This window comes from Alkalibaculum sporogenes (assembly GCF_009362815.1).
In the GTDB taxonomy this organism is placed as follows: Bacteria; Bacillota; Clostridia; order Eubacteriales; family Alkalibacteraceae; genus Alkalibaculum_A; species Alkalibaculum_A sporogenes.
In genome coordinates, this window is the sequence record NZ_WHNX01000001.1 from 1 (window position 1) to 115,343 (window position 115,343).

Here is a 115,343-nt window from a genome sequence, read left to right on the forward strand (position 1 = left end):
AAAAAGAGCTTCTATTGAAGGTAAAAATGCTGAACTCAAAAGATTTCATGGACTGCATCGAGCAAGAGGGTATGGTCTATTAGGTGTATCAACACAATCGAAACTAGCGGCAATTGCGGTAAACATAAAGAGGATAGCAGCAAAAGTATCCTCTGATTTAACCGATTTTTTGAATAGTATCAGCATAAAATTTGTTTACCTCAAAATTTCAGTCTAAATTTGTTGAGAAAAGCTTGTTTTTCACTGGTCTCGTCCCGTCCCTACCGTTTCTACTACCGTTTCTATACACGCAAAGACCGCGGCGTCCTGCCGCGGATTGTATAAGTGCACTCTAAAAGCTTTGCTAATTCACATTTGCAGATAAATGTGAAGTGAAGATTATTTATATTTGGTAAATACAGAAAGGGGTTATTATGTACTATTTATATGAGTTTTCTAAAACGGCAAAATATATAGGTGTAGTTAGTTTAGTAGTAACTTTTTTTAGTGATTTAATGATATTCAAACTGCTTTGCCTATTTGGACTATTTGCATTTATAGAAATAGCCTTAAATTTCTCAGTTTTTAAATGCTCAGTTTTGCAAATTATTGGTATATTTAAAGTAAAGAGAAAGTTTGGAAATGAAGTGCCCTCTGTATTTAACTACAAAAGTGAAATTGAATATACATTACCTTTTGAAGGACAGTGGGTAGTAGTAAATGGTTGCTATACGAAAGAATTCTCGCATTCTTGGGATATTCCAACCCAGCGATATGCCTATGATTTTATTATCTTAGATGAAGAAGGAAAATCTTATCGAAATGAATTTAATCAATGTGAAAGTTATTACTGTTATGATAAAAATATTTTAGCTCCAGCCGATGGTATAGTAGTTGAAATATTAAATGTTGCAAAAGACAGTTTGATATTTAAAAAGGGGAAGTTTTTTTCAAAATCACCTCATATTGCTGGAAACTACATTGTTATTAAACACTCTGAAAAGGAATACAGTACCTTTGCTCACTTGAAAAAGGATAGCATAACTGTAAAGGTTGGAGATAGTATTTCAAGGGGGGATATTATTGCAAAGTGTGGAAATACAGGAAACTCAACAGAGCCACATTTACATTTTCAACTGCAAACAGGACAAAGTTTTTATAATAGTGCAGGTTTACCAATAAAGTTCAATAATATTAAACTTACTATCGCTCCCAATTATAAAAGATTTGATCATAGACTATCTATGCCAAAGGAGCAAATATTAGAAGGGTACATTTCTCGTGGATACAATGTTTCTGCTGGTTAGAGGTACGAAAAATGAGCTGTATCTTATTAGGCTTAAGTCGCATTATTTAATGTGCTGTATAGTTCAAATAATCAGTTTAAAGGTGCGACGTCCTGTCGCACTCTGAGTCACGGGGCGTATGGCATCTGAGAACAATGCATTTGCATAAAGGGAGAAACACTAGGGAGCAGTTCATTCTGTTTTCTTTAGAGCAATTTGTTCAATAAGTTAAGGATGGTTATATAACCAAAAACAGTAGGGCGGGTACCTAACATAATTAGGAACAGACACCCAAAGTATTTGTCGGTAATTAGTTTGAATAAACTATAAAATTTATATCTTTAAATAGTTATGGATTTAATGGTAGTAAAAAAATAGTTGAATTTATAACAAAAAGTCCCTACTGTTTGTCATGAGATTAACCAATATCAAAAGACAGAAGAGTTTAAGGAAAAATATAAAAATAGAGCTTCAATTGAAGGTAAAAATGCTGAGCTCAAAAGGTTTCATGGACTGCATCGAGCAAGAGGATATAGTCTATTAGGGGTATCGACGCAATCAAAGCTAGTGGCAATCGGTAAATATAAAGAGGATAGCAGCAATAGTATCCTTTATTAACGGATATTTTTAAATTTTGCTATATTGGCCTTATAAAACTGGTTCATCTCAAAATTTTGACCTAAATATGACTGAGAATAGCTAGTTTTTCACTGGTTTCGTCCCGTCCGCCATGTTTCTACAATTTATAAGTGGTTTTCGTAGTATCATTATTTGAAACTGTTTAAAGGCTAGACAATAATCTCAGTGTCAGTGCTATGGAAAAGTATTTTTATTTTTTTTCTATAGTAAGTTGACACGATCTCCGTAGAAATTGAAAATGACCGCTTCAAGTAATTCTGATAGAATAAAGTTAAGATCTATTGACACATTGTTTTACGTTATCAGAGAACAAATAAAAAAAATTAAGAATCAAAGAGAAAGGAAGAATTCTATGTATACTTTTAAACCACGCACGGAACGCATTGAAAGAATGCGCGACAAGGTTCGTGACAGAGTTATTGTTGCGGATGCAGAAAAGGCTCGTTTAAAGCTGGAAGCAACGCGTAAATATCGTAATTTCCCGCCAATGCTTGAAAAGCCTTACGAATCGCTCTATATCATTTCCAAAATGCCTATTGACATCAGAGAAGACGAATATTTTGCAGGAGACCTTGGAAACAAAAGCTGGGGCGCTGCCAACGGCACAATGTGGGTTATGGCAGATATTGAAAACACCTGGCCCATTGAGGCTGACGGCTTACATCACGCTCCCGATGATGACCCTCTTTACTCTCATCAGAAGCTGGCTATCTCCCCGGCAGATCTGAAAGAGCTGCGTGATATTCTAGCACAGCAGATGGCTGCAAACGGTAACATTATGCCTGAAGAATGGTTGCCGGACGGAGCACTGGACTTTTTCAAGCTGCAGGCTTCGGACTATGGAAAAGTCGGCGGCTTCCCAACAATGCTGCCTCCGGGTCATCTGACCCCCGGCTTCCAAAATATCCTCAAGAGAGGCTATGCTGATATCCGCAAGCATGCTCAGGATTGGATTGATGAGCATGAAGGCAATGTTCAGGGCGACAATATGGGCAAGTATATGTTCTATAAGGCTGCTACTGTTGCCTGTGACGGTGCAACCACCATGACCCGCCGTTATGCTGATTGCGCAAGAGAAAAGGCAAAGACAGTGCCGACTGCCGAGAGAAAAGCTGAACTTGAAAAGATGGCTGAGGGCCTTGATTGGATCGCAGAGAAGCCGGCACGCACCTACTGGGAAGCTTGCCAGCAGGTAATGATGTATAATGTTTTCCTCAAGGTTGATAACGATCCCGGCGTAACAAGTATGGGCAGATTTGACCAGTACATATGGCCGTACCTAAAAAAAGACCTTGAAGAAGGCAGAATCACAATGGACGGGGCACAGGAACTTGTCGATGCATTCTTCCTCAAAATCAACACTCTTTATGGAGGCGGCTTCGGCAAGATGCAGCAGACCGTAGGTATAGGACACCTTGGTCAGCATACCACCATCGGCGGCCTCATCCCCGAGACCGGCGAGGACGCAACAAACCCCGTTTCTTATATGGTTCTGGAAGCTATTTCACGCCTTGAACTGCATGAGCCGACAGTATCACTGCGTATAAATAAGAATACACCAAAGGAACTTTGGGATTGCGCAATGGCAACTTCCATGCGTGTAGGCGGTCTGCCGCTGCTTCAGAATGATGAAGTAATCGTACCCGCAATTGTACGTGAGCTCGGATTCTCTTTGGAGGATGCAAGAAACTTTGCGTTTATCGGCTGCCAAGAAATCACCGGTTCAGGATGTGATTATCCGGCTCCTAACGGATCATCTATGTCTCACAGCGGTATATACTGGGCTATTGCATTGGATATGGCGCTTAACAACGGCATTAACCCCATGAACGGAGCTCAGGTGCCTGAGAAACTACGTTCCGGATACCTGACTGACATGAAATCCATGGATGAAGTCCGTGCTGCGTTTGAAAAGATTGCAACATGGATGCTTACATGGTCTGCAACACTTAACAATTACACAGAGCATGAATATCCGAGACTATTCCCGTTCCCGAACCTCTCCATTTCGACCACGGGCTGCATGGAAAGCGGTAAGGACGTATCTGAAGGAGGCGCAAAGTACAATTCTTACGGCGGCACAGCAACCGGACTTGCAACTACTGCCGACAGCCTGACTTCGCTTAAATACATGGTATTTGATAAGAAGCTTATTTCCGGAAAAGAATATCTGGACGCAATCCTTGCGAACTGGGAGGGCTATGAGCTGCTGCGTCAGAGAATCCTCAACGAAGTTCCTCATTACGGCAACGCAGATCCTTATGCTGACGCTGAAATGAAGTATGCTATTGATCTGTATTATAACATTACCAGAGCGTTCTCAACACACCGCTGCAAGGTATATAAGTGCGGCACATTCGGTGCCTCAGACCATGTAGTACAGGGTGAGATTACCTGGGCAACACCGGACGGACGCAAGACAGGCACGCCTATTGCAGACGCATCCAGTCCTGCACAGGGCAGAGATGTCAACGGACCAACCGCTGTATTTATTTCATCCACCAGCTTTGATCATTCACGTTACATGGACGGTATGGCTCTCAATCTAAAAATCCACCCGACAGCGCTGAAAAGCGATGATGGCATTACCAAGCTCGAAGATACAACCAAGGTATACTTTGAACAGGGCGGTATGGAAGTACAGTACAATGTAGTAGACGCTGCTACACTGAGAAAAGCACAGGCAAAACCCGATGAGTATCATAACCTCGTTGTTCGTATCGCTGGATTCAGTGCATATTTCGTAGATATGACTCCGGCAATGCAGGAAGACATAATCTCCCGTGCTGAACACAGTCTATAATCTTTATATTGAACCTGTCTTTGATTTAAACAATCAAAGATAGGTTTTTTGTGCAAAATCAGAACGAGGTCGCAAGGTAACGCGGGGAGAATTTGAAGAAGTATTTGAGAGAGCAGACAAAAGATACGCAGAAAATAAAGATTTATATCGCCAAAGACAAATGATAGTAGAACATGTCTTTGGAACGATAAAACGAGGACAAGGGTTTTCATATTTTCTATTACGAGGTAATGAAAAAGTGAAAGCTGAGTCCTTTATGCACTTTTTGGGGTATAACATAAAAAGAGTGATAAATATTATTGGAGCTAAGGAGTTAGTGGGATACTTCAAGTCTCTTATTTTGTGTTGTTTTTCCTGGTATAGAAATAATAGTCAAACTAATGGTAAAACAAGGGTTATTTTTGTTAATTAGGTTAGATTTTATGCAGATGTATGGGTGATTTCACACATCCTGCCGTCCCTACTGTTTCTATATATGTTCTAACGCAACTATAGTTGTCTTCCCTACAATTTATACTGACTAAAACTGAGGTGATGGGACTTTCTATATAGACTAAAGAGATTTATTCATATGATGAAAAACTGTCAGTTTCCACATAATATATAAAAATTATAGGACATACTTTTAATTGATAAGTATGTGGTATAAAATGGTATAGAGCTGATTTATATGCCAAGACAAGCTCGCAAAGAGAGTAAGATACGGTATTATCACGCAAAATTGTACGACCTGAGGGGATTGGACTTCCTGTTTAAGAAACACTGGTATAGTCTCGTCCCTACAAGGTAAAATCATTGTAATATGGAGGAATTATGAATTTTGAGGATATAAAAAATATATTTGAGGGAAGAAAAAGCAAGTCATTAGATATTAAACAATATTATGGAGTTTTAGTTCCTATCATTGAAGTAGACAATAAACCTCATTTATTATATCAGGTGAGGTCTTTTACAATGCGTAGGCAGCCTGGCGAAATATCTTTTCCTGGTGGAAAAATAGAAGAAGGTGAAACATCATGTCAAGCAGCTTTAAGAGAGACAAAAGAAGAGATGGGCATCCAAACAGATTCAATTGATATGATAGGAGAACTAGATTATTTATTAAATAATACCAATGACATGATCTATCCATTTTTAGGATATTTGAGAAATGTAAAGTTTGAAGATATAAAATTTAGCAGTGATGAAGTATCAGAGATTTTTACTGTACCTATCGATTTTTTTATCAACAATAAGCCAGAAGTATACGATATGTCCTATAAAGTAAATGTAGATGAGTCATTTCCTTTTCACAAAATTCAAAACAGTGCCAATTATCAAAGAAGGACAATGACATACCCAGTGTATTTTTATGAGTACAGTAATTACATAATCTGGGGTCTTACTGCGCAGATTACAAGAAATTTTATTAAGGAATTAAGGAAAAAGTAAAGTTATAAAATATTTATATGACTGACATTTAAAATTAAACTTATTAACAAGCTGAGGTGAAATTTGTGGCCAATGTAATATCCATATCAAGGATTTTGATTTCTTTATCCTTATTATTTATTGATTGGCATAGCTGGCAGTTTATATATGTATATCTCATGTGTGGTATTAGCGATCTTCTTGATGGGTATATTGCAAGAAAAACAAAAACCCAAAGCTTACTAGGAGCAAAGCTAGATACTGTAGGAGATATGATTATGTTTGCAGTTGTGCTATATATATTTGCACCGGTAATTACCTTTACACATACACTCATTATTTGGTTGTTGGCAATCCTATCAATTCGCGTGTTATCGTTAATTATTGTGTTTATCAAATATAATATATTTGCAATGTTACATACAATAAGCAATAAGATAACAGGACTACTCTTGTTTTTTATCCCTATGGTTATTGGATCTCCATTAGAAAACCCTCTTATATATTTTGTTTGTGCTATCGCAAGCGTTTCTGCGATTGAAGAATTGATAATACATGTTACATCGAAAGAAATAGAAGTAAACAGTAAAAGTATATTCAAAAGGTAGAACATGAACACAAACACCGCTAAGCATTTACTGAATGGATCAAGAAAATACCATACCATAAGCATCATGTAATATTGCAATTTTTATTTCAATAGAAGAATCAATAAATTATTGTGATTTATTAGTATATATATAATAATTACATATAGAAGTTCAAATTGAAAATGTCCGAATAATCCTTTTATCGAGGTGTTATTTATGAGTATAGTAGAACGGAATTTTACAAGTTTTGATGGAAAAAACTTAAAGTACTGTCAATGGATTAAAAAAAAATCTATAGGTACAATAATTATTTTTCATGGGATGGCAGAGCATAGCAGGAGATATGATAATTTTGCTATGTTCCTTAATAATAAAGGATATGATGTATTTGCTTTGGATTTTAGAGGACATGGAAAAAGTATAGAATTACTGCCAGGTTATTTTGCAGATAAAGAGGGGTGGCAGATCGTAGTAAACGACATAAAATTATTTATAGATCATGTATTTGACAAATCAATCTCAAAAAACATTGTGCTTTTAGGCCATAGTATGGGTTCTCTGCTCTTGCGTAGCTATCTTATAAAGTTTTATGATCAACGGATAGAAAAGGTAGTACTTTCGGGAACGCCTGCTGCACCGTCAGTTGCAATGCTAAAGCTTGCTCAAATAATAACAGAAATCATTATTTTTTTGGGCGGTGGGGAAAAGCCATCTGCTCTGCTAGATGGTTTAGTATTTGGCAAATACTCATCTTCGATAAAGAACCCATTGACACCTTTTGATTGGCTCACCTATGATAAAGAGATAGTTAAAGAGTATATAGTTGATCCTTATTGTGGATTTGTTTGTACAGGTAGCTTCTTTAGAGATTTATTCAAAGGTATTAGTTATTGTAATGAAACAGAGAATATACTCAGGATCGATTCTACAAAGAAGATTCTAATATTAACTGGTGATGAAGATCCAGTTGGAGATTTTGGAAAAGCCTCTATATTGTTACAAGAAAGATTAAACAATGTTCTTAGAAAAGGTAATGTGATTCTCAAAGTATACAAGGGATATCGTCATGAAACACTAAATGAAATAGGAAAAACTCAAGTGTATGAGGATATCACTGAGTTTATTCGATGAAGAGAAACACTATAGGATACACTTTTGGTCATTATTGACTCTCTCTAATCCTGTATGTCAAAGAGAGTATTTACCATGACAACCAAATGAACTATAATATGATAACCAATCAAAAGTATATATCCGAAGTAGTTTGTTGATTATATAGTCATATGATGATATTATATGACTATATAATGGACCGGAAGAGGTGATACTATGGAACCAGCAATTAGACCATCAGCGGATTTAAGAAATCATTATAATGAAATTTCCAAGCAATGCAAGGAGTCTAGGAATGCAGTTATTATTACTGTAAATGGACGAGGTGATACAGCAGTTCTTGGTTTACAGGATTATTATCAGATGAAATCTGAACTGGAACTACTTAGAACACTTGCAGAAGCTGAAGATGACGTGAAAAATGGACGCGTAGCACCAATGCAGGATTCGATTGATAATCTTCGGGCATCTTTACTTGAAAGGAAGAATGGATGAAATATAAAATGTTACGAACGGATAAAGCAGAGGAACAGCTCCGTGAAATCGTTTTTTATATTGCAGATGATTCTGGTAATATTGATATTGCATTAGGATATCTGGACAAGATAGAAACTGCTATTAATCGCCTCCAGGAGTTTCCGGAGTCTGGAAGTATTCCTAGATATTCGACTTTAAAAAAGCAAGGATATAGAGTGGTAATTGTAGAAAGGCATCTTGTGTTTTATAAGATAATTGAGAAAGATAAGTTAGTTATCATATATGCTATTGTGGATGGAAGACAAGAATATCGTAATTTAATATAATGAGTACAAAAAGGCATTCGGGTTAAATCTGGATGTTTTTTTGCTTTACAGCAAGAAGTTTCTATCTTCTTATATAGAATGGCTCTGCATTTCACAATAGATACTTGGTTTTTTTACTAATTTGTGATTATACACGATAGTGGTAAGTTTAGTTTCTAATTTGACCAAAATATTTCTTTTTGTTCCTCAGTAAGGGCTTGAGAAAAATCTTTTTTCAATAATAAGAAATGTTCTATATCATTGAAAATTTGAAATAAAATTGCCCGGGTCTCAAATTCCTCACGAGTCTTGGGCAGATTATCTTTACGGATAATGTATTTTGTTTGTTCATAATCTTTGAGCAAATCTAAGGCATTGTTATATTCGTGAAAGGATTCAGCAATAAGTCTAAATTGCCGTGCAAGAGTGTGGGCCTGTTCCGGTACCCACGTGATTTTCGGGAGGTTTTCTCTTATTCTGTGTAGGATAATATATTGGCTACGCCTCAATGTAACATACTGTACGTAGTAACTTAGGTCACTTGTTAGGGTGTTATTTACTGTATCGTAGGCTTTAGAAAGTGCTATGTCAAGCGCCTTTTCAAGATTGTACATATCCACTTCAATGATTTCTGCAGATAGACTACTATCAAGTATTACTGCCATCTTATTAATTATTTCTCGCATGATTTGTTCTATTTGTGCTTGTACATGGGTAATCTCAGCAATTTTTCTAGAAAGAAATAAGTTTAAGATTACCCCAATCCCTGCTCCAATGATTAGAAGTGAAAACCCATTAAGTACTAATGACAGATGCATAGTTTCTCCAATCCAAAAATGGGTAATCAGCACAGAACATATGGCAATTACAGATTCTAGACTAAAAAAATAGCAAAAACTAATGAATATGAATAAATACATACCAAATGACCAGATATTGTACCCAATTAACCCAAAACAAGCATAGGCAATTATAACGGCTACCACAAAGGCAACAAAACGTTGTAGTGCTAGGCTAATGGTTTCTTTTTTTGTGTTCTGTATGCTCAGCAGAGTAATAATACCTGCAGAGACACTATTTTGCAAATTAAAAATCATAGCTAATGTAATGGCAAGACAACAGCCAATGGTAATTCTTATCACTCTATATAGACTAAATTTATTATTTATTTTCATCGTATGACCTCATTTGATTGATAGTGTAATTATAAAAGAATTTTGTACAAATTTCCAGTTAAACTACCTATCATATAAAAATAATTCGTCGTAATGTCGAATAGTATGATGTCGTCCCTTTAATTGTATCTTGACATATTTATAGGAGGTATTCTATTGTTATCCGAACCAAAGCTCAAAACATAATTGAGGAATTTTAAACTGAACATCAGGAAACATCCGGGACAGGACTTTTTGTATCGATTGACTATATAGTAAATTAAAATATAGGACATGCTTTTATTTGACAACTATATGGTATAAAATGGTATAGAGGTGATTAATATGCCAAGACAAGCCTGAAAAGAGAGTAAGACAGGGCATTATCATATTATGACACGTGGAGTAAATAAGGAGTACATCTTTAATGATAAGTTTCAAAGAGATATGATATTGAAGATTATTGAAGAAAAAATGCAAGAAGAACCATTTAAAGTAGTAGCCTATTGTGTAATGGGAAACCACTTACATTTAATTATTCATACAGATAAGCAAACTCTTATTGAGGTAATGAAGAAGAAATATTACAGATGAGAAATATTTATTCGGTGCCTTTAGGTATGCACATAATAATCTAATAATCCTGTGAAAGCGGGAATGGTTCAAAAGATACAAGATTATCCGTGGTGTAGTATGGCAGAATACTTAGAAGGCAATAATTTTCTTGTTGATGAAGAAGAGAAAGAGCTTATTTTAGATAGGTTTAATAGTGATGATGAGTTTAGAAAATTTCATGATATAGAAGATCAAAGAGAGTATCTTGAACTGAGAGAAGAATTAGAAGAAAAGAAGGAAAACAGAGCGATAGAAATTATTGAAGCACACTTTATTGAAAAAGGTATTCATGATAAACGTCAACTTAAGGATAAAGAAGAATTGATTAGTAGGTTACTAAAACAATCAAAGTTGTCATATCGAAAAATTGCGCAAATTACAGAAACAAGTTTAAATACTGTTTATTTAGTTAGTAAAAATCTTAAGGGGTAAGATTGACAAAAAATGAGTACTTCAGGTAGTGGGGGTGGATTAGATTTAATGTTTCATTTACTTGGAAAAGCAAGGAGGGAACAATTTGATTATAAAAGAAGATAAGCAATTCAATATTTTTCCCTCACATGTGGGACTGAGAAAATATATTTCCTATTACAATATCGTATTTCCGGCGAGTGATACGTTTATGGCACAATATACTCTTATGCCTAACGCTTGCGGAACATTGTCGCTTGCTTTTGACGGAAACGCAGTCATTGCTGAGCTGTGGGGAGCATCTTTAACCCCTGTTTTGTTAGGAATGGAACCAAATAGTTATCATGTCCTGCTACTTATCCAGCTTTCGCCCTATGGTTTGTATCAAATCACCCGTCAAAGCCAAGCGGAGTTTGCAGATAAACGACTTTCGCTTGCTGATATTGACAATGAGCTATTTCATTCTCTACATCAGGCTTTTGTATCATCAAAAACGATAATAAGTTTGATAAATAAATGTGAGCAAATTTTACATAAACGCATGGAAAAGCAAGTTGTTTCGGACTCATTGTTGTTGGCAACTGAAATGATTTCTGATAATTATGGACGAATACAAGTGAAAGAAGTTGCCAGACAATCCCATTATAGTGAGCGGCAGCTAAACCGTTTGTTTCTTGCACAAATAGGAATGAATGTTAAGGACTTTGTGCGCTTAATCCGCTTTAATTATGTGTTAAAGCACATTCAAAAATCGCCTTGCTTTTTTGCGGCATTGTCGCAACAAGCCGGATATTTCGACCAAGCCCATTTTGATAAAGATTTCAAGGCTATTAGTGGTGTTACCCCTCAAAAGTATCTGAAAACAATGTCGGATTTTTACTATGACGGAACGGAGATATATAATACAATTTCCTCAAAGGAGGAATGAGAAATGAAATATGAAGGTTGTCTTTTAGCGGTTAAGGATATATCCGCTTCTAAGTATTTTTATGAAAAGGTGCTTCATCAAAACGTTGTAATGGATATTGGCGTACATGTAACATTTGAGGGCTTTTCTCTGCAACAGGGATATGCCGAACTCGTAGGTATAACAGTTGATAGTGTGAAAGAACAGTCTCACAATTTTCAGCTCTACTTTGAAGTAGAAGATTTAGACAAAGTGTATGCCGAAATGAAATGCATATCCGGCTTACAATGGTTACATGAAATAAAAGAGTACCCGTGGGGGCAGCGTGATATTCGAGTATACGACCCGGACAATCATATTGTTGAGATTGCAGAGGATATGAATACTGTTATCAAACGCTTTTTGAATCAGGGCATGTCGGCGGAAAAAGTTGCCAAGCGCACAATGTTCCCCATTGGAGTCGTAAAACAGTATGCGTCGTGCTTTGATATATGACAAATAACGGCTTTGGTAAACCAAATCCGCTATTTTAATTTGAATATATAGTATGCTTATTATAACAAAATGGGTATTGATCTTATTGTGACATCAAAACCCAGCAAAATGAGGAGGAAGCCTATGAATTGGGAGCCGTGGACAGGTTGCTACAAAGCAAGTGATGGATGCACAAATTGCTATTTTTATGGGCCACATGCGAAACGCTATGGTCAAAGCACCATACAAAAAACAGATAAATTCGATTGGCCTATAAGGACGAATGCAAAAGGCGAGTACAACATTAAAGGTAACAAAATTCTTGCGACCTGTTTTGCAACCGACTTTTTCCTTCCAGAAGCGGATGAATGGCGCAAAGAGGTTTGGTCTATCATCAAGGAAAGAACCGACATCGATTTTTTGATTTTGACCAAGCGAATTGATCGTTTCCTTGTATCCCTCCCATCAGATTGGGGAACAGGATATGACAATGTAAATATTGGGTGTACTGTCGAAAATCAAAAATTAGCTAATTATAGGCTTCCATTATTTTTATCTTATCCGATCAAGCGGCGTTTTATCGCCTGCGCTCCACTTTTAGAAGCGATAGATTTAACACCGTATCTTCATGGCGTAGACCATGTTACAATCGGCGGCGAAACAGGGCGAGAAGCTCGTGAATGTGATTATGATTGGGTGCTTAATATCCGTGAACAGTGCGTAAAAGCAAATGTAACATTTTGGTTTAAAAATACAGGCTCGCTTTTCAAACGTGACAGCGTAGTGGAAAAAATAAACCCATTTAAGCAAACTGGTATGGCAAAAGAGCTTGGTATCAATATTTCAGATGGAAAAAGGTTGTTCTGATAGAATAATTAATTTAGTTTTCAGTCACAACGGTAAATAAAAAAACGTTATTGTGGCACTGAATATTTATGCGCCTAAACAAAATACAGTAGCCTAACGGCGGTTTTGAATTATAAATCAAAGCCACCGTTTTTCTTTATACAAAAAAGTCCTGCTTGTGGATACCGACCCACGAGCACGATTGTCTATCAGTTTTGGATACCAACAGCTGTCTTGCTAAAGTCATGGGAAAAGTAATTACCGAATTTACAGACTATTGGTGTTAATGTCAATATCAAAATGCATTAAAGTTCCAACATGGAAATGCATAAATATTTGATAGTACTTGTAGAAAAATTACAATTTACTATCTTTTTTACTTTCTCTCTTCCATCAGTTCACGAACATCTTTTGTTCGATAGGGGAAACACCCGGGACGGTATTGTTACGATAGGAGGTCTCTTTCGTCATTGTCCGTTTTACTTGGATTTGTTCACTATTCCGTTATTAGACTTTCCACATCGTAAAGCCGTGGTGCCTTTATGCCGTGCTTTCTGGCATCTGATATAACTTCCTGTACGGCATAACCAACTTTAGTGTGGTTATGCGACAGAAGTGCATAGGTCATGCTTTTAGGTGAAAAAATAACGTTACTCATAAGAAATCCAACGACTTTCGGTGGCAGGCCACTCATCACTTTTGTCATAACATCAAGTTTTGAGCCTTTTGCTTTCAAGACAGGGATAATTTCTCTTATATTACGACCTATTCCAATGAGCGCTTCGGGTGAAGAAATTACTTTTTCAAAACTGCCACTTTTTAATACTTCGACTTCCATTGCAACGTTTAAAGCGAAGTGATTCCAGAGCCAACTTTGAAGATCCTTTTGAACCATTATCTTAAAGCCTGCCCCAACAAAAAGTTTACGAACCTCTAAATCTCTTTTGGTAGGCACGGATTCAAATGTTCCAAACTGAACTGTCTTGTAAAGCCCACCGTAAAGTGTGTTTCCTTCAAATCCACCGCCAGCACCAGGGAAGCCACAAACAATTTGACTGTGTGGAATCGGCTGAACAGCTGCTTTAGGGTCTTGCCAAAAGTTATTGAAAAATAGAACTGTTGCATTTCCAACTCGTGGTGCAAGGTACTTTACCACACTTGATACTTGCTCGGGGTTGACACTCATAAAAATGAGGTCATAGTCGTGATTTTCCTTTATTTCCTCATGTGTAACAATAGGCCATTTTTCCTTGACTAGTCGGTCTTTTTTGCTTCGCCTTGCATCCCATATTTCTAAGTTTACATGTGAGCCATATTGCACCTTCCTACCTTCACGAACATAAAACTCAACGGTATGGCCTGCATTTTCAAACGCCCAAGCGTACTGTGTTCCTATAGTACCACGACCCAAAAATAGTATTTTCATAAATCATCCTCCTGAATGAACACGTGTTGACTTTTCAACAAGTGTTTGATATTCTTATCATACTGATTTGAGGAGAGAGTTTCAATGGTTACATTTGGTCCAACTGTTGAGAACTCAACACATTGCGCTAATTTGTTGAATATTTGGGGGAAAACTTTGTGGATAGAAGAATAAAAAAAACTAGGCAGTTGATTATGAATACCTTCATCGACCTTTTGGCTGAAAAAGGGTTTGAGAAAATAACCATCAATGACATTGCCAAACGCGCAAACATAAACCGAGGGACTGTTTATCTACATTACGTGGATAAATTAGACTTGCTAGATAAGTGCATTGAAACATATGTTGAGCTGTTACTATCTCACTGTGCCAATAGTGCTGACACCAATTTAGACGCAAGCGCATTTCAAAGCGTATTTGAATATTTGGAGAAAAATTTTACAATATACAAGTTGCTTCTTAGCAATGAGGGATTTGGATTTTTCCGTAGCCGCTTATATGCCATCATTGCGCAAACAGTAACTGAGGTTATCGGTATAAAGCCAGAAAACAATGCATTCTCAAATGCTGTAACCACTCATTTTTTGACTTCTGGGTTTATTGGAGTATTGGAATGGTGGATCAATAATTCTATGCCCTGCAATGTGCAGGAAATTACTGAGCAACTTTTGTTTTTGCTAGAACCATACACCAAGCACCTTGTTTCACGCTAATCTTATGTATTGGTGTCAGGCACCGAAGTTATCCAGTTATTGTTGCTATAACGCCTATGGTTCCATTAAAAGCGTTATCAGAAAATGCTCAACCATTATTCTAAAAGACGGAAAAGCAATGACACAATCAGACTTAATCCGCAGATTAAACCAAGTCATCAGAGGATGGTCAAACTATCACAAACACGTTGTGGCTAGTCAAGCATTCTCATATGTAAACAATACGCTATATTTACTACTGCAAAGATGGGCTAATCACCGTCACCCCAACAAGAATAAGTGGTGGCGACTAAACCGCTATTGGCATGAATACAATGGGAAACCATGGATGTTTATGACGGATGAATACATTCTAATAAATCTTAGGAGAATTCATATCGTTAGACACCTAAATTTGCAAATTTCGAAAAATCCTTTTTTGGATAAAGAATACTTCATCCAAAGAAAAAAGAAACTTCATTCACTCGCTGCCACCTGAAAAGGTTAAGGGATGCTTGAGCCGTATGAGCGGGAAACTCTCACGTACGGTTCTTAGACGAGGGAAAGGGAGCAATCTCTTTTCTTTAGTCGAGTATACTACAAAAGCATTTAAGAAAAAGCTAGATAAAGCAGGAATGACACAAAGTATGTCTAGAGTATCAAGATGCATCGATAACGGCCCAGTGGAAGCATTCTGGGGGATGCTAAAATCTGAGATGTATTATCTAAAAAAATTCAATTCATACAATGAACTCGAACAAGCAATTATTGATTACATAGATTACTATAACAATGGTCGTTATCAAAAGCGACTTAACTGTATGACACCGATAGAATTCAGGAATTATCTAAAAGATATAGTAGCATGAATTGTCTCCAATTATATTAAGAGTAGTTGGAGATATAAGAGACGTTTTTTGTTTTTTCACTTGTCTACTTGACAGCGAGCAGTTCACAGCCTACCGTCCCTAGCGTTTTCTCAGCCGGGTGAAAGAGGCGGCAAAACTCGGAGTTGTAATCAATGAATGCTTTTTTGACGCTACAATATTAAAAAAACTCGTAAAAATAATACGAGTTTTAAAGCGGGTTTTACTCTATAATAAATTGTCTTTGATATGAAAATCCAGACTTAATTCTTTTTGTTTTTTAAAATATTATCTATTACAATTTTATCAACATCAATAAACCTACCATAAATTTTTTTATATCTTTTATTATTGCTCAAATCCAAACGATAAGCACCAGAGTCTTTAATCCATTTATATTGATTAAAATCATCCCATCGAATTAGTTTCGGTATATCAGTAAAGATATACAATCCTCTATCTGTAATAATCAATTTAGGGTATTTAAAATAAACGATGATACCTAATAGATAATTAGAATGCATAACTAATAACATTAGTATACTATAATTCCCATCGACAAGATATTGATTAAATCCTTCAAGTATTATTCGAACAAAAACAGCACTAAATATGAGTAATACCAATATAGTATAGCCTACTATAAATAGTTTATTTGTCTTATTCTCTATATAAGAACTACTCCTCTTATATTTGTGCTGAACAAAAATTAAATTATCTTTCATTAAAATATTTAACGTAGTTACATATTTTATATTTAGTACTAGCGATATAATACATATTAGTATAGTTACTATAAATAAAAGATGGTCAATTGTATTAAATATTCTTAGTTGATTTAAGATAATAAAGAAGATAAATGACAATAATAAGATATTCATTACGCTCCATAAAATTAAAGGCAATCTACTTATACTATAGACTGAATTGTATTTTCTTGATAAAAATTTAGGGTCTCCAATGGACTTTAAAGATTCACTTAATGCCTCTTCTTCTTCCATTCCCATTTCAATCTTTTCTTCTATTAGTGATAGTATGTGATCATTTAATTCATCAGTTATATTTTGGTGGACATTTGTATTTAACACGCTTATTAATATACTATTTATATAATCATCGATTTGGTCTCTCATAATGTACCTCCGAGAAGGCTATTCATTGAATTGCTGAAAATTATCCACTCTTTTTCTAACTTCCTTATTTCCATTAAACCTTTTTTTGTTATTTCATAGTATTTTCGCCTTCTTTTATCTTCTTTCCAATAAGATTTAATCAACTCTCTTTTTTCCATGCTAATTAGAATTGGATACAAGCTTCCTTCTTTCCATTGAAAAAGATTATTAGACTTTTGATCAATTGTTTTGATCATCTGATAGCCGTACATAGGTTCTTTTTCTAGCATCTTTAATATTAATATTAGCGAACTTCCCTTAGTTAATTCTTGATTTAAACTCATATTATCACCTCTTGCATAGATTATCTATGCATAGAATATCATAGTATGTTTGCTTATTCAATAAATATTTTTATCTCTATAATTTTTTATTATATTACTCTTATTTAATATAAATCTATACAATACACTCAGGAGTTTAATCAAAAACTTATTCCACTAATAAAAAAAGCATATGAAGAAAAAGGTTGAATTCTGGGATATAGGCAAGCTGAACAGAGAAAATGATTTTCAGATCAATGAAAAACGTATTTACAGACTTATTCAGATAATAAATCTTAATCTGTATGCCGGAGAAAGAAAAAATACTATGTGAAGTACACAAAACAGGTTACCTCTGAGAATTTATTGAATCGTAAATTTATGGTATAACTTTGGAGAAAAGTGGCTTACGGATGTAACAGAAACGAAGTATGGAAAAGCAGTAATCTTAAGGGATACATTGGCAATGTAACTTTTTGTATCGATTATAAGATTTCTGCAAATGCCTTACTTGGTATACTTCTTCATGGCGCACCATATATGGGTACCCTAGAGATATAGATTGATTTTTAAAGGGAAAGAACATATAATAATTGTATTCGATGACCGAGGTCATGATGATTTATAGAAAAAATAAAAATACTTAGGAGATGAATAATTATGAAAAAAGTTACTATATGGTTGTTAGTAATCACGTTTATATTTGTATTGTCGGGATGCAATAATCAAGAGCAAGAGAAATTAAGTTCAGAAAATTTAATAACAAGCCCAATTCCTATTACTGAAAATGACGAGATTGCGCCTATATCATACGATAATGTCCATCAGAGTAGTGAACTTTTGACGGAGGGTAATAATACCTATGTGGGATTTGGTTACGATGTGTTAAATAACACATATATAGATCCCCTCAGCTTTTCATTGAGCAACCCTATTCTCAAAGAAGAAGAAGTTCAAAAGCAGCTCAAGACCCGCATCCCCAATGCTAAAAGCTCAGCTAACATCATAGGCTCAAGTGTAAGTGAATACAGCAAGCAATTGTCTGTAAAACTTAATTTAAGTGCAGACTATCCGATGTTTTCCGGAAGTGTATCCGGTGAATACGATTTAAACCAAACTAAGAAAGAAAACACTTATTTTATAAAATCTATGAGTGGATATATAAAATCCAGCGATTTCATAAACAATAGTGTCAATCTTAAAACAATCCTTGACGATACTTTCAAAAAAGACTTAAATAGCAATATGGAACCGAAAAAACTGTTTGAAAAATATGGTACTCATCTTCTTACAGAAGCATTAATGGGCGCACGTTGTACATATAACTATACATATACCTCTTCATCATCGCAAAAAAAGTCAGAAATCCTCGCAAAGGTAGATACAACTTATAGTTATATATCAGGCTCGGCTAGCGATGATCAAAAGAAAGAAGCTACTGAATTTCTATCAAACACGTATTTCCAGTCAATGTTGACCGGTGGTGCAGATATTGATGCTTCCACGATGCCAAATCTTTTGAAAAATTTCCCTACTTGGGTGGCTTCACTAAAAGATACTACCCCTACAATTTATGGGATCAGCAATATAAACTCACTTACACCTATTTGGGAGCTTACCGACAATGCTGACCGTGCAACAGCACTGGAAAAGGCTTTTAAAAAAATGGGCGGCGACGTTAAAAGTTTTCTTGATGAGTTGTCGAAAATCCCAGAGAAACCTTCAGGCAAAACTTATATAGAATCTGTTATCATAATATCCGACAAAAATAAGAATGTTGCCACAGATGGTAGTTCATATCCGGGATATACTATGATTGATAAGGATCTCAACAAGGATGCAGGAGGAGATTATATCTATCTCTGGTACAATACAACTACAGATCCGGATAAAGCACTGCGGGATATTCGATTTACATACGATAGTTTTAAAGATATACCCCAGTTCTATACTAAAAATGATCATGACCTGAACAAGGGAGCTAGCGGAGCATATATTTATATGTGGACAACAAAACAAAAAAGCATTGGAAAACCTATTACAGGGATTAATATTTACTATGGAGAGAATGCAGATATGCCTAGCGGATATGAAGTAGGATTGGTAAATAATAAAGAATCAAAAACTCGGGCTGAACTCAATTACAAGGCAGGAGGAGAGTTTATTTTTCTTGGATATACTAATGAATAAAAAGCAAATACATAATCGGCAAATGTGTAGTTAATATATAAAACCAGCAGAACTTATATGAATTCTGCTGGTTTTTAAGTTAGTTTAAAGAAAAATGGAAAAAAACTATTTGTTATCTCCAATACTAGCCAGTAGCATAGAAAAGTGGGTTAATGCTTGTCCCTTTAAATCAAAATCGGGATAACGTATGCACCATTCATAGCAAATTCCTCTGATAGCCATGACAAGATGTCGAGTCAGTTGTTCAAGGGACAAATCTGTTTTAAATTCTCCATTTTGTATCCCTTCGTTCAACTCAGCAGCAAATATTTTATAAAGTTCCCTGCCATAGTCTTTAATATTTTCCATGTTTACTGACCTTGTGAGCTGTATTTTATAAACAGCACACATACGAGCATGTCCAATATTGTCTACAAGAACATTGGAGATTTTTTCAATTAAGAGAAGCATTCGTTCTAATGACGGCATATCTTTTGGTAAGGAATCCATATAGGACTGATATTTCAGGTCAGTTGTTTTAACATAATCGGCAATTAAGGAAGTAATCAACTCATCTTTTGACTCGAAATGCACATAAAATGTGGCCTTTGACACTCCTGCTGATTTTGTAATATCATTAACACTTACATTATTAAAGTCATATAATTCAAATAATTTTTCGGCACTTCTATATAGATTATTCTTCGTTTTTGCACCCATTATTTTTCTATTGGTCATTCCTTCTTTTTTCACAATCCTGCACTCCTTCATATACCGTGGAACAAAAACAAAGTGAAACTTTATTAAATAGGGGGTTTATTCATCCGTAGTCGAACAAATCGGGCTTTTACAGGCACATGATCTCCTATCTTGAAATCTTGAAGTAGGAGTCTTAGTGCCTGTTAATGCGGGACAAACCTTAATTCACTAATTAATGTCATTAATTATATTGTTATTATAGCTGAAGATAGATATGATTTCAAGTGAACCGCCATTGTTATCCTATCAGGTTAAGTTTCCCTATTACAAACTGTCCATAGTAAAAGCTTTCTATGAGGGCATAGTCTTTTCATTGTGTTAAATTATATTATAGTATCATTCGTTTTTAAAAGAGCAATTTATATAACTAATGATGGAGATAATGCTTTTGGATATAAAATACACCTAAGTATCATCTCGAAGGTAAAATAGATAAATTATTTTAAATCTTCATAAATTTTAATAGTATCTTTTATATGCTTATTGTCAGGATTACTAATATCTTTTAATTTTGCTCCCATGACTACTGCTATATATTCCACATCATCTTTTATAGCCAGAGTTGCCCAACATTCTCCCGCTTCATATGTCGTACCAGATTTTCCGCCAATAATATTAAATCCATTTTGAGGTACCTCATGAAGTTTTGTAAGCACTGTAGATTTTAAAATAATACCATTAGGGTGATCTAGCGTAGAAGTGGTGTTAAAGGTTTCCTTAGTAAATATTGCACGAAAATGTCCATTGTCTAAAGCATAATCTAGAAGTTTTGCCATATCATAGGCAGTAGTATATTGGTTTTTATCATGAAGACCTTCTGGATTAACAAAACGCGTATCATCTAATCCGAGTTCAGAAGCCTTACTATTCATAAGTTCAACAAAAGTTTCTACACTTCCTGCTATATTTATAGCTAATGAATTTGCAGCCTCACCCCCTGAGTTTAAAATGGTCCCATAAAGTAAGTCTCTATACGTGGTTTGCTCTTTACCAAAGAACCCTGCCATTGAAGAATTATTATTAACCATTTCTTTATAAGTATCTATATCTATCGGAGCAATAGCAGACAAATCTTCTATGTGTTCTAACGCAACTATAGTCGTCATAATTTTAGTCAAGGATGCTGGATAGGTCTTGGACTTATGATTTTTCTGTATGATTTCACTTTTAGAATTTCGGTTTACGATATATATATATTTACTATCATATTCGTCTCTCAGTAAATTAGTATTTACATCTAATTTTTCTTTCATTAAAAGAAGTCCAAATACTAATAAGATAACAATTAAAATTATCTTTACGGTTTTATAAACTCTCCTCATATGCTGCCTCCATAAATAGCAATTGTTTTTTTTCTAAATTAAAAATGATATTAGTTTGCAATATTAGAATATCATACAATAGAAAGGGTTGTTTTACATCTTTCTTAAAAGAATCTTAAAGTTTCCCTACAATTAATTCAAATAATTTTTCGGCACTTCTATATAGATTATTCTTCGTTTTTGCATCCATAATTTTTCTATGGGTCATTCCTTATTTTTTCACAATCCTGCACTCATTCGTATCTACTAGTTTCTTTATGATTTCGTACTTGTTTTTTTCTGTCATGTTTAAATTCACCTTTCTTATTGTGATCACCTCATTCCTTAAAGTATATGAGGTTTAATTATACCTGGTTTTTAATATTTTGGACATAATCAAAAATGGTTTAATAAAACATTATTAGAAATCAATCAGAATCAAAACTAAACATAATTAGTTTTGATTAATATGGTATCGTATACATGATAATCTGAACATGGTAAGTTTTATATACATTTAAAATTTACAATAAGGTGGGTGGTTAGAATGTACTCTCAAGAGTATAAGGACAAAGTTAAACTTTTTAAAAGTACTATCAATCATGAAAAAACAAAGAAGGTCCAATAAATTTGTATAAAGACACAACATCTCATATATTTGAGGTGTTGTGTCTTTTTATAACTTAAGAATTAGTATTTTTTATTGCAGGGTTTTTCACAAACGAAACTACATACTAAGCAAGTAGGCAATATTATGTCATTCAAATATTGCTCAAAATCTTATATTTTTATATCAAGGTAACTAATTGCTTTTTATTCTATTAGACATATCGAAAAGGTGAATAAAAGACTAGTTGTTTCTTTGAAATTTTTAATAATAAGGTTTTGTTTTCCGTATTGATTAAGCAATTACCTGCTTCTTTAATTCACTAGCAAGATAGGAACCAAGGCCGATAGTGCTCTCAATGTGTAATAGTGGTTCACTAGATAGATCAAATAGCATGGTGGCATTAGGCGCCATATCATCGTCTCCTTCCCAAACAATCACACATAAAGGTATTTCGGGAAAGGCCTGGAAAATAACTGATGCATCACCGAAGGATGCTGGTTGCCCTCCTAAAGCGGCTGCACAAGCTAATAATTGGTGAGAGTTATGTCCAAAGGCCTTAATAAGATCTACAATTGAGCTTTTATAAAAGGCTGGATAAAACAAATTTCCACCACTGGAAAGCTCTTTAAGACTGATCCATTTGTTAGTGGTTTCTTGTGGTGGTTGTGCGTAAGTTAGATAATTAAGTATTATTATAGAAACTATTATTTCTGGAACTTGTCCATCGTCTTTTCTGTAAATCGTTTCATTATTGCAGTCTAAGATATACTCTGAGTTAAAAAATTTTACCACGAATTGACAGGTGCTACTACAGTACTTAACAGCAAGTTGTGTTGTGATTTCTTCTGGTTCCTTTCTTTTTAAATCTTGCCACCAGCGATCATAAGCAATTCGGTAATTAGTTTCCATCTTAAATACCTCCACTATTATTTAGTACACTATTTTATATCATTCTCATACTAACTGATTTCACAAGTTGGATATTACGTCATTTCATAAAAATCTGTCAATGTCCTACGCTCTATTAATCTAGAGGTGTGGCAATGCCTAGTATAGTTAGATCTGTATTGTAGAATATTCTTTGGTAAATCTCTTCTATGGTAATTATAGGTGTGTATACACATAACTTATTCTTAATCTATTTTAATTATCCCATGTTGTCAAGAATAAATTACTGAAAAATTTATTCTAATATCTTATTTTAAGATTATAATTCAATCAGAAATTGGTTATTATTTCAAAGCTCCCATTGTTCTTATGTCTCAAGAAAGCCTAGTATTATGCCAGAAATAAATGATGGCCTATTATTTAGAGCGGCTTTTATCAATGTTTCTTATGCGCTTTTTTAGTTCATTCTCCGAAAGATCCTCGTTGCTGCCAGTGCGAGACCGACACCGTGCTATTTTGGTTTTTATATCCGCATAGATAAAAATATTGATGGGGTGAAGCTCACGCAAGATATAATCCGAGCATCTTCCCACAATGACACGATCTCCCTGTGCCGCCATGTCTTGAATTACGGAATACTGTGCTTGATGGATTTTTGCACTGGGAAGCTGATCATAAGGAATTGAAAAGCTTTTTGCAATGGTAATCAGGCTGTTTTTTCCCCGATTGGAACTAAACAATACCGAGCCGCCTATGCCTGAAAGCAGTCCAAAGCTGTATATACCATATCGACCAATCCATATATGGATGTAATCAGCGCACTTCCAAAAGAAGCGTATAAATACTTCAAATAAATCTTTTTTAAATTATCATTCAATAAGTCCATATTTTCCTCCTGTTAAAATAAAAAAGCCAGATAAGATAGCAAGCGTTCCAGCCTGCCACCTTATCCGACTTATCATTTTTTGTGAATGATTTGCCCTCCGATGGAACAATGAAATTATGGCATAATATGTAGAGGAAAGTCAACCTGTTTATTTTATTGAAGATTAATAAAACAGACTTCAATTACCTGCCCCCAGTGTTACTGCAAGATATTTACTTACTCGATATTAAGTAACATAATACTTGTATCGAGCTTTTTTACGCAAAACTTCCGATTGTCCTCCTAACTAACTGTCCCGATAGTTTCTCCTTGACAAGTTTCATTTACAAATCTCATGGAAACTTAAGACTTTCCTATTAAATAGCAAAATGGTTAATTTGGATTTATGAGAAAAAATTTTATGATTTCTCTATGTGGTATAATTATGTAGTCAAATGAATTGAGGTGAATCAATGAAAAGTAGAAAAATTTTGGTACTTAGTGTTATTATGGTAGTAATTTTGGTAATCATAAGCGGCTGTGTCCCAGGAGATGGAAATAATTCACAAATCAATACGGCAGGATTTTTTTCTGGTGTGTGGCATGGATGGATCGCACCATTTTCTCTAATATATTCTATTTTCAACAAGAATATTGGCATTTATGAGGTTTACAATAATGGGTTTTGGTATGACTTTGGCTTTTACATGGCCATTATTAGCGGTTTTGGAAGCCTAGCACTATCCAGGAAAAAGAAAAAGGGTTGCAAAGAAGACCGCTAACAAAAGAAATTTATGTATTTTGTTATGATAACGAAAATAATAATAATTTAATGGAAGAGTATCGCAGTGGTCATAACGATCCGCACTCGAAATACGGTAGTCCGCAAGGTCTCATGGGTTCCAATCCCTCCGCTTCCGCCATATCTGCAATTTAGACCATACTTATTGCGGGGAAAAGCTTGCGGACGCTCGACTAAAAGAAAACAAACGTAAAACTAACATTTTTATTGATATAGTATAAACGATGATTTATATACAGAGGTGGTATTAATGAAAATATTGCTTGTTGAAGATGAAGAAATCATTTATTAGTGACTGAACATATTAAACATTGTGATAGTTGCCGTAATCTTTATGAGTCACTGGAAACAGAGACGCCCGTAATGAATGAAGAAAGTATTATATCTAAAATAAAAAAGCAGTTATTTATCATCGCAATGGGGATTGTAGTAATTGGTATTATGCTAGGGATTGCGTTATCAGATACTATGGGAATGTTCTATAACATTTTAATTATGCCTACAATTGGAGCAATAGGATATTTTGCTTTAAATAAGAAAGCATATCACATACCTATCGCATTATTTGTGTTTTCATATGTAGGGCTTTTTATAAAGTATATTTTCCAAGGAATATTTGAGGAAGGCTTTATAATTTCAATGTTTGTCATGCCTGTATACTGGTCGGGTATCTACGCAGGGCTTTGTACAGTTGGAGTAATTATAGCTTTATTATTAAAAATCGCTTTTGGAAAAGAGGTAAAAAATGAAAGTTAAGAAAATACTTGCAGGACTAATAGCATTGATACTTATAGGTTTGATCTTAATTAATGCAAACGCATTTGTAGGAAATCCTATTTCAAAAATTCTTGTTAATCAAGCCGCTCAAAAGTATGTGGAAGATAATTACTCTAATTTGGATCTCGAACTAGAAAAAGCAAGTTACAATTTTAAGGATGGAAACTATTATGTATATGCTAAATCAAAAACAAGCATAGACACACATTTTTCAATTAATTTTACAGGAATGGGTAAATTTATTTACGATAATTATAAAACCGATGTGATTGAAAAGTTTAACACATGGGAAAGAGTAAATACTTTATATCATGATTTAGTAGATACTGTGGTAAAAAATTATTCTAACAACAATATTGCTTATGGTGAGATATTCGACAAAAGCGATGGTTTCCAGGAACTCGAAATCGATAAAGATTACGATATTAAAAAAATGGCAAGAGAAAACGGACATATAGTGATTTATCTTACAAGTGATAAATTAAATGAAGAAATTTTAACTCAAAAACTACTTGAAGTAAAAAAGTTATTCGATCAAAAAGAGATTCCTTTCTATTCCATTGATCTCATTTTAGAAGCTCCATTTTCTGAGGACGAAAATAGAGAAAAAACTGTAAATATAAGAAATTTTTTATACAAAGATATCCATGAGGATGGATTGCAAGAAAGAGTAAATGAAAATGTCAATAAGACAATAGAGCATTATAATGAAATGGATAAAGATAAAGAAAAGGAAATTGAATAAAGTTTCACTTTATTAACAGTCTTACACTTGATTATTTTTATCAATTTTATATTATATAGTAATAATAGAATCTACAAACTAATAAATCAGATTTTACTATTAACAATTAATGATTGAGAATAGTTGTTATCACTGAAGGAATTTGTCGGAGGAAAATTGAACCTAATGTTACAAGGTTAAAATGAAATTAGTAAAACTTATCTCTGGCAGAGGAAAAGATATTACATATGAAATTATTAATGGTAGTTATAAAATCAAATGGGGAGAGATTAGATTTATTGTAGAACATGCTGAAATTAAAGAACTACTATATTCCTTTTTTGCTGATCCATATAAGTGGTACTCATTAGGAGCTTCTTTAGACAAACCGATGAGGAACTAAACCTATTGAATTACGAAAAAAATAACATTAACTATGGTTAACACCAAATAGTAAATATTAAGACGACAGGACTTATTATTTAAAATTCTATACAAAAAGTCCCGTCAGGATGCTAAAAACACTTGGGACGCTTTTGTTTTATAGATCTCCTTATATGTATTTTAAAATTTCATTAGGATAATGTACTATGTTTTGAGGGGAGTGTACTAATAATTCGGCATGAGATCGAAATCCCCAAGTAACCGTTATGGAAGTCATACCTGCATTTTTAGCTGTTAAGATATCTACTTCTGAATCTCCTATATATAGACAATCTTTGGGATCAAACCTTGCAAGTTTTGCTAGTGTAAGAGCACCAAGTGGATTCGGTTTTTTATAAAAACCCGAATTAGAACCAATTACTTTAATAAAATCCCAATATTTTAAGTACTTCGCAACAATCATATCAGTGACATCTTGGTTTTTGTTAGTATTTATAGCCAAGATCAATCCTAAATGTGTGAGTTTGTTTAATAATTCTTCTATACCAGAATATAAAACCATTCCTTCTGAATAATGCTCTCGATATATATTACACATAAAATCATAATACTCATTTACTGAACCATCGTCTTTGTGTGTTTCTGGTAAGGCTTTATATACAAGCCTTTTTATCCCTTCACCTACAAATTTTTTATACTCCAAAGTAGGAAAAGTACCAAATCCACTGGTATCTAGGACATGATTCATAGAAAAAGCAATCCCTTCTAAGGAATCTACCAAAGTACCATCTAAATCAAAAATAATCATTTTAATAGTAATATTATCACTACCTTTCTTTTGATGTATAAGTATTATAACATACAGTTGTACTAGGGAGTGAGGTATGTAAGGTGATACTTTTTATTCGACCTTCTACACCCCCGTTTGAGTTTCTCCCCTTGTTCTTTGTGTAGTGGTATAGTATACTTGTATAAACTTAAAATGTGAGGAACGATATTATGGCTCGACATAAAGCGGGAGTAGAAACAAAAGAAAAAATTTATAATACTGCAGAGATTTTATTTTATGAAAATGGATATGTAGATACAAAGGTAACAGACATCATTGATCGATCAAGAACAAATAAAGGTAGCTTTTATCATCACTTTGAAAATAAGGCAGATCTGGGTTTTAGTATATTTCTTGACTCGGTAGAAGAACATTATAGATCTTCGCAAATTTTAGAATTAGAAGATTCTCTGGTTAAATTTTCTTTAGAGATTACTATTTTTTGGTATACTTATTTTCAAGATGCAAAGTTGCGTCGGTTTTCTTCTGAATTGAATAGTAATGATATTATTTACGAACACGACCGAGTGTATGAAGTATGCCTTGAGAATACTAACAAGAAAATTGATGACAAAGAGTTTTCTCTAATTCGGGTGGCGAATGTAGCATTGTATAAGCAATTGACTATTTATTTTTATGATCAAACTCAACGCTATAATTTTATTGAGGCGAGAAATTTTTACTTGAAAAATCTTTTTGAACTTTTCGCTATTCCTCATAAACGACGGGAGTATGTATTGAAAGAATCTTTGAGATTATTCGAGACAATGGATATTGTTATTCATGGTTTTAAAGTGGTTGCAACGATTCGTGGTTGATTAAAGATGAAATTGAAACAGCAATTCAATACCCAACTTTGAAACATGGGTAATGAATTGCTGATTTTTGATTCTTATAAAATTTATATAACATAATTCAGCTGGTTTAAGATTTGGCGTAATTAATTCTGGATTGCTTGTAAAGCTCTTCCCGATACGCTTTTGTCAGGATCTCTTCATTGAACTGAGCATATACACTCAATGCGGATGGTTTGTCAGCTAGACAAAATTTATTTGCAAAATCACGTGCATACGTTCGTTGCTCTTCTTCAGATGTTGTTTTTGGATCAAATAAATCTGGCAATACTCCAATTATGATTTGATCTCCATATTCTTCATATAGCTTTTGAGTGTCATTCATAGTTTGTGGCGTCCATGCATCCCACCCCGCATCTATAATATTTCCAATTTGTTTCTCATTCATGCCACAGCTATGAAGTTCCGCGAATCTACCTTTTTCATGGATAAAATCAGTAACCTTTTTCATATATGGAACAAGGAGTTCTTTTGCTGCAGTGGGAGAAAAAAATGTGTCCTTTTGTGCACCCCAGTCATCATGAATATAAAAGACATCAATTTCTGGAAAGTGCGTTATATACTTATCAATTAATTGTATATATAAATCAGACAAATGGTCAAAAAACTCTTTTACGGCATCTTCCTGTTCTTCATCTATCATAGCTACTGCTGCATTTTCAAAATCCATGAAAGAGATCAATCTTTCGAAGAAACCAGTGAAAATCCATGTTATGACCAACTTATCTTTTTCAAAATATCCATTGTTTTTTTCTCTTTCACCTTCCCAATCCCAGGCATTGATGTCTGGCCAAACAACCTTTTCCTTCCAATCATTCATATCAGTGAAAAGTGGGTTTCCAGGTATCACCATAGAACCCCCTGCAGATTCTTCATATAACCATTGGATGCCAAACATGTCCTTACCTGCATAAAGATTGCTAACACCTGGTACGAAACTATGATCGGACACGAAGGCGCGAGATACATTATCTGGAATAAAATTTGGATTGAACATTTGAAATTCATGTCCAACACCAAGAACCACTTGCCAAATCGGTCGTTTGCGATAGGTTGCTAGAGCACCTTCTTTCCCACTTACAGGGGTACTGAAGATAGGAATAGCTTCTCCACCCATCAAGTTTGGCATCTCACCAACCACATTTAATTCCTTTTCATCAAACTTCGACACTTTCATTTTCTAAACTTCCTCCTTTTGCCATGATCGCACTTATGCTTTATAAGTTCCTTTAACTTAGGCTATTTCAATGTTCTCGATTTGAGCGAATTAGTCTATTTATTAGGTGATTGAAAAAAATAGTTCGAAAACCAGACCCTCTACCAATTCGATTCGAGTATCTTCTGAGTTCTCCCAGCTGGAATCTTCTTTTGCGCGCTCAAAGAGCTCGGATAAATCAAAATTATTTTCCTTATTCATCATATTCCTGCCTTTCTACTTATTTTTTACCGTATTCATTGGCAAACTCATACACGGCAATCAGGTTATCGATATTTGCGTCTTTCACACCCATCAACGGTCGATCCTGCATAAAGATAAACCCTCCTCCAGGAGCAAAGGTGTCAAAACATTTTTTGACATAATCAATACATTGTTGTTTTGTTCCGTATTTAAGTAGATCTGCACTTATTCCCGTTGCTAATGTAGCCCAATCTCCAATTTCCTTGTAACATTCGAAAGGATCGTCTTCTTCCAACATAATTACCATGGCGCCTCTGGGTAATTCTCTAAATCGATTCAAGGTATGAATAAATTTTCCTTCCCCTTTCACAAACATATGTACACCTGCTTCAAAAAACTCCATAAATCCTTTTTTGAGGTAATACATAAACATTTCGTCGAATTGTTTCGCGTTTAAAAAACATGCGCTGTGATAGACTGTAATTCCACAAAACAAGTCGTCTTTGCCAATATAATCAGAAGGTTTTTCCTTCATCTTTTGCATGTCGATTTCAAAAATTCTGTCGCATGCTCTTTTGACGACTTCTGGGCGCCTTCTCAAATCTAATAAAGTGTTTTTCATTCCTCTTACTTGATCAAAAAAAGTATCAAGAGGAACGCTGTAATGAGGTCCGTTGCTTGAAAGTGGGTATATGCCACGTTGGGTCAATTCAGCTGAAATTCTTTTATTTGTTTCGTATACAGGACGATATGCAACAAGTGCTTCTAAAAATGATTGATAGGCCTTTTCATAATCATGTTGGAATGCAGGAATTCTCTTGCGTAACAAAACCTCCCTCCAATAGTAGCGCGGATCCTTGATAAAATCTTCGTATTCCCATTCTTCCATAGGGATTTCATTTGTTTGTGCATGTACAATCGAGTTTCCATCAGAACCCATTAGAAAACTATCAGATCCCAAGCTTAAAAACGCATCAATCGGTTTTGTGACTCCTGTCGGTCCCCACATATAATCGATAGATATATCATCTAAAAATTTGACATATGTTTCCGTTGCTACTTTTGGATTATCTCTTACCTGATCATAACGTGTATTAGAGTATGTATAAGGCCACATAGCTACTTCAATACCTACAGGTACCTTGTCTGGTTCCTTAAAAGACAATGCATCTTTTAAGTTTTGCTTGTTGACGGATAATTTATCATCCATTCGTTCCAAAACATCACCTCCGAATTAATATACTAAAGTATAGACCCGAGTCTAATTAGAATATAGCACTTATTTTACTAAATGTCAACGACAGATCCCATTCGATTTTATTAAAATATTTTATAATATGTCTATTTTATAATATGCCTATTGACATATTACTAATAAAGGAATATATTAGACTTAAGTTTAGACCAGAGTCTAATATGATTCAAGGGGGATCGTCATGTTAACGAAAAGAGAAAATTTACTAGAAACACTTCGTGGTGGCAAACCAGACCGTTTTGTAAAGCAGTATGAATTTTTAAACTTGATCATGGAAGCGGCATTTGCTATGGAAGGAATACCATTGCAACCAGGGGAAAAACCTTCTCAAGATCTTTGGGGAGTCACATGGAATTTTCCAAAAGGACAAATTGGTGGATTTCCCATGCATGATTTCGAGCACAAGGTCATTAAAGACATCGCTCAATGGGAGAAACATTTAAAGAAACCTACTGTGCCTACGTCTGAAGAAAAATGGGCGCCTGCAATTGCCCATGCCAAATCCATTGATCGTGAAAATGAGTTTGTTGCTGCGGTTTATGCTCCAGGTATCTTTGAAATGACACATCACTTGATGGGGATGGAAGATGCATTAATGGCATATTATGAGGAGCCGGAAGCAATGCACCAACTATTAGATGTGATTACTACATTTGAATTAGAAAATGCAGAAATCATCGTAGACAAACTGATGCCAGACGCATTATTTCACCACGACGATTGGGGTAGTCAAATTTCGTCTTTCATGTCACCAGAAATGTTTAATGAGTTTCTTGTTCCACGATATAAAAAGATTTATGAGTTCTATAAGTCAAGTGGCGTGGAAATTATTGTTCACCATAGTGATTCCTATGGGGCTAATCTTGTACCCTATATGATTGATATGGGAATCGATATTTGGCAAGGTACTATGAAGACAAACAATATTCCGGAGTTAATTCATAACTATGGTTCGAAAATTTCTTTTATGGGTGGATTACATAGCGGTGAGCTGGATTTTCCAAATTGGACACCAACTATTATTGCCAATGAAGTGGAGAAGGCTTGTAAATCTAATGGAAAAGAACACTATATTCCATGTATTACTCATGGAGGACCAATGAGCCATTTTCCTGGAGTATATGAAGAAATAGACAAGCAAATTGATCGAATGAGCAGAGAAATGTTTTAAGCATGCCTGTGATAGTGAAATAGAATATACTAGAACCAAATAATCTATATAAATTGTATCAGAAGAATTAACAGCTACTGATTATGAATAAGTAGGCTAAAACAATATTAACAATATAATTTATTAAAGAAAGGATGAATTATTATGAATAAGAGCAAATTTCAAATCAAGTCAGGTATTATGGCTGCCGCTATGCTTCTAATGACATCAAACATCATCAATGCACTTTTTGGAACGATCTCTACGTGGGAACTATTTTCTGGTATTGCTCCCAATGTCCTCATTATGGTATTAACATTACCTTTTATGGTAAACGTGGTTTTCTCGATGCTTGCTGGGCCCATAGCAAAGATTATTTCTAAAAAAATCACAATATTAACTGGCATCGCAATTATATTATTAGCCGGCATTGTTGCTTTATTCTTCGGCAAAGAAAACTTTAGCTATTTATTGGCTGCCAGTGCATTGTTTGGTGTCGGACAAGGTCTCTTGTCAACACTTACCATGGCGCTTCCTGCAGATTATTTTGAAGGACAGGAACGTGCGTCGTTGATGGGCCTTCAGTCTTCTTTCGTAAACTTCGGTGGTATGTTTCTCGCGTTTATCGGAGCGTTACTCTCAGGAATTGATTGGATCTATGCATATTTGGTCGCATTTGCTACGGTTCCGATCTTCATTGTGGTTTTGACAAATCTTCCGAGTAAAGAACCGGTTAAAGAAGTTGCAAATGCTGCTACAGATACTGAGATGCCTCAGGGAAAAGGAAAATTTAGTCCATTTGTCATCACCGTTTTGATCATAGATATCATCTATGGAGTATTCATGTTCACTTTTTCGGCGAATTTTTCTTTGTTTATGACTACATATGGACTTGGTACTATAACTACAGCTGGCCTCGTTCAGACTTCCATGTCTGGTCTGGGAGGTATAGCTGGTATCTTGTACGGTAGAATGTTCAAAGGTATGAAATCTCAATTGGCTACGTTTTCTTTTGTAATCACGGCGATTGGCATGATCCAGATGGTAATCTTCGGTGGTATTGCGAATGTATTTATTGCAGCAATCCTAGGCGGTTTTGGATTGACATGCGCAATCCCGACATTTTTCTACAATGTCTCAAACAATGTTTCTCCGAGTATGACTACAATTGCGCTCGGTATCTTGAACGGTGTTGGAGCTTTCGCGATCTTCTTGTCTCCGAATATCGTTAATGGTGTAACATCGATTTTCATGTCTGAACCGACGATAGAAGGAAAATTGATTGTCTCATCTATAGCTTTACTGGCGTTGGCGGTCGTATCGTTCTTTGTATTTAGTAAGAGCGACAAAAAAGCTGCTGTATAACAATAGAAAAACGATATTGAATAATTGATCTTTCTTGAAAAGTGTTAATTCAGATTAACAAATATTGAATGAAATTGAGCTATTGGGTATTTGATTCTCCAGTAGCTCTTTTTAGGTTTGCCCACTTGCTTTCTATTAAATTCACATTTCTGTATCTAGACATAATATCCACATCTATATGTAGTAAGTTATACTAATAATATGACATACTTAAACTGTTTTGTATTATTATAGGGGCATTTTGTTTACTTTCACACATCCTGCTGTCCTAAGTATTTGAAATTGCCGATAATCAATTATTATCACTTAATAAACAAGTAATGTAACCGATTTATTATGTATAAAGAAATCATTTATACACAAACAACTTTTAGAAATTTAGATACGAGTTTTATATTTTTATATTAAAGACACAATGTACGAAACTAAAGAAATTAGAATAAAGGTTTTATGATATTTTAAAGTTGTTAAGTTTGACGTAACTATAATAGATGCATGAGGAAAAGGGGAGACAAAATGCTCAATATTATAGAAAAATATAAAATACTAGAAACAATATATTGTTCATCTAGTAGAAGTGTATATAAAGCTTTTAATCTTGAATCAAAAGAAAATGTTATTATTAAAACAATAGATAGTGAGTTATATGATTTTATTAGCCATTCCAAACTTAAAAATGAATACAGGTTAATACATAAACTACAGGGCGAATATGTAATTAAGGCTTATGAACTGTTATATTTTGATTCTCAGTATTACTTAGTAAGTGAAGATTTTGGAGCAGTTTCTTTGTTGCAGTATTGTCAAACCACTAAACTAAATATGAAAGAGTTTTTAGAAATCGCTATAAAAACAGCAAAATGTCTTGAATATCTTCATAAAAACGGAGTTGTTCATAGAGATATTAACCCGACAAATATTGTGTATAATCCTGAAAAAAAAATATTGAAGCTTATTGATTTCGATATTTCTTCTGAGTTTTCCTTTGAGGAAATGCAACCATTGAATCCAAACAAACTGGAAGGTACATTGGCATATATTTCTCCTGAACAGACGGGAAGGATGAACCGTTTAATTGATTATAGGACAGATTTTTATTCTTTTGGTGTAACCTTATATCAACTGATTTGTGGCAGGCTACCTTTTATATCGCACGACCCTGCTGAACTTGTTCATTTTCAGATGGCAGGAATACCTATTACTGCTAATGAAGTTGATCCCCTAATTCCGAAAGCAGTGTCTGGAATCATCTCAAAACTTATGGAAAAAATGCCTGATGAAAGATATAGAAGTGCTACAGGAATAATTTTTGATTTGCAAGAATGCCTAAAACAGCTCAAGAAAAATGAAATAATAGAAAAATTTGAGCTAGGGCTTGGCGATACCCATGATAAATTTGAAATCATAAAAAAAATATATGGGAGAGATAAGGAAATAAGAAAACTGCTAACTTCATTTCAAAATGTAAAAAAAGGAAAAGTCGAAAGTTTTGTTATAGGTGGCTATTCGGGGATCGGTAAGACCTCACTTGTAAGGGAAATCCAGAAGTTCGTAATTAAAGAGCAGGGTATGTTTCTATGGGGCAAATACGACCAATATAATAAAAACGCGCCATATTCAGCTTATTTTCAAGCTATTGAACAATTCTGTAGATATATTCTATCTGAACCTGAAACAGTAATGAATTATTGGAAAAAAAGAATACTGGATATAATGGGATCCAGTAGCAAGCTAATTACGGAAGATGTTCCGCTACTCGAACTGATTATTGGAGAACAACCAATAATCAAGTCAACTTCCATTATCGAAGAACAGACCATGTTCAAACTCGCCTTAAAAAACTGGATTGTTGCTGTCGCATCACAGAAAAATCCCTTAGTATTGTTTATGGATGATTTGCAGTGGGCGGATATGGCTTCTCTAGAGTTGTTTATAAACATACATCTGGATCCAGATATAAATAGCTTTTTATTTATCGGTACCTATCGGAACAACGAGGTGGATATATCCCACCCTCTTATGAGAAGCATTGAGAAAATCAATCGGAATAACGGCAGTGTTGAGGTTATTCAACTGGAAAGTCTTGATTTAGGATCAATTAAACAGATGATCGCTAGTATTGTGAGTCACCCAGAAAAAGAAATTACGGGGCTTGCCCAAGCTGTTTATGAGAAGACTTCTGGAAATCCATTTTATACCATCGAGTTTCTTAAACAATGTAATGAAGATAAATTGTTTTATTATGATCAGGATGAAATGAGATGGAAGTGGAATGGAGATGAAATAAAAAAGAGTAGAGCCTCGGAAAACGTGGCTGATTATCTCATTGGAAAAATTGAACTACTACCTTTATCTGTGAAAAAGTTGATTACAACAGCAGCCTGTATAGGGAATCATTTTGATATCAAGGTATTATCGGCGTTATCTGGAAAAGATATGCCAAGCATCATAGAAGAGCTAAAACCAACTATCAATGAAGATATGATATACGTTTCTAGCAAAGAAAATGGTGAACTGCAATTTAAATTCTGTCATGACAAGTTTCAACAAGCAGGGTATCAGATTCTAACAGAATGTGTTCGAAAAGAAAACCACATAAGAATAGCCAGATACTATGAAACTGTCGAAGGATATGAAGGATCAGACTACCTTTATGTTATTGCAGAGCATTATTCAAAGGGAATAGATTGCCTAAAAAAATCTCAAGAAATGGAAAGAGCAATTGAAATATTTTTTAAGGCAGCCCGTAAAGCAATTTTCTCATCTGCGTTTGCAACTGCTAAGGAGTATTTGGAGCTAATACTCGAGATTATTCCTCAAACCATTAATAAAGAAAGATCATTTTTACTGCGGGTAAACATTGAATATCATTTAGTGCTTTTTAGTTTGGCATTATTCGACGAATTGGACAAAATTCATATTGTTATTGAAGAACTTGTAAAGGAACCTTTGGAATTGGTAGATTCGTGCTGTTTACAACTGGTAAGTCTCTCCAATCGGGGACGATTCGAGGAAGCTTTTTTCATGGGAACATCTCTTCTTGAAAGACTGGGAATAGAATATCCAAAAGTTGAATTACTAAAGACTGTTCAATTAGAAATTGAAAAGTATTATGAACATGTAAGAAAAGGCAGTATTGAAAGACTGGAAGAAAAGGAAAATTTAAGTGATAAAAAAGACATAGCCGTTGCTAAAATCTTAAATAGGATAGCAGCAGCAGGTTTGTTTTTCAATCCTTTGGCTTCGTTTTGGGCTACTTTGGTAAATACTAACCGGATGATGGAAAGAGGTATTACACCAATGTCTTTGGGAGGGTCGGCTGCTCTGATCTTGGCATTAATCAATCTTCGAAATAATTATGATCAAGGATATAAGCTTGCTAAGACAACAATTAGCATCGCAAAAACCAGAGGTTTTACTAATGAATTATATAGAATTTATCACACATATGGCCTGTTTACGTGTCATTGGTATGAACCTTTGGAAAATGGTGTTTTCTATGCTCATGAAGCTTATAAAGGTAACCTGAAAAATGGTGAGTTTGAATTTTCTTGTTTCAGCTTTTTTACTTCTCAGGTGGCTATTTTAGAATCCTGCAATTCTATTTCAGAGATGCAGGATGAAGTAGCGGTAGCTTTATCATTTGCAAAAAAGATGAATAATTTATTTTCCTTGGAATCATTTGTGGTTTTTAATCAACTGGTAAAAGCGTTACAAGGAGAAACCTTAACATATGGAAGCTTTGATGATGAAGTTTTTAATGAAGAAAAACATGTAAAAGAAATTCAACACAATGCTATGGCAGTATGTTATTACTGTATATACGGAACACTAGTAGCAGTTTTGTTCGGTAATTTTAGTAAGGCTTACACACTTGCTGAAAAGGTAATTCCATATATTGCACATATGAGTGGATTTTATACTGTTGCACTACATAATTTTTTATATTCCCTTGCTATTTGTAAAACCATTGATAAAATCGAATGTTCACAGGAGATAGATCGATTACTAAACGTATTAAGAGAAAATCAGGAATGGTTATATCAGAGGGCAAAGGATGCTCCTTTTAATTTTCAACACTTTTATGATCTTATAGATGCTGAAATGAAGATAGTTGAAGGGAAGTATGATGAAGCCTTCAGATTATATGAAAAAGCTATACTAGGTGCAAAAGAAAATAAAAGGCCGTATCACTATGCCTTGGCTTGTGAACTTGCAGGGGTTCAGTATCTGAGATTAGGAATTGAAAGGATTGGACGTTTTTATTTAAAAGAGTCTTATTCGGGTTTTTTATCATGGGAGGCGACAGGCAAAACGAAACAAATGGAAGAAAGATACATTGATATTATATTTAATGCAATAGACAGTTTGAAGCTAGGACAGTATTCTTCAAACAGAAGAAGTTTGACCAATGCTGCTGATTTTGATCTAAACGCCGTAATTAAGGCTACTCAAGCTATTTCAGGAGTTATAGAAAGAAATAGACTGCTGGAAATACTTATGAAAATTATTCTTGAAAATTCGGGAAGTAATAAAGGGTACATTTTTTTAAAGGACGATATTAGATGGATTTTATCTGCGTTTGTGATTGTAAAAGGTGTAGCAGAAAGTATTTTTGTAGAGAAAGAGGTTGATTTTGGAAGTGCTGATACAAACAAATTACTTCCTTTATCAGTGATTAGTTACGTGATTAGGACAAAAGAACCGTTGATTATTGGTAATGTTAATAAAAGTCAGTTTTCATCAGACAATTTTTATTTGGAAAATGATGATGCTTTATCTTTTATGTGTTTTCCCATCTTATCTCAAAATTTATTAAAAGGAATTATCTATCTTGAAAATCACGTATTAACAGAAGCTTTTACGAAAGAACGAATTCAGGTACTGAATATATTTGCTTCACAGGCAGCTATTTCATTGGAAAACTCTATGCTTTATTCTGAACTTGAAAAAAAAGTAACAGAAAGAACTAAGCAATTAAATGATACTTATCAAAAATATGCCGACCTAGTGAACAATTTATCTGTAGGCGTGTCTAGACGATCAGATTGCATAAATGGGGTTTATTTGGAAGCTAATCCTGCTCTTGTGAAAATGTTTGAAGCAAAGTCTAAAGATGAATTTATTAAACAACCCATAAGCAAGTATTATCTAAATTATGAAGGAATAAAGCAGCTCAATGATAAAATACTTCAAGAGGGATTAATTGAAGATGAAGAGTTAGAAATGATCACCTTGAAAGGAAAAGTATTTTGGGCTTCACATACTGCCATTAGAAAAAAAGATAATGATGGTCAAATTTATATTGATGGCATAATTACAGATATTACTCAAAGAAAACATGGGGAAGAAGAACTGCGTGAATTAGCATTGGTTGATGAATTAACTGGATTATATAATCGACGTGGTTTTATTACTCTAGCTACACAGCAAATAAAAACTGCAGATCGTTTAGATCAGAAATTAATTTTGATGTATGCAGATATGGATAAGATGAAATGGATAAATGATACATTTGGACATCTTGAAGGAGATCGTGCGTTGATTGACTTTGCTGGAATATTAATAAATACATTTCGAAGTGCTGATATCATTTGCCGAATTGGTGGTGACGAGTTTATAGGATTAGCTTTAGATACTGAGGGAACTGTTGAAACAACTTTAGTTGCGCGGTTGTCGGAAAACTTAAAAGAATACAATTTACAGAGTTCTAGACTGTATGAGTTATCTACTAGTATTGGCGTAGCTAAGTATGATAATAATAACCCTTGTACTCTTGATGAACTATTAAAAAGAGGTGATAATCTTATGTATGAAGAAAAGAGAAAAAAGAGGATTCAACGAGAAAAATAGGACTAATTCCCAAACTTTTATAATCCCGCATTAGAAGGCACTAAGATACCCGTCGTAGGTTGTGGGCTTCTAGCTTCTTTCAGTTGCTACAAACCTCATCAACCCTGACCGGGGCGATACCATTCAATTTATCTCCTTGCAGTCTAGATAAATTGGGTATTGCTCCACTTCAATATTTCAAGATGAAAAAAGATAAGTGGGGGTTAAGTGCCTGTAAAAGTCGCGACACTCGCCAAATGAAAGTAAGGTATTTAACTGCTCCGTTATTAAGGTACTAGCGGAAACATATTGTCGCTTGGCTCGTTGTTATGCGAAAACTAATATTCAGTATGGGATGAAGAAAACCTGTACTGAATAAAGTTTCACTTTATTTCTTCAAGGGGAAATGTTACCTGCCAGTTTCCTTCTGTAAACAATCCACTGGTAACAAAGGTTCCATAAAATGAATATTGTTTAATTTCTGATTGGGGAATGTCAAATACAAATTCATTATAATCAATTCTATTATCCTTATCAAAATTCTCTGCAAAACCGACACTATAATCATATTCAATTTGATTCCCATTCTTATCTCTTAAGAAAAAATATCCATGATTATCCTTAGTCAAATTATTTACAACAGATGTTTGTATATGAAGCATATCATTTACATATCCAATGCCTGTTAAATCAATACCTTTTATTGGGAAATCCATTGGAGGAGTGGGGACAAGAACTTCAGCACTGTTATCGTACTTTGTAAAATGTTTTTCATATTTGACACCACTTCCGCCAACCGTTGAAACTTGCTTTGTCGATGGACTGCTATTAATATTTGCTGAACTTATCCCAATTGGTATTTCATTATATTCATGCTTACTACTAATAAATTCTCTAGCTGAAAAGGTTATTTTATCACCAATAATATTTCTGTTACCCCACTCTGTTATAGATATCAGGAAGGTTGCTGTTCTTGTTGATTCTTCATAGTAAATAAGCTGACATGTTGCAGAACTGTCAAATGGACGATTAATTGAGTAGCTGTCATTAAGGTCTGTGGTTTCATCAATACGTTCTCCTATAAGATCTTGCATTGTAATATAAACTTCAACTATATTGTCATGGACATACGAAGATACTACCTCCATTTTAATACCATTATCTTCATGAGATTTTTGCACAGGCATAAAAAACTGTGTAGCAGTTGGAGAAACAAAATACATAAGTTCATAAATAGCAGGTACATTGGCAGCAAGTACAGGTGTTATAGTTATAGCACTTACAATAAGCATTGTGAAAATAATAATAGGATTTGGGAAAATTTTTGTCCTTTTCATTGTGCCACTTTCACTTTTATTTACTGAGTAAATTATTTTATCTACAAGTTTTTGGTCGGGAAAAATTTGTTCGTTCATACTACGATATTTTTCTTCAAACATAATAATCCTCCTTTAAAATTTCTTTTAGCTTATACCTTGCACGTGTAAGTTGGGTTCTGACAGTGGATGGTTTTTGTTTTAGTGCTTTACTAATTTCTTCTATGCTCAAATCCTCATAGTAAAACAACTGTATTACTGTTCTATACTTCATAGGTAGTTTTTGAAGCTCATAGTGAAGATTAGTTTCTTCCTCGGTTTCGAAAACAATGGTTTCATTTAATGGCACTATTTTCTTTCTCCAAGGTAATGCCCACATTTTCTTGCAACTGTTGATAGTAACGCGAATAAGCCAAGCTTTTCTATGTTCCTCTGTCTTAAACTGCGGTTTTTTCCTTAGATATATTAAAAAGACTTCTTGGTAGATATCATCAGCATCACTTTTATTTCTTGTATGTGAAAAAGCCAATCTATAAACCATATCAGAAAAAGTTTTTACAACAGTAACTTCAGAATAATAATTCAACTGTTTCATAAGCAGAGCCTCCTTTCACTATGAATACCTTTTAGCACCCCAAAAAGCTACAAAATTATAAAATATATAAAAATGCCGCCATTTGGCGGCTTGAAAATCAAATAATTCTTATTGCACAGTATTCTACTATTACGACGCATTATAAGAATATTGTGTCTAAAGTAAATATAGGCATGAACCTAAGAAAACAAATTCCTTATTTCCTAATCTTTGATAGCCAAATATTAGTTTAGGCAACTCAATATATTTACTTGCTTCAAGTGCATATTAAATCAACTTACATATTCTTTTATTACGTATATAGGCTACAAACATTGTATTATTTTGTATTAATATACTCTCAGGATAAGAAAATATTCCTTTGAAATTCTGAGTCAAAAAGCATATGAAAGTAGGCATTTGTGACGGCAGGATGTGTTGCAAAGAGGTACAAGTAGAACGTAAATTAGACTTTGACACTCTATCTTGATTATAATCAAACTTCCTAATAAAATCAAATGCAAAATGCAAGATATTGTCGCAGTTTTCAGAAAATTTCAGATCTATTAGAAATAATATACTATGAATGCTCATAAGATAAGTTTATATGAAGAAAAAAATTAGATATATTAATTCATGATGCTGCTTATTTTAATCATAGTGAGAAGAATTACCAGTTAAGCAGTGATGGTATAGAATTAACATTTGCAACTGAATAAAGTTTCACTTTATTATGAGATAAATTATATAACAATCAATATGTTATTGTAATTTGTAAGAGTTTATATAATAATGAGTTTAAAGATATTAAAAGTTGAGAAATGTAGTTTTTATATGAAGGAGACTGAATAATATGATGAAAATTGAAACCGACAGGCTGATACTTCGCCCACTTGGAACACAAGATTTTGAGGCGTTTTACAGCTATAGTTCTGTGTCAGAAAATATGACATATATGATTTTTGGTCCGTATACTCCAGAAAGTGCAAGAGGTTTTCTTGAAATATGCGAGAAATGGTGGAAAGACCAACCACCTAAAATCTATGAATTTGCCGTTATGCTCAAGGAAAGTGACAAAATGATAGGTAACTGCGGCTTATATCTAGATGGAGAGAGTCGCAACACAGGTATGCTCGGTTGGTGTACCCATAGAGATTATTGGAACCATGGTTATGCCACTGAGTTTGTGGAGGCACTGTTGAAATTTGGATTTGAGGAGCTAAAACTTCACCGTATTCATGCCGAATGTAATGCCGATAACATTGCAAGTGCGAGAGTCATGGAGCATGTAGGCATGCGTCGGGAGGGTCATTTTATCAAAAACCGGTTTGATAGGGTTGGTGACCAGAAAATGTGGTACAGTGAGTTTTTCTACGGCATTCTAAGGGATGAGTATCTTGGATTGTAAGATTACTGAAAAAGACATTACCCCTCCTTTGTAGTATACAAGTTTTATACTGTCTACTACAAAGGTAGCATATAACAAAAAAAGTCCTTAGTTCTAATGATTGACTAAGGATTATTCTGGTACATAAAGTTCTTTAAAGTTCTTGATATTATCTAGATAACAAACTTTGCGATGCTATTTTCCATTTCATTAGAAAAATTTGCTACTTTTTCAATCTGTTTTGTTGATTCTTGGATTGTTGATCTTTGATGCTCTACTGATGCTGACGCTTCTTGTGTAGCTGCTGCGTTTTCTTGAGCAACTGCTGCTAAATTGTTAGTTACTTGTATTATTTTTTCTTTATTAGTATCCATATTTTCTCCTAGTAAGTTTAAATCAGAAATCAGATTCTTCATATCATCTAAAGCGGTCACTATTCCGTCGAATTCAGCGTTTGTAGCTTTCAGGCTTGAAGATTGATCATCAATAACATGAATGACATTACTCATTTTTTCTACTGCAATATCAGCTCTTTGTGATAGTTCGTCAATAACTACTACAATATCTTCGCTAAACTGATTGGATTGTTCTGCTAATGTACGTATTTCTTCTGCTACAACTGCAAAACCTTTTCCAGCATCACCAGCTCTTGCAGCTTCAATAGCTGCATTCAGTGCTAAAAGATTTGTTTGAGATGCAATATTACGAATCATCTCACTAGCCTTCTTTATTTTTTCTGCACTCATGTTTGTATCCAATATGATTTGATTTGCCTCTTTAGTAAAATTAATACTTTGAGAAAATTGTTCATTCAATGAATTTAAAACTTTAATACCATTATGGTTATGAATGTCGACTTTTTCAGTTTGAACATTCAATGTATTAAGTAGTTTTCTATTTTTATTAATTAGCTCACCAATACTCTTTGCATATTCAGCACCACTTTGAGTTTCTGTTACTTGTTCATTTGCTCCTAGTGCAATAGATTCAATTGTGGTAGAAATTTCATTAGACATTTCAAAGCTCAACGAGCTCATTTTATCAAGGTTTTGAGATAAGTTTTTAAGTTCATGGGAAGTATTAGATGATGATTTCATTTCATCTTGCATAGTTTGGATGAAAATATTGATGTGTTTTACTAGGTTACCGATTTCATCATTTGATTCAACTTCTATGCGTTTACTTAAATCTAAATTCGACACAATATGGGATATACTAAGAACGGATTGATTTAAGGGTCTCAACACCATGAATTCTAATAAGATTAGGACTATGAAGGAGACTACTAATAAATTAATCAATGTGGAAATATATAGTGATATATTACTTGGAATAAACTCTAAATGATTTACCAAACCTCCTACGAAAAGAGATATGGTAGGACCTATTAAAAGTGCAATAATCACACTTATTAATACTTTGGGTTTAATACCTAATTTGATTTTATTTACAAAATTAAAGCTTTTCTTTTTCGTACTTTTACTATTCATAGTCATAATACCTCCTCGAATAAATTAATGTTCTTATAATATCGGTTAATACTATTTATTCTTAAGCACTAATACAGAAAAATAAAGAAGCCTTTTTAGTGGTTTGTATTAAAGATATATCTACAGATTACGCCACTAGAGGGATATCATATATAAATACCTCCCCAAGATAATTCGAGAGTATTACACCTATAACAGTAATAGCAAAACTCATTACTATAGAGAAATAAAGTTCATAGATAATGTAGTCAATAATATTTATAGTATCGGACCTTATTTGATGGGATTAATTGATTGTGAAAGTAGGTATAACAACAAAGTGCTAATTTGGTATTATATATATCATATCATGAGGAAATTGATGATATGATATATGGACACACCAGAGGATATGGAAAATAATAAAAATAGTTGTAACATAATGCTTGATTCTGACACTAATACTATGAAAGGGGGATTTTATGTTTGCAATAATAGCTGTTTATGAACAATATAAGCAAGATGTTTTTGTATATCTTGTGAGTATTACTCATAATACAACCCTCTCACAAGATTTAGTGTCAGAGACATTTCACAGTGCAATAAAATCATTATCTAGCTTTGAGGGAAAATCTGATATAAAAACATGGCTATTTTCAATAGCTAGGTATAAGTGGTATGAATATCTAAGAAAAGAAAAGCCAACTATTTCCTTAGATGATTTGACTAAATACTACATATGTGATGAATGTGAACCAGATGAAATTGTTGCACAAAACGAAGTGGCAAGGCGAATCTCACAACTCCTCTTAAGAGAAGATACAAGAACAAGAGATATTGTTCTGAGGCGGATAGAAGGATATTCTTTCTATGAGATAGCAAAGAAATGGGGCATTTCTGAGGGTTCTGCAAGAGTGATTGATTTTCGTACAAAAAAGAAACTGAAAGAAATGCTTACAAGGGAGGGGTTTGAGTATGAGTGAAATTTCTTGCGATGTTTGTATAGATTTGATACCGCTTGTAAAAGACAATGCTGCAAGTGAGGGCAGTCATTTATTAGTGACTGAACATATTAAACATTGTGATAGTTGCCGTAATCTTTATGAGTCACTGGAAACAGAGACGCCCGTAATGAATGAAGAAAGTATTATATCTAAAATAAAAAAGCAGTTATTTATCATCGCAATGGGGATTGTAGTAATTGGTATTATGCTAGGGATTGCGTTATCAGATACTATGGGAATGTTCTATAACATTTTAATTATGCCTACAATTGGAGCAATAGGATATTTTGCTTTAAATAAGAAAGCATATCACATACCTATCGCATTATTTGTGTTTTCATATGTAGGGCTTTTTATAAAGTATATTTTCCAAGGAATATTTGAGGAAGGCTTTATAATTTCAATGTTTGTCATGCCTGTATACTGGTCGGGTATCTACGCAGGGCTTTGTACAGTTGGAGTAATTATAGCTTTATTATTAAAAATCGCTTTTGGAAAAGAGGTAAAAAATGAAAGTTAAGAAAATACTTGCAGGACTAATAGCATTGATACTTATAGGTTTGATCTTAATTAATGCAAACGCATTTGTAGGAAATCCTATTTCAAAAATTCTTGTTAATCAAGCCGCTCAAAAGTATGTGGAAGATAATTACTCTAATTTGGATCTCGAACTAGAAAAAGCAAGTTACAATTTTAAGGATGGAAACTATTATGTATATGCTAAATCAAAAACAAGCATAGACACACATTTTTCAATTAATTTTACAGGAATGGGTAAATTTATTTACGATAATTATAAAACCGATGTGATTGAAAAGTTTAACACATGGGAAAGAGTAAATACTTTATATCATGATTTAGTAGATACTGTGGTAAAAAATTATTCTAACAACAATATTGCTTATGGTGAGATATTCGACAAAAGCGATGGTTTCCAGGAACTCGAACTCGATAAAGATTACGATATTAAAAAAATGGCAAGAGAAAAAGGACATATAGTGATTTATCTTACAAGTGATAAATTAAATGAAGAAATTTTAACTCAAAAACTACTTGAAGTAAAAAAGTTGTTTGATCAAAAAGAGATTCCATTCTATTCCATAGATTTCACTTTAGAAGCACCATTTTCAGAGGACGAAAAGAGAAGAGAAAGCATAAATATAATAAATTTTTTATACCAAGATATCCATGAGGATGGATTGCAAGAAAGAGTAAATGAAAATATCAATAAGACAATAGAGTATTATGAAGAAATGGATAAAGAAAATGAAAATGAATTGTAAATAATTTTGTGTCCTAGAATAAAAAATAACTTTCAATCAGGACATTAGATATGAGAAAATCAAGAACATTTTGCCACGAAGGTCAAATACGCCATTAGTGGCTTCAGTAGTATTGACCAAGTTTAATGCCACAAGCAATAAGATACATCCTATGATTCCAATACGTCTAATGTTTTTCATGTTTCACTCCAGCATCTATTTGATAAGGTCAAAAATTTTATATTTGTTATCCAATTTTATTGTATCATAAATGAACTCTTGACTGTAGTATTTATATACTAAGATAAGAACTATTTAAGGCTGAGGAAAGTCATGAGTGCGAGTACGTTAGCCAAAATACTTTGCGAATAAGGGTTATATGATCTGATTTGATTGCCTTAAGATTAAGCAGTATATTATTGATGAGAGGATACAAAATTTGACCTATGCGCATACTGTTTAATGGATAAACATGTTCGTTTTCTTCGGGAGAACTGATAGAAGAATATTTTTTTTATGATTAAGACACATCTCAAGCATTTTTAAGTGTGATTTCATACATCCTGCCGTCCCAAGCTTTTTTGAAGGTAGGTTTTTACTCTGTTTTGCAAAAACCTACTTTCCAGTTATCACACCCTCCACGTTTCTGTTTTTAAAGCGGAAATCGGAGGCTTTGATTCTATATCAAAAACCGCCGATTGGCTTATTTATGCAATTTAGCGCAAAACTACCTCTCTGCCAAAACTGCGGTTTTATTATTTGCCACAGGGCAGATTAGCAATTATTTTTAAAATCTAAAACAACTTAAAGTCGTTTATATTTATATAGTTTATTACAAACTCTGTAACAAAACACATTCGTAAGAATTGCAACAACAATCACGCAAATCAAAAGAGGACTATTCATTAAATAGTTATACAAAAGGGCCATAAGGGCCATATATGGGAAAATTACAAGCGCACCAATAATATCCGCTTTTTGAGTTTCAAACATATAGAATATTAAGAATTCTATTGGTATAAAAACAGCAACCAACAATAGTCCATAAGGAAGAATATGCGTTTGAATAACTGCAAACATTTCAGGTTTTATGGCATTTGTTATGATAGAAAACAAAATCAAGAGAGGGGTAGAAATTAAACAGAAAAGATAGATAATTATGCCCCTTGCTCCTATAATTGTTGTAGACGTAACAGGTAGTATACTAAAAAGCAACTTAGTCTTATACTTTGCGTCATTGAACGCAAAATTTCGCAAAAGTAAATAGGATAGCATCAACAGCCCCACAGCATAAATGATGATATTGGCTAAGTCATTGTTTACGTTGATTTGATTAAAAAACATCGGGTATAATGCAATACAAAGAAGCTGTAGCCAAACAATTTGGCTTAATGCTGAAATTTGCATTTTTGTAAAGTTTATAAAGTTTATGCGCATTATTTAAACCTCCTTGTATAGTAGAGCAGTATGTCCTCTATAGAGGGGACTTCATAAACTGTTTTGTCCGGCAGTACGTTTTTGAGTGCTGCTTTGTTATCTGTCAGTCCTTCAAAACCGTAAGAGGATTTGTTTATACCAACAAAGTAATTTTTGTAATCTGGCAATAATACCGCAGTATCGCCCTTTACAATGGCGTGCTGATCTTTTATTTCATCCTTTTGACCTTTTAGGATAATTTTACCGTCATATATGAAATACAAATAGTCAGCTATTTTGTCAAGGTCAGAAGTTATATGTGTTGACATCAAAACAGTTCTATTGCCCTCAAACACAATGTCTTTAAGTATTTCTATCAGTTCACTTCTCACCAACGGATCAAGGCCAGATGTAGGCTCGTCCAAAATAAAAAGGTCAGCGCCATGTGAAAGAGAAAGCACAAGCGCGTATTTCATTCTCATGCCTCTGGACAAATCTTTAATCTTCTTACTCTCCGGTAATTCAAATTTTTTTATGTAGAAATTATACGCATTATCGTCCCATGTAGGGTACATGGGAGCAATCAGATTTTTCATTTTTCTTAGGGTCAAATCTTCATAAAAATGACCGTCATCAAGAACAATTCCTAGCTTTGATTTTATTTCTAAATCACTGTTAATACTATCCATCCCTAGAACTGTTATTTTTCCATCATCCGGTTTGATAATGTTCAATATGCTTTTAATGGTTGTCGTTTTTCCTGCGCCGTTAGGCCCTATGAAGCCGGTAAGCGTCCCCTTTTCCAACGACATATTTATATCCCGCAAACTGAATTCCCCATAGCTTTTACATAGATTGCAAATTTCCAAAACCATATCCAATCTTATTCCTCCTCGCCTAGTTCATCTATAATTTTTTTTAAATCCTCGCGTGAAATTCCAACAGGTTTTGCATACTCAATAATATCTGTAAGCTTTTTTTCAATTTCCACCAATCTGGTTTCCCTTAAAAGCTCCATATCTTGCGGTGCAACAAAAGAACCTTTCCCCATCATATTAATAGTAAATCCTTGTACTTCCAGACCCTCATATGCTTTTCTCGTAGTAATAACGCTAACGTTCAAATCTCTTGCCAAGCCCCTAACAGACGGTAAAACATCTCCTTCTTTTAATTCACCGGACAGAATAGCGGATTTAATTTGGTTCATAATCTGCTCGTATATAGGCACTTCTGCAGAATTTACAATAATTATATTCAATATCATATCACCTCCGGAATCGAATAGTGTGCATGCACTATAAGCACAGTATATTCTATTATACTATAAATGTCAAGATTTCTAAAAATCAGGATTTCCTGACTCTTTGAATGAAGTGATTTAGATATTTCGCTAACCTGCAAGCAGGACAACTGTGGCCATCGTTGCATCTTTTTGAGACTAGGTATTTGCGGAATGGATCTAAAATACACCGTAAAAAATTTGAAGTGAATTTAAAAGTGTTCTTACTTCATACTAAAATATGAATCAGGGATATAATGTAACCTAGGGGACAGTTTTTAACCTTTTGGATTTATTCTAATATAACCACTGGGGACATATCTTAAACATTGGCAATTTAAATACAATATATTACAATTAGATCTTTAAAAAATTATGTTAGGAAAGTTACTAAAATATGAACTAAAAGCAACAGCCAAGATTATTGACTCCCTTATATCTAATTCTACTGAGTATATCGATAGTCAATAGAATTGAACTACATTGGAAGAAAACCTCTACTGAATAAAGTTTCATTTTATAATGTTACTTAAGTTTGTATTTAATATTTTTTTAATCTGGTTTTAATATAACAATATTATGATTGGCTAATGGAAAATAATGCATGAATACAATCATAATGGTTGAGCGAGGGGGAAATGGTTTGAAAATATTCTTTACATATATAGCTAAGAGCATGTTAGAGAAGAAAGCAAGATTTTGTTTGTTGATCTTGGCTATAGCAATGAGTACAGGATTATTAGTAACAGTTTCAGGAACAGTAGATATTGCAATAGGTAGTTTTGAAAAACCAATAACGGAATCATTTGAAGGCAAAGAGATAAGTATATCTTCTACTAAGGATGAGCCTTTTTTTACGACAGAAGATATAAATAAGGAGGGATTAAAAAGCATAACAGGTGAAATTGTCTTGGCAGCAACAACTAGTGGAGAGGAAATAAATAATGTAACCATTAGAGGAAAAGAAGACAAAAATATAAGCAAAGATCAACTGATTGAGGGCAGCATAGCTGATTTTAGTGGGAATAAATGTATCATATCAAAAAGGACATCAGAAGAAAAAAACATAAAAATAAATGATGAAATAGAAGTGTTTATTGCAGGAGAAAGTAAAAATTTTACGATTACTGCCATAAGTGCCAATGAGAAAACCTTCTATAATGATAGTAAAACTTCTTATCAAATAATCGTTCCTTATGAATATATATCCAATGAATTTCAAGTAGAAGAAAAATTCAACTATGTAACCGCAAATAAAGCACTAGAAGATTCAAAAGAAAGTATAAAGTTGTTTAATGACATTAATACAGAGTTTGAGGCGAAAGAACTCTTTGATGTAGAATCTATTGAAGCTGAAATGACTTCATTTACATCAATGTTATACGCCATGCTTGCTATAGTATTGTTTATGAGTGCAATTATTATATATGGTTCATTTAAATTAACCATTACGGAAAGATTATCCGTAATAGGAACCTTTTTAAGTCAAGGTGCATCCCAGTGGGCTGTGGAAAGAATACTTGTTTTAGAGAGTATAGGATATGGGATAATAGGAGCAATTGTTGGAAATGCTCTTGGTTATGGAGGTTTGTTTTTAATCAATTATTTTCTATCTCCACTAAAAGAATATGGCATTATCGAACATTTTTCAGTAGAACCAATCTATTTTGTATACGGAACTATATTCGCCATAGTATTCTCCTGTATATCGGCTTTAGTCCCCATAATAAAAATAAGAAAGTTAGTAGTAAAGGATGTTATATTAAACGATGTAAATATATCCATGGGTATTGGGTGGATAAAATGTATCATTGGGACAAGTATTCTAGCCGCTACAGTATTTGTAAATTCATTAGATGCCCCTTGGGTCAATTCCTTCAGTAGCGTATTTATACTCGTATCTATAATAGGCTTAGTCCTCATGTATCCTAAAGTAATAGATTTAGTAACCAATGTACTATTTAAGGTGTGTAGAGGAAGAAGTAAGGTTCTACTATTCGCAATGAATAACGTAAGGACGTCAAAGGTCCTTATGGGGAATATTACTCTGATTGTCATTTCTATGTTGTCCATATTTATGATTACCTCTATGGGAACCAGTATGAAGGATCTTGTTGTTGGCGCGTATCAAGAAATGGATTTCGATGTCTCAGTAACTGAGTTCCAAGGCGTACTAGGGTTAGAAGGAGAAAGTGTAACAGATAGATTAATGAGTAAAATAAAAGAGAATGAAAATGTAGATATAGAGAGCATTCAAATTACAAAGGGAGCATTTGGTACAGCAAACAAAGATATAATGGTATCTCTTGAAGGAATAGACAGTGAAAAATATCAAAAATATAATGGGTACTTAGACTTAGATAGTGATCAATATAGTGAAATGTATAAAAAATTTGATCAATCAACAGATAGCCAGATCATTATCACGGATAAACTAAAAAGAGCTCTTGAAGTAGAAGTAGGAGATAAAATTACAATTGAAGTAAATGACCGTAAGAGAGGCTTAGAAATAATTGGAGTAATAGATGGTAAAGTATACAACAATGGACGATTTGTTTTAATGAAAAATGATGCAATGGAGAAAGAATTTGATATTGTAGAAGCTGAACGAATATCATTTAAAACCACAAAATCTCCAGACTTTGTTAAAGAACAATTAAAGACTGTGGTTAAAGATTTTGGAGCAACAGCAATTACGCGAGATGAGTTCCAAGAAAAAAATGTGGAACAAAACCAAATGATTGTGGATGTGTTAAGTATATTCTCTTATTTAGCCATTTTCATAGCTGCTTTAGGGGTACTAAACAATATTATAATTGGATTTCTACAAAGGAAGAGAGAATTAGCAGTGTTAAGCTCAGTAGGAATGTCAAGTGGTGCCAGAAATACAATGTTACTTATGGAATCAGTACTATCTGTAATTTGGTCAGTAGTCATAGCAATTCCTTATAGTTATCTAGGGTTGTCGTTATTGACGAAAACAATGACGGCAATAGAAATGCCAATGAGCATTGTATTAGATATTCGTGCTGTACCAATATATGCAGTAGCCTCCTTAGTATTAATACTAGTAGCCTCATTGCCAATATTGTTAAAAAGCAATAAATTATCCATAATAAATGAATTAAAGGTAGATTAAAAGGAGGAAGTTACCATGAGTATAATTGAAGTGAAAAATTTAATAAAATCATTTAAAGTTGGAAAAGAAAGTGTCGAGGTACTAAAAGATATAAGTTTCAATGTGAAAGAGGGAGAATTCATATCTATTATGGGTCCATCTGGTGGTGGTAAATCCACGCTTTTATATCTATTAGGAGGTTTAGATAAACCTACTTCAGGATCAGTGAGTATAGATGGTAAAGATCTGAGTACCATAAAAAAGAAAGAAATAAGTTGGATGAGAAGAAATAAGATAGGTTTTGTATTTCAATTTTATAATCTGGTGCCAAATTTAAGTGTAGAGGACAATATTATGCTTCCAATAATATTAGATGGAAAAAAACTTAAGGATTATCAAAAAAAACTGGATGATATTATAGACATAATTGGTATGCAAGATAAGAGGAAGTTAACACCTCGAGAATTGTCAGGGGGACAACAACAGAGAGTGGCTATAGCAAGAGCCTTAATATTTGAACCAGACATCATATTTTTGGATGAACCAATTGGAAATCTTGATTCTAAAGCGGGAACAGAAATCATGAAACTATTTAAAAAGATAAATCAAGAATACGGAAAAACATTAATACAAGTAACTCACTCTGTGAATGCAGCAAAGTATGGTACATCTATTATAAAATTAATCGATGGAGAAATTGTAGATAGAGAAAAATCTATAGAACAAGTAGTATAATAAAATGCCACCTCTAAGTAGGTGGCATTTTATATGAGTCGAAGACGATTTTTGCACTATTCTAAAAATTAAGTACGTTAAACACGTGGGTTTTGCGGAGCACACTGTGCCAATACGTATAAATATTTCTGCTGATGGCTACTGAGTCAGTCAGGTTCATAGACATTATTCCAGTCGGTGTCCAGCAATCAATCCGCCAAGTATAAGGTGTATAGCTTCCATCCTGCATCCATATCGACTTGAAATGTGTCCTGCAGTTATAGGTGCTGAAGTGAACGAAACACTGAGGATGGGAATATTTGTTTTGGTTAGAGCAATTTGTTCAACAAGTTAAGGGTAGTTATATAACCGATGAAATAAGGTTCGACTACCTAGTTTTTAATAAAGAAACAATAGGAACTTGCATCAATGTTTACGTTAAGAAATATTTAAATAATGATTGTGATATCGTTCTAAGGACAAGCATATTAATAATGAAGTCTAAGTTGATCAGAAACAAAGAACAAGTTTCTATAATTGAAATATCTCACTAAAATCAAATAGTTAATGTTTTTTTTGGTTATTAATATGATTTATTTGTTCCAATGGCATAACAAAATAATTTTTTTGTTTATGTAAGATGTTATATCTATTGCTATCAAACAACTTTAGAAATTATAGACAAAAAAAACATCTATTGGCATGGTTATTGCTATTAATAAAGCGGGGGGAAATGAATGTGGAGAAAAAACTACAAAAGTTAATCTCAAATGAAAACAAAAAAAGACCTAAAACAGACGAAGAGTTAGCTAAAGAACTAATGGTTAGAAGAGAAGATGTAACAATTTTAAGAAGTAAATTAGGGATTGAAGATTCGCGTGAAAGGAGAAAGAGCAATCTTATTAATGAAATTAAAGATTTATTAGCACAGACTGTAAACCTAAATACCGTTGACTTAACGAAGAAATTAAATGCCATAGGTTATGATGTATCTAGGAGTACAGTAAGTAAGTATACACAAGAATTGAGTAATCAAAAAAAAATGTACAAGATTGATAATAAAGAAATCATTAGCAAAGACAAATCTCAAGACTATAATATTTTTTCTAAGTTAGTAGGGTATGACAGAAGTCTTAAGGCAATTATCCAATTAGCTAAAGCAGCCGTCATTTATCCTCCTCATGGGTTACACACAATTATTACTGGACCAACAGGAGTAGGCAAGAGCGAACTTGCAGATTGCATGTTTGAATTTGCAATAACTTCAGGCAACTTTAATAGTTCGTCACCATTTGTAGTGTTCAATGCGGCAGATTATGCGGAGAATCAGCAATTACTTTTATCTCAGTTATTTGGGCATGTCAAAGGTGCATTTACAGGTGCAGAGAATGATAAGGTGGGGCTTGTTGAAAAAGCTAATGGAGGCATATTGTTTATCGATGAGATTCATAGATTGCCACACGAAGGTCAGGAAATATTATTCCAGATTATTGATAAGGGGAAATTAAGAAGATTAGGAGAAACAAAGATATCGAAGGATATCGAAGTTATGTTAATAAGTGCTACATCTGAACCGTTAGATTCATACCTATTAGATACTTTTAAAAGAAGAATTCCTATGGTAATAGAGATACCTAATTTAAACGCTAGACCATTAATTGAACGCTACAATTTGATTAAAATATTTTTTATAAATGAGGCAAGTAGGATTGGATTATCTGTACTAGTAAAATCTGACGTTTATAAAGCACTTATGCTATATAGATGCCATGGAAATTTAGGGCAACTTAGAAGTGATATTCAAGTTTCATGTGCAAGGGCTCTTTTAAATAAGCTGACGAAAAAAAGTGAAAGTGTTATTGTCAACTTATCTGATCTACCGGATTATGTAATGCAAGGTCTGATTGATATCAGGGATTGTAGAGAGAAAGTTGAACAATATGTTTCTAATGATGTAATGATATCTTCAACTGGAAATTCAGGAGATCTAAAAGTAAATAGTAGTATTTATAATTTTCCAGAAGAAATATATAGGTATACAGAAGAAAGATATCTATTCTTAATGTCTGAAAGATTAGATGTAAAGATAATAGATAAAATTGTAAGTGGAGAAGTAGAGCTAAAGATTCAACAATACATAAAAAATATAAAGAATTATATAACCAATACTGATATGAATGAATTAGTATCAATAGTTGGAAATCAGATTGTAAATTTGACAGAAGAGATTTTTAATATAGCTTCTGCTAAATTAGGGAAGTTAGAGAGCAACCTCAAATATAGTTTAGCGGTTCACTTTAAAGCAACAATAGAAAGACTTAAAGATGGAAAGAAAATTCAAAACAATAATATGGAAGAAATAATGCTTAATTACCCTAAGGAATTTCAAGTGGCAGAGGAAGTATCATTATACTTAAAAGATAAGTACAATATTAATTTACCCGAAGAGGAAGTTAGTGTATTAGCGATATATTTCAATTCAGGTCATAGGGGTGATATAGATAATTTGCCTAAAGTTGGTGTGTTGATTATTGCTCACGGAAAAGTTGCAACAGCAATAGCTGAAGTAGCTAATAAATTAATGAATATTAATCATGCGAAGGCAATTGATATGAGTCTTGATAGGAGCCCGCAAGAAACACTTGATGAAGCAATAAAAGCTTCTAAAGAAATGAATGAAGGTAAAGGGGTAATAATTCTTGTCGACATGGGGTCATTAGCTTACTTTGGAGATCTTATCGCGAAGGAAACTGGGATTGAAATAAGGACATTAACAAGAGTAGATACAGTATTAGCAATCGAGGTAATAAGAAGGGCTATACTTCCAGATATAAGTATAGATGAAATTACGGAATCAGTGATAAATGAGACTTCATATAGAATTGAAGAAACTTATGATTATGATATTAGCTCTGATTATAACAGCAAGCCTATAATCTTATGTATCTGTGTAACGGGTGATGGGACAGCTAAAGTTTTGAAAGACAAAATCATTTATGAAATAAGCGATTTAGAAAATCAATTTACTATTGAAACAAAAGGAATTATTGAATTTCCAAGAATTGATTTGGAACTTAATAGAATTAAAAAAATAAAAAAAATAGTTACTATAATAGGAACAATTAACCCTAATGTTTATAATATTCCTTTCATTTCAGCTCAAGACATTTTAATAGGGGAGGGTATAGATAATTTAAAACAACTAACTAATTATAACATTCCACAAAAAACTGTAAGTATTAAACGAGAGTTAAACGTTGAAGATTTAATTTGTGAAGAAAATATATATTTGGATTTAAGAAGTTGTAATAAAGACGAAATATTAGATATTCTATGTAGCCATCTGATTAGAGGAAATAAAGTCAGGAAAGAGTTTCTGAATGATGTTTTAAATAGAGAAGAGCTCTTTACTACTGAACTAGATTGTGGAGTAGCTATACCACATGCTGATGAAACCAATGTATTAGTACCTGCTATCTTGATAGCTAGATTAGAAAAGCCCATCTTATGGGATAAAAAGATGATTAGTATTGTAGTGATGTTAGCTGTAAATAAAGATTGTTTTAATTCATTTAGTTCAATCTTAGGCTATATTATAAAACCTGATTTTTTAAAAATAAACGATATGATGACAGCAAAGGAAATAAGGGAGGCGTTAGTTAATGCATGCAAAAATATTCGATCCTGATTTAATATTCAGTGATATAGATATAAAAGACAAAGATCAATTGCTCGATTTTATTGCTTCAAAGATGTATCAATTAAATTATGTTAAAGAGTCATATATTCAAGCTGTAGTTGAAAGAGAAAAGAATTTCCCAACTGGAATACAAACGCAACAGTATGGAATTGCAATCCCACATACAGATATTATACATGTAAATAAACCAATAGTAGCAGTATGTATTTTATCTAATCCCATTATTTTTAAAGCAATGGGTATGCCTGAAGAGGAAGTGCCAGTAAAGTTTGTTTTTATGCTATCGATAGATGATCCTAACAATCATATAGAATTGTTGAGTAAGTTATCTATTTTATTTCAGGATAAAAATATTATGACAGAAGTATCAGTCTTAAGTAGGGATAAGATTTTTAAGAGTTTAAATTATTATATGAATAGATGAAAGGGTGGAAAAAATGGATATTAAGAGAAAAGCATTAGTTGCATGTGGATGCGGTGTTGCATCATCAACAATAGTTGCAAAAAAGGTTGAAGATTATTGTGGAGAAAGAGGAATAAAAGTTGAATGGAGAATATGTAAAGTTGCTGAGATTCCATCTTTAGCAGAAATGATAAAACCTGATGTCATAGTTTCTATAACAGCAGTAGAAGATCTAGGTAATAATATTCCAATTTTTGATGGTAAACCTTTTTTAACTGGTATTGGAGCTGATAAAGTATTAGAAAAAATTTATGATGCTATAAAAGCAGATAGGGAGAGATTTTAATGGAATGGTTATCTAGTATATTTGAGTTCTTTCTTGGATTGGGAGCTTCTGTTTTTTTACCTATACTTATTAGTATTTTCGCTATAGTTCTTGGACAGAAACCTGGCAGAGCTATAAGAAGTGGTATAACAATTGGTATTGGTTTTGTTGGAATAGGTGCAATACTTGGAATCTTTGTGAGTAATTTAGGTCCGGCTGCTCAAGCAATGGTTACTAGATTTGGAGTTAACTTAACAGTATTAGATGCTGGATGGCCAGCGACTGGAAGTATAGCTTTTGCTTCGAAAATTGGGGCTTTTATCATTCCATTGGGATTGGCAATTAACGCTCTTATGATTGTAACTAAATTAACTAATGTAATCGATGTAGATATATTTAATTATTGGCATTTTACCTTTGTCGGTACATTGGTATATGGAACAACCAATAATATTTTCCTTGGCTACGCAGCAGCTGGTGTAGCTATGATAGTTGGTTTGAAAAGCGGAGACTTAACTGCTAAACATTTCCAAAAACATTACGGATATGAAGGAGTTTCAATTCCACATATTTTATCAAATGGTTATGCACTACTAGGATGGCCTATCAATAAGTTAATGGATATACTACCAGGTATTAAAAATATTAAAGCAGATCCTGGAACTATTTCTAAAAAATTCGGACTACTTGGAGAGCCAATTGTAATGGGAGTTATCCTTGGATCAGGTATTGGAGCAATGGCTGGTTATGACATTTCAAAAATATTGAATTTAGGAGTAATGATGTCAGCAGTAATGATGTTATTGCCTAGAATGGTTGGAATTCTTATGGAAGGATTAATTCCTGTTTCAGATGCAGCTAAGGAATTTTTCACAAAAAAATATCCAGATAGAGAGTTTACAATCGGACTTGACTCTGCAATAGCAGTTGGTGATCCGGCAGTTATAGCATCTTCATTATTATTAGTACCCATTGCTATAGGTTTAGCAATAATCTTACCAGGAAATAAAATGCTTCCTTTCGGAGATTTAGCAACAATACCATTTATGATATGCATGTTAAATATAATTACGAAAGGAAATGTTTTTAGAAATGTGGTAATAGGAACTTTATTATGTGTATTTGCACTATATAGTGGTACATTCAATGCACCTACCCATACTGTAATGGCTATTGCTTCAGGATTTCCAATGCCAGAAGGTACAACAACTTTATCAAGTTTTGTTGGTTCTACCAATCCTATAACCCTTATTATATGGCAAATATTTAGCATATTTAAATAGTCATGGAGGATTTGCATAATGAATATAAATAAGATTCCCATTGGTATTTATGAAAAAGCATTATCTAGCAAACTTGATTGGATGGAGAAGTTAACAATCTGTTCAGTATGTGGCTATGATTTTTTAGAGATTTGTATTGATGAATGTGAAGATCGACTTGAGAGATTGTACTGGGATAAAAGTCAGAAAATAGAACTGAAAGACGCTATGAAAAGAACAGAAATACCTATACTTAGTATGTGCTTAAGCGTTCATAGAAAATATCCGATTGGTAGCGGATTAATAGAAATTAGAGAAAAAGGTATGGAAATCATGGAGAAGGCGATCCAGTTTTCTATAGATTTCGGAATTAGAGTGATACAGATAGCTGGTTATGATGTCTACTATAGTGAAAGCACTGAAGAAACAAAGAAGATATTTAAGGAAAATCTGTTTAAAGCTACCGAATTAGCAAGGAAGGCAAATGTAGTTTTAGCTATAGAAAATATGGATACTATATTTATAAATACACCAACTAAAATAATGGATTATATAGAAGAAATCAAATCGCCATTTCTTCAATGTTATCCTGATGTTGGAAATATATCAGCATGGCATTTAAATATGGAAGAAGAGTTGGGAGCAATCCAAAAACATATTGTAGGAATGCATTTAAAAGATACTATCGAGCAGGTGTTTAGAAGAATAGATTTTGGTAAAGGAATTGTTGATTTTGAAGAAGCGTTTAAGATACTCAATAAAATTAGTTATAAAGGACCTTTTGTTATTGAAATGTGGTCAGACGACAATGATGATTATGTGGAAAAAATGATTTATGCAAGAAGAATGATTGAGGAAAAAATGAAGTTAGCTTGTTACTATTGACAAAGGAGTGATAATTTTGGATATTAGAAAAGAACTGATTAATGCAGGACTCAGATTAGCGGAGTATAAGTTAATAACTTTAACGGGTGGAAATGTGAGTTATCGAAACCCAGATACAAATATAGTTGCAATTACACCAAGCGGGATAGAGTACAAAGATTTAGAAGCAGATGACATAGTACTTCTTGATCTTGATGGTAATGTTGTAGAAGGTAAAAGAAAACCATCATCAGATACCATAGCTCATTTGCAAATATATAGAGAAAGAAAAGATATACATAGCATTATTCACACTCACTCTCCATATGCTAGTTGCTTTGCAATTTTAAATGAAAAAGTACTGGTTGCTCAAACAACTATGGCAAATGAAATCGGTGGAGAGGTAGTGGTTGCAGAATATGCACCTGTTGGTTCTGATGATTTTGGATTAAATGTTTTAAAGGTATTAGGAGATAAAAAAGCAATACTGCTGAAAAATCATGGAGTACTTGCTTTTGGAAAAGATATTAAGCATGCATTAACTGCTGCTGTTATGTTTGAAGATACTTGTAAAGTATATTATTTAGCAAAAAGTATAGGTCAGCCTGTGTTATTGAATGAAAAACAAATAGAAGATGCCAACTATATTTTTCAAAATATTTATGGACAATAAAATGTAAATCGTTGCAAATACCTCATGAGGACGTTGACTTTTACGACCAATAAATTGAAATTGATTTAAAAAATATGATAAAGTGAAACTTTATTCAGTATGGGTTTTATTCATTGCCCCCTACTGAATATTAGTTTTCGATAAGAAGAGTGCAACAGAAATCTATGTGAATATATTTATTAAGATGAAATAGAGGTAAATTTGTAGAGATGATGAGAAAAGCATAGCCAATGGGGACTAACCGTCCCTGATGGCTTCATATCTGAATTTCTCTAAAGATACGCAGAAAACATGATTTGTATTTTTATGGGTTATTTCAATACAGAATTGATTTGATTTTTACGTTTTAAATCCATAGTTTTGAGATAATTTTTTATATAGTTAATGAAAACTTCTACTGAATGATTTTGAGTTTCAGATTTCCAGAACATATCCGTGCCAACTTGGTTTTTTCGTTCTTCCAGTTCCCAATTGGAGATATTGTTACTTTTAAATATTTGATAACTAGATCCTAAAATAGATATTCCTGCACCAGATTCAATATATACAAACATTGTTTCTAAAGTATTTGCTCTAATTATATTTGTAGTATTAAGACCATATTTTAAAGCTAGGGCAAGTACGTATTTATTTCCTAAGACAAATTCATTATCTCCCAATAGAATGAGAGGAATATTCTTTAGGTCCTCAAATGTATATGTATCAGGTAAATTTAAAGATTGTTTGTTAAAATATACTCTTGGGTTAGATCGTGAGATAGGTATTTTGCTAATAAATTTTGAGTCATCACTAATCTTTTCAAAAGATCTAGTAAGTATTAAATCTAAGTCATCTTCAATAAGCTTAGTTTTTAGATTTTTAAAATTATATGTAAAAAGATCTAGAATGATATCTGGATATAGCACAGTGAATTGTTTAAAAACTCCTGGTAATATGCCTGTGATATCCAAAGATGTTGGAAAACCAATATTAAGGTGTCCTCCATTACCAGAATGCACCTGATTTGCTCTGCTGATTGCTTTTTCAAGATTCACTATTACTTTTTGAAATTCTTCTAATAATATGTCACCACATGGTGTTAATTTCATTTTTTTTCTATTTCTTTCAAATAGTTTAAATCCAAGATCTTTCTCTAAAGAATCAATTTGTTTGCTAATTGTGGGTTGAGTAGTAAACAATTCTTCAGCAGCTTTTGTAAAATTAAGGTATTTTCCAGCTGCAATAAAATATTTAATTTGTGTTAAATTCATAATATTGTCCTCCTCAACTATTCCTGAATGGAATATTAGTATTCTTACAAACGATTTCACTATAAATGATAGTTAATATATACTTATTTTACAGGAAAGATTAGATTCTTGCAATATAGCGAATATTTAAAATATTGGAGGTGAAATTGAGTATGTATTGTAGGAATTAATTTTTATAATTCGAATATTACAGTGGTTGTTAAGAGATAAAGTAATATATTCAAGGAGGTATTTATGAAATTAACTAATAGTGAGAAGGCTATGCTAGAGGGACAGGAAGGTGAAGCTGTACAAAAAGCTATGGAAATGCTTGTAAGGTATGGAGAAGCATTGGGAGCAGAAAAATTCATTGATACAACAAATGTAGGTGGTTATATGATTGCTAATCTAGAGCAGTATAAAAGATTTAATTCTTTTGATGGTGCTTTCTCAGAAATGTGTATGGATAGTGATGTAACTGTAAAACTGCCTCCAGTGAAAGTCTCATCTTGTCAATTTGAGACTTCTATGGATCCTGAGTATTATAAATTAGCAGGAAAATCAGACGAAGAGTATGAGCTTTACAAGAGCAATATCGATTATCTTGCTAATCTTGGGATTCAAGTAATGTGTACTTGTACTCCATATCAAGTGGGGAATGTTCCTGTGAAAGGAGAACATTGTGCTTGGATGGAATCCTCTGCTGTTGTATATATAAATAGTGTGTTAGGTGCACGTACAAATTGTGAGGGAAGGGAAAGTACTACTTCTGCAATGTTAACAGGGAAGATCCCTTATTGGGGTTTGCATATTACGGAAAATCGATATGGAACCCATCTAATACATGTTGATGAACAACCAATTACAATGGAAGATTGGGGTTTATTGGGCTATTATGTTGGAAAAACAGTATTAGATAAGATTCCAGTATTAGATGGTATTAAAAAGACTCCAACTCGTGATATGCTCAAACATTTTGGTGCAGCTGCGGCATCAGCTGGGGGAATTGAACTATACCACATTCCTGGAATTACTTCAGATGCGAACACCGTTGAGGAAGCCTTTGGTGGAAGAACGCCAATTGAAGAATTGAATTATGGAGTTAATGAAAAATTAAATGCTTATAATTTGCTAAATTCAATCGGAGATAATGAAAATGTAGATTTTATTATGTTAGGATGTCCACATTATTCTATTGAACAGGTTTGGGATCTTTGTAAGAAACTAGAAGGAAAACATGTTAAAGAAGGTGTTAGTTTTTGGGTATTTACCCCTCAATCTATTAAAGACTTAGCGAATAGAAATGGTTTTCAAAAAACCATTGAAGACTTTGGTGGCTTATTAATGAAAGATTGCTGTCCAGCCATTGGTAGGTTCAAGCCACGAGGATCTAGCGTTATGGCTACTGATTCCGCAAAGCAAGGACATTACTTACCAAATATTACTGGAATAGAGGCTTGGTACGGATCGGTAGATGATTGCGTAGAAGCAGCAGTTACAGGTAAATGGGGAGGTAAATTTAATTGAGTGGAATAATCGTATTGCAGGGAAAGAAAGTTGTAGGTGGTATAGCAGAAGGGGAAGCACTTGTAACCTCCGAGTATATATCTGGATGGGGTGGCATTGAGCCTACTACAGGTATGATCATAGATTTGAGGCATGAGTTGGCTGGTAAATCAATTGCTGGGAAAGTATTAGTTTATCAAGGAGCAAAGGGTTCATCAGGGTGGTCTGGCGCATTCCATCAAGCAAGAACTAATGGATTTGCACCAGCTGCTATGATATTTAACGAAATGTCGACAAAAATCGCATTAGGAAGTGTAGTGACCCGATGTCCTGCTGTTACAGGTTTAGATCAGGATCCTACAAAAGTAATTCAAACAGGAGACTGGGTTAAAGTTGATGGAGATAAAGGTATTGTAGAAACAACTAAAAAATAGAAAGTATAATTAGGGGGAGATTTTATGTTTAAAAAGTTTATTTCTTTTGTAGTATTAGTAGCAATGGTCATTTCTCTTACAGCTTGTGGGAATAATGACAGTAAAGAGACAGGTGGTGACAAGCCAGTCAAATGGATAATGTCAACGATCTATACAGATCCTGCTGGAGGTGATATCACTTATAAAAGTTTAGGCGCTTCTATGGAAAAGTTCATTAAAGATGTCAACGAAAAATCTGAAGGACGATTAGTGATTGAAGGTTTTTATGGTGGGGTTTTAGGGAATGCAAATGATGGATTTCAACAAATGGAACGTGGTGAAACTCAAATTTATTATGGTCAACCTATGTCAACTATTGATAAAGCCTTTGGAGTTTGGAACATACCATTTTTATTTACGGATTACGAAGATGTGAAAAAGGTAGTAGTTGACCCTGATGGAGAATTTTTCAAATCCAGTGCAAAGTTATTCGAGAGTCATAATTCCATATTGCTGTCAATGGGTGTAGGGAATATACGAGGATTGCTTAATGGAAAACATGAAGTTGGAAAAATTGAAGATGTTCGTGACTTAAAAATTAGGACATATGAAGATGAGATAGTGAATTCATTCTGGAAAGGCATTTGTAATGCTACTCCAATGGCTGTAGGGGACGTGTATACTGCACTACAAACAAATGCTATAGATGGCTTAGAGTTTTCTGCGGATTCAATTGTTACGAGAAAATATTATGAGGTTGCTAAAAATTATAGTGATATAAATTGGCAATGGGCAAATGGTGCTAGTTTTGTTGTCAATCAAGAAGCATATAAGAGTTTGCCAGAAGATTTACAAAAGATTGTTTCTGAATGTGCTTGGGACGCCGCATATTTTCAAACTGAAAATTCTATATTAGACAATAATAAGGCACTTGAAACTCTTGAATCAGGGTTTGGAGTAACCGTACATAATCTTACAGACCAAGAGCGTCAAACATGGATAGATTATGCAGATAGTATATCCAATAACATTCGTACTACTGTGGGAGAAGAACTTTACGATAATATTAAAAAACTAGCTAAAGAAGGTTCAAAATAAAATTGTTATTCAATAGATTAGTAGAGAACGGAACCATCGGTATTGAAAGTTTGATCTCTACTAATCTATTATATTCTTAATAAGGAGTGATCTAATGAACTTATTAAAATTAGCAGATAAAGGAATCGAAAAAATAGTAAATTCACTAGTGACTGTTGCTATGATACTCATTCTTTTTATCGTGTTTTTCCAAGTGTTAGCACGGTTCTATCATTTTTCTATTGGTGGATTTGAAGAATTTCCTACATATATGATGATCGTGTGTACTTGGTTGACAGCTGCTATGCATGTAAAAAGGAAAGGGCACATAAGTTTAAATTTATTTGCGTTATTTATTAAAGACCTAAAAACAACTAAAATCATTAATATAATTACTACTTTGATTACAGCAATTGCTTTTGCTATTTTTTCTATACTCGCTCTTGATGTCATTAGATACAACTTAGAAATGGATTACACTACTGCAGGGTTAAAGATGCCCTACTGGATACTGATGGGACTGATGATGTTTAGTACAATAATTATGACAATATATTATACCAAGGATATTATAGTTGGTATTAAGGAGGTAATAGCATGGAAATAGGAATATCAGCCTTACTTATATTGATTTTAATAGCTTTCGGGATGTCAGTAAATGCAAGTTTTTTAGCTGGTGCCATCATATATTTACTATGGTCAGGAACATCTTTAGATTCAGTAGCAAGCACCGCATTCTTTGCACTAGAAAAAAGTTCTATTCTGGCAATACCACTGTTTATGCTTGCAGGGAGTCTAATGGATAAAGCAGGTATTGCAGATAGACTTATTGAATTAGCTGATGCTTTATTAAAAAAATTTAAAGGTGCTATGGGTGCGACGATTCCAGTAGCCTCTATGCTATTTGGTGCAGTAAATGGATCAGGTACTGCAACAATTTCAGCACTTAGCAAGATAATGCTTGTTAAATTAACTAGAATGGGTTGGGATAAGAGATACACTGCGACAATGCTGGCTTGTTCGGCTTCATTAGGATATATGATTCCTCCTAATATGAACGCCATATTATTTTCTTCTGTAGCAAATGTTAGTGTTGCAGCGTTATTTATGGCAACAGTAATTCCTGGTGTTATTTGGGGTGGATTGCTTATGATCATAAATAGAATAATTTACACGAAATGGTATCATCCGAAAAATGCTATAGGTCATACTGAGTTTACGGCTATTACGACTAACGAAGTTCTACAAGACAAGGAAAGTGGTTATTGGTCAAATTTATTTAAAGCTTTGCTAAGGGCCATTCCAGCAATTATTATGATGGTCATTATATTTGCAGGAATATATAGTGGACTATTTTCACCAACAGAAGCAGGTGCCGTAGCAGGTATATATGCCCTTATCGTTGGACTATTATATAAAACTTTAGGTCTTAAGAATATATTTAGTGTTTTCAAAGAAACAGGCCAAAGTATGGGAAGTTTTATGATTATTTTACCTATGGTAGCTATATTTAGTAGATATCTAATATTAAATCAAGTTCCCCAAACGATTGCAGGTGGAATAGCAAGTATCACATCCAATGTGATTATCATTATGTTACTGATAGATTTAATTCTAGTTATTTCTGGTATGTTTTTAGATGCAGGCGTCCTAATCCTTGTCATCACGCCTATGCTAATACCAACAGCTGAAATGATTGGTATGCCAATAACACAATTAGCAGTGATTATGTTTGTTTGTGTTGGAATTGGTACAGTTACGCCACCTATGGCTATGAATTTATTTATCGCATCAAAGGCAAGTGGAATTGAAATTACAGATATGATGACTCCACTTAAACCACTATTGTTAATCGGATGCATACCAGTTCTTATATTAGTTACTTTTGTACCAGAAGTATCTTTATGGCTTCCTAGAATATTAGGATTTTCTGTATAAAAAAGGGGGAATTTTATGAATCGTATCATAAAAAATAAAAGCAAAGTTGTTCAAAAAGTAGATAATAATATACAGTGTTTGGAAGCGGATGTTTGCGTAGTAGGTGCTGGAAGTAGTGGATATATGGCTGCAATACAAGCAGCAAGACTTGGAAAAAAAGTAATATTAGTTGATTCTTTACCAGTAGTTGGTGGTCAATCTACAAATTCCATGATTGGTCTTTTCTGTGGATTATATTCTCGGACAACTCCAAACTATTTATTCACTTATGGATTAGTGGAAGAACTACTAAGAGATCTAAATGAGGAAAACTCTATTTATTTTAGAGATAGTGGTGTAACGATATCAATTGCTTATGATGAACAGGCTTTAATAAGATGGATTGAAAATCAAATTATAAGTAATAAAATTACTGCTATCACAGGAGCAAATATTGATCAAGTCATTGTGAAGAACCGCCGCATTAAAAGTGTAGATTTTACAAGTCGTTATGGAAAAATCTCTGTTGCGGCAAAGGGTTTTGTAGATGCAACAGGTGATGCAGCGTTAACATATTCTGCTGGATTGCCCTGTAGAGAATCTGATGTTGGTCCAGTTTATGGTACTCAAATGATAATTATTGAAAAGGTTAATTTTGAAAATTTACCTAGCGAAGAAGAAATTAAAAAAACGATTAAAAGCAAAGGTCAAAAATTTGGTTTAGAAAGGCATGATGGATTGGTATTTCTCTTTCCTTCTAAAGATAGAATAATAGTAAATATGACTCATATAGAAACACCATTAGATCCTGTGGGTGCATCAATGGCTAGTATTAATGGTAAAAGGCGAGCAGATAAAGCCTATGCATTCTTAAAGGAAGAATATCCACAAGCTTTAAAAAATTCTACTATTCATGCATATGGACAATTGGGGATTCGACAAACAAGATGGATTGTGGGAAAAAAACAACTACTTGCTGAGGAAGTTAGACAAGGAGTTAAGTTTAAAGATTCTATAGCTAGAACCACATGGCCTATAGAGTTGCATGATACATTGGAGACACACCAATGGGAACCTTTTGAAAGTGAGCATGTACACTATGTTCCTTTCAGTTCAATGACGCCACCGGATATTGACAACTTAGTTGCTGCAGGTAGGTGTATAGACGCAGATTTGATAGCATTGTCTAGCGTCAGAGTTATGGGGCCTTGCATGGCAATGGGTATCGCAGCCGCTCATGCGCTAGATTTGGCTGATAATGGTAGTATCCATGATATAGATATACTAGAACTTCAAAATCGTGTCAATGATAATATTGAGAGAGTAGATCGCTTATATATGGGTAACAAACAGCCATGTTGAGAGCTTTAACTATTCCCAGAAATTATTGTTGGGATATCTGATATAAAAATAATCCTTCTTACAATAATTTAGATAAACATATATTATAAAAAGGTTAGGCATCTTTTTGAGATAGCCTAACCAATCAAATTCTTATCATAAAAAGCTAATTTACAGAGATTATTTCACACTCTCGGTTCATTTATTGGACACTGAGCCTTAATGAAGGAAATTTGGTAGTAACTCTTTGAAGTTTTGAAAATAGGACACAAAGTCTATATTTTCAACTATTTTACTACCAAATTCATCTTTTATATTTAAAGTCTAATTCCTTATTGGATATCATACATTCCTTTACTTTCCATATACTGTGAAATAGCTTCTCCATGTTTTTGCTCTTCTTTTTGGATATGATTTAATACATCACGAACTCGGGTATCTCTAAACTCAAAAATTGTAGTGTCATAGGTACTTGAAACATATTTTTCAGTCATTAACAGGTCTGTACATATATCTTTATCGGATGTAGTTATACCACCTGATGATTGAGCATTATTCGAATTATTAGTTGAACTTTGAGAACCCATACTTTGTTCTGGGTTTTGGCTTTGTTGTTGGTTCAGTTGAGGAATGGTACCACTTAATAATTGATTAATACTATCCAAATGTGTTTTTTCTGCTTCTCCATTGGCCTTGAATATTTGTTTTAACTGAGTGTCTTTCGCCTGACTTTCATAATTTGAATATTTTTCGATACATATTTGTTCATGGCTTTTTTGATCCTCTAGCAACAATCTTTCTTTTTGTGATAATGTTATATCCATATCATCCACCTCCACTCTTATTTTGTATTAATCTTATTATTTTATACTAATAAATAAACAACAAAAGAGAATATAAGTGTTTATGGTTACTTATCATCTTCAAAATTTTTACTATTGACTTTACTAAAAATGGACTAGTGATAATGTAGTAGTGTAGTAGATAAAAGAGTTCATTTCTAATTTTCATATAAGATGCTTCTATTTATGCCTATAGATAAAAAATAGCTTCTTCACTTTTCATATCATGAAGTAGTGGCTCAAAAAAGCCAGAGTAAAATGAATGTATTGAATAATCTATCTTTTACGATGAAACAAGGTACTATTTGGCCGTGCTTCCACAAACAAATTTACTCTAAAAACTCAATAAACTTATCTAGAAAAACCTCACCATCCAAATGCTCGATTTCATGGCAAAAACATTTTGCCATTTCTCCTTCGCCAGTTAAAATCATTTCCTTTCCGTTTTCGTCAAGTGCTTGAATTGTGACCGACTGTGGGCGAATAGTTTTTCCAAAGCGGCCCGGATAACTTAGGCACCCTTCAATACATTCCTGGACACCGCTGCTCCCAATAATTTTAGGGTTCACTAGTTTTAGATACTTATCATCAAAATCGATTACTACAAGCCGACGTAAGAGCCCCACTTGATTAGCTGCTAATGCAGCACCATTAGGAGTTATGTGAAGTGTATCCATCATATCTTCCAGAAGACTGCGGATATGATCATCCACGGCAGTAACGTCCTTACATCTCTTTGTAAGTAATTCATCACCATCAAAACGAATCTTACGAATTGCCATTATGATCCCTCCTGCTTATTTCGGCACGTGATTTTTTAGTGCTTTCTTCAAATAAAAAAACTTCCTCAATTGCACAGCCAAACGCCTGGGCAATGTCATATGCAATCCAGATAGATGGCTCAAACTTCTCTGTCTCAATGGCATTTATAGCCTGTCTAGATGTGCCTATTAGCTTACCCAGTTGCTCCTGAGTCAGCCCTTTTTGCTCTCGTAGTTCCTTAATACGATTTTTCATAAGTCCATTTTTCTCCTTGTTCTACATATAAAGTAATGTTAACCTTACTTTAATTTTATCAGCAGTAACTGTAAGTGTCAAGTTAACATTACATTTTGTTAATGGTTAGTATAGGTATACGTCATGATGTTATTCTACATCTCAAGCACTTGCCAGATATATAATTGTTAGGGTAAACACCAGACAAGCGAATAATAAAATTGCTGATGCCTCCTACTCAAATTGACCATGCTGCGGAGGTTATATATACCGATGTATGGCTCAAAAAAAAATTTACGACAGCTTTTATCAAAAAGAGCATTGGCTGTCAAGCTATCATATATAGAAAATGGTATTATGTAAGCTGTAAAGAAAATACATATGCAAAACATATGGGGAAGGAGGATAGGCCATGCACGCATGGGAAGCAATTCAATTAGCGATAGATTACATTGAAGTACATTTAAAAGACGAAATTGATCCAGTGGAGTTGGGAGAAACAGTGGGTCTGTTACCTTTCTATTTTCAACGGCTGCCAGATTGGTAAACAAACCAGTGCAGGAATATAAGAAACTACGCCGATTAGCCAAAGCTACGCAGGATTTGGAACTAACAAAGCAAAAAAATGAATTGGAATAGGGTTTTTCTAATCATGCAAATTTCACTAGGGTGTTCAAAGATGCCTGTGGAATTACACGAGAATAATATCTTGTGTCAGAAGTGATATTTTTAGCCTAATAAGCCTAAGAAAGAAACCTCAAAAAATATAATAGATTTGGAGGAAACAAGATGTCAAGAATAACAGATATTACCGTGGTTGAACAGAGTGCATATTACACCTTGGCAATAAGGAAAACGATTAACTTTATGACTGAATTCCAAGATTTTTCTGCTCAAGGATATGCTAAAATTATGGACTACATAACAAGTGAAAATACCTTTGTGGCAGGAGCACCTATTGTATGTTTTCATAATATGGACTTGGAAAAATTAGACATTGAAGTTGGTTTTCCTATTGCCACTCGGATGGATGGCGTGGAAGATATTCAATGCATTGAAATACCTGCACAAAAGATTGTAACCGCAATTGACCAAGGTGCTTATGAATTGCAAGACCCTACATTGGAGGAATTATTTTCGTGGGTAAATAGTAGCTCATATGAAATGATTGGTAAAATTTACTACCAATACTTAAATACACCAGACCGTCCGGCAAGCGAATATTTGACTAAAATGATGTTGCCGATTCATTAATGTGATGTTGAGGTTATAGAGATGATTGAAGAAAAACGGATTATATGCCCTGTATGCCAAAGTAAAACAAGGATTGAAATTCGTGAGGACACTAAGTTAGAAACTTTTACACTATTTTGCCCCAAATGCAATAAGAAAGATAAATTCATGTACAACACATGAACATAACCGTTATCAAAGAGCCAGAGGCACAGACGCAGAGCCGATAACCTAGGAGAGTAAATATGTCTCAAAAAGGAGTTGGTTGTTGCTATTGCATCTGGTTTTAAATCAATGAAGGATAGGATTGAGTTAATTAGAGAACATATTGTACCTTTAATTGAAGGATTTCCAATATGATAAAAGATAGTCTTAGTAGTCATTATTCACATTATAGCAGTAATGGAAAAGTATCTTCCAACCATTATTGTTATAATTGAATTAAATATTTGAGTGAACTAGGAGGGCTATCATGAAGTCAGTATGTATTTGAAAGGTGTTACTAATTGATGAAGTAGTCCTATATATGATACAGTGTTGTTAAATAGTGAAGGAGACGTCATATGCATATAAAAGATGAAAATCCTTATATGTAGTGGATATAAGCTGGATGATAGATTTTCTCTGGAACATTACCCTACTATGAAAGAACAAGGAGGTAAACGATTAGTAGAGATTTGCATACCAATTATTTGAGAGATTGGTAATTTGTAGTTAGCCTGTGTATATTCGTGAACTCATTAAAAAAAATGGCAAAAGCTATTAAAAATATACTTAATATGACATGCTGTTGTCATATTACAAAATATATAATAAAGATATAATGGATAAGGAGGATTACGATGGAAGTAAAGTATTGTCAATCTTGTGCTATGCCAATGGGAGATACGGATGAAATGTATGGAACAAATTCGGATGGAACCAAGAATGAAGACTATTGTAAGTACTGTTATATGGAGGGATCATTTACATCAGACATTTCTAAGGAAGAAATGATTGAAGTTTGTGTTCCACACATGGTTTCTGGAAATTCTGGTATGAATGAGGATGAATCTAGAAATATGATGAAGGATTTCTTCCCCACATTAAAACGCTGGAAAAAAGGATGATAACAGAGTGGCATAGATATATATCTATGCCTTCTTAGTTTTGAAAAGGAGGGTTTAAAGATGTGCCATAACTTTATTAACTTGGAAATAAATAATATTGATGAAGAACATTTGTGTTGTGCAATTTCTGATAAGAAACACCAGATTGGTGTTGATGTGAAGAAATCTTGGTTATCAGAAAGAATATCAGAAGGGCATGTTTTTAGAAAACTCGATGCTAAAGGCAAAGTTTTTATAGAATATGCGCCGTTGGAAACTGCTTGGGTTCCTGTTAACGGCGTTAACTATATCTATATTTACTGTTTTTGGGTATCCGGTAGTTTTAAAGGCAAGGGAAATGGCAAAAAATTGTTAGAGTATTGCGTTGAAGATGCTAAAAAGCAAAAGAAATCTGGTATTTGTGTAATTAGTTCAAAGAAAAAAACACCCTTTCTTACTGACAAAAAATATATGTTGAAATACGGATTTGAAGTCGTCGATGCAATAGGAGATTATGAGCTATTAGCACTATCATTTGATGGCCAAAAACCTATTTACGCAGATTATGCACGTAAGCAAGAGATTAATTCTAAGGACCTTACAATTTATTATTCAAAGCAGTGTCCGTACATTCCTAACTGTATTCAGCAGGTTGAACAATATTGCAAAGATCATAATATCCCATTAAATTTGATTAATGTCGATACTTTAGAAAAAGCCAAGACTGTACCATGTGTATTTAACAATTATGCAGTGTTTTATCAAGGTAGGTTTAAAACTGTACATTTGCTAAATGAAGTGTATTTAAAAAAGAAGGTTTTGGTATAGCCTTATTATAAACTATAATATCTACCGTGGCTTTACCCATGGTTGATTTATTGCGATTCTTGAAGTGAGATTTATGGAATGACGTATACTTTTGAAAATATAGAAGTAAAAATAAATGAAGTGGAACTGCTTGATTTATTTACTATTTAAGATCATTTCTGCAAGAGAATCTTTAACTCATATTTGTAAATTTAGTTTGCTAAAAAAATTAGAATAAAAAGAATTAACATAATGAAGGCTATTAGAGAGCTAACTATAGCTACAAAAGATTTCAATGTATTCTTTTTTATAAATTTTGAAAGAGTGCTATAAATTATTGAACCTACCATTCCACCGAATGTATTTAAAATTACATCATTAATATCTGATACACCAATTGAAAATACAAATTGGATAATTTCAATAATGATACTTACAATAAAAACAATACCTATACTTTTTACTAATCCATTTTTCATGTTAGTTCTTATGGTTCTTATAAAAATTGAAAAGGGTATAAATAAAATGATATTTCCTATGATATTACTTTTATTTACTCCTTCAGAAACAGTAGAAATCCAAATATCTTTAAATGGGATTAGATTTACTGAACGGTAATCTGGATGGTTTCCTGTAAACAAATCTAAAGGAGATGATAAAGATTTAAAAATTATAATGAATAGCATTAATAATACATAAACAATACCTGCAAAAATTAATAGATTAGTTACTATTTTTTTATTTTCTATTTGTTTCAAAATAATCCCTCCACAAAATACTTTGTTTACTTATTCTACAAGTTAATTCTTAAATAATAATTAAAAATTTCTTAATTATTCTTAACGTTGTAAAAAAATAGGTGCCCTGTCAGTGATACAATAATCAATGCATACCTGCAAAAATAACTAGTTTAATAAAAATTTGCTTGTATCATTTTTTGTAGAATCTACTATGTTTGGCATTAAATCAGAATATACAGAAGAAATTTCCCCATACTCATTAATGAAATGACAATAGCACTATATTGAGTAGATTTTTCATCAACGAATGATAGAAAACGTAGTAAAAAAAGAGAAATAGAGCAATAAAAGTTAGTGTAGATTACTTTATTAGTGACTTGGATTTATGGACAGATAAATAGGTTTATTCGTAATTTTTTCTATGAAATGGGAAACATGGTACCCTAGTTGTTTGAAATTAGTAGTCTGGACAGCTTAACTGACAATTTAGAATGAAAAACAGGATCAGCAAGCTTTATCTGAAATTTCTTGACAGTTTTGCAGCAAAACAATATAATGCAAGTAATTACTTGCATTAGGAGGATACTTGATTGGATAAAACGAGTCAAAAAATAATTGATGTAACGATGAAACTCATCAAAGAGAAGGGATATGTTGCGACAACCACAATAGACATTGCTAATGGGTCTCATATTAACGAATGTACGATTTTTCGAAAATTCAAGGGGAAAAAGGATATTGTGCTATCAGGAATGAAACAGGAGAAATGGTGTGCAAATGTTTCGGCTTCTATTTTTCAGGATGTAAAATGGGATTTGCAATTAGACCTTGAGATGTTTATGCGTAACTATCTGGAAAGAATCACTCCAGATTTTGTCAGCCTTTCTGTTGGCTTGCGTGCTCCTCAGATTTATGAGGATACCATGCCATATATTATGAAAATTCCTGAAGCATTTCTTCAAACATTAGTTTTATATTTTAAATCAATGAATGAAAAAGGTAAAATAGGAACATTTGATTTTGAATGCCTGGCTATGACGATTTTTTCATCTACCTTTGGTTTTACATTTTTGAAAGCTTCCTTTGGAGAACAATTATCAAGAGTTAAGCAGGAGGAATATATCACAAACAGCGTGTCCTTATTTTTAAAAGGGATTCAACACGAGTAGCAATTTTGATGGGACTGTCAAAACAGAGAGTAACATAAAAACAACAAATTATCCAAGCACGTACTTGTTTGGCGTATAAAAGGAGGCAGCATGATTATGGACATAACAGGTTCAGAGCTTTTTGTCAAAGCTTTAAGAGAAGAGCAGGTAGATATTCTTTTCGGGTATCCGGGCGGTCAGGCAATCGACCTTTTTGATGCTTTATATGGACAGAGGGATATTAAGGTTATTCTACCACGCCATGAACAGGGTTTAATACATGCCGCAGACGGCTATGCACGTTCCACAGGAAAGGTTGGGGTTTGTCTGGTCACAAGCGGACCTGGTGCAACAAACCTGGTAACAGGGGTTGCTACGGCAAATTATGACAGTGTACCACTAGTCTGCTTCACAGGTCAGGTAACTACGAACCTGATCGGAAATGATGCGTTTCAAGAGGTTGATATTGTAGGGATTACAAGAAATATCTGCAAATATGCGGTGACTGTCCGCAACCGCCAAGATTTAGGAAAGATAATCAAAAAAGCCTTTTTTATTGCCAGAACTGGAAAACCGGGTGTTGTAGTGGTAGATTTGCCCAAGGATATTCAGAGTGCGTACGGGGAGGACACATACCCTCAAACTATTGATGTCAGAGGCTATAAGCCAAGTAATACGGTCCACGACGGTCAGATCAAAAAAGCTATTGAGGCTTTAAATCAGGCGAGAAAGCCTTTGTTTTTAATTGGTGGCGGAGTCAATATTGCAGGAGCCGGCAAAGAAATGCGGCAGCTTGCTGAGTTGACTGGAATGCCAGTGGTTACGACCATAATGGGAAAAGGCGCCATACCGACCAGCCATCCTTTGTATGTTGGCAATATCGGAATCCATGCTGGTTATGCAGCAAATGCGGCTATCAGCGAGTGTGATGTATTGTTTTCCATTGGGACGCGTTTCAACGACAGAATCACAGGAAAAACTGATACCTTCGCAAAAAATGCGACTCTGATTCATATCGATGTAGACCCCGCATCTATTTCCAGAAATATTGCAGTGGATATTCCAATAGTGGCGGATGCGAAGAAAGCAATTGAGATATTGCTTAAAAAATCAAATCGTCTGGACTGTAAGGATTGGCTGAAACAGATTATGGCATGGAAAGAAGCTTACCCGCTTACGATGAAGAGCAAAGGTTTGACTCCGCAAAGGATTATTGAGGAAATCAATCAAAGCTTTCAAAGCGCGGTTGTAGTAACCGATGTTGGTCAGAATCAACTTTGGGCCACTCAATTCTTAGAGCTAGACGAAAACAGACAGCTACTGACCTCAGGAGGTTTGGGCACGATGGGCTATGGCTTCCCTGCTGCTATTGGGGCAAAATTGGGGAATCCCCAGAAAAATGTAATCGTGATTTGTGGGGATGGCGGGATGCAGATGAATATTCAGGAGATGGCAACAGCCGTTGTTCACGAGCTGTCTGTGATTGTATGTATTCTCAATAACGGTTATCTTGGAAATGTGAGACAATGGCAGGAAATGTTTTATCATAAACGGTATTCAGGCACCTGCCTTCGATATCGAAAACGATGTGAGTCTGATTGCAGTAAGCCTGGGAAGAGTTGCCCAGAGTATACTCCCGATTTCATCAAACTGGCGGAAAGCTATGGGGCATGCGGTATACGTGTGACCCAGGCAGAGGAGATTAAGGCCGCGTTGCGGGCTGCAATAAATAACCTTTCCGCCCCTACTGTGATTGAATTTATAATTGATCCGGAAGAAAATGTCTTGCCGATTGTTCCGCCAGGAAGTCCGCTAAGTGAAATGATTATGGAGTATTAAGCAAGGAGGTGACTTTAGTGAAGAAACGATGGCTCTGTTTGTTTGTAGAAAATGAAATTGGCGTGCTCGCCCGTATTTCAGGACTATTTTCAAGTAAATCATACAATCTGGACAGCCTTACTGTAGGCACTACGGAGGACGAAACCATTTCCAGGATGACAATCAGCATTTACAGTGATGACCAGATATTTGAGCAGATTAAGAAGCAATTGAACCGAACTGTTGAGGTTATTAAGGTAATTGATTACACGGATCTGTCCATATATAGTAGAGAAATTATGTTTCTGAAGATAAAAAAGTGCACGGAAGCTGACAAAACCGGGATTTTCCGTTTTGCCCAGGTATACAATGTAAAAGTACTGGATTTTAATAAAACAACAGTCTTACTGGAGTGTGTACAGGTAGAAAACGAAAATGATAAGGTGATAAAATTATTGAGTGAGAGATTTGATAACCCATTTGAAATTATCAGGGGTGGAAGTGTTGCAATAGAGGCGGTATAGCAAAATCAACAAAGAAGGAGGGAATGTTTTTGGGAAACAAATATAGTATCATAGATTATAAAGTTATTAGACAATGTGCTGTTTGAATGAGAGAGCGACCGTACAACAACATAAAAAGTAATTTTATAAAACAGGGCTACATAGAGATGATTTATCTTTATGTATGACCAGGTGTATACGGAGGATGTAAAAATGAATACTAAGAAAGGCGATTATCCAATTTCACTCAAGGAAGTGTTCCGTGCAGAACAGGTTGTTTCTAAGTTTATTAATTCTACCCCGCTTATTTATTACAAGAGCCTGTCTGACCAAATCGGGGCAGAAATCTTTATTAAGCATGAGAATCACTTGCCGGGAGGCAGCTTCAAAATCCGTGGTGGTCTTAATATCATGCATCATCTGAAACATCAGGGCATAACAGGAGTTGTTACGTTTTCAACCGGAAATCACGGCATTTCAATCGCAACTGCTGCAAAAATGTTGGGGATTGATGCAACTATAGTTTTACCGAAAGGAAATAATCCGGAAAAGAATCAAAGAATTATTGATGCGGGAGCAAATTTGGTGGAAGCCGGAGAAAATTTTGAACAGTCTGCACAGGAGTGCATGAAGCTACAGGAAGAAAGAAATTTACACTATATCCATGCAGTTAACGAGCCGCATTTGATTAACGGCGTAGGTACCGAGTTCACAGAAATATTAAAGGAGCTGCCCGATATTGATGCTATTATTTTGCCAATCGGAGGAGGAAGTGAGCTGGCGGCGGCAGTTACAGTGCTGAAGTCAGTTAATCCTAAAATTGAAATATATGCAGTTCAGGCAGAGTCGGCCAAAGCCGCGTACTTATCATGGAAGGCGGGGACAATAATGCAAGAGCCTAATCATACATTTGCCGGAGGTTTCGCAACAGGCTCGGCATATGAAATTCCATTTGAGATATATAAAGATAAATTGACAGATTTTATCTTGTTGTCCGAGGATGAAATAAGAGAAGGCATTTATCTGGCAATGTTCCACACGCATAATTTGGCAGAAGGCGCTGGGGCGTCAACAATAATGGCGGCCAAAAAAATTAGAAGAAGACTATACGGGAAAAAGGTTGTTCTGCAAATGAGTGGATGTAATGAGACTGTGGATTGCATCCGTGATGTGTTAAACATGTTACATAAAAGGATTTAATTATATAAGAAAAATTATACTGTAAGAATGAAACTCTAAATGAGGAGGATTACTATTTTTAACACGACATCTAATTACCCAATATCTTATATTACTAATAGTAAGATAAACACGGGCAAAGAAAGCAGTTCAAATAACGAGTACTTATTAGAGTGTGCACTTAATACAAATGATGATAATGTTAAAAGTGCATACTCAACGTTATATTTAAACATTGCAAAATGTTATGAAGAATTGTGTGATTCTGATAATGCAAAAAGAAATAGGGGAGAATATGAATAAGTTTGTAACTTCAATAAGGGTTGAAAATTCAAAAAAACTCCTAGTTAACACTGATTATAAGCTATGGCAAATTTGTGAGAAAGTAGGGTTTTCTAATTCTAAATATTTTAGTCAGGTTTTTAAAAAAATAGTGGGTGTATCACCTAAAGAAATGTGAAAAAAGCAAATACAAATAATGTAATAAATTAGAGATAAAACATTGAGTTTTTCATTCAATAAGTTGAAAAACCCTAGTTCTCACATAATATCTAAAAATTATAAGACATACTTTTATTTTATAAGTAAGGTATAAAATAGTTTGATGTTTTCCTTAAGAACCATAACCACGTAGAAAAAAAAATTGTTAGATTCGTGTTAGAATGCAATGGTAAAGTAAATTAGAGGTGGTTTTATGGATATTCATATATTAGTCGTTGAGGACGATGAGAGTATCAACGATATGGTAAAAAAGTTTTTGATGGTAGAGGGTTATAATGTAGACGTCTGCTTTGATGGAGATGAAGCATTGGAGCAATTCTACAGCAAGAATTATCATCTTGTAATTCTTGATATTATGCTGCCCGGTACAAACGGACAAGAACTTTTAAAAGAGCTACGCAAAATTCACAACACTCCGGTTTTGATGATGACCGCTTTGGATGACGATGATAACCAAATAAGAGCGTTCAGCAATGAAGCTGATGATTATGTCACTAAGCCTTTTACTATGCAAATTCTGATGAAGCGAGTAGAGGCGCTCTTACGTCGAAGCGGAGCACTTAAAAAAGAAATCTGTGTAGGAAAGCTTACGTTATATCCGTTATCATATAAGGCTACTTATAATGATAAGGATATAGGGCTTACACCAAAAGAATTTGATATTTTATTTCTTTTAATACAGAACAAAGGCGATATAATTCCACACGAAACACTGCTTACAAAAATATGGGGATATGATTTTGATGGTAACGAGGGAGTTATCCATGCAAACATGAAAAGATTACGAGATAAACTTCCGGCCAATATGATTAAGACGGTCAAAGGTGTAGGATATTGTTTGGAGGAAAATGAGAAATGAAAAGGAAAAAAGAACTTGGAATATTCGGTAAGATTTTCTTGTATACTATGATTCTTATTATGTTAGTTATTACCACCCTCGCCTTATTTTTTGGAGGGCAAGTTAATCTGATATTTGAAAAGAGTCAAACATACTTAATTGAAGCACCTTTAGGTGACTCAATTATCCAAGATGATGGTTCGGGTGTAATAAGTGGAAAAGTATTTGAGCCTGCAAATACTTTATCGGATATGTATATGAGTTTTGTCACTAAAACGATCATCGTACTTGTTATTTTATTATCTGCCAGCGTTTTGGCGGCGGCACTTTTCGCCCGCAGCATGGCAAATCCTATCAAAAAATTGGCTGCGGATACAACTAAAATGTCAAAATTGGAATTCGTATCAGCTCCCGCAGCTCGTCATGATGAAATAGGGCAGCTTTCAAATGACGTTTATAAAATGTATGAAACGTTAAAATTAGAAATAGAACGGGAAAGAGAACTGGAAGAAAATCAACGATATTTCTTTTCGGCAGTTTCCCATGAGCTAAAAACACCAATCGCCGCCGCCAGCAGTATATTAGAAGGAATGTTAGCGAATGTGGTAAAGCCCTCAGAATACCCTGAATATTTAAAAAAATGTCTAAATATGATGACAAAACAAAAAACATTAATATCGGAATTATTAGAAATCATCCGTTTGGATGATAACAAAATAGAATCCAAATTTGAAGATGTTATTTTAAAATCTGTTATTCAATCAGTTCTGTCGACTCATCAAACACTAGCTGATACAAAAGCGCAAACGATTGTCGTTTCCGTCCCTGATACACTTATATGTTTGCTCGATCAAAATTTATTTAGCCGTGCATTGTCTAATATACTTATAAACGCCGTTCAGAATACACCGGAACAAGGGCATATCAGCATATGGTGCAATGAACAAGATAATCAAACTGTCCGTCTGCACATATTAAATTCGAATGCACATGTAGATGAAAAAAGTCTGCCCAAATTATATGAACCCTTTTACCGCATAGACAAAGCTCGTAGCAGAGATCAAAACCGCAGCGGTCTGGGATTAACAATTGTAAAGAAATCGCTTGATTGCATGGAAATACCTTTTTCTATTGAAAATATCGGAGATGATGTTGTTTTTTGGATGGATTTGACTATATATTAAATAATATAAATTATATTTTGAATAATTGGTTGTGACGATTTGATGAAACATAAATAAATCGATATAAAAAGTCCCATTCTTACCGTTTGTTGTTTTTTTTAGAGGACCACGCTATATAGCGTGGTCCTTTTTTCTTCTGTAGGCTATAGGAGTGACTCCAGTCAGTTTTTTAAATTGAGTTGCAAAATAGCTTTGGCTGTTAAATCCAAGCAAAATAGCGATCTCCAGAATTGATTTATTAGAGTAGGTTAGTAGGAATTTGCTTCTTTGTATTCGAGCATAGGTCAAATACGCTGAAAACGGCATACCTGTTTCCTTTTTAAATTGGCTACTAAAATAAAATTTACTTAAATTAGCCTGAATAGCTACACTATCCAAAGTAAGGCACTCTCCTAAATGGTCTTGTATGTAATGTAAGGCGTCGCTAATCTGCGGATGGGTTGCATTTATTTTATCTATATTGATTTGCATACTATAACCTACAATCATTTTTTTTCCCAAATCTATGAGTTCAGAAAAAGAATCTTTCTTTTCCATGTATTTAACCAACGCTTGATGTTTGGCTTTGGCACTATAAGGGGAAACCCCTTTGTCGGTTACGCAGTGACAAAGTAATGCGGAAAGAGAAATCATATGGTTTTTTAAAGAAGTTATTTTATCAAATGCAGATAACTGATATTGAGGCAATAGGTCGATAAAATTATGATATTGCTCTAATGATTTTTTGACATTTCCTGATAGAATTGTATTTATCAAAAATGTTTCACATTCGAAAAAAGTGTAGATACCATCTATATTATCTTTGGGATAATGTAAATTTGAAAGATTCACAAAAATTCCCCCCCCTTTTCTTTTTATTGATAATGATTATCATTATCGGTTATCTAATTATATCATTACTTTTTCAAAAAAAGATATTATTAAATAATAATTAAAAAAATAGCAAGAATTTAAAAGCATAAAAAAATAGATGAGTTATACTTGTAATAAGTCGTTGATAATAGTTATCAATTAGAATCTCTCGAGAATAATTACCATAATTATTTTGTAGTTAAAGACAATAGAGAGATAGATAAGTTATAAAGGAAGGAGCGGTCAAACAAAGTAAAAGCTGTAATACTGTTCTGTATAGCATGTAATAAAAATATCGTATCAAAAGAAAAGGGGAGAAAAATGATTAAAAAATTACTTGGTTTTACATTAGCTTTACTTATATTGTTGGGTTCTGAATGGAGCAGCAGTTCATTGGTTTTCGCATCAGAAGAGTTAAAGGAAGGCATGTATAATGTGCCGGTGCAGTTGTATCATGAAACAAATGATTCGCTTTCCATGGCAGCCGCTGTGTTAAAAAGCGATGGGAGAATTGAAGTTTCTGGAGAGAAAACGACTCTCTATGTAAGCTTTCAATCTGCAAACATTATGGGTATTACTGGATATTTAAGAGAAGCTAGTTATTTCGCAAGTTCAGCTGATTATACAGCATATAAAGGCGGAGATATAGATAAAATAAAATCGCCGCAGGTAATAAGTACATATGAAGCCGAGGGAAAAGACTATCCTGAGGAAATCAGTATGGAAATCTCGGGAAATGAAGAATACGTATATATTATTATGGGTGTAGATCCCATCGGTATGACGGCAGGAGCTAGGATTAAGATTGATTATATAAATATCGATAAAGTAGAGCCCACAGAAATTCAATTAAATACGGTGGAAAAATCCATTGAAGTTGGAGATGTTTTTACCATTCAAGCCACAGTACTTCCCAATAATGCAGTTGACAAGGAGATTGCTTGGTCTAGCGACAATAATGCAGTAGCAACAGTAGATGCAAATGGAAAGGTTATAGGAGTTGGTGAAGGGACAGCCACTATTACTGCAACGACAGAAAATGGTTTGGAAAGTACTTGCAAGGTGACGGTAATACAAAATGAAGTAGACTCATCGATCATAGAAGATGGTAGATATGAAATTCAGGTTTACTTGTGGCATGCTACAGCTGATCAACCTTCTATGGCGAATATCTCATTTAATCACACGGCAATAATGGATATAAAAGATGGTGTAAGAACCCTTAGTTTTTCTACACATCCTATGAAGTTAGGAACAATTGAAGCAGTATTACACACATTCCAGTACAAAGATATGGACGGAAATTACCAATTTGCAGAGATTATAGCCTACGAAAACGGTGGACTGCCCAGTGCATTTCGGTTTGTCCTTCCAAGTGAAGAGGAGTTTATTGATGTGAAGGTAGACCCACAGGTGGAACAAATGGGGAATCAAGTATTAGACGCCAGATTAAAATTAGATTATAGCACTCTTGAAAAGGTAGAAGATGATAAAGCTTTAGACGGGAATACAGATACTATAGACGGAACACCTGAAATACCAGAGGAACAATTAAATGAAAAAGAAGAAGAACAATTAAATGATGGAAAAGATGTTGTAGAAGCTGTTGATCAAACAACGACGGAATCATCTGTTAAAAAGGTTCAAAATCCTAAAACAGGAGATAGCGGCATTATGATTCAAATTGCATTATTGTTCTTGTCCGCATTTGCTATTGTAGCATTGTGTATAAAAGAAAAAGTAAATTGATAAAGTAAAAATCAAAGGGAAGCTGAATATGAAAACCAGAAACAAATGGAATAAAATAGAAATTATACTGTGGGCTGTGTTGTGCTATTCTTTGGTTTTTAGCAATAGTGCTATGGCCATTGAGAAAGGCACCTATACTGCGCCAACCACCGCTTCATACTATAATCCCGATACAGGGGAGATCGATGACGGTGGTACTAAAAATGCAGAAATTGGGGAAGGCATGGTCAAAAGTGTATTGGGCAACAAAGCTTTCATCGAAACGGATGGAGCTACCACGCATGTGACGGTGCGTATTAATATGATTTCCAATATTACAAAGGTGTCTTTTACGGCACGAGATTCCAATGGCAGTTACTATAATGTTTCAGCAAAAAAAGTGTCATCAAATTCGTCCAAAGACACGTCGGACTATCGCTTGGTATTGCGAGATCCAGGTGCGTGGATTCGCGTTGTAACCTATGTAGTTCCCATGGGAAGAGATGTTATCTTTTATGGCAGGGTAAATGTGACAAGTGCCACCCCAGGTAAAGGAGATTTTAAAAGCACCTTGACCATAGAGGAGACGGTAAAAGCGGAAAACAAATCCCAAGAAAAAGCAAAGATTGTGAAAACAATTAAAAAAGATGAGGTAGACGAAAATAAAGTAGAAAAACAAGAAAAGAAACAAGAAGTAAAGGAAGAAGTAAAGGAAGAAGCACTACAAGCAGAAGAGCTAGAAACAAATTCTGATAAAGAGGATCCTCTCTCAGGGGTAGAAGGAATAATAGAGGTAGCAGCTATTGAAAATGCCATAGATGATAATGAAGAAAAGGTAGAAAAACATTCTCCTTTCCTCTTCTATTCCCTCGGGATATTGACTCTAGGAGGAGTCGGTGCTTTGCTGTATTTCAAAATTATTAGAAAAGCGAGATAGATGTATGAAGAGAATGTTTATTGGTTTTATTTTATGTAGCTTATTGATTTTACTTCAAATCGGTTGTGTAGATCAAAATCAAGGGGAAATCAAAGGGGAAGAAATACGTATTATTGCCACATCTCCAGCTACTTGCCAAGTTTTGGATAAGCTAAATTTAGATCTTGTAGGGATCCCTGAAACTAGCCGTGATATTCCTCAGAGGTATAAGGGATTAACGGTAGTAGGTTCTCCTATGTCACCGGATATGGAAATCGTAAAATCATTAAAGCCTACAGATGTTATCGGACCCAATAGTCTACAAGAAGATCTTCAATTGCATTATGTAAATATTCGATTGAATGCAACGTTTATTAATTTAAATAGTGTACAGGGAATGTATAAAAGTATAGAAGACTTAGGGCAAAAATACAATCGGGTGGAGGAAGCTAAGGCTTTAACCGACGAATTTAAGACTTATTTAAAAGAATTTCAAAAAATTAATGAAGACAAAATCAAACCAAAGGTACTGATTTTAATGGGATTTCCAGGATCATATATTGTAGCTACCGAGAATTCTTATGGGGGGAGCTTGGTGCAACTTGCAGGAGGAGTCAATGTATACAGTGGGACTGGAAAATCATACTTAAATGTGAATACAGAAGATATGTCAAAAAAAGATCCAGATATCATATTAAGAACAGCCCACGCTTTGCCACAAGAATCCATGAAGATGTTTGATGAAGAGTTTCAGACCAATGATATATGGAAACATTTTAGGGCGGTAAAGGAAGGCAAGGTCTATGACTTGGATTATGAAAAATTTGGTATGAGTGCAGGATTTGATTATCCTGAAGCATTAGAAGATTTGCAGAAGATTTTATACGGCAATTAAGGAGATGAAAAAGATACAAAAAAGAAAAAGCCTTTCGTTTTTTATATTAATTTTTTTATTATGTATTCTCTTTTTCATCGCAATTAATTTGGGTAGCATACAAATTAGATTTGTGGAATTGTTTAAGGGATTGTTTATAGAATTTGACGAAAATGTAGCTACTATTTACGATCTCCGCTTTCCACGAATTCTGATTGCAATATTAGGAGGAGGGGCACTGGCTGTTTCAGGGGTGTTGCTGCAAGCAGTCATGAAAAACCCTTTGGCGGATCCTGGAATCATTGGGATTTCCAGCGGGGCTAGTATGGTTTCTATACTATTAATCGCTTTTTTTCCTTCCCTTTACTTTTTCACACCTTTATTTGCACTCTTAGGAGGTTTGATATCCTATATTTTAGTGTATTCCCTATCGTGGAAATCAGGATTAAATCCTCTGAGAATTGTTTTGGTGGGGGTGGCAGTCAACGCGGTTTTTATAGGAATGATCGATGCTTTTCAAACCATGACAGGAGGTTTCCTTTCAGGGGCTGCGTCCATTGTCAACGCAAATATTTCTATGAAAACATGGGATGATGTTAAAGTATTATTTATTTATGTATGCATTGGAATGATTTTGGCGTTGATTGTATCAGGATCATGTAATCTCTTGACATTAGAGGATAAGACAGCGAGGAGTTTAGGAGTTGATGTGGATAAAACCCGATTGTTGATCTCTTTTATTGCAGTAATGCTGGCGAGTATATCTACAGCTATTGTCGGCGTCATTGGATTCTTGGGGCTGATTGCACCGCACATTGGGCGGATATTGGTCGGTTCAGACCATAAATTGTTAATTCCCTATTGTGCCATACTAGGTGCGTTTATTTTACTATTAGCAGATACCCTAGGTAGAGTCATTGCTGTGCCTTACGAAATATCCCCCTCTGTTATTATGGCAGTCGTTGGAGGACCCTGCTTTATCTTCTTATTGAAAAGGGGTGATAAAACTCATGAAAGTTGACAATATAAGCTTTAGCTACAGGCAACATAAAGCGGTAGATCAATTGTCCCTAAAGATTGTGGAAAATGAGATCACGACGATTATTGGAGCAAATGGATGTGGGAAATCCACGTTATTTTACTTAATGACAAAGAATTTAAAACCTGATGAAGGAACTATCTTTTTAAAGGAAAAAAACATATCTGCCATTCATCTAAAAGATTTTTCTAAGATGGTTTCTATCGTTCATCAGCAGAATAAAGCTCCAGGTGACATAACCGTTGAAAAACTGGTTAGTTATGGTAGGACACCATATATACCATTACATAGATCGAAAACAAAAGAAGATTATTCTTATATCGAGTGGGCATTGGATACTACAAATTTAATCGATTATAAAGACGAGCTAGTTTCAAACCTTTCAGGGGGGCAAAAACAGAGGGTATGGATTGCCATGGCCTTGGCTCAAAATACAAAGATTTTATTTCTAGATGAACCTACTACCTATCTAGATATTCGATATCAGATTGAAATTTTAAAGTTGATCCAAAAGCTAAAAGAAGATTACGGCATGACCATTATAATCATACTGCATGATATCAATCAATCCTTGTATTTTAGCGATCAAATTATCGGAATGAAAAAAGGAAAGATTGTTGCACAAGGAAATCCAGATGAAATCATTACTTCAGAAGTTATAGAAGAGATTTACGATATCCACTTAGACGTAATGTGGTGGAATAAAAAGAAATTTGTCGTAACAATATAGAGTTGCATAGCATGTAATAAGAAAGGAGTTCGATTAAATGAAAATATTAATTACTTATTCAAGTATGACAGGGAACACAAGAGAAATAGCAGAGTGTATACACTCTACTTTGCCAGAAAGTATTCTCTTACCTATGAAAAAAGTAAAGAACATAAAGGAATGGGATTTCGTATTTATGGGATTTTGGGTAAACAAAGGAAATCCTAATAAAGAGGCTATAAAATTTCTCTCTGCAAACAAGCATAATAAGGTAGCGTTATTTGCAACATTAGGCGCCATTCCAGGGGGAGAACATACTCGATCTTGTATAGAGGGGGCAAAAGAGATTCTAGGAGAATCTTGCCATGTGGTAGATTTTTTTGTCTGCCAAGGAAAAATTGACCCAATGATTACAAAAGTATTTAAAATATTTCCGAAAGGACATTATCATCATTTTACAGATGAAAAAAGAAAGCTATATGAGAAGAGTATTGCTCATCCAGACGAAATAGATAAGGAAAAAGCGCGTCAGTGGGGCATGTATGTGAGGGAACAATTAGAATTAGAGCGAAAGGCCAATTGAGAGAATAAAGGGGGAAAGGGAATGTATAATACAGAAACGAACAAGAAACAAGCTGAAATCGGCAAGGTGATGCGCGGTGCGTATCTTCTATTAGGGTTGATTATGTTGGTACTTGGGGGTATCGGCGTCGTCTTGCCTATTTTACCTACGACACCTTTTATCTTTTTAGCTTCATATTTTTTTGCAAAAAGCTCGGATCGATTACATCTATGGTTGAAAAATACCAAGGTATATCAAAAGAATGTCCAACCACTCATAGAGGGGAGAGGAATACCCTTAAAAGGAAAGATATACATATTGGCATTCGCCTGGTTTTTCTTACTACTGATGTTTTTTAAAACAGAGATTTTGTTATTAAAAGTATTAGCCATATCCCTAGGCAGCATAAAGACCATTGTGTTTTTTAGAATGAAGACAGCAAAAGAAGATAAAAAACTTGAATATGAAGGATAGGAGAGAATAGGATGGTAGAAACATGTTGATCAATAAAAAACTCATTTCTTATGCAAAAGGAGTAAAGCCTTATATTGCTTTGGCAGTAGCCACAAAAGTAGTGGTTTTGGTGACAAATATATTCTTTGCTTTTTCAATAGGAGGGGCATTACAAAGTTATTTTGAGGGCGGATGGCAGGCTGTTAATGTGGAGTTGTTATTAGGGGCGACGGGATTTACTATTGTAATGCGTGCAGTGATGAATCCTCTAACCCTTATATTTTCACACCGATGTTCTTCCATTGTCAGATCTCGCTTGCGAGAGGCTGTGTATGAGAAAATGGTCAAATTAGAGACCCAATATCATCGGACTACAGGTACCTCACATGTAGTATCCGCTGTAGTTGACGGGGTGGAATCTTTGGAATCTTACTTTGGATCCTATATTCCCCAATTCTACTATGCAATTATGGTTCCTTTTATTTTATTTGTTTCACTGGTGAAACTAGATTGGCGTCCGGCGGGGATATTGTTGATTATCAGCCCACTGATACTCCTATGTATGATGTTGATCATGGACATGGCAGGTAAAATGAATAGAAAACATTTTGGTCATTATCAAAGCTTAGGTTCATTTTTTTTAGAAAGCTTACAGGGTCTACCAACTTTGAAATTATTTGGTCAAGAAGAAGAAAGATTTGATGAAATAAAAGAAAGAACTGAAAGTTTTAGAAAGACCACTATGAAGATATTGGGTATGCAACTCAATTCTATTATCCTGATAGACTTTATTACATACGGAGGGGCGGCAGCGGGAATTGTTGTCACAGCTCTTTCCTTGGGCAAAGGGTATCTCTCATTTGGTGAAAGCTTTACCTTTTTGCTTTTAGCATCAGAATTTTTTTTGCCATTAAGGACATTGGTGTCTTTCTTTCATATTGCTATGGGAGGAGTATCTGCATCGGAAAAAATATTTCATTTGTTGGAGACTTCTGAAGAACGAGTACATAGAAAAGAAAAACCTTATAAAGGGAAAGGGAACAATACTTCTATTCTTTTGAAAAACGTATCCTTTTCATATTACCGTGGAAGTCCCATCCTTCAGGATATCAATATGGAAATAAAACAGGGCGAAACCGTAGCACTCGTAGGAAAAAGCGGATGCGGAAAAAGTACCCTTGCTAATATGTTGGTTGGGTTTATGGATCCCATTCAAGGCAATATTTCTTACGGAGAGCAAGATAGCGTAGATATTTCTTTAGAATCATTGAGAAGAAAGGTGTGCCTTGTGCCACAAAATACATATATATTTACAGGAACCATTGAGGAAAATTTAAGGATGGCGAATCCATATGCAAAGGATGAGGATATGATTCGAGTCTGTAAAAAAGTTGGACTAATGGATTTGATGAAGGGATCGGGACGAGGACTCGCTCTCCAAGTAGGAGAGGCTGGTTCTCAGTTGTCAGGGGGACAAAGGCAAAAGTTAGGCATTGCAAGGGCTTTGTTGCGCAATTCTGATGTATTTATTTTTGACGAAGCTACTTCTAATGTAGATAAGGAAAGCGAAGAGGAGATCTGGCAAGCTATATGGAAAGAAACTCAGAGTAAGACAACGATTATTATTTCTCATAGGCTTTCCACCATCATCCATGCTAATAGGATTTATGTAGTAGATAAAGGGTGTATTGTAGAATGGGGAAATCACAACCACCTTATGGCAAATGGAGGATTGTACTATCAACTGGCATTGGAACAGGGAGAATTGCGAAGAAAGGAAGAGGTTTCCTAATGGAATATCTAAAAAAAGAAATTCAAAGTCATAGATCTTTTTATATTGTAAGGCGTTTATTAGAAATGACCTCCCCTTTAAAGGGCTATATGATCCTATCTGCAAGTGCAGGTTTGTTGGGAAACTTTTGTGCCGTGGGTTTGATGGTAGGAGGAGGAGCCCTTATTTGTACTCTCGCTGGTCTAAACATAGGATTTACTGGATTGCAATGGGGTATTATTATGGTTTTATGTGCTGTATTTAGAGGTGTATTTCGTTACATAGAACACTATAACGGCCATGATGTGGCATTTCGATTGTTGGGCTTGATTCGGGAAAAATTGTTTTTAGCTCTTCAAAAAGGAGCTCCAGGTAATTTAGCAGAGAATAAATCGGGGGATATGATCTCCACCATTATGGCAGATGTAGAACTTGTAGAAGTTTTTTTTGCCCATACCATTTCACCAGTGATTATCGCTGGGATTATGTCTGTAAGTATGATGATCTTTGTTGGACAATTTGCCATAAATTTTGCCTTGATACTAGGGATTTTTTATTTATTGACTTTGGGAGTCACCTACTTCGTTAATCAGAAAATAGGGAAGGATATCGGAAATAAGTATAGAAGACAATTCTCTGAAAGTACATCCCATTGGCTTGATAGCCTAAGGGGGATGAAGGAAATTTTAATTTTGACTGGTGAAGATAATCGATTGAGAGAAATTCGGGAAAACGGAGTTCAATTAAACGAGTCCTTAGGAAAATTAAAAGTCCAAAGGAGTTTCGCAATATCTATACCAGAATTCCTTATTACTTTGGCGACAGTATCTATATTTTTGCTAGCCTCTTATTATGGATTATCTACAGAGAAGACTCTCATTGTGACTGTAGCTGTGGCATCTTCTTTTGGTCCTATCGTCGCGTTAAGCAATTTAACTGTAGATCTAAAAAATACATTTGGGGCGGCAAGGCGAATCTTTGATATATTAGATGATGAAAACTTCGTAGAAAATAGTGGAAAGAGGGAAGTAGATATTCAAGATATGGATATTAGATTTGAACGAGTATCCTATCAATATCCTTCTTCTACGGGGAAAGCAATAAATTCCTTTTCTTTATCCATGAGAAAGGGCGAGAAAATGGCAATTATGGGTCCAAGCGGTTGTGGCAAGAGTACACTACTTAGGCTTTTGCTTCGATACTTCGATCCTCAAGAGGGTAATGTATATTTAGGCAAATACAATATTCGCGAGATTACATTAGAAAGCCTACGAAAGAATATCGCACTGCTGACACAGGATACCTTCTTGTTTGACGACACTATCGAGAAGAATATTCGAATCGGCAAACCAGGGGCCACTATGCAAGAAATAGAGCATAGTGCAAAAAGGGCCATGGTCCACAATTTTATACAGACATTGCCTCATGGATATCAAACTCGTGTAGGAGAGTTGGGAGGAAGACTTTCCGGAGGAGAAAAACAGCGCATAGGAATCGCCCGAGTATTGCTTACAGAAGCGCCTATTATTGTCTTAGATGAACCTACGAGTAATCTAGATGCATTGAATGAAAAGGCTATTTTAGATATATTAAAAAAAGAATTTTCAGACCGTACCCTTATCATGGTTTCCCATCGTTCCACTGTGCTGCAATGGGCGGATAGAGTCTATCATTATAAGACGGTGTAGTCTTACTCTAGTGTAAAGAATTATCAATATACCTAATAAAGAAACCCTCGAGAGTTTCTTAAAAGAAGATAGTAGATATATGATTTCATAGACAAATGGCTTGCTATCTTGAATTTCATATAGATTTCGTGATAAACTTTGTCTAAGGTAAGAATTGTTAATAAGGTGGTGCAGATTTGACAAAAGAAAGAAAGGGATCATCAGGATTATTGTCAAAGATTATACTGGTCTTTTTATTTGCAGTGATGATTTATTGCGTATATACCATTGGCATGTATCTATGGGATAGTTATCAGAACAATAAATTAAACGAGGAGTTACAAGAGTTATATAGAACCGAGGAAGGCAATAATCAAGATAAGAACGGAATTCACGTGAAATTTAAACCATTTTTGGAGTTAAATTCCGATGTAGTGGGCTGGGTTAAAATTCAAGATACAAAAATAGATTACCCTGTATTACAGGGGAAGGATAATGAGTATTACTTGAGTCGCAATATAACAAAAGAAACGGCACGGGCAGGTAGTATCTTTATGGATTACCGCAACGAGAAAGATGGCGAAGATAGGAATACCATTCTTTATGGGCATCATATGAAGGATGGTTCTATGTTTAAAGCTCTAATGGGCTACAAAGAAAAAGACTTTTTTATAAAACATCCAGGTATTGAATTTGACACCTTGAAAAAGAACTGGAAGTGGGAGATATTTTCTGTTTATATCACGGATACAAAATTCGATTATATTCGTACGGATTTTGCGACAGAGAAGGAATATGAGGGTTTTTTAAAGGAAATCAAAGAGCGTTCTCTCTATGATACAGGAGTAAAAGTTATGAAAGAGGATAAAATCTTAACCCTCTCCACCTGTACCTACGAGTTTGATAATGCAAGGTTTACGGTTCATGCAAAATTGGTAGAGGATATATCTTTGTAGGTATAATCATATAAGCAGTGCATTAGAGAGTTATCTTCAATCTTAGTGAGAATAACGAGAAACGGTATTATCTTCTCGCTTCATCTAATGCTAAAAAATGTACTATAGCTGTGGCTAAGGTTATTTTAGATGCTGCTGTTGCTGCTGGGGCTCGTGAAGGATGGTTCTTGCCACCGGAGGTCCGGGAATGGTAAAATCAGACTATTCATCTGGGAAATCAGCTGTTGGAGTTGGAAATGGACATACGTCTGCTTTAATTGATGATTCGGCAGGGATTATAATGTTGGTCAATTCCATTATTCATTCAAAAACTTTTGATAATGGTGTGATTTGTGCCTCTGAACAATCTGTGGTTATTATTGACAGGGTTTATGAGCAGTGTAAGAAAGAATTTGCTACTAGAGGATGCTATATACTTAATGATAAGGAGGGTAAAGAATTTACGAAGTGCTTGTTTTTATTTGCTTTAATGTATAATAAACTTAACAAGTTAGAAAAAACTAACTTTATTTAGCTTGTCACAAACTTTAAATTCTCGGTAAAAAACTGCCGAGAATTTTTTTTTGAAAAAATAGGTTTGTTAGATGGGTGTAAGATACGGGCGCTATTCTTAAGAAGAACGAAAAGTTCAAATCAAATGCAGGATAGTCTAAGGAGGAACGAAAATGTACATTTTTCAAAACGCACTTAAAAATGTCGTGCGTAATAAGGGTAGAAATATTTTGATTGGAATCATAATTTTTGCTATTATTACCACGACGGTCATCACGCTTGGCATCAATAATACGGCAAACGGAATTATTGATGACTACAAAACACGGTTTGGGAGCGAGGTAACCATTACGCCCGATATGCAAAAGATAATGAAATCAGGCACATCGCTTACCCCTCGGATTACTATAGAACAACGCAAAGAATTCTCTCAGTCAAAATATATTAAAGAATATAAGCTCACAGCTAATGCGGGAATTAGCGGAGAGAATATAAAAGCTGTCGATGAGGCTACAGGTGGGGGTAGTGGAACAACGGGAATGGTAGGAGACAAATCCGAGTTTATTAATCCAACCATGCAATTGATTGGAAACCAGTTTGATGATTTTCAAAAAGGAATTCGGGAGATTACCGATGGTAAAATGCCGGAAAACGATAACGAATGTATTGTAAGCAAAGAACTTGCAGAATTGAATAATCTATCTGTTGGTGATGTCATCGATGTAACAGCCAGCTTATTTACGGATGATATAGATGTTCGCAATGTTATTTATACGCTCACTATAACAGGTATATACTTCGACGGCACCGAAGAATATGGGATGTTTGCCAATCCCTATCTGAATAGGAGAAATGAAGTATTAACTACATTTGAAACTATTACAAATGTTGTTCAAACTGACGAAAATGGAATTACTGTCGGATCGCGTTACTTTTTGAAAGATCCTGATATGCTTGCAGCCTTCACAACTGAGCTAAAAGCCAAAGGATTAAATGATATATTTAAAGTTACTACTGACGAGAACAGTTATAACAGGGTCGTTGGCCCCGTGGAAGGTCTTAGAAGTGTTTCAATTACATTTATGATTATCGTCTTAATTCTCGGCAGTATTATTTTGATTCTTTTAACTTCTATTGCCATCAGGGAACGTAAGTATGAAATCGGTGTTCTCCGTGCGATGGGTATGAAAAAAATCAAGGTCGCCTTAGGGCTTTGGGTGGAAATGCTTACCATTACAGCAATATGCCTTGTTATAGGGATTGGGATTGGAAGTATAATTGCTCAACCTGTTAGCAATGTGTTATTAGAGGGACAAATTGAAAACGCACAAAGTGATATAGAGGGTGGTAATGTGCCGGGGTTTGTGGATATGAGTTCGATTGGCACCAGTGATGAACCTATTTCTAAGCTGGATATATCGCTTGGTCTTCACACGACGCTTCAAATTATCGGAATTTCTTTGATGCTCGCAACGATTGCGGGATTAGCCGCTATTATCAAAATAACAAAATATGAACCTATCAAAATATTGATGGAAAGAAATTAGGAGGGCGCTTTCATGAGTGTATTAACATTGAACAATGTGTCGTATAAATACGAGGGGACAAAAAAGAATGTGCTAGCGGGAATCAGCGCGGAATTTGAAATGGGAAAGGTATATGCCATTGTCGGAAAATCAGGCTCCGGTAAATCTACATTGCTTTCACTGATGGCAGGGCTTGATGTGTGTGTGAACGGTGAAATTATGTATAACGGTAAGGATCTAAAAAAAATTGACCGTGATATTTATCGGGCAAAGGGGATCGGCGTCATTTTTCAAGCGTTTAACCTCATTACCAATGCTACTGCAGTTGAGAATATCGTACTCTCCATGAATATCAGCGGTGTCAATGACAAGAACAAGAAATCATATGCATACGCTCTCTTAGAAAAAGTCGGTATTGACTGCGAAACAGCAGAAAGAAAGGTCTTGAAGCTATCTGGCGGCGAACAGCAGCGCGTTGGTATCGCCCGGGCACTGTCACACAATCCCGATATTGTTATTGCCGACGAACCAACTGGAAATCTGGACAAGGATACTGAAGCCGACGTTCTGGGAATTTTAACCTCCCTGGCCCATGATGATGGGAAATGCGTTATCATCGTCACGCACTCCAGAAAGGTTACATCAATTGCGGACGAGATATGGGGAATAAATGACGGAAAAATGATTCCGGTAAAACAGCAATAAATAAAGGATTAAGAACTGAATTTGGATGTTGGAATCTTTACGACAAAAGTTCGGAATTAAGGTATAACATGGGTAAGAAACTCCCAATGCTAAGTATTGCGTTATACGTGACCGCGGGGATACTCGAGCTGAGATTCTAGCAAATAGCATGTCTGGTTTTACTAAGATAATATACCTAGGTTTACAAGCTTATTTATTATACAAGTGTCAAAGACGCGAGTATGATAGGGCTAAACAATCTTGAAATAGGGTTCTAAGGAGAAACCTATTTCATCAATTACTTTTTTGCTTTCATCTATAATTTCTTTTACCCTCGCTGGATCAATATTCATCATTTTAAAATGTACTCCTACAATATAATCAAGGAAATCTTCTAAACTACAGTCTAAATCACCCCTGATATATGCAAAAACTAAGGATATGGAAGCTCCTCTTGCAGCACTTGTTAACATGGTAATTTCATCCTTATCATCGTCAATATTCAGCTTATACCTTCGATGATGTATTTTATAGAAAGGAACAGAAGCTTCTTTGGCAGCTATGGATCTATCATAATTTGCATTAATTCTTTCGAAGTAAAACTTATTTACGTTTTTATCTAGAAGATTTAGCATAGTGGTGAGGCGAATCTCTACAGCAGTAGACACCTGAAGGTCATACCTTTTAAAATTTAAGAAATATTTATACAATTTAAAAGCAATGACGTTTTTATTGTTTTTTGCGTAGGTTTCCGTTACGACACGGGCTAAATCAGCCTTCGAATTGTAGTGATAGGAAATCAAAGGTTTTGTAATTCCGCATAGATTCGCTACATGCTCAAGATAGGTGTCATTGTAACCGTTATCGTAAAACAATTTGGTTGCCACAGCAAGGATTTTTGATTTTGGTGTATTATGATTTTTATTTATAGCTATCATATTTTAATTATACAGTTTTTTTTCTATAAATCTAGTTAAATTTACTAATTTTTGTACCTTTAGATTAGAGAGTCTTTACTTGTTACAATAGTACTATTTATAAATCAAATCATGTTCTATTTCAATAAGACGCTGAATATAATTATTTTAACCGGTTAAGTTTGTAAATTATACTAATATTACTAATTTATAGCGATTAATACAAAGGAAAGCTAATATTAAAAATTTAAATTATAAGGAGGTTATCATGTCAATTAAAGAACTTCAACAGGAAAGGAATCAGTTGTTTTCAGATATGTTCAACAATATCATACCTAAAAGAATGCCTGTTTCCTTTAATATTTCTCCACGAATTATAGCAGAATATGCAAAATTGGATACCTTAGAAATCCAATTCAACTATGGATTGCTTGATTCTGTCGCAGACGAGGCATCTCAGCTGATTTATTCCGACACATGTCCGATTATGCCCGTAGGTCTTGCTTCAAGGATTGCAGGGGGGTATCAAGCCATTGATTCACAGTCCTTCCAAATGGGGAGTAACGGATTCATGCAGCATCCGGAGGTAGTCGGTATGGAAGAGAGTGAATATCCCGAGTTAATAGCAGATCCCTATGCATGTATATTAGAAAAAGTACTGCCAAGACAGCACAAAGCGCTCAGTCTCGAGGATCCTGTAAAAAGATCCCTAAGTATAAGTGCTCTACAAGCGGAGAACAACAGGCAATTAAGCAACACAGTTCCTATCATGAATAGACTAATTGAGAAATACGGTTACTATAAAGGAGCTCCTTTCGGTTCTGGAGGATTTACTGCTGCTCCCTATGACTTCATTGCCGATCAACTTAGAAGTTTTTCCGGAATAAGCATGGATATTAGAAGGAATAGAAGTGAAATCCTTGAAGCGTGTGAGGCGTTGTTACCTCTTATGTACCAATTAGGTCTCCCTTCTAATCCATCTCCTGAAGGCGCTGTAGGTATGCCTTTGCATATGCCGACATTTATGCGAGAAAAAGATTTTGTTAAGGTTTGGCTCCCAACCTATCTGAAATTAGTACAACAGTATGCAGCACGAGGAATTAGAACTCAACCTTTCTTAGAAGATAACTGGATGAGATATATTGATATTTTACAGGAACTGCCTGCAGGAACCGTAATGATGTTTGAATACGGAGATCCTAAGCTGATAAAAGAAAAACTTGGTGACAAATTCATAATAAAAGGTTTATTCCCATTAGACTTGCTGAAAAGAGGAACAAAACAACAAGTACTCGATAAGGCAAAAGAGATTTGTGACATTATGCTTCCTGGCGGAGGTTATATATTCAGCTTTGACAAAGGTCCATTGATGTTAAGCGATATTAATATTGAGAACTATCGAGTCCTTAGCGAATTTCTAAGAGATTATGCTGTTTATGACAATGCCGGCGAAAGCTATGGTGAAAAACTTAACAGTGAAAATTATGAAATAGATCCGAACTTCGGAAAATTCGAATCTAAATATCTTACTAATTGGAATGAATATAAAGCAAAATATCCTATGACTCCTGAAAGTATGAAAGATTACCTCTATAGATATGACATGGATAGCTTACGATTCTATCTGAATTTACTTGTCTAATGCAAAGCTATTGTCATAAGCATGTATGCTGCTTATTTCATAAAGTATACCGGAAGTAAAAAATGGACCGAACTAGCATACGGTGGGATTAAGCCCGAAAACTGTTTTTCGATAGACTTGTTCAATGGACTTACATATGCTTTGCAGGGAGACGTATCTCACCTATAAGTTATTGTAGCATTAGGATATTGTAAGCAAAAAATAGTTAAGAATATAGTTACTATTATTAACTATACTCTTATAATATGAGGAGAGTCAAAATGGAAAAATACCAACTTAAAGAACGCGAAATAATGGCAGTTGCTTTGCCTAACGCTGTTTCGGCCATGGTACACATAGTACCTGTTATGTTTGGAATGATGTTTATGACCGAATATTTAGGAATTTCTGCTGCCGCTATGGGCACGGCAATGCTTGTCACAAAATTGCTCGATTATGTCGTGGCTATCTTTGCCGGCAGCATTATAGAAAAAACTCATAGCAAGAAATACGGCAAATATGCTTTATGGATGAGAATAACCACCTTTACGTTATTTTTCAGTTCATTGTTGCAGCTTGTTGATACCTCAGGGTTCATTGCTGCTCCAATTGGAAGATTGATTTTCGTATCTATTTTCTACTGCGGTCTGCACTTCGGAATGAATTTCCGCGCAACTTCTCAGGGCGGCCTTATTCAAAGGATGGCCGGTCCTTCAATGGAAATAAGGAAACGTATGAACGCTCGTCAGGCTCAAGTCAATGCTGCTGTTACCATTGTATCAGGCGCGATAACAATTCCACTGATTGGATACTTTGCAACTAAATTTGGAGCAGCTAACGGTTATGCTATTACTCTTATTTTATTCGGCGCTTTGTTCCTTGTTCTCAGCTTAACTATGCTTTTCCCGGTGATGAAAAAATACGATCGTCCCAGAGAAAGCGCTGAGGTTGCAAATACTCCCACTGTAGGTCAAATGTTTAAATCCATTATTAGCAACAAACAGATGATTTTCATGTTTTTTATGATTACATCAATGACGGTAGGAACACAAATATTTACCCCGCTTCTGGCTTATTATTTTAAAGTCGTTACAGGGAATTTGTCGGTAATGACCCTATTGCTCACAATTCAGGGCATAGGAGCATTTTTATTCAGTCTTGTTGCGCCAGCTATAGCTAAGAAACTCGGCAAGAAGGGCGCGCTTATCTTCAGCGCAGCTCTTTCAATCACTTGCTATCTCGGCATTTGGCTTTTTGGGCTAAATCATGTTTGGGCTTTGGTCGCATTTGCCTGTTTGATTAAAGGCAGTGATGCGATTTACAGATGCTTTGCCATTAACTATTTCCTTGACTGCGGCGAGTATGGTTACTACACCACAGGTCAGGATAACAGAACCATGGCACTGACAGTTATGAACTGGCCGATTAAAATCGGGTTCTTGGCCGGTGGGGCGGCGGTAGGCTACGGTCTGGCTCTGATTGGTTACACTGCCGGTATGGAAGTTACTTCAGTATTTGCGAATAAGTTTATGGTATTATTCGGACTTTTGCCGGCGGTGCTATTCTTGGTAACGCTGCTTTTAGCCATCTTTGCATACAAACTTACGGACGAACAGGCTGAATTTTACGCGACTGAAAATAATAAAAGAGAAGCTGCACTTAAAGGAACTTTGTAATAATACATTATAAGGCGTATAGTGACAGTGACTTTGAACCACTAATAGATGGCCATATTACAGACTAGGGACAAATCCAAATCTTTGTCTATTCTGGAGATAGGCATTTGCTGGATTTACTGAAAATATACTGTAAAATATTTGGTTGTACCAGGAGTATTAAATTTTATAAAATAAATACAGAAACTCTCAAACCTACCGTTTCAATAGGTAAGTCATTTTCTTTTTAAAACAGACTATTGTACATTTAGTAAAATTGTAATAATTTATAGATATATGTTTAGTAAATCTTTTCCATGGGTAATAAAGTAATAAGAGATATTATTATTATGGAGGAGTGATGTTATAATGAAAAAATTATTAATTCCGATTGACGGTTCCGAGCATGCTCAAAGGGCTATGGAAAGAGGTAAAGAATTAGCTGAAAAGTTTGGTTGGGACATAGTATTGTTAAGTGTTGAGGTATTGCCTATTCCTTATGTAGACCAAGTAATTACGCTGAATGCAATAAATCAAACTAATGAAGATTTGAAGATTTTACTAGATGAAGCTAAGAAAAATTTTGTACATTTCAGTAATGAAGTCCAAGTAGTATCACTACGTGGAGATGTAGCAAGTACAATTATTAAATATATTGAAGATAATGATATTGAAATGGTTGTTATGGGATCAGTTGGTTTAAACGCGGGTGTTATAAGCGGATTGTTGCTAGGTAGTGTAACTAATAAAGTGTTACATAAAAGCTGTGTGCCTGTTCTCGTAGTAAAGTAAGCGTGTTCTTAATACAAACACCAACACGCTCCACCGACAAGAATTGAAACCCAATATTCAAAGCACAGGTAGTCAGCCTGTGTTTTTTTGTTTTCTATTCCTTAATAGGGGTATATGTGTTTAGCATAGTTTCAGTGTTGACTGAATGATTTTACTTATATCAAGATGGGTGGTTTATTGAGTATTATGACAGTCAAGGAAGCTACTGAAAATGTGAAGTTTCTTCATGGCGCATAGGCGAATCCGTGAGGAACGCATAAAAGGGGCATATATAATCGGGACTGCATTTAAGTAAGAAAAAAACCGAATTAACTGTTAAAATTGAAAACTGTCCCTACAGTTCATTAGTTCTATAGGGATGCTCTGATAGAAGACCATGATCAGGGCAGCAAAGTTATAGGAGGAATTATGTTAATTAAAGCAGTAATAGCATTTCTTTATCTTCCAGGGGTAATTGCTTTCTTAGTGCCAGTAATCATTGCAATATATGATCCATGGAGAAGTTCTTTTATATCCATAGGTGTCTTGGTAATAATTAACGGATTACTCGTATTAATATGGTGTGTTCGAGATTTCTACATTTCCGGTAGAGGAACGTTGGCGCCATGGGAGCCGCCAAAGAAACTTATTGTCATTGGACTCTATCGATTTGTACGCAACCCAATGTATATAGGTGTCTTAATACTTGTACTAGGCTGGAGTATATTATTCTCTTCACCATTGCTCGTTTTATATATGTTTATTTTAGCTATATCGTTTCATATAAGAACAGTTAAATATGAAGAGCCTTATTTAAAAGAGCAGTTTAAAGATGAGTGGGAATTGTATCGTCGAAAAGTGCCAAGATGGTTTCCCAAAATAGATTTTTGGACAAATCAGTAATAGATATTTCTCTATTTCCTTATAGTAGACATATGATTTCATAGACAAATACCTTGCTATCTTGTATTTCATATAGCTTTCGTGATAAACTTTGTCTAAGTAATAGTAATTGTTGATAAGGATGCTGTTCCACCTGTACCTACGAGTTTGATAATGCAAGGTTTACGGTTCACGCAAAATTGGTAGAGGATATATCTTTGTAGGTATAATCAAATAGTATTGCATTATAAAGATGCAGATTGCCTTGAATTCTGAAATATTTTGATTATATTTAATCTTAATAATGCCTGGAGTCTTAAAAGGACTCACTAACAGTTGAGTTAATATCGTACCATATCTTACTAACTGATTAATTAGCAAGTCCAACAGTGATTTTTGTTTTCACTGTATACTTCAAAATGTGAGGTGAAGAAATCGTGACAGAAAAAAAAATCATAGTACAATTTACGATGCTGACATTTTGCATAGCCTATTTTGTGTCAGGTGCTTTGATTTATCTTGGGCAATTCGGATTTTCCGTTCACTCTTTCGTTCAATCGTTACAGCAATTTGGGATGAATATTCCTTTTGCAATCTATATTTTGTCGCCTGCTATTGCTTCATTTATCGTTCTGAAGAAAAATAACAAAATAGCAGATTTTAAGGAATGGTTGAAAACTGTTTTTTACGCCAAAAATAACATCTCTATCTATTTGTTCGTTGTTACAGGGCTTGTACTGTATTTTTTGATACATATTGCAGTTTCAGGCCGTACGGAAATGGTGCTTCCATTTTATATGTTCTTCCTTTCCCTACCTGGTAATCTTATTATCGGTGGCTTGGAGGAAGCTGGTTGGATGTACATATTGCAGCCTGAGCTTGATAAAAAATATGGCTTTATTTTATCTTCTATTTTTGTTGGAGTCATTTGGCTTTTATGGCATCTCCCTCTCTTCTTCATGCCGGGGACAGGTCACTACGAGGGACTCATAGACTTTTGGATGTTTGCAGTTCAAATCTTTGCGTTTCGGTTTCTCTACGGTTCAATCTACAAAATATCAGGAAAAGGCCGTGTGTTTATGTGCGTATTATTCCACACCATGTTCAATGCGGCAACCCCCGTCTTTGGCATACTGCCTATGACTTGGGCAGGAACCATTGCCGCAAATGCTGTGATTGTTATTTTTTCAATTATAACCGTTGTGATACACGACAAAAAGAACAACTGCCCTAACGGACAGGGTGGATAGGGCAACATTATTAGTATATTTATTTGTTGATAGATAAACTGCGATTTAATCATGAATCTAAAACAATATCTAATATCTTTTTAGTTAAAAGAATCAGTCATTTAACCTAAATACTCTTGCTACTTTATGAAATGTATTTCTTTTATATTAAATAGAAGCAAATACCTGAGATAAATCAATTAAAAGATTAGGAAAAACAGAAACTTTCACTTTAGCTTCTTCAGTATAAGATTCTGGTCTACCGTAGCGTTGATCTTCCTGTAAAGTAAATATATTTACATACTTTCCATCTGGATCAACGATCCAATATTCTTTTATACCAGATTTTTCATATTTGTTAAACTTTAGAACCCTATCTATTCTTGAAGTGGAAGGAGACGAAATTTCAATGACAAGTGTAGGAGTCCCAAAATAACCTGTTCCCTTTAATCTGCTTTTATCACAAATGACTACTATATCAGGCTGAAATACATTGGTGGTTTCTTCATCTTGTTTTTCTTCGTCAGAAAACCGTAAATCAAATGGGGAAGTAAAAGCTTGACATTCATTTCCTTGTAAATGATTCGCAAGTTGCCTATATAATTCACCAGAAATTGCTTGATGTTGCCATGATGGAGCGGATTGCATACAAGGTACACCGTTAAAAATTTCCCATTGTTCATTTTCGGGCCAAGTTAAGTAGTCGGCATATGTGTGTTTTTTATTTTCTTTTGGTAATGGCATAAAATTTCTCCTTTAATTTTCTAAGTCTTGATTTGTATTAGAAAACTAATCTAATTTTAGTTTTATTTATCTATATCAATGTAAATAGAAAAAAATATAGTGAACAAAGAGTTTTTCATTTATATAATACTAAATATAATTTATCATAATATTATGTAATATTCAATAAGATGTTAAAAGTTGAGAATTGTAAAAGCAGTGGTTAAAAATAAATTAATCACTGCTTTTGTCTAGATTGGGATAGACTCAGTGTTGACCGCGCAATAATAGGATTTATTGACAGTATTGCACTTGATTATTTTTGCCAATTTTTATATAGTAATACTAGAATCTATAAACTAATAAATTGGAGGTTTTGTTAAATGGGTAAACGATTAAGCGGAAAAGTTGCTATTGTTACAGGTTCCGGACAGGGTATTGGAAGGGCTATTGCTATAGCCCTTGCGGAAGAAGGCGCAAAGGTTGTAACAAATAACCGAGGTCCGGTCAAAAAGAATGTCGCCAATCAGTTGGAGGGCAGGCTTGAACTCCTGACATCCGAACAACTCAAATGGTATAATGAAGAGATTGAAAAATATACCGGTGACGCTGAAACGACGGCAAAGACTATCAGGGATGCTGGATTCGAGGCAGTAGCAATTTTTGGCGATATCTCCAATTTTGACGAAGCAAAGAAAATCGTTGATAGGGCAGCGGATATCTATGGCTCGGTAGACATTGTAGTTAACGTTGCAGGTGCATTTGGCTTTGCTCCAATAGAAAAAATCACTGAAGAGCTTTGGGATAAGGTTACAGATGTCAAACCGAAAGGGCACTTTAACATCATTCGCCATGCAGTTCCTTATATGAAGAAAAATAAATGGGGTCGCATCATCAACTGTGCTTCGCCAGCATGGATGGGTGGTGGAATTCGTCAGTCTGAGTACTGTGCAGCCAATGCTGGTACAGTGGGCTTGACCTGGGCACTTGCAGAAGAACTTGCCGATGACGGTATCACAGCTAATGTTTTCTGCCCAGCTGCGAAGACAAGAGCCTCCGTCGATATGGAGCTGTTTGACAAAGTTGTGGATGAAGACGAGAAGTCCACTAAGTCTGGTGAGCCCCTCGTCAAATATGATGAGACTCAACCGCCCGAGTTGTTTTCTGCATTTATTCCGTATCTTGCGTCTGATGACGCCTCGCATGTTTCGGGTTCTGTTTTCTTCACAATGGGAACGTTTATTGGTCGCTATTCCAACCCTGCTATCTCCTCAAGTATGATTAGCATGGATGGTCCTTGGACTGTGGACAAAATTATAGAGGAAGCACCTAAAACAATATTTAAGGACTACAAGAATATTAATCAACAATAATCAACATTCAATTTTTCAATGAAAGAAGATTTAATAAAATTAGGATGCATGGCTTCTTTAGAATATTGAAACCATGCATCCATATGTGCATAATATTTTAATTAAAACAGGGATATGTTATGCCATTATTTATCATTAAAACAAGATGGTTAAACAACAATTTATATATAAAAATTACTTAACTGAAAATACTTCCATAGTATTTATAATGACGAAGTAATAAGCAGAAAAATGAGATTTGTTGTCAATAAATTTCTCATGTATATTAAAACCAATAAAGAATAAAGCGAGGGATTTGAGTGAGTAAAAAAATTAAATTCCATTAATATTGGATCATTATAAAAATAAATAGATAGTCACTGAGATATTTCTAATTTGCTTTAACTTTTACATAATTTTCAAGTCTCGTTATTTATTATATATTTGTTGATCAAGAGGTTTGCAGTAGATTGACTCAAACCCATTTTTTTTGCAATTATCCGGCTAGATTTGTATTTTGAATAGAGCTTGTTTACTGTACGTTTTTTAAATTCTTCAACATTGAAGCAATCTTCATAAACTTCTTCAATATCTTCTTCCTGATCAAGATACTGAAGAAATAGCTTTTTATCTACGATGGTCTTATCAGATAAGATACACATTCTTTCAACAGCATTTTTCAATTGACGTATATTTCCAGGCCAATCATAGCTGATAAAGCAAGAAAGAAGTGATTCGCTGAAGAATTTTTTTGTATTGTTGCGTTTATTGAAGGTATTTAAAAAATAGGTCGTCAGTAAGATAACGTCATCTTGTCTATGCCTAAGAGGTGGAAGAACCACTTTAGCTGTATTAAGACGCCAATATAAATCACTCCTAAAATTCTTTTCTTTGATAGCAGATACTAAATTTTGATTGGTAGCGGCAATAATTCGAATGTTTACATGTTCCGGTTTGTCGCTTCCTACAGGAATGAAACGCTGGTTTTCTAGTACATCCAATATTTTTGCTTGCATTTTAAGGGACAAATCGCCGATTTCATCCAAAAATATGGTTCCTCCATCTGCATTTTTCAACAAACCGATTTTTCCTTTGGCATTTGCCCCAGTAAAGGCTCCTGGCACGTAACCGAAAAGTTCGCTTTCAAACAGACCATCAGGGATTGCTGCGCAATTAATTGCAAGAAATGGTTTATGCCTTCTTCTACTCTCATTATGTACAGTCTGCGCGATATAACTTTTTCCGGTTCCACTTTCACCTAATATAAGGAGATTGCAATCTGATTTTGAAATCTTCTCTAAGTCATTTAAACATTGTTTGAATAATTCATTTTTTCCAATGATCACTTCTGAAAATTCTAGATCGATGGTTTCTATGGGGTTTCGGACATCTCGATAACTTAAGTCCACTGTTCGGATATTATCTAGTGACGTGGAAATCATGAATTCAAATTGATCTTGATCATTGTAGACCGGAACGTTGATACAGATAATCGTACGGTTGGTTTTGTAATAAATATTTTCTGTCACGATCGCCTGACGCGATACTTTAGTAAGATCAAAACTATAGGGGTCCCAGAGACCTTCTTTTATTTCTTTACTATTCTTTTGAACTACGTCTTCAGGTTTGATGCCGTATAATCTGGTGATGGCCGGATTAGCGTAAACGACTTTGCCGTTTTTGTCCAATACATAGATTTCAGTGAAGGAATTTTCTAGTATCTTAAGCAAAGTTTCACGAGGGATAGAATTTAAATATTCAGTGTAATCCGGACTATTTACAACTTTAGTTAGGTTAATCATTATAGAGTGCTCTTCCTTTCAGCGCTGTGATATTTAAATAATGGTTAAGGTAATTATAACATATCTAATGGTTTTTACAAACTTGAGGTTTAAATCACACAACAAAGATAAGCTCTGCAATCCTAAAATAAATTTTACATTGACCTCTTGCTTACAAAAGATTTCAAATCGCCTTGCGATTTACTAGTCACTATATGTATGAAGAAACATATCTTTTCGGAAGGTTCATTATTTTCGCGATAAAAAACCACAGGTAATATTACCTGTGGTTTTAACGGAAAAAAATCTATTTGAATCTTAACTCTGTAGGAAGAAGATCTTTTACCATTTTCAATTGTCTCTTGTCAAGCTCTGGTTGTACGTACTCTTCTAGTCTTTTTTTCCAAGCCTGAGTAGCTCGTTCACGTATGCTAATGGAATTATCTTCTTTTTCCCAATTCGAATAAGCTTTCCTATTGGCAAAATCCGGGAAAATAAAATCTTTTTTGTAAGTTTTAGTTGTTCTCGCTAAATAGTTTCCGGAGTGTTCTATCTTCTCCATTTTATCTATTAACATGGTTTCCTCACTGAATTCAACAGCTCTTAGGAATCGACCTGCAATTTTATAGGTATCTTCGTCTAGGATAAATTTTTCATAGCCAAGGGTATTGAAGGAGTCCATGATTCCAGCAAGCATATATGATACTTCAGGTTCGCTCATCAAAGCTGAGAGACCAACTAATGCCGACTCTCGACCGGCTTGATAGTCGTCTTCTTTCGCATCGGAAAGGCAACCATGAGATCTTTTTGGTAAACCATAAAAAGTGGCAAGTTCATTTTCCACGAACCATTCAACGCTAGTTTCAGCACCACCACAGACGCATACGCTATATCTAAGGTCTGTTTGCAAAGCACTAAACTGATATATGACCGGAGCACCGGGATTGACAATTTGAGTAGCTACGATTCCTGAAAGACGCTCGGTATTATTCTGAATGATATTGCTGGCTAAAGATGGTGGTCCCGTAAGTCCTGCAAGACCTACACCAGCGATACAGCAACATTGTCCGCCTTTAGCGTATTCGATGAGTGATTCGCACATAGCGCGGTCCCAGGCAAATGGTGGAGCACTGGTAATTAGGGTTGACATGAGAACTTGATCGTGAATATCATTGAACTCTTTTGCTAGTTGGATGGTACGTCTACTGACTTGACCACTACCGTTTAAACCGGCTAAGGGCTTATCACTGTACATCATCGGAGCGAGAGACATGAAATCGGTTCGGAATTCTGAAGGAACGTTTTGGGGATAAACCAATTCGCAATCAATGACATCAATCACATTACTTGTATGGAAAATTTTTATGAAGTTCACATAATCTTCTACCATTGCAGGACGGTGAACACCTTCTTGAAGGACGTTTATTGGTCCTAATGAAGATTGACCAATGGTTTTTTTCTGAACTGTACCTACAGGTAGTTTTTTACCACGGGACACGTAATTAAAATTTCTTGGACATGAAGCTAGAGCTTCATTAATGATTTCTTCAGTAAAGTATACGATTTCTCCGTCAACTCTTAATCCTCTTTCTTTAAATAGAGTAAGCAATTCATCTGAACTAAAACGAATACCTTTGTTTTTTAATAAGTGCAGAGATTTTTCGTGAATCAATTCAACAGATTCTTTTGTAACAAAGTTTCTTGTGTAGTGTTTTTTATACATAATGCACCTCCATAGTATTTGAAATATATATAGCAATAATAATGCCAAGATATAAAAATGATGAATTTGGTAATATTAAATGATTATTTCAGTAAATACTCAGAAGTCTTTTGTAAATTATTTGAACGATTTTAATTTGTTTGAGTGATTTTAACTCATGTATATGGTGTCAATTTTCTCAAAGTGTTTGTAAATAGCATAGATTAAGCAATTTTGTTAATTGGCATGTTTGTTGCTATATTTAAATAAAACAATGAAAGGAGCAAGGTAATGAAAAATGAAATAAAAAATGAAACAAAAAAAACAGATGGGGTTTCTATTTTTTCGTCGGTTAATGGTTGGACCTTTTTTCCACCATTGATCTTTACCGTTGTTTTGAGTGCTGTTGTAATGACGAACCCTGAGGGATTTGGAAACATTCTCCAATCAGCTTTTGCCTTTACCACCGACAGTTTTGCATGGATGTTCAGTTGGTATTTTATGGCACTTACATCAGTTGTACTGTATTTGGCTTTTGGACCTTATGGAAAGAAAAGATTTGGAAGCGGAAAACCGGAATACTCTACACTCTCTTGGTTAGGTATGATGTTTACGGGGGCTGCAGGTCTAGGTGTTTTGACTTGGACTACAGTTGAATGGTTTTATTCATACCAGACACCAATGTGGGGGGTAGAAACAGGAACTTCACAGGCTCTACAACAAGCAGCCATGCTACCATTATTCCATTGGGGACCCGTTTTTTACATGGGATATGCTTTAATCGCAGTTATTTTTGCCTATCAATTTTATTGTAAAAAAGTGGATGATTCGTTGCCGAGTACAGCATGTTCTACATTAATAGGCGGCAAGCATGCAAATGGAGGAATAGGTAAAACAATTGATATCATATATGTAATATCATTGTTATCGTCAGTCGTAACTTGTGTTGGCGTCAATATTCCTACACTGGTAGCGATTATTGCAAATATGACGGGTTCTGAACCGCCTTTTATCATTTCAGTGGTATTGATACTATTATGGAGTATGATCATGGCGGTCATATTGTTTGCCGGTCTTAAAAAAGGAGTGGGACTTCTTAGTAATATCCGAGTATATCTAGGTTTTGGAATTTTAGTTTTTGTTTTATTATTTGGACCTACATTCTATATGTTAAATTCATTTACAGATGGATTAGGTATGGTAATGAATAATACTCTACATCTTATTTCCAATACGGATCCATATGCAAAATCTCTAATGCCACAGGGATGGACAGTTTTTTACTTTGCTTGGTATATCACCATGTCAATCCAAAACGGTGCGTTCTATGGTAGAATTTCTAAAGGGCGTACAGTTAGAGAATTGATTTTTGGTCTGATAGGATCGACCGTAATCGGTACTTATATGTTCTTTGTAGTATTTCAAGGTTTCTCAATACATACATTTATCAATGAGGGATTAGATTTGGGAGCAGCTATGTCAGCAGGTGGACAAGGAGCGGCTATTGCAGCAGTTTGGAAGTTTTTGCCCTTTGCAGTGGTGATGATGCCGATTCTATTCATATTTGCGAATATTTGTATGCAGACATTATTAAATGCGAATGCTTACAGTATGGCAATGGCAACGACAAAAGTATTAAAAAGTGGACAGGAACCCCCACAATGGATTCGAATTTTCTGGTCGATTTGTATTGGGGTAATCAGTATCGCATTACTTATGATTGGTGGTATACGTCCATTCCAGACCATAACAGTGATTGCAGGGATACCGGCTTTAGCAATCATTGCCTTGATGGTAGCTTCATTTTTCAAAGATATCAAAAAGAATGGATGGGTCATGCCTACTGATGATACTAAAATTGAAGATGAAGTTATAGAAGATTATTTTAAATAATAACAAAGCAAACAAAATTAAGCCCAATAATAATTAAGAAATAAAAGTATGTTTTGTGATATGCTAATTATAATATGTATAGTAATTACAAATACTTTGAAAGTATAGGATGATGAGTTATGAATTCTAAGAAATCAAATATCGACTATAGTATGATCATGATAGTGTTGGGCTTTGTTACTGTTGTTATCTCTTATATTTTGATTTTTCCGGATCGATCAAAGAAGATGATTGATTTGATTAGTAGTTATATTTTAAGCAATTTAGGATTTGTTTATGTTTTAATTGTTCTGATTTCCTTGTTCCTTTGTATATACATGGGAGTAGGAAGTTTCGGATCTATACGCTTGGGCGATGAAAAAAAAGAATATAGTGAATTTGCATGGGCAGCTATGATGTTCTGTTCATCCATGGCAGCAGGTTTTATTTACTGGGGGAGTATTGAATGGGTGTTTCATTACATGAAGCCACCATTCGGGATTATTCCCTTAAGCGTTGAAGCGGCCGAATATGCCGCAACAATACCTTTATTTTACTGGGGATTTTCGCCTTGGGCAATTTATATGATTCCGGCGGTAGCTTATGCGTTCCTTAGATACAACCTAAAAAAGGAGCGATTTGATGTATCCATCGCATGTGAACCCTTACTAGGTAAATACGCTGATGGATTTGCCGGAAAGATAATCAACATACTATTTTTGTTTGGTATTATAGGGGGGACTGGCACAGCCTTAGGAATCGGTTCACCTCTGGTATCCGCAAGTATCCAACATCTTTTTGGGCTTAATGACACCCCAATTCTGCGATTTTGGGTAATCGTAGTGGTAACAATTATTTTTACAATTTCCGCTTATAATGGGATGAAAAAAGGGATTCAGTTTTTAAGTAATGCGAATATCATTCTCATGTTATTGATGGTCATATTTACATTTTTGGTTGGAAACAAGGGGTTTATAGTCAAAATGCAAATGACTTCTCTTGGTATGCTATTAGACAATTATTTTAAGATGAGTACTTATCTTGATCCCGTCAATGGCGGGGGCTCTGAATCATGGCTTGTGTTTTATTGGGCTTGGTGGTTAGCCTATGCAATATTTATGGGGTTGTTTATCGCCAGGATTTCAAAAGGTAGGACTATTCGCCAAGTAATAATCGGTGGAATGGCTTATGGTTTTGCAGGATCCTTCTCGATGTTCTCAGTTCTTGGAAACTATTCAATGGATCTACACTTACGTGGTATTATTGATGTTGTAAAAGGGGTTACAGAAAATGGAGGGCCAGCAACTGTTATTGAATTGTATTCGAAGATGCCCTTGGGTACGGTTTTTATCGCTACCATTTTAATAACATCAATATTTTCCATGGCCACGAGTTTTGACTCAGCGGCTTATATCATGGCTATGGTTTCGTCAAAGAAAGTTGATTTAAGTGGAAAACCGGACAAAAGGTTGACTATATTCTGGTCAATGACAATGGCTGCCCTACCTATGGTAATTATGATGTTTAATGGTTCACTAGCACATGTACAGGCTCTTACGGTAATTTTAGCATTTCCAACATGTGTGATCTATATAATTATAGTTATCAGCTGTTTTAAAATGCTTTCTGAGTATAAGAGGCAATCCAGCTGACAATGTATACCCTCAATAGTGGATAGTTATCGTTAATCTCTAATATTATTAATAATAATGGTTAATCATATAGCAGATAGGGATAGTACCAGATATTAAGAGTTCAATATATAAAAATTTTATCTCGCGCTCAAATATATTTTTTAAATTAGGAGGCAGTTTTTATGATAGATTTTAAAGTTCTAACACAAGCAGTAGGAGAGTTGGAAGAAGAAAAAACCATGGATATATTGGAAGAATTTGTAACTAGCACTCCAACACAAGAGGAAGCTCAAAAGGCAGTAGTTGCTTGTCAAGAAGGTATGGCTTTGGTAGGTGATTTATTTGAAAAAGGGGAATATTTTGTAGGAGATCTTATTTTTGCTGGAGAGTTATTAACTGAGGCTATAGACATTTTAAAACCATTAATTGGTTCTGGTAACGATAAAAAAGCAGGAACAATCGTCATTGCAACTGTACATGGGGATCTTCATGATATTGGAAAGAACATATTTAAGAGTATGAGTGAGGCATCTGGCTTTGAAGTATACGATTTAGGAATTGATCAACCTGTAAGTGCATTTGTAGAAAAGGTAAAAGAGGTTAACCCAGATATAGTTGGTATGAGCGGAGTGCTTACCTTAGCATTAGAAGCTATGAAAGACACAGTTGATGGATTAAAAAGTGCAGGACTTAGAGATAATGTGAAAATTATTATTGGTGGTAACCCAGTAACTAAAGAAGCATCTGATCGTATAGGTGCTGACGCTTTTACAACAAACGCAGCTGAAGGCGTGAAAATATGCCAAGAATGGGTAAAATAAAAGTACATAAACTTAAGTAAATTATCATCGTTTTGGGCATAGTAGTATTAAACAAAAAGTAACTAAAGTAATTATTGCTATTGTATTACTACTTAGTTTCTCGGCACCAAAAAAACTAAACTGCTCAACTCATTTAATGAGAAATTGAGCAGTTTTTTCATCGGTGACTAAAACATTGATAGATTGACTTTCTAATGCTAACTTATTTGCAACATGTTTGTTGATTCCTCCTGAAACAGCAATCCTAACGGGGATTTTTTTAAAAGATTTAGATGAAATCCCAATGGTACGATCTAATAGCTCTAATGATTGTTCTTGCCCATGGTTGTTTAAATAGATGCAGGATACAATATCACATACGATCTTAGAATTTGTTAATTCATAAATATCGTGTTTACTAAAATAACCAGAATCATAGATACTTGCATCTTTAATACTTGGGTTACCAATACCAATAATAGCTACATCTAATTTTTCATAACAACTAAATACTTCTTTTATATACTTATCTGCTAATAATGTGTGTTTTAGATTTTCATTTTCTATAATTGCAGGTGCATGTAGCATTAAATTATTTCCTTTAAAAGCTTTTCCAATATTAGATGCAATATTATTTGAATTTATTGAATAATCCGTATTACCATAGCCACCTAGTAAAGGTACAAAAGTAGTGCCAATAGTTTCACATTTACTAGGAATAATTTTATGCAAGGTACTTAACGTAGAACCCCAACCGATTCCAACATACTGATTATTTTTGATATATTTTTGAAGGACTCTAACTGCCCCTTCACGAAGGAACTTATCTGCAATTTCTTTATCACTATCATAAGGAACAACAATAGTTTTAAGGTTGCCGTATTTAGCGGTTATTTCTTTTTCTAAATCAGTATACGAATTCTCATATTTAATTTTTATTTCTATAATACCTTCTAAATGGCATCTGCTAATTGCTCGAGATATACCCATCCTTGATAAATTAATCTTATCTGCGATTTCTTGTTGTGTCATATTTTTTTCATAATACATTCGTGCTATTTCAACTAATTCAGCTCTAGTCATGGGATCACCTTTTTCAATTACTTATACTAATGAGATTATACTATTTGTCGCGAGAATAGAGTATCAATACATATAACTATAGTTTATAATAACAATCTGTTTCTTGACAAAATCAGCAGTAGAGATTATACTGAGCATGTTCATAATAACACATATTGTTCAAATGAACAAGAAGTGAATTTAGGAGGTCTTAAGATGGATGGTAAAATGAAAGTTGGTATCCTTCATAATATCAACGATATTCGGTGTGAGGAAAGTGAAATACCTAAAATCCAAAGTGATGAGATTTTAGTAAAAGTAACATGCGCTGGCATTTGTGGCACAGACTTTGAAAGAGTATTAAAAACTGGCACTTGGAAATTCCCAACCATATTAGGTCACGAGTTTGGTGGAGAAATAGTTGAGATGGGCAATGACGTTAAGGAATTCCGAATCGGTAATAAAGTTGTTGTAAATCCAATGGTGCCTTGCGGCGATTGTAAATACTGTAAGGTAGGTAAGTTTAATTTATGTGATGAATATGATTATCTAGGATCAAGATCCAGTGGTGGTTTTGCAGAATATGCTAAGGTAAAATATACCAATGCATATAAAGTTCCAGATGATCTAACTGATGAACAAATTGCAGGAATTGATCCAGCAGCTATAGGACTACACGGTATTATAAAGGGTGGAGTTAAAATAGGGGATACAGTAGTCGTTTTTGGTGCAGGTCCAATAGGGCATTATACAATACAATGGGCTAAACATATAGGTGCTTCTACAGTTATTGCGATTGATCTTCGAGATGAAAAATTAAAGATTGCCAAAGAAGTTGGCGCTGATTATGTCATCAACGTTGGAAAAGTAGAGAATGTATTAGATGAAATAGAGAAGATCACTAAAGGTGAATGGGCAGATGTATGTTTTGAAACAGCTGGATCTGATATTACGGTTATTCAATGTATTCAAGCTGCTAAAAAACAAGGAAGTGTGGTGTACCTTGGCACTCCACATAGAGATATAACATTAAAAGATAAAGTGTTTGAAAGTATTATTAGAAAAGAATTAAAAATAGTTGGTTCATGGTGTTATCATTTCGCAGCACCAATCCATGAATGGATAGTAAGTATAGAAGAAATAAGCAAAGGAAATATCCTAGTTGAACCGCTAATCACTCATAGATTTTCAATAGAAGAAGTAGAAAAAGCTTTTGATATGATTAGAGATAGAAAAGAATTTTTTAATAAAATATTAATATACTCAGGAGGAAATTAAGATGATAAAACTAACAAGAAAAGAAATAGCAAGGTACATTGACCATTCATTACTTAAACCAAATTTAACTAATAAAGAAATCGAAGACGGTTGTTTATATGCAAAAGAAATTGAAGCAATAACGGTTTGTGTAAACTCAAATCGAGTAAAATTTGCATATGATTTATTAAAAGGAAGCAATACTCTTATATGTAGTGTTGTAGGCTTTCCTTTAGGAGCTCATACTCCTTTCATCAAAGCAAAAGAGACGGAAGAAGCTTATAAATATGGAGCTGCTGAAATTGATACGGTAATCGACATTGGAGCTATGAAATCAGGAGATTATGACTCTGTTCGCAACGACATTGCAGAAGTTGTAAAGGCTTCACCAGCAATTGTAAAAGTAATTATAGAAACTGCTTACTTGACGGATGAAGAAATTACTCTTGTAAGTAAACTGACTGAAGAAGCAGGAGCACACTTTGTAAAAACTTCAACTGGATTTGCTCCAGAAGGCGCAACTTTAAAAAATATTTTACTTATGAAAAATGCCATTAGCGATAAAATGATGATCAAAGCAGCAGGTGGAATTGCTACATTAGATTTTTCTCTTCAATTAATCGAAGCGGGATGTCACAGAATAGGTATAAGTAAGACAAAAGAGATTTTAGCAGGAATTAACGAGTAATAAAGAAACGACGAATATTGTTGATTACATTATAAATAGTAAGAATAATATCACTCGTACTTCGATATATTTATTGTATATATAACGTATTTTACACATTGATAAAGTTTGTGCTACCATGTCTCTTTGAAAGGAAGATGTAGGATGAAAGGATTTTGTACAAACAATAATGTCTATGTTTAAGTAGGAATTATACAATTATATAAGGAGGGCTTTTGATGTTAACTAAAAGGCAGAATTTGTATGAAACAATAAATGGGGGAAATCCAGATCGATTTGTGAAACAATATGAGTTCATGGAAATGATAGGAGAAACACCTACTTTTGGAACAATGAGTGGACCAGGTACAGAATGGTACACAAACTGGGGTGTTTTTTATCGATGGCCTGAAGGACAAATTGGTGGGTTTCCAGTGCATGACCAAGAGCATATTGTAATTAAAGATATTACAAAATGGAGAGAATATCTAAAAGAGCCTAATCTTAATTTCTCTGATGAAAAATGGGCTCCAGCCATTGAACATGCTAATAGTGTTGACCGTAATGACAAATACGTTACAGCCATGGTTGCTCCAGGTATCTTTGAAATGACTCATCACTTAATGCGCATGGAAAATGCGTTAATGGCATATTATGAAGAGCCAGAAGCAA

Annotated in this window: 111 protein-coding genes and 4 pseudogenes (1 of these 115 running past the window's edge); 85 read left to right on the forward strand and 30 right to left on the reverse strand. The window is 34.5% G+C overall.

The window, feature by feature from the left end; translation table 11 throughout:
- The 10 genes and pseudogenes from GC105_RS00005 to GC105_RS00050 form a co-directional block, all read left to right on the forward strand.
- On the forward strand, positions 1-217 hold a 217-nt coding region (locus tag GC105_RS00005; protein WP_193708197.1), incomplete at its 5' end, for a transposase.
- 196 nt (positions 218-413) lie between these two features.
- Complete coding sequence (locus GC105_RS00010; protein ID WP_152800494.1) at positions 414-1,286, forward strand: M23 family metallopeptidase; 873 nt, start codon at positions 414-416, stop codon at positions 1,284-1,286.
- 390 nt (positions 1,287-1,676) lie between these two features.
- Positions 1,677-1,875: pseudogene (locus GC105_RS00015) on the forward strand (transposase); the annotation flags it as partial.
- A 381-nt stretch (positions 1,876-2,256) separates the two neighbouring features.
- Positions 2,257-4,707 carry a pyruvate formate lyase family protein gene (locus GC105_RS00020; RefSeq protein ID WP_193708198.1) on the forward strand — a complete coding sequence of 817 codons (2,451 nt, stop codon included), beginning with the start codon at positions 2,257-2,259 and terminating at the stop codon, positions 4,705-4,707.
- Positions 4,708-4,768: 61 nt separating this feature from the next.
- Positions 4,769-5,119 (forward strand): annotated as a pseudogene (locus tag GC105_RS17665) (transposase); the annotation flags it as partial.
- 401 nt (positions 5,120-5,520) lie between these two features.
- Positions 5,521-6,138 carry an NUDIX hydrolase gene (locus GC105_RS00030; RefSeq protein WP_152800496.1) on the forward strand — a complete coding sequence of 206 codons (618 nt, stop codon included), beginning with the start codon at positions 5,521-5,523 and terminating at the stop codon, positions 6,136-6,138.
- Positions 6,139-6,203: 65 nt separating this feature from the next.
- Entirely contained in the window at positions 6,204-6,725 is a 522-nt protein-coding gene (locus GC105_RS00035) for a CDP-alcohol phosphatidyltransferase family protein (protein WP_152800497.1), read from the forward strand.
- A 198-nt stretch (positions 6,726-6,923) separates the two neighbouring features.
- Positions 6,924-7,838, forward strand: a complete 915-nt coding sequence (locus GC105_RS00040; protein ID WP_152800498.1) for an alpha/beta fold hydrolase — start codon at positions 6,924-6,926, stop codon at positions 7,836-7,838.
- A gap of 198 nt (positions 7,839-8,036) precedes the next feature.
- Positions 8,037-8,315, forward strand: coding sequence for a type II toxin-antitoxin system prevent-host-death family antitoxin (locus GC105_RS00045; RefSeq protein ID WP_152800499.1), 279 nt, complete (start codon positions 8,037-8,039; stop codon positions 8,313-8,315).
- On the forward strand, positions 8,312-8,623 hold the full coding sequence (locus GC105_RS00050; protein WP_152800500.1) for a type II toxin-antitoxin system RelE/ParE family toxin: 312 nt from the start codon (positions 8,312-8,314) through the stop codon (positions 8,621-8,623). Before GC105_RS00045 ends, GC105_RS00050 begins: the two co-directional genes overlap by 4 nt.
- A gap of 155 nt (positions 8,624-8,778) precedes the next feature.
- Here GC105_RS00050 and GC105_RS00055 read toward each other — a convergent pair whose 3' ends face one another.
- The gene (locus GC105_RS00055; protein ID WP_152800501.1) at positions 8,779-9,777 is read right to left on the reverse strand and encodes an aromatic acid exporter family protein; all 999 of its coding nucleotides are present in this window, start codon (positions 9,775-9,777) and stop codon (positions 8,779-8,781) included.
- Positions 9,778-10,146: 369 nt separating this feature from the next.
- On the opposite strand from GC105_RS00055, the gene GC105_RS00060 reads away from it, so the two are divergent.
- The 5 genes from GC105_RS00060 to GC105_RS00080 all read left to right on the forward strand — a co-directional run bounded on the left by GC105_RS00060 (position 10,147) and on the right by GC105_RS00080 (position 13,030).
- Positions 10,147-10,350, forward strand: a complete 204-nt coding sequence (locus GC105_RS00060) for a transposase (RefSeq protein ID WP_343029914.1) — start codon at positions 10,147-10,149, stop codon at positions 10,348-10,350.
- Between the two features lie 51 nt (positions 10,351-10,401).
- Positions 10,402-10,803, forward strand: a complete 402-nt coding sequence (locus tag GC105_RS00065; RefSeq protein ID WP_193708199.1) for a hypothetical protein — start codon at positions 10,402-10,404, stop codon at positions 10,801-10,803.
- An 85-nt stretch (positions 10,804-10,888) separates the two neighbouring features.
- On the forward strand, positions 10,889-11,710 hold the full coding sequence (locus GC105_RS00070; RefSeq protein ID WP_152800504.1) for a helix-turn-helix domain-containing protein: 822 nt from the start codon (positions 10,889-10,891) through the stop codon (positions 11,708-11,710).
- 3 nt (positions 11,711-11,713) lie between these two features.
- A complete protein-coding gene (locus GC105_RS00075) occupies positions 11,714-12,184 on the forward strand; it encodes a VOC family protein (protein ID WP_152800505.1) in 471 nt (156 codons plus the stop codon).
- A 123-nt stretch (positions 12,185-12,307) separates the two neighbouring features.
- Positions 12,308-13,030: a DUF5131 family protein gene (locus tag GC105_RS00080; RefSeq protein ID WP_152800506.1), complete on the forward strand. Its 723-nt coding sequence runs from the start codon at positions 12,308-12,310 to the stop codon at positions 13,028-13,030.
- Between the two features lie 475 nt (positions 13,031-13,505).
- Here the strand turns inward: GC105_RS00080 and GC105_RS00085 are convergent, their stop codons facing one another.
- Positions 13,506-14,435, reverse strand: a complete 930-nt coding sequence (locus GC105_RS00085; protein ID WP_152800507.1) for a ketopantoate reductase family protein — start codon at positions 14,433-14,435, stop codon at positions 13,506-13,508.
- A 158-nt stretch (positions 14,436-14,593) separates the two neighbouring features.
- On the opposite strand from GC105_RS00085, the gene GC105_RS00090 reads away from it, so the two are divergent.
- Genes GC105_RS00090 through GC105_RS00100 form a run of 3 tightly spaced genes read left to right on the forward strand, consistent with a single transcriptional unit; the run spans position 14,594 to position 15,996 of the window.
- Positions 14,594-15,148: a TetR/AcrR family transcriptional regulator gene (locus GC105_RS00090; RefSeq protein ID WP_343029907.1), complete on the forward strand. Its 555-nt coding sequence runs from the start codon at positions 14,594-14,596 to the stop codon at positions 15,146-15,148.
- Positions 15,149-15,152: 4 nt separating this feature from the next.
- Positions 15,153-15,626 (forward strand): group II intron maturase-specific domain-containing protein, encoded by a 474-nt coding sequence (locus GC105_RS00095; RefSeq protein ID WP_152800508.1) that lies wholly within the window; start codon positions 15,153-15,155, stop codon positions 15,624-15,626.
- Between the two features lie 25 nt (positions 15,627-15,651).
- Entirely contained in the window at positions 15,652-15,996 is a 345-nt protein-coding gene (locus tag GC105_RS00100) for an IS3 family transposase (RefSeq protein ID WP_152800509.1), read from the forward strand.
- Positions 15,997-16,256: 260 nt separating this feature from the next.
- Here the strand turns inward: GC105_RS00100 and GC105_RS00105 are convergent, their stop codons facing one another.
- Together GC105_RS00105 and GC105_RS00110 are read right to left on the reverse strand one after the other, a co-directional pair.
- The gene (locus tag GC105_RS00105) at positions 16,257-17,126 is read right to left on the reverse strand and encodes a permease prefix domain 1-containing protein (protein WP_152800510.1); all 870 of its coding nucleotides are present in this window, start codon (positions 17,124-17,126) and stop codon (positions 16,257-16,259) included.
- Complete coding sequence (locus GC105_RS00110) at positions 17,123-17,449, reverse strand: PadR family transcriptional regulator (protein WP_152800511.1); 327 nt, start codon at positions 17,447-17,449, stop codon at positions 17,123-17,125. Before GC105_RS00110 ends, GC105_RS00105 begins: the two co-directional genes overlap by 4 nt.
- A gap of 172 nt (positions 17,450-17,621) precedes the next feature.
- Here GC105_RS00110 and GC105_RS16695 point away from each other — a divergent pair, with 172 nt between their 5' ends.
- Entirely contained in the window at positions 17,622-17,762 is a 141-nt protein-coding gene (locus GC105_RS16695; protein WP_193708200.1) for a hypothetical protein, read from the forward strand.
- A gap of 326 nt (positions 17,763-18,088) precedes the next feature.
- Positions 18,089-19,618 carry an MAC/perforin domain-containing protein gene (locus GC105_RS00115; protein ID WP_152800512.1) on the forward strand — a complete coding sequence of 510 codons (1,530 nt, stop codon included), beginning with the start codon at positions 18,089-18,091 and terminating at the stop codon, positions 19,616-19,618.
- 105 nt (positions 19,619-19,723) lie between these two features.
- Here GC105_RS00115 and GC105_RS00120 read toward each other — a convergent pair whose 3' ends face one another.
- The 4 genes from GC105_RS00120 to GC105_RS17390 form a co-directional block, all read right to left on the reverse strand.
- A complete protein-coding gene (locus GC105_RS00120) occupies positions 19,724-20,350 on the reverse strand; it encodes a TetR family transcriptional regulator (protein ID WP_193708201.1) in 627 nt (208 codons plus the stop codon).
- A 443-nt stretch (positions 20,351-20,793) separates the two neighbouring features.
- Complete coding sequence (locus GC105_RS00125) at positions 20,794-21,678, reverse strand: D-alanyl-D-alanine carboxypeptidase family protein (protein ID WP_152800514.1); 885 nt, start codon at positions 21,676-21,678, stop codon at positions 20,794-20,796.
- Between the two features lie 880 nt (positions 21,679-22,558).
- Complete coding sequence (locus GC105_RS00130) at positions 22,559-23,176, reverse strand: DUF3786 domain-containing protein (protein WP_152800515.1); 618 nt, start codon at positions 23,174-23,176, stop codon at positions 22,559-22,561.
- Positions 23,177-23,571: 395 nt separating this feature from the next.
- Complete coding sequence (locus GC105_RS17390; RefSeq protein ID WP_193708202.1) at positions 23,572-23,895, reverse strand: cytidylate kinase-like family protein; 324 nt, start codon at positions 23,893-23,895, stop codon at positions 23,572-23,574.
- A gap of 598 nt (positions 23,896-24,493) precedes the next feature.
- Between GC105_RS17390 and GC105_RS00140 the strand changes: the two genes are divergently transcribed.
- The 4 genes from GC105_RS00140 to GC105_RS00155 all read left to right on the forward strand — a co-directional run bounded on the left by GC105_RS00140 (position 24,494) and on the right by GC105_RS00155 (position 26,726).
- The gene (locus GC105_RS00140; protein ID WP_152800516.1) at positions 24,494-24,802 is read left to right on the forward strand and encodes a hypothetical protein; all 309 of its coding nucleotides are present in this window, start codon (positions 24,494-24,496) and stop codon (positions 24,800-24,802) included.
- Positions 24,803-25,185: 383 nt separating this feature from the next.
- Complete coding sequence (locus GC105_RS00145) at positions 25,186-25,578, forward strand: zf-HC2 domain-containing protein (protein ID WP_152800517.1); 393 nt, start codon at positions 25,186-25,188, stop codon at positions 25,576-25,578.
- A complete protein-coding gene (locus GC105_RS00150) occupies positions 25,568-26,344 on the forward strand; it encodes a YfjL-like protein (protein ID WP_152800518.1) in 777 nt (258 codons plus the stop codon). The genes GC105_RS00145 and GC105_RS00150 overlap by 11 nt, the downstream gene beginning before the upstream one ends.
- Before the next feature lie 181 nt (positions 26,345-26,525).
- Positions 26,526-26,726, forward strand: coding sequence for a hypothetical protein (locus GC105_RS00155; RefSeq protein WP_152800519.1), 201 nt, complete (start codon positions 26,526-26,528; stop codon positions 26,724-26,726).
- Between the two features lie 150 nt (positions 26,727-26,876).
- Here GC105_RS00155 and GC105_RS00160 read toward each other — a convergent pair whose 3' ends face one another.
- On the reverse strand, positions 26,877-27,515 hold the full coding sequence (locus tag GC105_RS00160; protein ID WP_152800520.1) for an HAD family hydrolase: 639 nt from the start codon (positions 27,513-27,515) through the stop codon (positions 26,877-26,879).
- Between the two features lie 191 nt (positions 27,516-27,706).
- Here GC105_RS00160 and GC105_RS00165 point away from each other — a divergent pair, with 191 nt between their 5' ends.
- Positions 27,707-28,354: a TetR/AcrR family transcriptional regulator gene (locus GC105_RS00165; RefSeq protein WP_152800521.1), complete on the forward strand. Its 648-nt coding sequence runs from the start codon at positions 27,707-27,709 to the stop codon at positions 28,352-28,354.
- 106 nt (positions 28,355-28,460) lie between these two features.
- Here GC105_RS00165 and GC105_RS00170 read toward each other — a convergent pair whose 3' ends face one another.
- Both GC105_RS00170 and GC105_RS00175 read right to left on the reverse strand, forming a co-directional pair.
- Positions 28,461-29,567: a uroporphyrinogen decarboxylase family protein gene (locus GC105_RS00170; protein WP_152800522.1), complete on the reverse strand. Its 1,107-nt coding sequence runs from the start codon at positions 29,565-29,567 to the stop codon at positions 28,461-28,463.
- Positions 29,568-29,826: 259 nt separating this feature from the next.
- The gene (locus GC105_RS00175) at positions 29,827-30,999 is read right to left on the reverse strand and encodes a uroporphyrinogen decarboxylase/cobalamine-independent methonine synthase family protein (RefSeq protein ID WP_152800801.1); all 1,173 of its coding nucleotides are present in this window, start codon (positions 30,997-30,999) and stop codon (positions 29,827-29,829) included.
- A 226-nt stretch (positions 31,000-31,225) separates the two neighbouring features.
- Here GC105_RS00175 and GC105_RS00180 point away from each other — a divergent pair, with 226 nt between their 5' ends.
- The 3 genes from GC105_RS00180 (at position 31,226) to GC105_RS00190 (ending at position 39,412) form a co-directional block, all read left to right on the forward strand.
- The gene (locus GC105_RS00180; protein ID WP_152800523.1) at positions 31,226-32,215 is read left to right on the forward strand and encodes a uroporphyrinogen decarboxylase family protein; all 990 of its coding nucleotides are present in this window, start codon (positions 31,226-31,228) and stop codon (positions 32,213-32,215) included.
- A 144-nt stretch (positions 32,216-32,359) separates the two neighbouring features.
- Positions 32,360-33,559, forward strand: a complete 1,200-nt coding sequence (locus GC105_RS00185) for an MFS transporter (RefSeq protein WP_152800524.1) — start codon at positions 32,360-32,362, stop codon at positions 33,557-33,559.
- A gap of 516 nt (positions 33,560-34,075) precedes the next feature.
- Positions 34,076-39,412, forward strand: coding sequence for a protein kinase domain-containing protein (locus GC105_RS00190; RefSeq protein ID WP_193708203.1), 5,337 nt, complete (start codon positions 34,076-34,078; stop codon positions 39,410-39,412).
- A 362-nt stretch (positions 39,413-39,774) separates the two neighbouring features.
- On the opposite strand, the gene GC105_RS00195 is transcribed toward GC105_RS00190, so the two are convergent.
- Together GC105_RS00195 and GC105_RS00200 are read right to left on the reverse strand one after the other, a co-directional pair.
- Entirely contained in the window at positions 39,775-40,830 is a 1,056-nt protein-coding gene (locus GC105_RS00195; RefSeq protein ID WP_152800526.1) for a DUF4179 domain-containing protein, read from the reverse strand.
- Entirely contained in the window at positions 40,823-41,302 is a 480-nt protein-coding gene (locus GC105_RS00200; RefSeq protein WP_152800527.1) for an RNA polymerase sigma factor, read from the reverse strand. The genes GC105_RS00195 and GC105_RS00200 overlap by 8 nt, the downstream gene beginning before the upstream one ends.
- Positions 41,303-42,134: 832 nt before the next feature.
- Here GC105_RS00200 and GC105_RS00210 point away from each other — a divergent pair.
- Entirely contained in the window at positions 42,135-42,689 is a 555-nt protein-coding gene (locus tag GC105_RS00210) for a GNAT family N-acetyltransferase (protein ID WP_152800528.1), read from the forward strand.
- Between the two features lie 152 nt (positions 42,690-42,841).
- Here the strand turns inward: GC105_RS00210 and GC105_RS00215 are convergent, their stop codons facing one another.
- On the reverse strand, positions 42,842-44,158 hold the full coding sequence (locus GC105_RS00215; RefSeq protein ID WP_193708204.1) for a methyl-accepting chemotaxis protein: 1,317 nt from the start codon (positions 44,156-44,158) through the stop codon (positions 42,842-42,844).
- Between the two features lie 461 nt (positions 44,159-44,619).
- Between GC105_RS00215 and GC105_RS00220 the strand changes: the two genes are divergently transcribed.
- The 3 genes from GC105_RS00220 to GC105_RS00230 are packed head-to-tail and all read left to right on the forward strand — an operon-like array spanning position 44,620 to position 46,424.
- Positions 44,620-45,120 (forward strand): RNA polymerase sigma factor, encoded by a 501-nt coding sequence (locus tag GC105_RS00220; protein WP_152800530.1) that lies wholly within the window; start codon positions 44,620-44,622, stop codon positions 45,118-45,120.
- Entirely contained in the window at positions 45,113-45,661 is a 549-nt protein-coding gene (locus GC105_RS00225) for a zf-HC2 domain-containing protein (RefSeq protein WP_152800531.1), read from the forward strand. The genes GC105_RS00220 and GC105_RS00225 overlap by 8 nt, the downstream gene beginning before the upstream one ends.
- Positions 45,651-46,424, forward strand: a complete 774-nt coding sequence (locus tag GC105_RS00230) for a YfjL-like protein (protein ID WP_152800532.1) — start codon at positions 45,651-45,653, stop codon at positions 46,422-46,424. Before GC105_RS00225 ends, GC105_RS00230 begins: the two co-directional genes overlap by 11 nt.
- A 36-nt stretch (positions 46,425-46,460) precedes the next feature.
- Here the strand turns inward: GC105_RS00230 and GC105_RS16705 are convergent, their stop codons facing one another.
- The 4 genes from GC105_RS16705 to GC105_RS00245 all read right to left on the reverse strand — a co-directional run bounded on the left by GC105_RS16705 (position 46,461) and on the right by GC105_RS00245 (position 49,077).
- Entirely contained in the window at positions 46,461-46,604 is a 144-nt protein-coding gene (locus GC105_RS16705; RefSeq protein WP_193708205.1) for a hypothetical protein, read from the reverse strand.
- A gap of 603 nt (positions 46,605-47,207) precedes the next feature.
- Positions 47,208-47,840, reverse strand: a complete 633-nt coding sequence (locus GC105_RS00235; RefSeq protein WP_246169627.1) for an ABC-2 transporter permease — start codon at positions 47,838-47,840, stop codon at positions 47,208-47,210.
- Complete coding sequence (locus GC105_RS00240) at positions 47,840-48,694, reverse strand: ABC transporter ATP-binding protein (protein ID WP_343029915.1); 855 nt, start codon at positions 48,692-48,694, stop codon at positions 47,840-47,842. Before GC105_RS00240 ends, GC105_RS00235 begins: the two co-directional genes overlap by 1 nt.
- Before the next feature lie 8 nt (positions 48,695-48,702).
- A complete protein-coding gene (locus GC105_RS00245; RefSeq protein WP_193708206.1) occupies positions 48,703-49,077 on the reverse strand; it encodes a GntR family transcriptional regulator in 375 nt (124 codons plus the stop codon).
- A 664-nt stretch (positions 49,078-49,741) separates the two neighbouring features.
- Here GC105_RS00245 and GC105_RS00250 point away from each other — a divergent pair.
- Both GC105_RS00250 and GC105_RS00255 read left to right on the forward strand, forming a co-directional pair.
- Entirely contained in the window at positions 49,742-52,237 is a 2,496-nt protein-coding gene (locus tag GC105_RS00250) for an ABC transporter permease (protein ID WP_193708207.1), read from the forward strand.
- Between the two features lie 15 nt (positions 52,238-52,252).
- On the forward strand, positions 52,253-52,951 hold the full coding sequence (locus GC105_RS00255; protein ID WP_152800536.1) for an ABC transporter ATP-binding protein: 699 nt from the start codon (positions 52,253-52,255) through the stop codon (positions 52,949-52,951).
- A gap of 61 nt (positions 52,952-53,012) precedes the next feature.
- Here the strand turns inward: GC105_RS00255 and GC105_RS17765 are convergent.
- Positions 53,013-53,213, reverse strand: a pseudogene (locus tag GC105_RS17765) (DUF8195 domain-containing protein); the annotation flags it as partial.
- A 37-nt stretch (positions 53,214-53,250) separates the two neighbouring features.
- On the opposite strand from GC105_RS17765, the gene GC105_RS00265 reads away from it, so the two are divergent.
- From GC105_RS00265 to GC105_RS00295, 7 genes are all read left to right on the forward strand, one after another.
- On the forward strand, positions 53,251-53,484 hold the full coding sequence (locus GC105_RS00265; RefSeq protein ID WP_152800537.1) for a hypothetical protein: 234 nt from the start codon (positions 53,251-53,253) through the stop codon (positions 53,482-53,484).
- A 185-nt stretch (positions 53,485-53,669) separates the two neighbouring features.
- Positions 53,670-56,618, forward strand: coding sequence for a sigma 54-interacting transcriptional regulator (locus tag GC105_RS00270; protein ID WP_343029908.1), 2,949 nt, complete (start codon positions 53,670-53,672; stop codon positions 56,616-56,618).
- Entirely contained in the window at positions 56,593-57,054 is a 462-nt protein-coding gene (locus GC105_RS00275) for a PTS sugar transporter subunit IIA (protein ID WP_152800539.1), read from the forward strand. Before GC105_RS00270 ends, GC105_RS00275 begins: the two co-directional genes overlap by 26 nt.
- Before the next feature lie 13 nt (positions 57,055-57,067).
- Positions 57,068-57,379, forward strand: a complete 312-nt coding sequence (locus tag GC105_RS00280; protein ID WP_152800540.1) for a PTS sugar transporter subunit IIB — start codon at positions 57,068-57,070, stop codon at positions 57,377-57,379.
- A complete protein-coding gene (locus tag GC105_RS00285; RefSeq protein WP_152800541.1) occupies positions 57,379-58,641 on the forward strand; it encodes a PTS galactitol transporter subunit IIC in 1,263 nt (420 codons plus the stop codon). The genes GC105_RS00280 and GC105_RS00285 overlap by 1 nt, the downstream gene beginning before the upstream one ends.
- A gap of 18 nt (positions 58,642-58,659) precedes the next feature.
- Positions 58,660-59,505: an L-ribulose-5-phosphate 3-epimerase gene (locus GC105_RS00290; protein ID WP_152800542.1), complete on the forward strand. Its 846-nt coding sequence runs from the start codon at positions 58,660-58,662 to the stop codon at positions 59,503-59,505.
- Between the two features lie 16 nt (positions 59,506-59,521).
- Positions 59,522-60,157: a class II aldolase/adducin family protein gene (locus GC105_RS00295; RefSeq protein ID WP_152800543.1), complete on the forward strand. Its 636-nt coding sequence runs from the start codon at positions 59,522-59,524 to the stop codon at positions 60,155-60,157.
- 311 nt (positions 60,158-60,468) lie between these two features.
- Here the strand turns inward: GC105_RS00295 and GC105_RS00300 are convergent, their stop codons facing one another.
- A complete protein-coding gene (locus GC105_RS00300; protein WP_152800544.1) occupies positions 60,469-61,407 on the reverse strand; it encodes a LysR family transcriptional regulator in 939 nt (312 codons plus the stop codon).
- Positions 61,408-61,641: 234 nt separating this feature from the next.
- Here GC105_RS00300 and GC105_RS00305 point away from each other — a divergent pair, with 234 nt between their 5' ends.
- The 6 genes from GC105_RS00305 to GC105_RS00330 all read left to right on the forward strand — a co-directional run bounded on the left by GC105_RS00305 (position 61,642) and on the right by GC105_RS00330 (position 67,661).
- On the forward strand, positions 61,642-62,913 hold the full coding sequence (locus GC105_RS00305) for an aconitase X (protein ID WP_152800545.1): 1,272 nt from the start codon (positions 61,642-61,644) through the stop codon (positions 62,911-62,913).
- Positions 62,910-63,326, forward strand: coding sequence for an aconitase X swivel domain-containing protein (locus GC105_RS00310; RefSeq protein ID WP_152800546.1), 417 nt, complete (start codon positions 62,910-62,912; stop codon positions 63,324-63,326). Before GC105_RS00305 ends, GC105_RS00310 begins: the two co-directional genes overlap by 4 nt.
- Before the next feature lie 24 nt (positions 63,327-63,350).
- Complete coding sequence (locus GC105_RS00315) at positions 63,351-64,403, forward strand: TRAP transporter substrate-binding protein (protein ID WP_152800547.1); 1,053 nt, start codon at positions 63,351-63,353, stop codon at positions 64,401-64,403.
- 94 nt (positions 64,404-64,497) lie between these two features.
- Positions 64,498-64,989: a TRAP transporter small permease gene (locus GC105_RS00320; protein WP_152800548.1), complete on the forward strand. Its 492-nt coding sequence runs from the start codon at positions 64,498-64,500 to the stop codon at positions 64,987-64,989.
- Positions 64,980-66,320, forward strand: a complete 1,341-nt coding sequence (locus tag GC105_RS00325; RefSeq protein ID WP_152800549.1) for a TRAP transporter large permease — start codon at positions 64,980-64,982, stop codon at positions 66,318-66,320. Before GC105_RS00320 ends, GC105_RS00325 begins: the two co-directional genes overlap by 10 nt.
- Positions 66,321-66,335: 15 nt before the next feature.
- The gene (locus GC105_RS00330) at positions 66,336-67,661 is read left to right on the forward strand and encodes an FAD-dependent oxidoreductase (protein WP_152800550.1); all 1,326 of its coding nucleotides are present in this window, start codon (positions 66,336-66,338) and stop codon (positions 67,659-67,661) included.
- Positions 67,662-67,972: 311 nt separating this feature from the next.
- Here GC105_RS00330 and GC105_RS00335 read toward each other — a convergent pair whose 3' ends face one another.
- From GC105_RS00335 to GC105_RS00345, 3 genes are all read right to left on the reverse strand, one after another.
- Complete coding sequence (locus tag GC105_RS00335; protein ID WP_152800551.1) at positions 67,973-68,464, reverse strand: spore coat protein; 492 nt, start codon at positions 68,462-68,464, stop codon at positions 67,973-67,975.
- A gap of 347 nt (positions 68,465-68,811) precedes the next feature.
- On the reverse strand, positions 68,812-69,264 hold the full coding sequence (gene def / locus GC105_RS00340) for a peptide deformylase (protein ID WP_152800552.1): 453 nt from the start codon (positions 69,262-69,264) through the stop codon (positions 68,812-68,814).
- On the reverse strand, positions 69,251-69,499 hold the full coding sequence (locus GC105_RS00345; protein WP_152800553.1) for a helix-turn-helix transcriptional regulator: 249 nt from the start codon (positions 69,497-69,499) through the stop codon (positions 69,251-69,253). Before GC105_RS00345 ends, def begins: the two co-directional genes overlap by 14 nt.
- Positions 69,500-69,890: 391 nt before the next feature.
- On the opposite strand from GC105_RS00345, the gene GC105_RS17395 reads away from it, so the two are divergent.
- The 5 genes from GC105_RS17395 to GC105_RS00365 all read left to right on the forward strand — a co-directional run bounded on the left by GC105_RS17395 (position 69,891) and on the right by GC105_RS00365 (position 72,627).
- Positions 69,891-70,025, forward strand: coding sequence for a hypothetical protein (locus tag GC105_RS17395; protein WP_281350047.1), 135 nt, complete (start codon positions 69,891-69,893; stop codon positions 70,023-70,025).
- Between the two features lie 242 nt (positions 70,026-70,267).
- Positions 70,268-70,732 carry a GyrI-like domain-containing protein gene (locus GC105_RS00350; protein ID WP_152800554.1) on the forward strand — a complete coding sequence of 155 codons (465 nt, stop codon included), beginning with the start codon at positions 70,268-70,270 and terminating at the stop codon, positions 70,730-70,732.
- Positions 70,733-70,753: 21 nt separating this feature from the next.
- Entirely contained in the window at positions 70,754-70,894 is a 141-nt protein-coding gene (locus tag GC105_RS00355) for a cysteine-rich KTR domain-containing protein (RefSeq protein WP_425481507.1), read from the forward strand.
- 659 nt (positions 70,895-71,553) lie between these two features.
- Positions 71,554-71,820, forward strand: coding sequence for a zinc ribbon domain-containing protein (locus GC105_RS00360; protein ID WP_152800555.1), 267 nt, complete (start codon positions 71,554-71,556; stop codon positions 71,818-71,820).
- 60 nt (positions 71,821-71,880) lie between these two features.
- Positions 71,881-72,627 carry a GNAT family N-acetyltransferase gene (locus GC105_RS00365; protein ID WP_152800556.1) on the forward strand — a complete coding sequence of 249 codons (747 nt, stop codon included), beginning with the start codon at positions 71,881-71,883 and terminating at the stop codon, positions 72,625-72,627.
- A 191-nt stretch (positions 72,628-72,818) separates the two neighbouring features.
- Here the strand turns inward: GC105_RS00365 and GC105_RS00370 are convergent, their stop codons facing one another.
- Positions 72,819-73,364 (reverse strand): VanZ family protein, encoded by a 546-nt coding sequence (locus GC105_RS00370; protein WP_152800557.1) that lies wholly within the window; start codon positions 73,362-73,364, stop codon positions 72,819-72,821.
- A 572-nt stretch (positions 73,365-73,936) separates the two neighbouring features.
- Between GC105_RS00370 and GC105_RS00375 the strand changes: the two genes are divergently transcribed.
- The 8 genes from GC105_RS00375 (at position 73,937) to GC105_RS00410 (ending at position 80,517) form a co-directional block, all read left to right on the forward strand.
- On the forward strand, positions 73,937-74,515 hold the full coding sequence (locus GC105_RS00375; RefSeq protein WP_152800559.1) for a TetR/AcrR family transcriptional regulator: 579 nt from the start codon (positions 73,937-73,939) through the stop codon (positions 74,513-74,515).
- A gap of 96 nt (positions 74,516-74,611) precedes the next feature.
- The gene (ilvB, locus tag GC105_RS00380) at positions 74,612-76,333 is read left to right on the forward strand and encodes a biosynthetic-type acetolactate synthase large subunit (RefSeq protein WP_152800561.1); all 1,722 of its coding nucleotides are present in this window, start codon (positions 74,612-74,614) and stop codon (positions 76,331-76,333) included.
- Positions 76,334-76,350: 17 nt separating this feature from the next.
- Entirely contained in the window at positions 76,351-76,836 is a 486-nt protein-coding gene (ilvN, locus tag GC105_RS00385; RefSeq protein ID WP_343029909.1) for an acetolactate synthase small subunit, read from the forward strand.
- Positions 76,837-77,028: 192 nt separating this feature from the next.
- Complete coding sequence (locus GC105_RS00390) at positions 77,029-78,015, forward strand: threonine ammonia-lyase (RefSeq protein ID WP_152800563.1); 987 nt, start codon at positions 77,029-77,031, stop codon at positions 78,013-78,015.
- A gap of 39 nt (positions 78,016-78,054) precedes the next feature.
- Positions 78,055-78,297 (forward strand): hypothetical protein, encoded by a 243-nt coding sequence (locus tag GC105_RS17125; protein ID WP_246169629.1) that lies wholly within the window; start codon positions 78,055-78,057, stop codon positions 78,295-78,297.
- Complete coding sequence (locus tag GC105_RS00400; RefSeq protein WP_193708208.1) at positions 78,290-78,454, forward strand: helix-turn-helix domain-containing protein; 165 nt, start codon at positions 78,290-78,292, stop codon at positions 78,452-78,454. The genes GC105_RS17125 and GC105_RS00400 overlap by 8 nt, the downstream gene beginning before the upstream one ends.
- 234 nt (positions 78,455-78,688) lie before the next feature.
- Positions 78,689-79,354 carry a response regulator transcription factor gene (locus tag GC105_RS00405; RefSeq protein ID WP_152800567.1) on the forward strand — a complete coding sequence of 222 codons (666 nt, stop codon included), beginning with the start codon at positions 78,689-78,691 and terminating at the stop codon, positions 79,352-79,354.
- A complete protein-coding gene (locus tag GC105_RS00410; RefSeq protein ID WP_152800568.1) occupies positions 79,351-80,517 on the forward strand; it encodes a sensor histidine kinase in 1,167 nt (388 codons plus the stop codon). The genes GC105_RS00405 and GC105_RS00410 overlap by 4 nt, the downstream gene beginning before the upstream one ends.
- Positions 80,518-80,628: 111 nt before the next feature.
- Here the strand turns inward: GC105_RS00410 and GC105_RS17555 are convergent, their stop codons facing one another.
- Positions 80,629-81,348: a helix-turn-helix domain-containing protein gene (locus GC105_RS17555; protein ID WP_152800570.1), complete on the reverse strand. Its 720-nt coding sequence runs from the start codon at positions 81,346-81,348 to the stop codon at positions 80,629-80,631.
- A gap of 342 nt (positions 81,349-81,690) precedes the next feature.
- Between GC105_RS17555 and GC105_RS00420 the strand changes: the two genes are divergently transcribed.
- The 13 genes and pseudogenes from GC105_RS00420 to GC105_RS00480 all read left to right on the forward strand — a co-directional run bounded on the left by GC105_RS00420 (position 81,691) and on the right by GC105_RS00480 (position 94,767).
- Entirely contained in the window at positions 81,691-83,118 is a 1,428-nt protein-coding gene (locus GC105_RS00420; protein ID WP_152800571.1) for an NEAT domain-containing protein, read from the forward strand.
- Positions 83,119-83,146: 28 nt separating this feature from the next.
- On the forward strand, positions 83,147-84,034 hold the full coding sequence (locus GC105_RS00425; protein WP_152800572.1) for a heme-binding Shp domain-containing protein: 888 nt from the start codon (positions 83,147-83,149) through the stop codon (positions 84,032-84,034).
- Between the two features lie 4 nt (positions 84,035-84,038).
- Positions 84,039-84,908 carry a heme ABC transporter substrate-binding protein IsdE gene (gene isdE, locus GC105_RS00430; protein ID WP_152800576.1) on the forward strand — a complete coding sequence of 290 codons (870 nt, stop codon included), beginning with the start codon at positions 84,039-84,041 and terminating at the stop codon, positions 84,906-84,908.
- A gap of 4 nt (positions 84,909-84,912) precedes the next feature.
- Complete coding sequence (locus GC105_RS00435) at positions 84,913-85,908, forward strand: FecCD family ABC transporter permease (protein ID WP_152800578.1); 996 nt, start codon at positions 84,913-84,915, stop codon at positions 85,906-85,908.
- Positions 85,898-86,656 carry an ABC transporter ATP-binding protein gene (locus tag GC105_RS00440; protein ID WP_152800580.1) on the forward strand — a complete coding sequence of 253 codons (759 nt, stop codon included), beginning with the start codon at positions 85,898-85,900 and terminating at the stop codon, positions 86,654-86,656. Before GC105_RS00435 ends, GC105_RS00440 begins: the two co-directional genes overlap by 11 nt.
- A 37-nt stretch (positions 86,657-86,693) precedes the next feature.
- Positions 86,694-87,218, forward strand: coding sequence for a flavodoxin family protein (locus tag GC105_RS00445; RefSeq protein WP_152800582.1), 525 nt, complete (start codon positions 86,694-86,696; stop codon positions 87,216-87,218).
- Between the two features lie 21 nt (positions 87,219-87,239).
- On the forward strand, positions 87,240-87,671 hold the full coding sequence (locus tag GC105_RS00450; protein WP_152800584.1) for a YbaN family protein: 432 nt from the start codon (positions 87,240-87,242) through the stop codon (positions 87,669-87,671).
- A gap of 22 nt (positions 87,672-87,693) precedes the next feature.
- Positions 87,694-89,442: an ABC transporter ATP-binding protein/permease gene (locus GC105_RS00455; protein WP_152800586.1), complete on the forward strand. Its 1,749-nt coding sequence runs from the start codon at positions 87,694-87,696 to the stop codon at positions 89,440-89,442.
- A complete protein-coding gene (cydC, locus tag GC105_RS00460; protein ID WP_152800588.1) occupies positions 89,346-91,109 on the forward strand; it encodes a thiol reductant ABC exporter subunit CydC in 1,764 nt (587 codons plus the stop codon). Before GC105_RS00455 ends, cydC begins: the two co-directional genes overlap by 97 nt.
- A gap of 176 nt (positions 91,110-91,285) precedes the next feature.
- Positions 91,286-92,044 carry a class B sortase gene (srtB, locus tag GC105_RS00465; RefSeq protein WP_152800590.1) on the forward strand — a complete coding sequence of 253 codons (759 nt, stop codon included), beginning with the start codon at positions 91,286-91,288 and terminating at the stop codon, positions 92,042-92,044.
- Positions 92,045-92,098: 54 nt separating this feature from the next.
- A pseudogene (locus tag GC105_RS17005) lies at positions 92,099-92,492 on the forward strand (bifunctional acetaldehyde-CoA/alcohol dehydrogenase); the annotation flags it as partial.
- 217 nt (positions 92,493-92,709) lie between these two features.
- Positions 92,710-94,083, forward strand: a complete 1,374-nt coding sequence (locus tag GC105_RS00475) for an ABC transporter permease (RefSeq protein WP_152800592.1) — start codon at positions 92,710-92,712, stop codon at positions 94,081-94,083.
- A gap of 12 nt (positions 94,084-94,095) precedes the next feature.
- Entirely contained in the window at positions 94,096-94,767 is a 672-nt protein-coding gene (locus tag GC105_RS00480; RefSeq protein ID WP_152800594.1) for an ABC transporter ATP-binding protein, read from the forward strand.
- 230 nt (positions 94,768-94,997) lie between these two features.
- Here the strand turns inward: GC105_RS00480 and GC105_RS00485 are convergent, their stop codons facing one another.
- Complete coding sequence (locus GC105_RS00485) at positions 94,998-95,684, reverse strand: helix-turn-helix domain-containing protein (RefSeq protein WP_152800596.1); 687 nt, start codon at positions 95,682-95,684, stop codon at positions 94,998-95,000.
- 247 nt (positions 95,685-95,931) lie between these two features.
- Between GC105_RS00485 and GC105_RS00490 the strand changes: the two genes are divergently transcribed.
- The 5 genes from GC105_RS00490 to GC105_RS00510 all read left to right on the forward strand — a co-directional run bounded on the left by GC105_RS00490 (position 95,932) and on the right by GC105_RS00510 (position 101,842).
- The gene (locus tag GC105_RS00490; protein ID WP_152800598.1) at positions 95,932-97,305 is read left to right on the forward strand and encodes a uroporphyrinogen decarboxylase/cobalamine-independent methonine synthase family protein; all 1,374 of its coding nucleotides are present in this window, start codon (positions 95,932-95,934) and stop codon (positions 97,303-97,305) included.
- A 260-nt stretch (positions 97,306-97,565) separates the two neighbouring features.
- Complete coding sequence (locus GC105_RS00495) at positions 97,566-98,960, forward strand: MFS transporter (RefSeq protein ID WP_193708210.1); 1,395 nt, start codon at positions 97,566-97,568, stop codon at positions 98,958-98,960.
- A gap of 348 nt (positions 98,961-99,308) precedes the next feature.
- The gene (locus GC105_RS00500) at positions 99,309-99,731 is read left to right on the forward strand and encodes a universal stress protein (protein ID WP_152800601.1); all 423 of its coding nucleotides are present in this window, start codon (positions 99,309-99,311) and stop codon (positions 99,729-99,731) included.
- Positions 99,732-100,139: 408 nt separating this feature from the next.
- Positions 100,140-100,613 (forward strand): methyltransferase family protein, encoded by a 474-nt coding sequence (locus GC105_RS00505; protein ID WP_152800604.1) that lies wholly within the window; start codon positions 100,140-100,142, stop codon positions 100,611-100,613.
- Between the two features lie 416 nt (positions 100,614-101,029).
- Positions 101,030-101,842, forward strand: coding sequence for a CPBP family intramembrane glutamic endopeptidase (locus tag GC105_RS00510; RefSeq protein WP_343029910.1), 813 nt, complete (start codon positions 101,030-101,032; stop codon positions 101,840-101,842).
- 147 nt (positions 101,843-101,989) lie between these two features.
- Here the strand turns inward: GC105_RS00510 and GC105_RS00515 are convergent, their stop codons facing one another.
- The gene (locus GC105_RS00515; RefSeq protein ID WP_152800605.1) at positions 101,990-102,565 is read right to left on the reverse strand and encodes a Uma2 family endonuclease; all 576 of its coding nucleotides are present in this window, start codon (positions 102,563-102,565) and stop codon (positions 101,990-101,992) included.
- Positions 102,566-102,927: 362 nt separating this feature from the next.
- On the opposite strand from GC105_RS00515, the gene GC105_RS00520 reads away from it, so the two are divergent.
- Positions 102,928-103,917 carry an SDR family NAD(P)-dependent oxidoreductase gene (locus GC105_RS00520; RefSeq protein WP_152800607.1) on the forward strand — a complete coding sequence of 330 codons (990 nt, stop codon included), beginning with the start codon at positions 102,928-102,930 and terminating at the stop codon, positions 103,915-103,917.
- A 398-nt stretch (positions 103,918-104,315) separates the two neighbouring features.
- On the opposite strand, the gene GC105_RS00525 is transcribed toward GC105_RS00520, so the two are convergent.
- Entirely contained in the window at positions 104,316-105,698 is a 1,383-nt protein-coding gene (locus GC105_RS00525) for a sigma-54 interaction domain-containing protein (protein WP_152800609.1), read from the reverse strand.
- Positions 105,699-105,984: 286 nt separating this feature from the next.
- Positions 105,985-107,400: a trimethylamine methyltransferase family protein gene (locus tag GC105_RS00530; RefSeq protein ID WP_152800611.1), complete on the reverse strand. Its 1,416-nt coding sequence runs from the start codon at positions 107,398-107,400 to the stop codon at positions 105,985-105,987.
- A 270-nt stretch (positions 107,401-107,670) separates the two neighbouring features.
- Between GC105_RS00530 and GC105_RS00535 the strand changes: the two genes are divergently transcribed.
- The 3 genes from GC105_RS00535 to GC105_RS00545 all read left to right on the forward strand — a co-directional run bounded on the left by GC105_RS00535 (position 107,671) and on the right by GC105_RS00545 (position 111,706).
- Positions 107,671-109,272, forward strand: coding sequence for a BCCT family transporter (locus GC105_RS00535; RefSeq protein ID WP_152800613.1), 1,602 nt, complete (start codon positions 107,671-107,673; stop codon positions 109,270-109,272).
- Positions 109,273-109,391: 119 nt separating this feature from the next.
- On the forward strand, positions 109,392-110,903 hold the full coding sequence (locus GC105_RS00540; RefSeq protein WP_152800615.1) for a BCCT family transporter: 1,512 nt from the start codon (positions 109,392-109,394) through the stop codon (positions 110,901-110,903).
- 164 nt (positions 110,904-111,067) lie between these two features.
- Positions 111,068-111,706, forward strand: coding sequence for a cobalamin B12-binding domain-containing protein (locus GC105_RS00545; RefSeq protein WP_152800617.1), 639 nt, complete (start codon positions 111,068-111,070; stop codon positions 111,704-111,706).
- Positions 111,707-111,835: 129 nt separating this feature from the next.
- Here the strand turns inward: GC105_RS00545 and GC105_RS00550 are convergent, their stop codons facing one another.
- Positions 111,836-112,768, reverse strand: a complete 933-nt coding sequence (locus GC105_RS00550; RefSeq protein ID WP_152800619.1) for a sugar-binding transcriptional regulator — start codon at positions 112,766-112,768, stop codon at positions 111,836-111,838.
- 195 nt (positions 112,769-112,963) lie between these two features.
- Here GC105_RS00550 and GC105_RS00555 point away from each other — a divergent pair, with 195 nt between their 5' ends.
- The 3 genes from GC105_RS00555 to GC105_RS00565 all read left to right on the forward strand — a co-directional run.
- Positions 112,964-114,025: a galactitol-1-phosphate 5-dehydrogenase gene (locus GC105_RS00555; RefSeq protein WP_152800621.1), complete on the forward strand. Its 1,062-nt coding sequence runs from the start codon at positions 112,964-112,966 to the stop codon at positions 114,023-114,025.
- Between the two features lies 1 nt (position 114,026).
- Positions 114,027-114,692 (forward strand): deoxyribose-phosphate aldolase, encoded by a 666-nt coding sequence (deoC, locus tag GC105_RS00560; protein ID WP_152800623.1) that lies wholly within the window; start codon positions 114,027-114,029, stop codon positions 114,690-114,692.
- Positions 114,693-114,910: 218 nt separating this feature from the next.
- Positions 114,911-115,343 carry the 5' end (the start) of a uroporphyrinogen decarboxylase family protein gene (locus GC105_RS00565; RefSeq protein WP_152800625.1) on the forward strand. The gene runs 548 nt beyond the window's last position, so only the first 433 of its 981 coding nucleotides appear in the window; the start codon lies at positions 114,911-114,913; the stop codon falls past the right edge of the window.

Coding starts and splice junctions, on each gene's coding strand:
- GC105_RS00150 (WP_152800518.1), top strand. CDS start 25,568: ATGAAAGTTAAGAAAATACTTGCAGGACTAATAGCATTGATACTTATA.
- GC105_RS00535 (WP_152800613.1), top strand. CDS start 107,671: ATGAAAAATGAAATAAAAAATGAAACAAAAAAAACAGATGGGGTTTCT.
- ilvB (WP_152800561.1), top strand. CDS start 74,612: ATGGACATAACAGGTTCAGAGCTTTTTGTCAAAGCTTTAAGAGAAGAG.
- GC105_RS00405 (WP_152800567.1), top strand. CDS start 78,689: ATGGATATTCATATATTAGTCGTTGAGGACGATGAGAGTATCAACGAT.
- cydC (WP_152800588.1), top strand. CDS start 89,346: ATGGGGAAATCACAACCACCTTATGGCAAATGGAGGATTGTACTATCA.
- GC105_RS00130 (WP_152800515.1), bottom strand. CDS start 23,176: ATGGAAACTAATTACCGAATTGCTTATGATCGCTGGTGGCAAGATTTA.
- def (WP_152800552.1), bottom strand. CDS start 69,264: ATGGCAATTCGTAAGATTCGTTTTGATGGTGATGAATTACTTACAAAG.
- GC105_RS00425 (WP_152800572.1), top strand. CDS start 83,147: ATGAAAACCAGAAACAAATGGAATAAAATAGAAATTATACTGTGGGCT.
- GC105_RS00255 (WP_152800536.1), top strand. CDS start 52,253: ATGAGTATAATTGAAGTGAAAAATTTAATAAAATCATTTAAAGTTGGA.
- GC105_RS00285 (WP_152800541.1), top strand. CDS start 57,379: ATGGAATGGTTATCTAGTATATTTGAGTTCTTTCTTGGATTGGGAGCT.
- GC105_RS00320 (WP_152800548.1), top strand. CDS start 64,498: ATGAACTTATTAAAATTAGCAGATAAAGGAATCGAAAAAATAGTAAAT.
- GC105_RS00020 (WP_193708198.1), top strand. CDS start 2,257: ATGTATACTTTTAAACCACGCACGGAACGCATTGAAAGAATGCGCGAC.
- GC105_RS00485 (WP_152800596.1), bottom strand. CDS start 95,684: ATGATAGCTATAAATAAAAATCATAATACACCAAAATCAAAAATCCTT.
- GC105_RS00545 (WP_152800617.1), top strand. CDS start 111,068: ATGATAGATTTTAAAGTTCTAACACAAGCAGTAGGAGAGTTGGAAGAA.
- GC105_RS00195 (WP_152800526.1), bottom strand. CDS start 40,830: ATGTTTGAAGAAAAATATCGTAGTATGAACGAACAAATTTTTCCCGAC.
- GC105_RS00030 (WP_152800496.1), top strand. CDS start 5,521: ATGAATTTTGAGGATATAAAAAATATATTTGAGGGAAGAAAAAGCAAG.
- GC105_RS00440 (WP_152800580.1), top strand. CDS start 85,898: ATGAAAGTTGACAATATAAGCTTTAGCTACAGGCAACATAAAGCGGTA.
- isdE (WP_152800576.1), top strand. CDS start 84,039: ATGAAGAGAATGTTTATTGGTTTTATTTTATGTAGCTTATTGATTTTA.
- GC105_RS00240 (WP_343029915.1), bottom strand. CDS start 48,694: ATGGTTTTGGAAATTTGCAATCTATGTAAAAGCTATGGGGAATTCAGT.
- GC105_RS00045 (WP_152800499.1), top strand. CDS start 8,037: ATGGAACCAGCAATTAGACCATCAGCGGATTTAAGAAATCATTATAAT.
- GC105_RS17125 (WP_246169629.1), top strand. CDS start 78,055: ATGAGGAGGATTACTATTTTTAACACGACATCTAATTACCCAATATCT.
- GC105_RS00550 (WP_152800619.1), bottom strand. CDS start 112,768: ATGACTAGAGCTGAATTAGTTGAAATAGCACGAATGTATTATGAAAAA.
- GC105_RS00315 (WP_152800547.1), top strand. CDS start 63,351: ATGTTTAAAAAGTTTATTTCTTTTGTAGTATTAGTAGCAATGGTCATT.
- GC105_RS00345 (WP_152800553.1), bottom strand. CDS start 69,499: ATGAAAAATCGTATTAAGGAACTACGAGAGCAAAAAGGGCTGACTCAG.
- GC105_RS00040 (WP_152800498.1), top strand. CDS start 6,924: ATGAGTATAGTAGAACGGAATTTTACAAGTTTTGATGGAAAAAACTTA.
- GC105_RS00210 (WP_152800528.1), top strand. CDS start 42,135: ATGATGAAAATTGAAACCGACAGGCTGATACTTCGCCCACTTGGAACA.
- deoC (WP_152800623.1), top strand. CDS start 114,027: ATGATAAAACTAACAAGAAAAGAAATAGCAAGGTACATTGACCATTCA.
- GC105_RS00125 (WP_152800514.1), bottom strand. CDS start 21,678: ATGAGGAGAGTTTATAAAACCGTAAAGATAATTTTAATTGTTATCTTA.
- GC105_RS00290 (WP_152800542.1), top strand. CDS start 58,660: ATGAATATAAATAAGATTCCCATTGGTATTTATGAAAAAGCATTATCT.
- GC105_RS00365 (WP_152800556.1), top strand. CDS start 71,881: ATGTGCCATAACTTTATTAACTTGGAAATAAATAATATTGATGAAGAA.
- GC105_RS00525 (WP_152800609.1), bottom strand. CDS start 105,698: ATGATTAACCTAACTAAAGTTGTAAATAGTCCGGATTACACTGAATAT.
- GC105_RS00420 (WP_152800571.1), top strand. CDS start 81,691: ATGATTAAAAAATTACTTGGTTTTACATTAGCTTTACTTATATTGTTG.
- GC105_RS00410 (WP_152800568.1), top strand. CDS start 79,351: ATGAAAAGGAAAAAAGAACTTGGAATATTCGGTAAGATTTTCTTGTAT.
- GC105_RS00145 (WP_152800517.1), top strand. CDS start 25,186: ATGAATGAAGAAAGTATTATATCTAAAATAAAAAAGCAGTTATTTATC.
- GC105_RS00455 (WP_152800586.1), top strand. CDS start 87,694: ATGTTGATCAATAAAAAACTCATTTCTTATGCAAAAGGAGTAAAGCCT.
- GC105_RS00095 (WP_152800508.1), top strand. CDS start 15,153: ATGTATTGGTGTCAGGCACCGAAGTTATCCAGTTATTGTTGCTATAAC.
- GC105_RS00185 (WP_152800524.1), top strand. CDS start 32,360: ATGAATAAGAGCAAATTTCAAATCAAGTCAGGTATTATGGCTGCCGCT.
- GC105_RS00170 (WP_152800522.1), bottom strand. CDS start 29,567: ATGAAAGTGTCGAAGTTTGATGAAAAGGAATTAAATGTGGTTGGTGAG.
- GC105_RS00530 (WP_152800611.1), bottom strand. CDS start 107,400: ATGTATAAAAAACACTACACAAGAAACTTTGTTACAAAAGAATCTGTT.
- GC105_RS00055 (WP_152800501.1), bottom strand. CDS start 9,777: ATGAAAATAAATAATAAATTTAGTCTATATAGAGTGATAAGAATTACC.
- GC105_RS00220 (WP_152800530.1), top strand. CDS start 44,620: ATGTTTGCAATAATAGCTGTTTATGAACAATATAAGCAAGATGTTTTT.
- GC105_RS00280 (WP_152800540.1), top strand. CDS start 57,068: ATGGATATTAAGAGAAAAGCATTAGTTGCATGTGGATGCGGTGTTGCA.
- GC105_RS00275 (WP_152800539.1), top strand. CDS start 56,593: ATGCATGCAAAAATATTCGATCCTGATTTAATATTCAGTGATATAGAT.
- GC105_RS00495 (WP_193708210.1), top strand. CDS start 97,566: ATGGAAAAATACCAACTTAAAGAACGCGAAATAATGGCAGTTGCTTTG.
- GC105_RS00400 (WP_193708208.1), top strand. CDS start 78,290: ATGAATAAGTTTGTAACTTCAATAAGGGTTGAAAATTCAAAAAAACTC.
- GC105_RS00225 (WP_152800531.1), top strand. CDS start 45,113: ATGAGTGAAATTTCTTGCGATGTTTGTATAGATTTGATACCGCTTGTA.
- GC105_RS00515 (WP_152800605.1), bottom strand. CDS start 102,565: ATGCCATTACCAAAAGAAAATAAAAAACACACATATGCCGACTACTTA.
- GC105_RS00490 (WP_152800598.1), top strand. CDS start 95,932: ATGTCAATTAAAGAACTTCAACAGGAAAGGAATCAGTTGTTTTCAGAT.
- GC105_RS00480 (WP_152800594.1), top strand. CDS start 94,096: ATGAGTGTATTAACATTGAACAATGTGTCGTATAAATACGAGGGGACA.
- GC105_RS00325 (WP_152800549.1), top strand. CDS start 64,980: ATGGAAATAGGAATATCAGCCTTACTTATATTGATTTTAATAGCTTTC.
- GC105_RS00190 (WP_193708203.1), top strand. CDS start 34,076: ATGCTCAATATTATAGAAAAATATAAAATACTAGAAACAATATATTGT.
- GC105_RS00155 (WP_152800519.1), top strand. CDS start 26,526: ATGAAATTAGTAAAACTTATCTCTGGCAGAGGAAAAGATATTACATAT.
- GC105_RS17395 (WP_281350047.1), top strand. CDS start 69,891: ATGCACGCATGGGAAGCAATTCAATTAGCGATAGATTACATTGAAGTA.
- GC105_RS00160 (WP_152800520.1), bottom strand. CDS start 27,515: ATGATTATTTTTGATTTAGATGGTACTTTGGTAGATTCCTTAGAAGGG.
- GC105_RS00475 (WP_152800592.1), top strand. CDS start 92,710: ATGTACATTTTTCAAAACGCACTTAAAAATGTCGTGCGTAATAAGGGT.
- GC105_RS00435 (WP_152800578.1), top strand. CDS start 84,913: ATGAAAAAGATACAAAAAAGAAAAAGCCTTTCGTTTTTTATATTAATT.
- GC105_RS00520 (WP_152800607.1), top strand. CDS start 102,928: ATGGGTAAACGATTAAGCGGAAAAGTTGCTATTGTTACAGGTTCCGGA.
- GC105_RS00355 (WP_425481507.1), top strand. CDS start 70,754: ATGATTGAAGAAAAACGGATTATATGCCCTGTATGCCAAAGTAAAACA.
- GC105_RS00505 (WP_152800604.1), top strand. CDS start 100,140: ATGTTAATTAAAGCAGTAATAGCATTTCTTTATCTTCCAGGGGTAATT.
- GC105_RS00110 (WP_152800511.1), bottom strand. CDS start 17,449: ATGAGTTTAAATCAAGAATTAACTAAGGGAAGTTCGCTAATATTAATA.
- GC105_RS00555 (WP_152800621.1), top strand. CDS start 112,964: ATGGATGGTAAAATGAAAGTTGGTATCCTTCATAATATCAACGATATT.
- GC105_RS00105 (WP_152800510.1), bottom strand. CDS start 17,126: ATGAGAGACCAAATCGATGATTATATAAATAGTATATTAATAAGCGTG.
- GC105_RS00350 (WP_152800554.1), top strand. CDS start 70,268: ATGTCAAGAATAACAGATATTACCGTGGTTGAACAGAGTGCATATTAC.
- GC105_RS00305 (WP_152800545.1), top strand. CDS start 61,642: ATGAAATTAACTAATAGTGAGAAGGCTATGCTAGAGGGACAGGAAGGT.
- GC105_RS00165 (WP_152800521.1), top strand. CDS start 27,707: ATGGCTCGACATAAAGCGGGAGTAGAAACAAAAGAAAAAATTTATAAT.
- GC105_RS00230 (WP_152800532.1), top strand. CDS start 45,651: ATGAAAGTTAAGAAAATACTTGCAGGACTAATAGCATTGATACTTATA.
- GC105_RS00075 (WP_152800505.1), top strand. CDS start 11,714: ATGAAATATGAAGGTTGTCTTTTAGCGGTTAAGGATATATCCGCTTCT.
- GC105_RS16705 (WP_193708205.1), bottom strand. CDS start 46,604: ATGAAAAACATTAGACGTATTGGAATCATAGGATGTATCTTATTGCTT.
- GC105_RS16695 (WP_193708200.1), top strand. CDS start 17,622: ATGAAGAAAAAGGTTGAATTCTGGGATATAGGCAAGCTGAACAGAGAA.
- GC105_RS00080 (WP_152800506.1), top strand. CDS start 12,308: ATGAATTGGGAGCCGTGGACAGGTTGCTACAAAGCAAGTGATGGATGC.
- GC105_RS00115 (WP_152800512.1), top strand. CDS start 18,089: ATGAAAAAAGTTACTATATGGTTGTTAGTAATCACGTTTATATTTGTA.
- GC105_RS00330 (WP_152800550.1), top strand. CDS start 66,336: ATGAATCGTATCATAAAAAATAAAAGCAAAGTTGTTCAAAAAGTAGAT.
- GC105_RS00540 (WP_152800615.1), top strand. CDS start 109,392: ATGAATTCTAAGAAATCAAATATCGACTATAGTATGATCATGATAGTG.
- GC105_RS00200 (WP_152800527.1), bottom strand. CDS start 41,302: ATGAAACAGTTGAATTATTATTCTGAAGTTACTGTTGTAAAAACTTTT.
- GC105_RS00335 (WP_152800551.1), bottom strand. CDS start 68,464: ATGGATATAACATTATCACAAAAAGAAAGATTGTTGCTAGAGGATCAA.
- GC105_RS00085 (WP_152800507.1), bottom strand. CDS start 14,435: ATGAAAATACTATTTTTGGGTCGTGGTACTATAGGAACACAGTACGCT.
- GC105_RS00175 (WP_152800801.1), bottom strand. CDS start 30,999: ATGGATGATAAATTATCCGTCAACAAGCAAAACTTAAAAGATGCATTG.
- GC105_RS00445 (WP_152800582.1), top strand. CDS start 86,694: ATGAAAATATTAATTACTTATTCAAGTATGACAGGGAACACAAGAGAA.
- GC105_RS00215 (WP_193708204.1), bottom strand. CDS start 44,158: ATGAATAGTAAAAGTACGAAAAAGAAAAGCTTTAATTTTGTAAATAAA.
- GC105_RS00500 (WP_152800601.1), top strand. CDS start 99,309: ATGAAAAAATTATTAATTCCGATTGACGGTTCCGAGCATGCTCAAAGG.
- GC105_RS00100 (WP_152800509.1), top strand. CDS start 15,652: ATGAGCGGGAAACTCTCACGTACGGTTCTTAGACGAGGGAAAGGGAGC.
- GC105_RS00050 (WP_152800500.1), top strand. CDS start 8,312: ATGAAATATAAAATGTTACGAACGGATAAAGCAGAGGAACAGCTCCGT.
- GC105_RS00450 (WP_152800584.1), top strand. CDS start 87,240: ATGTATAATACAGAAACGAACAAGAAACAAGCTGAAATCGGCAAGGTG.
- GC105_RS00300 (WP_152800544.1), bottom strand. CDS start 61,407: ATGAATTTAACACAAATTAAATATTTTATTGCAGCTGGAAAATACCTT.
- GC105_RS00360 (WP_152800555.1), top strand. CDS start 71,554: ATGGAAGTAAAGTATTGTCAATCTTGTGCTATGCCAATGGGAGATACG.
- GC105_RS00235 (WP_246169627.1), bottom strand. CDS start 47,840: ATGCGCATAAACTTTATAAACTTTACAAAAATGCAAATTTCAGCATTA.
- GC105_RS00390 (WP_152800563.1), top strand. CDS start 77,029: ATGAATACTAAGAAAGGCGATTATCCAATTTCACTCAAGGAAGTGTTC.
- GC105_RS00010 (WP_152800494.1), top strand. CDS start 414: ATGTACTATTTATATGAGTTTTCTAAAACGGCAAAATATATAGGTGTA.
- GC105_RS00180 (WP_152800523.1), top strand. CDS start 31,226: ATGTTAACGAAAAGAGAAAATTTACTAGAAACACTTCGTGGTGGCAAA.
- GC105_RS00140 (WP_152800516.1), top strand. CDS start 24,494: ATGAAAAGTAGAAAAATTTTGGTACTTAGTGTTATTATGGTAGTAATT.